Genomic DNA, 113,905 nt, shown 5'->3' on the forward strand with positions numbered 1-113,905 from the left:
ATCGGGGGCAAGCACCACCCCATTGGCGAAATACAGGTTGTCGAGCAAGGTCTCGACCTTGCCGGACGGATCACGGCGGAACAGCCTGCCGGTCCCGGAGTGCTCGAGCATGTCACCCATGTACTCGGCCAGTGAGAAACGGCTCGTCGACGACGAGAAGTAGATGGTGCCGTCCGCGTCGCGAACCACGTTGCTGGCGAAGGGGAGGGGTGCGCCGTCGATCTCGTCCACCAGGACCTTCAACGTGCCGTCCGGCGTGAGCTCCAGCAGGCCGCGCTCGAAGTCGCAGATCAACAGCGTGCCACCGGGATCGGCGTGCAGACCGAGCGGGCGACCGCCGGTATTCGCGAGCTCACGCACGTCACCGGTGGACGGATCGACGCTGAGAATCGATCCGTCATCGATGCCGACGATGAGTCGTCCGTCCGGCCCGAGCACGACGTCCTCGGGTCCGGCGCCTGGCAATTCGAGACGGGTGAGCTCGGGAAGCGGTGGCGCACTGCGGGTTCGGCGCGCTCGCGGGGGAGCGGGCGGCGGTGTCCAGCGTTTCGGGCGGAGAGTCGAGGTAGCCACGTCTCAGCGTAACGCCGGGTCACGGGCTCGCCGCGGGAATGGCAGGGTAGGGGAGCAGGTCAGGCGGCACTTTCGAGGATGGGCAAGGGGATGATCGGCACGAATGTGCAGCGCCGGCCGTGTGGTTGGGACATGAAGCAGAGTGTTCGCCCCGCAAACAGCAAAACAACATGTTCTTACGTAGATATGCGCATCTAACCATGTATTCTCAACCCTATTCACGTCACCTTCGCCCGTAGTCCCGTCTCAAAAAACAGCATTGATTGCGGGGGGCGGGGCATCTCGTAATCCAGGGGGAGGGGAGGGCCTACCGTCTACTCAGAACCCATCAACGGCACATGACTGCGGCATCTCGCGAGTAAGGGCCACTGTCACGTGCCGTGATCACGAAGAAGCGCCTGGACCGAGCCGCTGGAACCAGCTCGCCGGCCCGGAGAACTACGGCTGATGCGTAATCGAGTACCAGAGCACCGCGAGCGTCCCGAGCACGAACAGCGGCGACAGGACCCATGTCTCGACCTTGTTGCCCGTGCGGTCGATGATCGGCACCCGTGTCCGGACCTTGAACGGCCAGAACAGCCGGCAGCCGCGGTCGGTCAGGCAGTCGCCGAGCAGGTGTACCAACGCGCCGAGGCCGACGGAGAACGGCAGCCACACCGGCTTGTCCGAGATCCAATGATCCATCGCGAAGGTTCCCGCGACCGCTAGCACCACGATGGTGCCCCACGCCTCGACTCCGTCACCCGGCGGGCACAGATGCAATGCCCGCACCGCCAGCGCCAGCAGGAAGAAGACCAGCCCGAGCGTGAACCACCGCCCGATCCAGTGCTCGCCCGCCCACGTGCCATAAGAGACCGCGGCGACGAAGGCGAAGGAGTGGGTGGCGTGCCGGTGTCCGCCGGAGATCCACGAGATCAATTTGCAGAGGTTGTAGGAGATGGGGCCGAGCACATGCGCGATCGTTCCGTTCGGATGATCCGCGTCCGGCAACAGCGCGGCACCCGCCGTCAAAAACACACCGAGCAACAGGTCGACGGGGCCGAGATGCCCTGACACATCCTGGATTGTCGGGTAGGTCAAGATCGCGACCGGCAGCGCCGTTGCCGCCGCCGACCAGGCCAAAGCGCCACTGGTCGCGTGAGAATGTCCAAGCACCGGGTGAAGGTTAGTTCACCTCAGCATCGTTCAGCGAATGCCGGTTCAGTGATCTTGTGCGGCTGGTGAATTGGGGGATGGGCAACCCAGCAGGGTCGGGATCGTTTGTGTCGCAGGGTGGGTCGGCTGATGAAGGCAGGAGTCGTTGGTGGCGGTGCCCACTGTGCGTGGCTCGGCGATGGCAGGGGAGCGGACGGAAAACGTAGGGCGAGTTGGCGTTCAGGGGGAGTCGAAGCTCTGCGACCGCGCCCGGTTCGGACGCCGCGTGTCGGAACGGAGAAAGGATGCCTTCGGTGCCATCATCTAACTAGGTGATAAAGAGAAAGAACATTGCGCTACTTAGATGTGCGTATATATGCATATAAACGCTATTCGGCTGTCGAGATCCCGGAAATGCCCTGTACAACAACCGCATAGACAGGGGAGGGGTGCCGCTGGAGAGCGGAAATGTTCCCGCTCCAGGTCAGCGAACGAGCCGAAAGAACGCCCGAATATCCTCGACGAACAACTCGGGCTGCTCGAACGCAGCGAAGTGCCCGCCACGCTCCGGCTCACTCCAGTACCGGATATCGGTGAAACGCTTTGCCGCCCAACGCCTGGACGGCCGCTGCAACTCCTTCGGAAACACCGAACACCCCGTCGGCACGTCTACCGTGCTCGTCACTTCCCCGGAGATCCACTCGTCGACCTGCGCGATGCTCTCCCAATACAGCCGTGCGGCCGACGCACCGGTACCGGGAAGCCAGTACATCATCAGATTGTCGAGCAGCTCGTCCTTGGTGAGCGCGTTCTCCGGATGCCCGTCGCAGTCGGTCCATGCCCAGAACTTCTCGATGATCCAGGCGCACAGTGCGGCAGGGGAGTCCACGAGTCCGTACCCGGCCGTCTGCGGACGGGTGGCGTGCATCCGCGAGTACCCGGATTCCCACCGGCCCGCTTCCTCGAGCGTGCGCAGCGCGTCCCGTTCCCGGTCGGTGAGGTCGTCGAAGGTGGCCGGATCGGGCGGTGCCAGCGGCGGCAGCAGGTGTATCCCTGCCACATGGTCGGGGTCGAGCTGGGCAAGCCGCGTCGACACGCTCGTGCCCCAATCACTGCCCGCCGCCCCATAACGCCGATACCCGAGTAGCGCCATCAGCACGGCCCAGGCCGCCGCGATGCGATCGACACCCCATCCGGGCTCGCTCGGCCGGTCGCTGAACCCGTAGCCGGGCAGTGAGGGGCACACCAGGTGGAAGGCGTCGGCCGGATCGCCGCCGTGCGCGGCCGGATCGGTGAGCGGACCGATCACCTTGCCGAACTCGATGATCGAGCCCGGCCAGCCGTGCGTGAGCAGCAGCGGAAGCGCGCCCGGCTCCGGCGATCTGACGTGCAGGAAGTGGATCCCGAGCCCATCGATCTCGGTGCGCACGTTCGGCCATGCGTTCAAACGCGCCTCGGTGGCCCGCCAGTCATACTCGTTCGCCCAGTACGCGCACAAGTCCTGCACGTACGCCAATGGCACCCCTTGTGACCAGTCCTGGACGGTCTCGCGCTCCGGCCACCGGGTAGCTCGCAGCCTGCCCTGTAGGACGGCGAGCTCCTGGTCGGGTACCTGAATTCGGAAGGGCTGCAAGGTTCTGTCCTGTCACGGTCGGGCGTGCGGGTCGACGATGCGGTCGAGCGCGTGCAGATCGGAATCGAGGGTATAGAACACGCGCAGTGTGCCGAGGAAAGCGAACAGCCCGCCGACGCAGAGCCCGACGATCGAGGCGAGCACCGTCTGTTGCTGGGTCGGATGGAGGAATGCCACACCCGCGGCGACGCCGAACAGCGGGACCGAGGCGGCGATGCCGAGGTAGATCCGGCTGCGGCGCGCCAGCCGGCGCAACTGGCTCGATTCCGCAGGGGAGCTGTGCCCCGCGGCGACCAATCCCGGGTAGTACCAGCGCAGTACGAAGAACGTCACCGGGAAATAGGTGTAGACGACGGCGACCGCGGCCGCGACGAAGTGCGAGGCGATCAGGTTGAACAGCAGCCCGGCGGACAGATCCGCGATGTCGTGCAGCTTGATGAGGAACACCAGCAGCGCGAGCGTCCACCCCGTGAACGAGACAGCGGCGATACGGTCGCTACATGCAAGGGTGTCCGCTCGCGCCTTGGCCAGGGTTTGCTCGTCGTAGTGCTTGCCGTGCCGCAGCCCATAGGGCACCAAGAACACCAGCCGGCACCAGTACAGCAGGATCGCGACTCCCACCGGATAGCCGACAGCCCCCGCGATCAACCCCAGCTCGGTGAGTTGCGCCTGCCCATCGACGCCGAGCTCCATGTCGAGCAGGTTCGTATTGTGCGCCGACAGATACAGGACGCCGAGCAGCTGCCCGAGCGCGCTCGACAGTGTCACCACGGGCATCGGCCGCATCCGCAACCGTCCGCGCAGACTGCGTGAGGGTGGGTCGACGAGGTCGCGGGCGGTGCGGTCCAGGGTGAGTTCGAGGTGCTGGGCGAGATCGGCGCCGCTGGCGTAGCGATCGTCGCGGTCGGGGGACAGGCAGCTCAGCAGTGCGTGGCGCAGGATCTGCGGGCAGTCCGGTGGCGCGGTGGCTGCCAGGCGCTCGTCGATCGGCTGACGACGCAGTTCGATCATCCTGGTGAGTGAGGTGTCGGATTCGGCGAGCCCGAGCTCGTCGGTGAACGGGAGCCGCCCGGTGAGCAGTTCCCACAGCACGACCGCGAGCGCATACAGGTCGCTGCGGGTATCGAGGTCGGCGGCCGTGGTGGGGATGGTGGGATGGCAGGCCTCGAGCTGTTCGGGGGACATGTAGGCCAGTGAGCCGCCGAAGTAGGCGACCGGACTCGCTCCCGGAATGTGGGTGCTGAAGCTGATATTGAAGTCGGCGAGCTTGGGGTGTCCGTCGGCGGTGAGCAGGACGTTGGCCGGTTTGATGTCGCGGTGCAGGACGCCTGCGCGGTTGGCGTAGTCCAGGGCGGTGGCGAGTCGGCTGCCCAGCCAGGCCACGGTTTCGGACCAGCTCAGCTTGGCCAGGTCGGCGCGGGTGAGCGAGGGTTGCGGGGTCAGTACCCCGCCTGCGGTGACCGCGGCGTCGACCGCGTCCAGCAGTAGTTGGCCGGTGCGTTGCGCGGGGGGAGTGCTGCGGACCAGGCGCAGCACACCGAGCAGGGTGCCGCCCGGCACGTACTGCATGTACATCAGCTTGAGGTGTTGTTCCTCGATCTGGCGCTGGTCGAAGACGCGCACGATGTGCTCGTGGTCCAGTTGGGCGAGGGTCTGCGGTTCGCTGCCCCGGTCACGCGAAACCTTCACTGCCACAAGCCGTTGCATGGACCGCTGCCGTGCGAGGAACACGCGGGCGAACGCACCTTGGCCGAGGGCGATCAGCAGGTCGAAGTCGTCGATGGTGGCGCCGGGGGCGATGGTGTCGAGTGCGTTGCTCGTTGTCGCGTCGGAGAGCAGCGTGGTGCGGAAGTTCTCGGCGGAGTGGCTGCCGAAGTCGAGCTGGGTGGCCAGTTGCGCCATCTGGGCGGCGAAGTCCTGCTCGTATTCGTTGAGGTCGAGTTCGTCGTCGGCGCGGCGGCTGCGTGCGGTGATCTCCTCGTAGATGAGGTCCGGTGGTAGTGGGGCAGCGTCGAGTTCGGGGAACTGCGCCCGGTATTCGGCGAGGCGTTTGCCGGTGCGGGTCTCGCGCCAGCGATGCTGCAGGTCCACCTTGATCAGCTCGATGAGGGCCGAGCGTCGCAGCCCGCTCTCGGCTGGCAGATGCGCAGCGAGGTCCGGTGGTTCGTCGGCGTCCTCCCAGGCGCTGTCGAACTCGGCAACCAGTCGCGTCAACGCGGTTTGCGTCGCCGCCACTCGGTCCATCTCCATGTGGCCCACCCGATCAAATGGCTTCCCGAGCCCCTACCCGAGGATAAACGATCACCTGCGCTGGGGCCGCTGAATTATTCGTGACCGCAGGTTTTGGGGGCATCGATGGTCGCCGGGCATCACATGCAACAAAGTGTTGCGCTTCATGGGATGGTCGGTTAACGTCATACGCAACAAAAGGTTGCGAATCGAAGGAGTCGACATGGAGTACGGACAGATCGAGCGGACGATGTACGTCGAGGCCACACCGGAGGTGGTCTACGAGGTCATCAGCAGCCCTGCACATCTCAAGGAGTGGTGGCCCGACGACGTGGCCCTGGAGCCGGTTCCCGGTGCGGTCGGTGAACTCGTCTGGGGGGAGCGCGGTACGCCGGACGTGCAGATCGTCCCGATCACGGTGGTCGACGCGCAGCCGCACCGGTTGTTCTCCTTCCGCTGGACCCATCCGGCCGAGGAGCCCGCCGGCGTCGGCAATTCTCTGTTCGTCACCTTCGAACTCGTGCCCTCCGGTGACGGCACCTCGGTGCGGATGACCGAAACGGGTTTTCGCGAGATGGGGTGGGAGATCGCCGCGCTCGAAAAGGAATACAGCGAGCACGTCAAGGGCTGGGACTGGTTCCTGCCGAGGCTCGTCCAGTGCGCGGAACGGCTGGTCGCGCGCCGATGAGCGGTGTCGTCGACGACGATCTGTGGTCCGCCATAGGGGACCCGACCCGGCGTCGCATGCTCGATCTACTCCTCACCGACGGTGAGGGGACCGCTACCAGCCTCAGTGAGCGACTACCGGTCACCAGGCAGGCCGTCGCCAGACATCTGGGCGTACTGGACCGGGTCGGGTTGGTACACGGCACCCCCGAGGGCCGGGAACGGCGCTACCGGGTCGACGACGCCCAACTGGCCCGTGCGGTCGCGCAACTCAATGCCGTCGGATCCACCTGGGACGCACGGCTGCAGCGCATCAAGCGCATCGCCGAAGCCATTCAACGCAGCAAACAGCAGTAATCGAGAGGGATCGACATGGTGGATATTCTGCACAGGGTCGGGGTCGAGTCGGCGTCGGTGGACGACGTCTATGCGGCCTTGACCTCGATCGAAGGCCTGGCCGGCTGGTGGGCGAGTGATACGAAGGGGGACGCGAACCCCGGGGGAGTCATCGAGTTCCGGTTCACCGCAGGTGGATTCGATATGAAGGTCATCGACCTGCAGCCCGGCAAGCGGGTGCTGTGGGAGGTCGTCGGCGGGCCCGAGGAATGGATCGGCACCGAGGTGGTGTGGGATCTGAAGGAAGAGGAAGGGTTCACGATCATCCTGTTCCAGCACCGGGGCTGGAAGGAACCGGGTGAGTTCATGTATCACTGCAGCACCAAGTGGGCGATCTACCTGATGAGTTTGAAGCAGCTGGTCGAGACCGGAACGGGTGCGCCGGACCCACGCGACGTGCAGATCAGCAACTGGCACTAGGGGATAGCGGGGGACCTGCCCATGTGGATGGGTCCCCGTACCTCTCGCTTCGATCGCTCCGGAAAGCTCGCCCGGAATCGATATCTACGGCATACTGACCAAGGCAGCAGACCTTCTGACAGGTCTGGGCTGCGGCGCCGAGAGCGGCCCGCATTGCCCACGCTCGGTTCGCAATCCTCGCGGCGAGCGCCTCTCTTTCCCGGTCGTCCCGGACACCGGACTCTTCGTATCTCTCTCTTTCGAGATCGATCGATGCTGCCTTGTGTCAATCAGCCCGCAGACAACGGGCTCAACCATGCCATGAAACGGAGCGAAAGCTTATGGGTACCTTCGGAATTACCGACGGCAGAGAGCGAGCGGTCATCGAGAACATGCTCGATCTCAACCGCGAAGCACTCATCGCGAGCGTCCGCGGACTGTCCGAGGAGGATGCCCGGCGTCGACTTGTTGCGTCGTTGACGACTCCGATCTCGTTGATCAAGCATGCCGCGGCGGCGGAACGGATCTGGTTTCAACGGTTCTGGGCGGAGCTCGATGAATCCGAGTGTGATGGGTACTCGGGCCGTGACGAGGGGACGTTCGCGGTCGCCGACGATGAAACGCTGGCGGAGGTCATCGCCGAGTATGAGCGGGCAAGCCAGCGGTCGCGGGAGATCGCGGCCCGGTTCGAGCTCGATGACACCAAGGACAATCCTCGGGAGGGGAAGGTCAGCATGCGATGGACCTTGCTCCTTATGATCCAGGAGTTCGCCAGGCATGCGGGGCATGGCGATATCCTGCGTGAGCAGATCGAGAAGGGCATACCGGAGCAGTCGAACTTGTGAACGTACTGTTCGGGTACCGGCGTTGTGGAGCGGCAGGCGGGCCAGCGTATCGACGCGGCTCGCCCCGGGCTCGACACCGGGCCATGCGGCGGGAGCTGCCGAGCTTCGCGACAGCCGGGGAGCGGGCTGCGGTCGATCACGTCTGAGGTAGATGTCGGTTAGTTGACATAATGTTGATTATCGGCACAGAAACGGGTGCGGATAAAGGTGGCCTGTACCGGGCAAAGTCGTTGATATGTGCGATGTTTCGTCGACGCTTGCTCCAGTCCACCCGGACTCCTCGGGCCCCTGCTCGATGCGGCCGTGTGTTGCGCGGGCGGAAACGTGTCGATCTCCCCTTGGTCGGATTTTCGCCGATGTAAATATTCCGGTCTGCGCCCGTTTCGAGCGGAAAGTATTGAGCGGGTTCTGGATTGGGTATTTGCGACCTCTCCCCTAGGTGCACCGCCCTACCTTCAAAACGTCACAGTGACGATTCGAAGGTAGGGCGGTGCACCTCGAATTCTGTTGGAGGTCAGCCACTCCGGTCACATTCCGTTGCCGATACCGTAGTAGCCGCCGAGTAGCCGCCGACGGCGCTCGCTGTCTACGTCGGTGTCGGCGATGGTCGGCTTGGTCGTCGCGGCATCCTGATCCGGCTTGTCGCTGTTCTTGCGGAAGATGCCCATGGCGTTCCTTTGCCTTCCTGGCTGGTGACTTCGTTGTCTGCCAGTGTTGTTCGGCCGTGCCTAGTCTCGCATCGGTCGCAGGGATAGTCCGCCTACGCCGCGGCGGGTACGTTTCGCGGTGGTGATCTCAGGGTTCAGGTCAACCTGGCATGCCACCTGTGGGGCCAGATGTTATTGACTGGCTCTGTTTTCAGATGCCAGTCGTCGGTCATGCTGATCCGGTGTTGATTCGCCGGTTGGTCGCGCTGTATGTCGGGTTGTGGTTGTACGGGTTCTCGATGGCTGTGATGGTGCGGGCCGGGCTCGGGTTGGATCCGTGGGATGTGTTCCATCAGGGTGTGGCGCACCATGTGCCGATCAGTTTCGGTGCGGTGACGGCGGTGACCGGGATTGTGGTGCTGCTGGCCTGGATTCCGTTGCGGCAGCGGCCCGGTCTGGGGACGGTGAGCAATGTGGTGGTCATTGCTGTCTCGGTCGATGTCGGGTTGTGGTTGCTGCCCGCTTGGAAGGCGATTCCGGCGCAGGCGGGTGCGATGGGTGCGGCGGTGGTGCTGAATGCGATTGCCACGGTGTTGTACATCGGTGCCGGGATGGGTCCTGGCCCGCGTGATGGACTGATGACTGGACTGGTTCGTCGGACCGGTGTGTCGGTGTGGGTGGTGCGGACTGTCATCGAGGTGACGGTGTTGTCGACCGGCTGGTTGCTCGGCGGCAGCATCGGGATCGGCACGCTCGTCTACGCGTTCGGGATCGGTCCGCTGATCCAGCTGATGATCCCGGCGGCGAATCGGTACCTGCCGGGCTTTCACGTGAAGCCGACGGATGAGCCCGTCACCGTCACCGCCTGAACTTCAAGATCATGGGGACTTGACGCTGTCGGCTACTCGCGAAATGCCAGCACCATGTCCCCATGATCTTGTACCGGGCTGCGCCTCGAGGTGATGGCGGACTCCCCCGCCGCCCTGACTGCTGACAGGAACCCTGCCGCAAAACGTCACTGTGACGTTAAGTGGGGTGTGGGCGGGTCCCTATAGTTCCGTAGATTCCGTGAGTTTCGCCGGTTCGGCCGGTTTCGCCGGACGCCACCACCGCCAGGCGCGCCCCATCATCACCAAGACGAACACGATGACGGTATGCAGCGCCCACAACGCCAGCCACGGCCGCAGGAATCCCGCCTCGGTGTACTGGCCGCGCTCGCCGACGCAGTACAGCGAATAGTTGGTGCTGCGTCCTTCGGAGTCGTGGAAGGTGTCGGAGACGACGATCGGTTCTGTGAACGGTGCCTCGCAGAACAGTGGTGCGGTCAGCTCGGCTTCGCCGGGCCAGATGGCGATCGGAAGCAGGCAGCCGAGGATGCCGGTGAAACAGACGATGACGGCCAGGGTCGCCAGGATCCTCGGGGACTGTCGCGGGGCGTCGTCGGAGAGGTGCTCGTCCACCCGATCCGATCGATACTCTTCGCTCATAGGTGCTGCGTCCGTAAAAATGTTCCGGCACGGTCGAATTGGGCGACCATCGTGGTGCGTGGTGAGGTGACGTGGACGCTCAGGAGAAGGTCGGCGTCGACGCGGCTGACCACGATCGACGAGACATGTCCATTCTCCACACCGGTCTGGGTGAGCGCGGTGTCGACGACCTCCTCGAGCCTGAGCAGTCCGGAAACGTCTCGGACGTCGAATGATTCGCTGTCCAGGTTGTCGAAGGCGGATACGTGCACCGGCGTGGGGCCGTGCAAGGTTCCGTTGGCGAAGGTGTAGTCGTCCTGTTGATCCGGCCGGCCCGGCACGCGGATACGCACATGGACGGCGCTGTCTTTGATGGCGAGATTCTTGTTCTCCGTGAGGAGTCGGTCGACCTGTGGTGATCGGACCTGCACGGTGAGGCTGTGCGACTCCGGTGCGGTGAGCAGCATGACGCTCGCGTGGATGTCGGGGGTGCCGAGGCGTTGCCGCAGGGTGTCGATGGCGGCGGCGGGCAGGGCGGAGACCAGTCCGCCGCCGCGGGCCTGGATGGTCTTTTCGAAGTCGGCGCGGTCGACCGCGCCGATGCAGCCGGTGGTGACGGCGATGAGGAGCGCTCCGAGTGTGGCCACGAGGCAGGAGCGACGGTGTGGCATGGGCTGCATCGTATAGCGCTGGGGTGTCGGGAGATTGGTGTCGGTGTGGATGCTAGGTTCACCAGCACTGGGCGCTCGTCCAGTTGGGTCGGGCTGGCTGGTGTGGAGGCATGGTGCGGAAGACGTCGCGAGTGGTGATCGCGTGTGCGGCAATGGGTGTGGTGTTGCCGGTGAGTGGAGCTCCGGTGGCGTCGGCGGCGTCCGGATTCGGTGAGTATGTCGCGCTGGGTGATTCGTGGGCGGCCGATGCGTCGCTGACGCAGGCGACGGGCGAATTCGCGCCGCTGGGGTGTTCGCAGAGCCGGGGTAGCTATGCCAAGCAGGTGGCGGCCGCGTTGGCGGTGCCGGTGTTCCGGGATGCGACGTGTGGTGGGGCGATGACGGTGAACATGACCGCGCCGCAGCAGGTCCCGTTCGGGGTCAATCCCCCGCAGTTCGATCGGCTCACCCCCTCGACCGATCTGGTGACCCTCGAAATCGGTGGCAACGATGCGAAGTTGGCGGTGACGGTGCAGCAGTGCCTGACCGCCGACCCGGCCGTATCGCCGTGCCTGGACACGCTCGTCGCCGGCGACGTCGACCAGATGTCGGTGAACATCGCCGCGGCGGAACACAAGGTGACCGCGTCGATCGAGGGGATCCGGCAGCGCGCACCCCGGGCACGCATTCTGCTGCTGGACTACTTCGAGGGCGTCAGCACCGGCCCCGGCTGCTTCCCCACCGTGCCGATCTCCGACGCCGACGCGGACTGGTTGGGTCGCAAGCTCATCGAGTTGAACGCGATGCTGGCACGCGTGGCCCGAGCAACCGGCGTCGAGCTGGTCGACACCTACAGCACCAGCTCCGGCCACGACGGCTGCCAGCCGCCCGGTACCCGTTGGGTCGAAGGTCTGGTCCCGTGGTCGAGCAACCCGCCGGGCCCGGCGGTGCCGTTCCATCCCAACCAGCTCGGTGCCGACCATCAGGCGCGCAGCGTGCTGGCGGTGCTGGGGCGGTAGTCCCGAAGTCCAGGCCGCCCGGCAGTTTGCGGGCCTGTGGTGCGTGGCCTGCGGTCGAACAGTCGCCCTTCGCCCAGCTGTCTCACGAGTGGCACACGGCGGTGTACCCCTCTCGGCGTTTGACACTGCCATGTGCCACTCAGGTCGGGCGTTCGGGTGAGACGGTTCAGGCCGACCACATCGGGGTGCGCTGCGGCGGTTCGCGGATCTGGTCAGTGCTGGGCTCAGGCCGGGGCGGGCAGGCTGCGTCTTTGCTGCAGCGCATAGGACACGCGCGGTGCTCAGGTGTGCGACGGTCCGGGAGCAGTCGCGCAACGTTCGGGCAGTCGCTGATTGTCGCGAGGACAGCGGTGATCGGTGACCGTAAAGTTCGGCGCATGGCGTTCCAACTCGAATTGCGACCGACTCCACCGTTGCAGTTGACTCCGGAATGCTTGGTGCACACCGGGATCGCGCGTCTGTTCGTGACCGGCATGCTCGTCCAGGGTTCCGGAGCTCCACCCGAACAGTTCGGTTTCTTCATCCCCACCGCGACGCCGCTGCCCGTGACCGCCGCCGAACCGCAACTGCTGGCCGAGGCCCATCTGATGACCGGGATCGCCACCTCGACCTCCGGCAACTTCCCGTTCGGTGTCGAGCACGTCCAGGCTGCGTATCTGCCGGACCCGCGTGGCGGTACCGATCGCTGGTTGTATCTGAGTGGGGCCGCGCACGTCGGGCGGGAGATCCGCCTCGGGTATCGAGTTACCGTGGTGTCGGTGTGACCACTGATCACAGCCCTACCCGTGTCGACGCGTACAGCAGGTTACTGCGCAGTCGATGCCCGCGCCGCTATACAGACCTGCCCGCTTGCGAAGACCGCATACCTCATGAATGACGCGCCGGTCTCATTGCTGCGCATGGAAGGAACATCTTGATGCGGACCTTGTATGTCGTCGCGCATCCGGAGTCGACTCATCACGTCGACGGGCTTGTCGGCGGCTGGTACGACTCACCACTCACCTCGGCGGGGTTGCGTGCCGCGACGAAGATCGCGGTGGCGTTGCGCAGTGCCATCCCTGAGCAGGACGCGGTCGAGGTGCACTCCTCGGATCTGCAACGGGCCGCGCAGACAGCCGACGTCATCGGTGAGCAGTTGCGTGTTCGGCCGGGGCTCGATGCTCGGTTGCGAGAGAAGTCTTACGGTGCGGCTGAAGGCAAACCGCAGGAATGGTTGCGGCAGCGGTTCGTCACCCCGCCTGCGGTCGGCGAGCGACTGCGGCACGATGAGGGCATTGCAGGGTCGGAGACCATGTACGCGTTAGGTGCGCGTGTCTATGCGGCGATGGACGCGATCATGTTGAGCGACTGCGCACATCAGATCGTTGTGACACATGGCGGCGCGATCACCTTCGCGGTGGCGTCGTGGACGAAGTTGCCGATCGAATCGCTCTCTTACGCCAGGTTCAACGGCCCGTCCGGCAGCATCACCGAACTCCGCGAGGACGACTACTTCCACAACCGCCAAGTCGTACGGCTCGGCGACACCCGGCACCTCAGCTAGCCGGCACCGCCGTCGTCGCGTTCTCGTCCACGGCAGGTTCGGCGGGCGCGCGGGTGACCGTCACCCAGGTGTTGTTGACCGCGGCGTTGCCGGAGAACGTGTCGGTCAGTGACGGGTCGTGCAACAGGTTGACGTTCGCGCCCGGCAACGCCGCCGCCACCGACCAACCCACACCGGGCTCTTGATGACCCCACCCGTGCGGTATCGCGATGGTGCCCGCGCGGATGTCGTCGCTGACTTCCAGGGGCACCACGATCGCACCGATCGGTGAGGTCACCGTGACGGGTTCACCGTCGGTGAGTCCGCGGGCGGCGGCGTCGGTGGAGTGCATGAGCGCGGTGCAGCGGTCCCGTCCCTTCACCATGGCGGGGACGTTGTGCAGCCAGGAGTTGTTGCTGCGCAGGTGCCGGCGGCCGATCAACTTGAGGTCGTAGCCGTCGGCCGGAGTGGTGAGCGCGTTACCGGTACGGGCGTCGTCGAGCACGGTGCGCGCGGCGGCGAGGAAATTCTCGGGTGCCAGGTGCACCTTGCGGTCCTTCGTCCCGAGCAGCGCGCGCAGCCGGGGCTTCAACGGACCCAGGTCGATACCACCAGCGGAGGCACGCGCCTTGGCGACCGATAGTCCCTTGCGGCCGCGTCGTAGTGCCCCGTACGGACCGGCAGCCACCCCGGCCGTCGCCAACCGCACGGGACTGAACTGCTCGAACAGCGTGTTGAGCGCGCGCGTGGTGAAGCGCCGGGCCGGTATCGGGACCAGTTCGGTGATCAGTCGCGCCAGGATCTGCCAGTCTTCGAGTCCGTCGGCGGGTGGGTCGAAGACGCGGGCGTCGTAGCGAAGGTTGTTGCGCACACTGAACACTGGGAACAGGATGTTGACGTCCTCGCGTTCGAGCGGGGAGATCGGCGGCAGGATGATATTGGCATGTCGCGTGGTTTCGTTCACGTACATGTCCACTGCCACGTAGAAGTCGAGCGAGTCAAGGGCCGCTCCGAGCCTGCCGCGCTGCGGTGTCGACAGTGCCGGATTGCCCGCGTAGGTGATCATGGCCCGGATCTGCCCGTCACCCTCGGTGAGGATCTCGTCCGCCAGTACCGCCACCGGCAGTTCGGTGCGGAACGACTTGTAGGTGCCGGAACGATCCGTCCACGCGCCGTAACCCATCGGCAGATACTTCGCGAACCGGGCCGCGTCGATCGGCGGTGTCGCGAACATCTGCCCACCGACCCGGTCGAGGTTCCCCGTCACCGCGTTGATCGTGTTCACCAGCCAGTGGGTGAGTGTGCCCGTCACCTGCTGGCACACACCGATTCGCGCGTACAGCACCGCAGACGACGCGGCGGCATGCTCACGGGCGAGCATGCGGATGGTGTCCGCGTACACGCCGGCGTGCGGGGCCATCTGCTCCGGTGTCGCCTCGGCGACCAGGGTGCGCAGGTGCTCCCAGCCGGTGCACTGTGCGCGGATGGCGTCGTCGTCACACAGGTTCTCGGCGATCAAGACGTGCAGCATCGCCAGCAGCAGATACACATCGCCGCCCGGGCTCACCGCAACATGCTGATTCGCCAGCCGTGCGGTCTCGGTCCGCCGCGGATCGATGACCACGACCTTCCCGCCACGACCCCGCACATCCTTGATGCGCTGCTTGGCGTTGGGCATGGTGGTGATCGACCCGTTCGACACCGCCGGATTCGCGCCGAGGATCACCAGCCGGTCGGTGCGGTCGATATCGATGACCGGCATCAGCACATTCGACCCGAACATCCGCCACGCCACGAACTCCTGCGGGAACTGATCGATCGACGACGCCGAGAAGAAGTTCCGGGTCAGCAGCACCGCGCGCAGCAACGCCCCATAGATGACCGACGAGCTGTGTGCCGCCGGATTTCCCAGATACATGCCGATCGCGCTCGGCCCATACGTGCTGCGCACCGCCCGCAACCGCTGCCCGATCTCCCGGAACGCCGCATCCCAGCCGATCGGCTCGAACCGGTCACCGACCCGGCGCACCGGTGTGCGCAACCGATCCGGATCGTGGTGCAGCCCGCCCATCGCCGTGGCCTTCGGGCAGATGTATCCCTGCGACAGCACGTCCGCCGGATTGCCCTCGATCCGCGTCACCTGCGGCCCCTCGACGGTAACCAGGATTCCGCAGTGTGCCTCGCACAGCGTGCACTGCCGGGCAATGGTCGTAGCACTCATAGTGTTTCGCCTTCTGCCGTTCGCTTGCCACAGGCTACCAAGCAAACCGTAGGTACCACTATGTTCGCGGTGCATCGGGTTGGCATGAACGTGCCACGGGATTCGGCCTCGGTGGTGTCTTACTCGGCATGGCAGCCGCTGTCGTCGCCGCATCCGTATCGGGCGTCTTGACGCACCGTGCACTCTCATGACGCACGCTGCAGCATCAGTCAAGAGCACGCAACCGACGTCAAGTGGGCGAGAGGCGACGCGCTGGCCGTGGTGGCCAGCGAGTCGGGGTGGGGGTGGTCACTGCGCTCAGCGGCCTGGAGGGACTTGACGTTGTTGCCGAAGGTCCAGTTGCGGGAGCCGTCCCAGTTGATGGACCAGGTCATCAGGCCTTGAGGGAGTTGGCGGGGCCGGTGCCGTAAGGCGTCGGCCGGATCGGTGAGCGGGCCGATCACCTTGCCGAAATGGTCAGGAGCATGGACGAACGAGCTGTCCACAATCCCACCGCCGCAGTCGGCGGTCGGGCCGCAGCGGCCTGGCCGAGACAGGTCTGGGTTGTCTGCCGAAGGCGGCCGCATTTGCCCACGCGGTTCGCAATTCACGTGGCGAGCGTTTCGCTATACCGGTCCGCCTGGCACCGTGAGTACGCGGAGCGCGGCTCGACCGTGCGGACCTCGGCGGGTCAGCCGGTGGGTTGCGGTCAGCCGTCGTCCTTGATGCCGCCGGTGTTGCGCGGACCTCGACTGCCGTCGAGAAGTTGGCGGTCCACGTCGGTGGGCACTGGCTTGTGGGCACTGGCGCGGCGGCCGTCGAGCAGGTCCGGGGCGGTATCTGCCCTCGGGCCCTGCTTGGTTGCCAACGCTCCGAAGAGGACGTGCCTCTGGCGGTTCTGCTGACCCGGCCTCCTCGCTGCGGCCGGACATCCCACCGCCCAGCGATTCATGACGCGCGCTCAACCCCGGGGAGGACCTGCTTCGGCAGAGCCTGCACGACTACACCTGCGGCCACGAAGGTGCGGGCGCGAGACTGCTCGCTTGGGGTCCGTTTGGAAAACGCGCCGTCGCAGGCCCATTCGGCGCTCATGTTGCGCGCGATGCAGACATGCACGCACTGCATTGCGCCGACCCGAACAGCCTTGGCGCGCTTGATAATTCATCGTCTGCACCAGGGGTTCCACGTGAATCAGGCTGACCGCGAACCCTTGTGTGACAGGACAGGGCTCAGGTGTCCGCCAGACGATGCAAGGTGGTTAGCCCGAGTGCTGAGCAGCGCTGAACACTCGGGCCGACCGGAGGTGTGCTCCCCCACCCGAAGCCCTATCAGCAGACGGGTTCCTCGTCGGGTTGCTTCGCCTCGAGGTGGACGGTGCCCAAGTCATAGGGCGTCTGGCTGTTGATGTATTTGTCGGGCACGGGGAACCTGATCCGTCGCTGGCATGGCGTGGTGGTGACGCAGGCGGTGTAGACGTGGATTTCCGGGCTCATCGTTGTCAATCGATCGACTTGCAAGGTGACCATGAAGGTGCCGTCGGCCGCGGGGAACGCTGTTCGTGCATCGTCTTGCGAGACCCGCTTGTTGACGAGTCGCACAGTGGACTCTTTCGACGACGACGGCTGATCGGCGCGGCGCAGCTGACCCTTGACCGTGACGGACTGCAGGCCCATGCGGGCCTTCTCCGCCAGGTCCATGACGGTCGCGCCCAGTGGTGCAGCAGCAGCGGTCCCGGGAAGCCATGCGATAGCGGAACTCACGGCGAGGACAGCGATTACGGAGTGGCGGTAACGCATTGTGAAGTCCGATCTGTGGCAGGGACGGGACAACGCGGAGCGGGCACCAACGTTCCTCGCTTTCCCTGGCTGGACAGTGCCGTTTCGGCCGATCCGCTATCCCGCCACGCCGAAGGCCGGGCCGCGAGGTGCGGCTCTGCGGGGGCAGGTCGGCGGTGAGGCTTCATCGGGACGCCGCCGACCGAGGTACCGGCCCAGCGGCGGCGTGCTGGTGGTCAGCATCGCGGCCTTCCTGATCGCGCTGGTGCCGGCCAACCGCGGCGATGCCAGGTGCGCCAACCGACGTCGAAAGCGCGGTGCGATTCCGACCGCGGCGCCCAGGCGAGGCCAGGTCCCCGCCGCACGAATCACCCCGGCCGATAGGGTCGGGTAGTGACGTGGACGGTGGGCTTCGACCTGGATATGACGCTGATCGACTCGCGACCGGGCGTCAGCCGAGCGATCGACACCCTCGCGGCGGAGTTCGACCTCCCGATCCGCGGCACCGATTTCGCAGACCGGCTCGGACCCCCGCTGGCCACGCTGCTCGTCGAAGTGGGCGCGCCGGAGGAGCTGGTTCCCGCGCTGGTCACCCGCTACCGGGAGCTGTATCCCAGAATCGTGTCCAGCATCCCCGCGATGCCGGGCGCCGACGCGGCATTGGCCGCGATCGAGGACCGCGGCGGGCGCGTGCTCGTCGTCACCGGCAAGCATGAACCGCTGGCCCGGTTGCACATCGACGAACTCGGCTGGCGGATCGACCATCTCGCCGGCGACCTGTGGTCCGCGGGCAAAGCCTCGGTGCTGAAGCAGGAGCGCGCAGGCATTTTCGTCGGCGACCACATCGGCGACATGCGCGGCGCGCAGGCGGCAGGGGTTCTTGCTGTCGGCGTCACCACCGGCCCTTGTGACGCCGCGGAACTGCGTGCCGCGGGCGCGGACGTGATCCTCACCGACCTCACCGAATTCCCGCAGTGGCTCGCCGAGGAACTCGGTCCGATCGCCGACGCGGGCTAGCCGAAGCGGCGTGGCGCACAAGGAATTCCGGACACTTGCACCGTCAGTTTCCCGCTCGCTAGCCTGCACACCAGTCGCCCACCCCCGGCGCGCATTCCGAGAGGAGCAACGAACCAATGGACCGTTTCACCGACAGGATCGCCGTGGTGACGGGCGCGGCACAGGGCATCGGCGCGGCCACCGCGCTGCGACTCGCCATCGAGGGCGCCGCCGTCGCGGTACTCGACCGCAACACCCCCGACGACACCCTCGAACAGATCGCCCGCGCGGGCGGCACCGCACGCGGCTACATCTGCGACGTCACCGACCGCGACTCCGTGCAGTCGGTGTTCGACCGGATCGCCACCGACCTCGGCGACCCGCACATCCTGGTGAACAACGCGGGCATCACCCGCGACGACCTGTTCTTCCGCCTCGCCGAGGACGACTGGAACGCCGTACTCTCGGTCAACCTGACCGGCGTCTACCACTGCACCCAGGTCGCGCAGAAGTACATGGTCGCCCAGCGCTACGGCAAGATCGTGTCGCTGTCGAGCCGTTCAGCCCTCGGCAACCGAGGCCAAGCCAACTACGCCGCCGCCAAAGCAGGCATCCAAGGCCTCACCGCCACCCTCGCCCTCGAACTCGGCCCCTACAACATCAACGTCAACGCCGTCGCCCCCGGCTACATCGCCACCGCGATGACCGCCGCCACCGCCGACCGCGTCGGCATGACCCCCGAAGACCACCAGCAATCCGTCGCCGAACGCACCCCCCTCGGCCGCGTCGGCCAGCCCGAGGAAGTCGCCGCCGTCATCGCCTTCCTCGCCAGCGACGAAGCCTCCTACGTCAGCGGCCAAACCCTCTACGTCAACGGCGGAGCGCGCTGACCAACGGGACATCCGGGCGGCGCTACTCGCACAATGGCGCCCTCATGTCCCGTTCGGCAGCACCGCGCGGGTCTACCGGGACCTGAGGGCGGGTTGTTCCCCGCTCGCCGACGGCAGGCGGGGTGACGAACCGCTCCCGTAACCATTCCTGCGGTTTGCCTTTAGCCGCACCGTAAGACTTCTGCCGAAAACCGCGCATCCAGGACCGGCCCGACACAACTGCCCGCCCGCTGGAGGTCAAGCCCGGGTCTCCGTCGGTCGCAGTAACCTCGGCATCGCTGCTCGGTGGAGCTGGTCGGCCGTGGATCTGATGAATCAGCACCAGCAGTGTTGCGGGCCGAATGGCCGTCGGAGGGGACCCGCCTGATAAGTCCGCGCGATGCCGACATGTGTGGCTCGTGCAATCGCCGCGGAGCTGGTCGAAGCTATCTGGCCGTGGCGGGGGTAGTGCTGAGCTGTTCAGCTCGGCCGAGCCAACTTCGAGAGCAGTTGGCGGGCCGCGGATCCTCCGGATGAATCGGCGCCAGAAATGCTGCGGCCCAAACCTGGTGAGTTCACCACGGGATCGGACCTTCCCGGTCGAAGTAACCGCCAGTAGGTCCATCGGGCCCCAGTTGGGCCAGCGTGACGATGGCGTCAGTACCTTCGGTGAGCGTCTGATACCCGGCATGACCGTTGAAATCGGTTGCGGTGTAACCGGGATCGGCGGCGTTGACCCGCATGCCCGGTAGTGCTCGCGCGTACTGCGAGGTGATCATGTTCAGCGCCGACTTGGACGAGGTGTACGGCAAATTCAGCAGGGCCGATTCGAGCCTGGCCGGATCGGAGGTGATGGTCAGCGAACCCATCCCGCTCGACACCATCACGATCCGCGGCTGCGTCGCCGCACGCAGCAACGGCAGGAACGCGTGGGTTACCTCGACGGGTGCGAATACGTTGGTCTCGAAGACCGCACGGAAATCCGTGGCCCGCGTGTCTTCCGGAGCATGGAACGCACCCGAAATGCCCGCGTTGTTGATCAGCACATCCAACGCCGACGCCCGCGCACCCACCGCCGCGATCGACTCCGTCGAGGTGACATCGAGCGGCACGAATTCGACATTCAACCCCGCTTCGGCGAGCTCGACCCCCGCCCGCTTACCGCGCTCGGCATCGCGCGCACCCAGAAACACCTGCCACCCCAATTCGCCGAGCCGGCGGACGGTCTCGCGACCCAGCCCCTTGTTCGCTCCGGTCACCAGAGCCGTTGTCATTGCGTTCATGCACTCAGCCTCGGCGCCCGCACCCCGGCCCACCAGGGCCGAATTGTCCTGGGACCAGCGGTACCACCCCGCGCCGTGCCCGCTGCGGGATGATCGAGCGATGGACCGCTCCGAACTCGCCGCGCTGCTGCGACAGGCCCGCACCCGGATAAAACCGCGCGACGTAGGCCTGCCCGCGGGCACGCGCCGTCAGGTACCCGGACTACGCCGCGAAGAGGTCGCCCAACTCGCCGGCGTCAGCGTCGACTACGTGGTCCGCCTCGAACAAGGCCGCGGACCACACCCCTCGACCGCCGTGCTCACCGCCCTGTCCCGGGCACTGCGACTCGACGACAACGACCGCGACCTGCTGTTCCGCCTCGCCGGATCCGCACCACCGCAGGCCGGCCGGATCGCCCAGGTCGTACGGCCGAGCGTCCTGCGACTACTCGACCGGATGGTGGACCTGCCGACACTGGTCATGTCGGCCAAAGGCGATGTGCTGGCCTGGAATCCGATGGCCGCCGCGCTGCTCGGCGACTTCTCCGCCGTGCCGCCCGCCCGCCGCAACATCATCCGGGAATGCTTCCTCGGCACCGAACCCGGCCGCGTCCGCTTCACCCCCGAGGAACTGCACTCGGTCGGCGCCTACGGTGTCGGCACCCTGCGCAGCGCCAAGGCCCGCTACCCCGACGACCCCGACCTCGACCGACTGATCACCGAACTGCGCACCCACAGCAGCGAATTCGAACAACTCTGGCACGAACGCCCCTCGGTCCAATGGCGCAGCGCCACCAAAACCATCGACCACCCCGAACTCGGCACCCTGGTTCTGGAATGCGACACCCTGCTCGTCCCCGACGCCGACCAAACCGTCGTCGTCTACTCCGCTGCTCCAGACACCCCCGCCGCCTCCGCCCTGGACCTGCTCCGCATCACCGGCACCCAACAATTCACCGACCACACCTGAGCACCCCGCGCACGCCACATCCCGTGGCGATCGCGACTTCAGCGGCGAGAGCGGCGAGAGCGGCGCCGAACGCGGTGATTCGCGCCCACCGTTCGACCTTCTCCGAGTTCGCTGCCGGCGTCGCAGGCGTGGGCGGTTGATGCGGCGGTATCGGGCGCCGCAGTGTGCGGCCGTGGACGGCTCCGCGACGTCGACGAGCCGGCGATGTCACCCCGGTTCCCATCAGGTCGCCCCTTTCGGGCACCGATTACGGTTCGCATCACCTCGGGCCGACATAAACCAATGGCAGGCAGCGCATCACGCGCCATCTTGCGAATACATTCTTCGGCCGGAAGGGAGTCAGGGAGGCCCGGCCCACTGGACCGAGCCTCCCGTACCGGAGCGAACTACTTCTTGTCCGCGACCAACCCATACTCCTCGAGCATGACCCCGATCTCGGTCGACTCCAGCTTCTTCATCAACTTCTTCCGCAACACGTCCGGCCCGGGGATATGCAGCTCGTCCCCGTCACGTAGTCGGCTCGTCGCGGCCAGCAGCTTGCGCACGTCATAGGTCGAGTTGTAGACCTCCGGCACGCCGCGCTCGATCCCGAGCAGCTGATACGACGCCTCCATCGCGGTGCGCACCGAGTATTCGGTGGTGAAAATGCAATCGCGGGTCGACTCGGCGAACTGACCGATGAACGCGAAGTTCACCGACCCCTTCGGCACCACGTCCGGACGGTCACCGGCTTGGCGCGGCATGAAGAACGCCGTCACATACGGCATCATCACCGGCACACATTTCGCCGAATTCGCGGCCAGCTCACCGATTTCGGCTTCCGGCACACCCATGTGGTAGAGCCATTCCTGGGTGATTTCCTCACCGGTGCATTCGCTCATCGGCTTCTTGACGTAATCGCCGGGCACATCCACGAACAGCGAGTAGACCCAAACCACGATCTGATCCTTGGGCTGCTGCTTGAAATGCGGCTGCCGGTTCACCGTCCAGCTCATCAACCAGCTCGAGTCCTTCACGGTGACGATGCCGCCGGTGACGACCTTCCCGCTGAACGGATCACGCTTACAGATCTTCTGGATATACCCGGGGATACGCTCATCGAGCGTGGTGACCGTCGCCGACTCCCACTTGGTCTCCGGAATATGCCCGCCGAACACATCGGGGTGCCCGAACGAGGGGTCCTTGGCCGCGATCCGCCGCCACAGATCCCACGCCGGTGCCGGACCGTCGAGCAGTTTCGCCGGCGTGTGATGATCGCCGTCATTGGAGTTCTCGGTGAGCGAACCGATCGTGGTGAACACCAGATCGTTCTCGCCCAGCTCGACGCTGCCCTCGGTGCCCTCCGAGACCCAGTGAATCTTGGTGGCCTGCTTGCGTTCCCGGGTCAGATGGAAGTCGATGTCGGTGATCTCGGTATCGAACCGGAACGTCACGCCCTGATCGAGCAGCCACCGATACAGCGGCAAAACCAGCGACTCGTACTGGTTGTATTTGGTGAACTTCAACGCCGAGAAATCGGGCAGACCGCCGATGTGGTGGATGAAGCGATGCAGATACAACTTCATCTCCAGCGCGCTGTGCCACTCTTCGAAGGCGAACATGGTGCGCCAGTACAGCCAGAAGTTGCTCTGCAAGAAGTCCTCGCCGAAGACCTCGTCGATGCGTTTGTTCTCCATCTCCTCCGGCGCGGCGAGGAACACCTTGATCATGTCCTTCTGCGCCTTGTTGCTCAGCGTGAACAAGCCGTCGGTGTGTGCGTCCTGACCGCGTTTCTCGGTGGCGCGCTGCAACGAGGAGTTGGGGTCGTCCTTGTTCAGCCAATAGAACTCGTCCAGGACACTGGCCCCGTCGATCTCCATCGAGGGCACCGACCGGAACAGATCCCACAGGCATTCGAAATGGTTCTCCATCTCGCGGCCGCCGCGGATCACGAAACCCTTCTTCGGCTCCTTGATGCCGTCGAGCGCGCCACCGGGCAGCTTCAACCGCTCGAACACGGTGATCTTGTCACCCGACATCTGACCGTCGCGGATGAGGAATGCCGCACCCGACAGCGAGGCCAGCCCCGCTCCGACGAACCACGCCGTCTTGTCCTGCACACCCTCGGGCTTGCGCGGTCGGGCAAAGGCCTCGTAGTTGCCGCTGCTGTAGTACATGTGACCCCTCTCCTGAAATTGGTTCGGAATTACTTGCCGCGCAAGCGTTTACGAGTACTTGTAGAAACCCTCACCGCTGGACTTGCCGAGCTTGCCCTTGTCGATGTAGTTCTCCTTGAGCCACGCCGCGAGCTTCTTACCGTCGTCGTCGCTGTTGACCAAGATGTTGTACGGGGTGTTGAGGCCGATGACGTCGATCATCTGGAACGGGCCGAACGGTGCACCGGTGGCGATCCGCCAGGTCTTGTCGACCGCTTCGGGCTCGGCGTAGCCGCCCGCGCTCAGCGTCATCGCGGAATTCAACAGCGGCACCAGCAGCGAGTTGACCACGTAACCGGCCTTCTCCTTGTGCAACTCGATCGGCACCATGCCGATCGCCTCGGCGAACTCGGCCACCGCGCGGAACACCTCCGGATCGGTGTCCTTGGTGCCCATCACCTCGGCGGTGTTGTAGCGCCACACGTCGTTGGCGAAATGCAGTGCGAGGAACCGATCGGGACGCCCGGTGGAATCCTTGAGATCGCTGGGCAGCAAGGTCGAGGAGTTGGTGGCGAAAATGGTCCGGTGCGGGGCCAATTCGCTGAGCTTCTGGTAGGTCTCCTGCTTGATCTTCACCACCTCGGGCACCGCCTCGATGATCAGGTCGGCGTCCTTGACGGCCTCGGCCAGATCGGTGGTCAAAACAATGGAATCCGCGGCCTTTTCGGCTTTGCCGTCACCGGCGCCGTCGACCTCGTCGCGGTAGATCGACACCAGTTTGGCGAAACGCTCGTTCGCCGCTTTCAACGCGTCGTCGTTGATGTCGTAGGCCGTGACCTCGAATCCGCTGAACGCGGTCTGGAATGCGATCTGCGAACCGAGGACCCCGGTACCGAGAACGGTCACCTTACGGATGCTCATAGTGTTCTCCTTCCTGCCGGAGGCGAGGTTCGCCCCTCGACGTCCACTCACTCGACCGAGGCGAAGAAACCCGCCACGATCTGGGCTATCTGGTCATGCAGGTCACCGGTCGCGTCGCGGCCGGGATGCGCGCCGGTCGACGGCCGGGCCAGGATGAGGTGCAGCACAGCGAATACGCTGCGTCCCGCTAGCAATGCGCGGGCGAACAGTTCTTTCGCGTCGGCCTCGCGGGCTGTCACACCTGCGGTGAGCCGTTCGGCGATCATCGCCTCCAGCCGGGCGACCAAGCCGAGACCTTCCGCGCGGTACTGCTCGGTGGGTGCGCCGAACAGCAACTCACGCTGATACGCCACTGTGTTCTCGACGCGGAGATTTGCGGCTTCCAGAATCGGGCGCACCATGGCCTGCACCGCCCGCGCCGCATCGCCTTCCGTGCGCGACGCCTGTTCGCCCAGCTCGAGTGCTGTACGGAACTCCTCGTTGTAGACCATCAGCAGCAGCTCGCCCTTGGACGACGCGTACCGGAACAACGTGCCCGCCGCCACGTCCGCGCGATCGGAGATCTGCTGAGTGGTGACACTGTCGAAACCACGCTCGGCGAACAACGCGGCCGCGGCCTCGAAAATGCGCGACTGCTTGTCCCGCATGTTGCGCACCCGGCGGCCGGTGTGCGCCGCTTCCGGCGTGGTCATCACCACAACACCTCCAATAATGAGTGAACTCATTTCTGAGCGTACTCCGAGTTATCCAACGGTCAACCCCTGGACTCCTGCCGAGGTACCCACTCACCCACCGATCACCGCTTAGCCCGCGTAAGGAAATTGCGCACCTTGCCCGAGTGCGGTTTTCCCTCCGCGGTGGCGGGGCGTGCCGTCAGGGTTCGCGATGGGCGGTCTCGGAGTGCCCGCTGAGGGCCAGCCACGGGTGGTGCCCTCCGAATGTCGTGCGGTGAGTCGATTCCCCGGCGCATCGTCACTGCGGTGCGGTCGGCGACCGAACGCACCGCCCATTCGACGGTGCGTCGCCGTGCGGGTCTAGCGCGTCGCCGTGCGGTCTCCGGAAGCCGCGCCGCGCCCAGTCGGTGCAGGCCCGCTTTGTAGAAGCGGCCAGCTCTGGACGAGGCCGCCGATCCGACGGTGATGGTGGCACCCGCGGCCGAGAACTGCGCATCTGTGCGGCGGAGAGGTTTTCGCCGACGTCGACGATCCCTGAGACCAGGGCCGTCCTGCCCGGAATCGCGCGCTGCGGCACACGGCAGCAGTTCACCGGCGAGGCCGGTGTGGAATTAGGCGTGGTCGGCATCTGTGGTCGCGCGTCGTAGCTCTACGGCGACGCCGGGGCCAATGCCCGGTAGTAGACACATCCGGCTCCCTCGGGCTGACTACCGCGCATCGGCGTAGCCGTCGGACGAGTTCGCCGAGCTGCGGCCGCGGCTGGTGTGGGATCGGGACGCGGGCACGCTCACCGGCCGCCCTCGTGGCGCACAGCAGGACGCCCCGCATCAGCCGCCCGGCCTGCAGCGCGATGACCGCACCGATGCCCCGTGCCGCACCGTCACCACGGCGATCCTGTCGGTGAAACGGCGTAGACATATGCCGCCCATTCGGAGGGCTACTGCTGCGTCGGTGCGGCATGCGTGAATTGCCGTGCCGCGCAAGGTTTCGCCAGTCGGGTGCAGCTCACCACCTGAATACGCAGCGCGTATACTAGATCCCTTGGGGCCGTTCACAATTGGGGGCCGACCGGGGTTGTGCAATGCGACGATTATCGCGCAGTCCGCCCAGCCGGCCGCCGCGACGCCGATACCGTGAAACAAGGCCATTCCGGACTCCGAGCACAGGGGGTCGCGATGTCGAACGAGGATCGTGCTCTCGCGGGTGTCGATCGCCGGGAATTCCTCACGCGGATGGCCTGGTTCATGGCCTGCGCGGGCGCGGGAGTACTGGCGCCGGGCATCATCACACCCACGGTGGCGCGTGCGAACCCGTTCGCCGCCGTCGACTCCGTGGTGCTCGATACCTTGCGCGGGGTTTGCGTGATGGTGTTCCCCGGACCGGACGAATGGTCCCGCGTGCAGGGCACCCCGCGGCCCGGGCCGGGTCCGATCGAGGTCGGGGGTGGTGAGTTCCTGCGCGGGCTGTTCGACAACTATTTGGCCGCAGGCGATCAGCTGACCAGACCGCTGGCCCTGGGTTTCGCCCAGGCGTTGGACGAGCTCGGCATACCGGCACCCCAACTGCTGGGTGTCACTCCCGAGCACGGCTGGCGCATCGATCAGGCGCTGGGCTACCGCTACTCCGATCGCGTGCTGCCGCTGTCGGTTCTGCTCACGCTGGCGCTGAACTTCGGTGCGTTGCTCGTCGCACCCGCCACCCTGGTCGGCCCGCTCGGGTCCCCGTTCGCCCGGCTGAGCCTGCACGACAAATGCCGTGTCCTCGAGCTGCTCGAACGCCCGATCCCTGCCCTGGTCTCGATCGTCGACCGCGCCTTGCCCGGACCGTTGCGCGGCACGGGCACCGGATTCCTGCGCTTCGCAGGCGGACTCATCCTCGAAGCCGCCGCCTTCAGCGTCTACTCCGAAATGGAGATGTTCGACCCGGTCACGCGCACCGTGTCCGCGCGGCCACCGTCGTGGGAGATCACGGGGTATCGCCCGGACGGGTTGGTCGAGGGACATCCCGAACTGATCGGTTACTACCAAGGGCGCAGGGAGGTACCGGCGGATGCGTGATGTCATCGTGATCGGCGCGGGCGGCGGCGGCCCGGTGATCGCTGCCGAGCTGGCCGGGCGGGGGCTCGATGTGCTGCTGCTGGAAGGCGGCCCGCGCCACGCCGCACCCCGCTTGCAGTGGTCGCACGCGGAGAACGACGCCAACAACCCCAACGACGGTTTCCTGCGCTTCGGCCCGCAGGATCGCCGGAAACCGGGGTGGTTCCGGGAGTGGGCGTCGAACCTCTACGCCTGGCAACTGTCCGGGGTCGGTGGCACCACCGTCCACTATTTCGGCAATTGCCCACGCCCGTATCCCGGTGTCTTCCAAGGGTATTCAGGTCCAGACGCCGCAGCCTACGATCGCGAACACGAATTCCCGTTCAGCTACGCCGAATTCGTGCCCTACCTGGAGTGGGTTGAGGCGACCCTGCCGGTGCAGACCGCGGCGATGGGCACCAAGGAAGCGCTCACCTTCCGCGGCTGCGAAAACGCCGGACTCTCCGTACAGACCTCACGCAACACCACCGGCATCGCATTCCGGCCCCAGCAGAACGCGATCCTCCAACCAGGCGGCAACGCCGGACGCGCCGACCGCGCCGATCTGCTCACCTACCCCGCCGCGACCGGCTGCACATTCTGCGGCCACTGCTTCCAAGGCTGCTACGAACCAATCCACGCGCCCCGCAACCTCGTCGCCAAACGCTCCACCGACAACAGCTACATACCGCTCGGTCTGGCTGCGGACTCGGTACGCCCCGGGGGCAAACCGGTCGAGTTGATCGCGGATTCCTTCGCCACCGCGATCAACTCCCAACACCGCGGCAGCGAAGTAGTGGCGACTGGGGTGACCTGGCGCAACAACACGACCGGCGAACAGTTCACCGAAGACGCCACCGCGGTGGTACTGGCCGGCGGCGCGACCGAAAGCCCACGGCTGTGGTTCAACAGCGGCCTGCCGAACCCCAACGACTGGGTAGGCCGCGGCCACACCGACCACTTCCTCGACTGGGTCGTCGGCGCCTTCGACGAATACACCGGCAACTCCACAGGCGCCAACTCTGCCGCCCGCATCGACTTCCCCGGCCACGGCGGCATCGAGAACGTCGGCCTGACCCCCGCCATCCAAGCCTTCTCGATGTGCCTGTCCGACAGCGGAGTTCGCGGCGTCTACGACAACGGACGCGGCCCGACCGGCCCCTGGGACGGACGCGCGGGCCGCCTGGTCGGCAATGAACTCCTCGACCTTCTCGCCGGCGGCATCGACCACCTGCTGAACTTCCTGGTCATCACCGACGACCACGTCGAACCCGGCAACCGGATCACCCCGTCACTGTTCCCCGCCGACGAGAACGGCGCACCCGCCAAAGTCGACGTCTCCCGCCGGCAACGCAAACCACAAACCCTCGCCAACCGCGAGTTCATGGCATGGCGCGCCGCCGAGATCATGCGCGCCGCCGGCGCCAAACAGGTCTACCGCATGGACTGGGCGCCACTGCTTCTGCACGTGCACTCCTCGATGCGCATGGGCACCTCCGCCGCGAACTCGGTCCTCGACGCCAACGCCGAAGCCCGCTGGGTCGAACGCCTCTTCATCGCCGACAACTCCGCCCTCCCCAACTCCCTCGGCGGTCCCAACCCCACCCTGTCCACCCAGGCCCTGGCCACCCGCACTGCGGAAAAACTGTTCCAGCTCTACTTCGGTGGCGATCCCTGGGTAGACAAGGAAGCACCCATCATCACCACCGACCCCCGCATCACCACCCGCCTGGCACAACTGGGTTTGTAACCGAACACATCCCACGGACCCAACCCGAGCCCGGCCCGCACCATCGCAGCCATCGAAAACCCGTACCCCGTCGACGAACGGCAGGAGTAGCAGGACCAGCACGATCGACATCGGATACAACCACAACCCGCATACAACGCGAACCGCCACCATGTCCCGCCAGCAGTGCCGCTTCATGATCAACGGGACACAGCGGCGGGCACTTCTCGCACTTTGCCGCCCCTATGTCCCGTTGATCACGCGCACACCCTTTTCCTAGCCCGTACACCCGCTATGGAGGGTGTGCACCTTGGGAAAAGGGTGTGCATTTACTGCCGGACCGCGTCCACACCCCGCCCATGCCACAACCTTCAGCCGTCCCACTCACCCAAGAATCTCGAAAACAGCACCACAGCCAGTCCTCACCCCGGAACCCACACCCTGCCCATCCCAAGCCGCGGAAGAGAAAGCCGGGAACCCCACCCAACGCGCCCAGCACTATCCGGGCATCCCACGAACCGTCACCAACCGTGTAACAGCACACCCGAGGAGTCTTGTCAGCACACAATCCTGGACAAGCGCACCGAGAATCCTCGCAAACGCGCGCCTATCCAGGACGTACATCCAAAGACTCCCGAGGTGACCAGCCCAGTGAGCTGAAGACCTCCCCAGGTTTTTCCGTGAGTAGTGCCGGGCACGACGCCTGCCGTACCCGGCCTACCTCCGCAGTCAGTCACGCGTGGTGCAAGTTCCAGCGTGGTCATCTGGCTGTGGTTGCGTTCCGGGAGTTAGGAAGAGACCTACGCCTCCTTGTACTTCCGCAGGTACTGCCCCGTCAGCGAGGTCGGGTGGTTCAGTAGCTCGGCAGGGGTGCCGGTGAACACCACTTCACCACCTGCCTTGCCGCCATCAGGACCCAGGTCGATCACCCAGTCCGAATGCGCCACCACATCAAGGTTGTGTTCGATCACGACCACTGTGTTCCCGCGTTCCACCAGACCGTCGAGCAGCGCGAGCAGGGTGTCCACGTCGGACATGTGCAGGCCGGTGGTGGGTTCGTCGAGCACATAGATCGAGCCGGTGTTCTGCAACTGGGTGGCGAGTTTGATCCGCTGACGTTCACCACCGGACAGGGTGCTCATGGCCTGGCCGAGGCTCAGATAGTCCAGCCCGACCTCGTTCATGGTGCGCAATTTGGCATTCAGTGCCTTCTCCTGGAAGAACACCAGCGCCTCTTCCGCGGTCAGTTCCAGCACGTCGGCGATCGACTTGCCGCGCAAGGTGAGTGCGAGCACGTCGTCGGAGAAGCGGCGGCCGTCGCAGGCATCGCAATGGGTGGTCACCGGATCCATGTAGGCGATCTCCGTGATGATCGCCCCGCGACCCTCGCACTGCTTGCACGCTCCGGCGGAGTTGAAGCTGAACAGCCCCGGCGATTCCCCGGTCGCCTTGGCGAACAGTTTGCGAATCGGATCCATCAACCCCAGGTAGGTCGCGGGCGTCGACCGCGAGGACGCGGCGATGGCCGACTGGTCGACGAAGATCGCCTCGGGATGTTCGACCACGAACACATCCCGGATCAGGCTGCTCTTACCGGACCCGGCCACCCCGGTGATCGAAGTCAGGATGCCGGTGGGGATTCCGACGGTCACATCCTTGAGGTTGTGCAGGTCGGCGTGCTCGATCAGCAACTCACCGGTGGCAACCCGGAAGGCGTCCTTCACGCTGAACGGTCTGCGCAGTCCGGCGCCGGTCGGAGTGTCGGCGGCCCGCAGTTCGGCGAAGCTGCCCTCGAACACCACCTGCCCGCCGTGCAGACCCGCGCGCGGCCCGACATCGACGATGTGGTCGGCGATCTGGATGACGTCGGGGTCGTGCTCGACCACCAGCACCGTGTTGCCCTTGTCCCGCAACGCCTTCAGCAAGTCGTTCAACCGGCCGACGTCACGCGGATGCAGCCCGACGCTCGGTTCGTCGAAAATGTAGGTCATCCCGATCAACGTGCTCGACAGATGCTTGATCATCTTCAGCCGCTGCCCCTCACCGCCGGACAGCGTCGAGGTCGGGCGGTCCAGGCTCAGATAACCCAGCCCGATGTCGGCGACCCGCTGCAGCGAGGTCCGGATGGCGGCGGCCAACCCGACCGCGGCCGGGACGGTGATCTCGTCGAGCAGCACCATCAAGTCGGTGATCTGCAAGCCGGCCCAGTCGGCGATATTGCGGCCGTTGATCTTCGTGGCCAGCGCCGCCGCGTTGAGCCGGGCACCGTGACAGGTCGGGCAGATCCCCTCGGTGAGGAACTGGCGCATCTGCTCGCGGGTCTTCTCACTCAACGTGGAGGTGTCGCGTTGCAGCCTGGTGCGGGTGAACTTGGTGGCGATGCCCTCGTAGTTCGCTTTCCAGGTGCCTTTGGCGAAGGTCAGTTCCACCTTGCCGCCGGAGCCGTGCAGCAGATCCTCGAACTCCTCGGCGGTGTACTCGGCGAGCTTCTTGTCCGGATCGAAGCGGCCCGAATTGCCGTAGAGCTGCCATTCCCCGCCGCCGACCCCGTAGCCGGGCAACAAGATCGCACCCTCGTTGAGCGACTTGGTTCGATCCAGCAGCCGATCCGGATCCGCGCGCACCGTGATGCCGAGGCCGTCGCAGTCCGGGCACATGCCCTGGGGCACGTTGAACGAGTAGTTGTAGACGAAACCCGCTGAGGGCGAACCGAATCGGGCGAACATGGCCCGCACCATCGAGAAGATGTCGGTCATCGTGCCGACTGTCGAGCGCGGGCCGCCGCCGACCGGCTGCTGATCGATGATCACCGGCGCGGTCAGGTTCTCCATCGCCTCGGCGTGCGGGCGTTCATAGCGGGGCAAGAAGTTCAGGATGAACGCCGGGAAGGTGGCGTAGAGCTGGCGCTGCGACTCCACCGCGATCGTGTCGAACACGATCGAGGACTTGCCGGACCCGGACACTCCGGTGAACACGGTGATCTTGTTCTTGGGGATTTCCAGCGACACGTCGCGCAGATTGTGCTCGCTGGCTCCCACGACCCTGATGACATCGGCGGAAACAGCGGATTCGGCAAAAGGCATACCGACACCTTGCCACCAGGTACCGACATTTTGTGCGGTGAATTGTGACGCAGATCACACTAAATTTTTGCTCCGCCCCCTACCCTCGTGGCGTGCGTGACGATCCCTACTGGAACCACAACACCCACTACCACCGCTGGCTGCTCGCGCAGCTCCCCGCCGACGCCCGCACCGCGCTCGACATCGGTTGCGGCGACGGCCTTCTCGCCACCAAGATCGCCCGCCGCGGTCTCACCGTGCACGGCGTCGATGTCGATCCCGCCATCCTCGCCACGGTGCCGCCCACCCCGAACCTCACTGTCGACAAGGCCGACTTCCTCGATCTCCCAGGAACTTTCGACTTCGTCACCGCCGTCGCGAGCCTGCACCACGTCCCGCTGAAAGACGGACTCACCGCCCTGCGCCGACTCGTCACTCCCGGCGGCACCCTCGCAGTCGTCGGCCTCTGGAAGTTCGCCCTGCGCACCGACTTCCCGTACCTGGCGCTGCTCCCGGCCATCGTGGCCTTCGACGCCCTGCATCGCCCGAAACGCGCCGACCCCGACGCCGCGATGCGCGACCCAGAGGACACCTATCGCGAGATCCGCGCCGCCGCCACCGAAATCCTGCCCGGCGCCCGGATCCGCCGCCGCCCGCTGCTGCGCTACACCCTGCTCTGGCGCAAACCCGCCTAGCCCACCCGACAGCATCGGCCCACCCAGCGCGAGATCGAGCGCGGCCACCTCGTCTGGCGCAAGAAACCGCCTGCGACAGCGCGCGACCCCTCGTTATCGATACTCCGCCGCGATACAGTCGTGGTATGCCATCGTCTCGGGAGCCGAAAACGCGGAAGGTCACCGTCACGCTGCCCGAAGAACTCGTCGCGACGCTCGAGAGCTGGCGCGCGAGTGGCCGGATCGAATCGGTGTCGGCGTTCGTGTCCGAGGCGGTCCAGGGTCGGATCAGCCGGGCGCAGTCGCTGGCCAAGCTCGAACAAGTCCTCGGTGGCCGCCCGCCCCTGGATCTGATCAATCGTGCCCGCGCCGTGCAGGGTCTACCGCCGTTATCCGAGGAGGAGGCTGGCAGTCCGCACGCCGGCGCCGCGTGATCTCCGCGGCCCTGGGCGGTGTCGTCTTCGACACCGCCGCCGTCATCGGGTTCGCCAACCAAGCCAACTACGCCCAAGCCGTTGTGTGGGCGACCGTGAACGCGGGCAACACCATCGTCGTGCCCGCCACCGTCCTCGGGGTGGCCCGCGCCCACATCCCCGCCGACCGGCTCGACATCCTCGCGGCGCTGCTCGAACTGCCACACACCATCGTCCCGGTCTTCGATCGCGCCGCCGCCGAACACCTCGGTGCCGCGCTCGAAGGCAGCTCCAACGCCGAAGCCCTGCTGCCCGCAGGCCACGCCACCCACGAGGCCATCGCCCGCGACTGGCCCTGCCTCACCGCCCGCCCGAAAAAGCTGCGCCAACTCGACTCCCGCGTCATCATCGACCCGCTGCCCTGACCCGGCCTAACCACTGCGACCGGGGTGTGGCATGGCGCGGACCGCGTTGCAGCAGCAGGCTGGTGTGGTGGGCGCTGCATGCGCCATCGTGCTCGCCCTGGTGATGATGGGGCGCGCATGGCGGCGGCGTGGCGCGGACCGCCTTCTCGCAGCAGGCCGGGTTGTGGGCGCTGCATGCGTCATCGCGGTCGTCCCGGTGATGATGGGCGCGCATCCTGATGGTGCACATCCAGCCCACGCCCGGCCAAGCTCGGCGGTGATCACCTAGCCGCTACCGCCCGCGCCCAACCCGCCACGCGCACTGCGCCTAACCGTCCGGCCCACACGCACACTTTTTGATTTCCCGCAGACGGAATCGCATGCGATTCGGTATGCGCCACATCAAAAAGTGTGCGGAATTGCGTCGGGCCACTCCAGCATTCACAGTCCACGAAGTATGACCTAGGCCACTCGGCCACATCTGAAAGGTGCCATTCTCTCGGCGGTTTCCGCTGGTGCCTCGAGTACGGATCGGTGCGTCCTTGCGTAATCACCGCTGAATCAGCAACGGTCGGACGAGTGGCCGCCCAGCGGACCGGTCGTGTCCGTCGGACTGCGAGGGCAGCCACACGCCGGGCTGACGCAATGCCGGTTCGGCACCGGTGTCGCTCCCAAAAGGGATGTCGGGACCGGGCTGAAGTTGCGAGTTTTCTGATGCAGAGAGAAGTTCATCCGAAGAGATTGGGAATCGCTATGCGCACACTGTTCACCACAACCACCATCGCCAGCGCGCTGATCACCGGAGCCGTGATCACCGGTGCCGGAGCGGCCGGAGCCACCCCGCCGCCGCCCTCGCCGCAATGCGCGATCGTCAGCTATCCCCTGGTCTTGCTGATCGAGGCCACCGGAGGCACCGCCAGTCCCCTGCTGCCGCTGGCCAATTCCATCCAGGCCGCAGTCTGCCCATAGCCCGCCGGTACCGAGGGTTCGGCCGACACCGGCCCGCGCCGGTGAGCAGCCCGGAGGGGCATGCCCAGATCCGGCACGTCCACCTAGCATGTTCGTCGACGCGGGCGGGACTGTCTTCGACATTGATGGTCCACTCGCAGTTACCTATTCGACCGCGCCGACCGACACCGGCTGCCATTTCTGCCACTCGACGAGCCGGGTCAGGTACTCCTCCGAGATGACCGGGTAATCCGTGCCCAGAATGATCCGAAACGGAGGCTCGTCGGCATCGACGACTTGCAGAATCGCCGATGCCGTCGAGGCCGGGCTCGCCGGTTGTATCCCTGCCAGGATCGACGCCAACGCCGAGCGGGCGTGCTGGTAGTGGGGCCGGGCGGCTCAGCGCAGCAGCTCGATCACCGGCGCGAACTGCTCCATGCTGTGCTCGAGCACGGTGATATAGCTGAAGCCGTAGCGATCACGGTGTGCGCGGACCCGCTCGGCGATCTCCTCGGGTGTGCCGATCAACAGCGTCGGCAGGTCTTCGGGGTGGTCGGCCACATCATCGGGCAGCGCGGGACCGAACAACTCCAGTACCGCGGCACGTTCCTCCGGTGGTACCACCCGCTGGATCAGGATATTGAACTCCACGCTGTCGGCGCGCTTGCCGAGCAGGCCACGCACATACTCGACCTTCTCGCCCATCTCGCCGATCCCGGCCAGGTGCAGCGGCCCGCCGTTCTCCGTCGCCGACGCGCCCGGGAACGCGATGATGTCGGCATGCTCGGCGGCCAGGCGCAGGAGCCGGTTACCCCAGCCCGCGAGCAGCAGCGGCGGGCCGGACGGCTGAGCGGGACGTGGCTGATATTCGGGGTCGGAGAACAGGGTGCGCAGCGTGGTGACCGTGCGCGCCAAGTGGTCGACGCGCTTGCCGCCGCTCTCGAAAGGGATACCCGCAGCTTCGAATTCGGCCTGCACATAGCCCGCGCCCAGGCCGATCTCCACCCGCCCGTCGGTCAGCTGGTCGGCACCGGCGATGTCGCGGGCCAGCAGCACCGGGTTGTAGAACGGGGCGTTGAGCACGAAGGTGTTCAGCCGCACCCGCTCGGTCGCCTCGGCGGCCAGGATCATCGACGGGAACGGCGCGGGGCACCCCAGATGATCGGCTACCCCGATCACGTCGTAACCCAGTTCCTCGGCCCTGCGGCACTTTTCGATCCAGTAACCCCGGGAGTCCGGCGCCACCATGTTGACACCGAACCGGAATGCACGCTGTGCGGTCACACCGTCCTGTCTACCAGCAGGCGGCGCGGGGCACAGCACACCCGGCCATCCCGGCGGCGGTCCCCGATCTGCCCTACAGTGGACGCCAGAGATTTGCTGCTCTCCCGCCGATGCTCCGCCACCTGATCCGAGAGGGGTAACCAGATGACTGAGTTAGATCCCGTGGTGCAGGAATTCGTGGACGCACTCAACGCCAACGACCAGGACCGGCTCTTCGCCGCGCTCACCGACGACGCGACCATGTCCGACGACGGCGTGGAACGCAATGTCCGGCAGTGGACCGACTCGGAAGTCTTCGGCGCCAACGGCCACATGCAGGTCGAGTCCATCGGCGACGGCGGCACCGAACTCGTCGCCGACTACACCAACTCCCGCTGGGGTTCCATGCGCACCAGCTGGCGCTTCACCGTTCGCGACGGCAAAGTAGCCCGCTTCGAAACCGGCCAAGCGTGACCGTGCGCCGAGATCCGCACTCTTTCTCGGGATCCGCACTGCCTAGGGGCGCCCGTAAGGGTCCTCGGTGCGGCCTTGCCTGCGCGGTACCGATCTTGACATCCTGAGCCTCGTGTTCGACGCGCCCCGTTACGGAACGGGCTCCCTGGCTGATGTGTTCCCTTCGCTGCTGGCCGGATTCGGGGTGCCCGGCGAGACCGATCGGCTCGGGCTGGGCATTACCGCAGACCGGGTGTGCGTGCTGCTCATCGACGGGCTCGGCGCGCACGCACTGGCGGCCAACTCCGCTGCGGCACCGTTCCTGTCGAGCCTGGCCTCGACCACGCTGACCGCAGGCTTCCCGAGCACCACCGCCACCAGTCTCAGCTCACTGGGCGTCGGCGTGCCACCCGGCGAACACGGCATCGTCGGCTACCTGCTGCGGGCGCCCGGCCAGGACCGCCTCGTCAACGCACTGCGCTGGCAGCTGCACGGCGACGGTCAACGAGTCGACCTGCTCCGCGAGCTGGTGCCCGAGCAATTCCAGCCCACCGCAACAGTATTCGAACGCGCCGCGGCTCACGGGATCACCGTCACCCAGGTCGCCCCGAACTACCAGAACGGTTCCGGACTGACCCGGGCATCGCTGCGCGGCTGCGAGTTCCGCCCCAACTTCTCGATCGGCGACCTGATCGACGGCATCGGTACCGCGATCCGCGCGGGTAGCCGCTCCCTGGTGTACGCCTACCACGCCGATCTCGACACCACCGGGCACGTACGCGGACCGTCCTCGGAAGCCTGGCTGCTCGAACTCGCCCACGTCGACCGCCTCGCCGCCGAGATCGCCGAACGATTGCCAACCGGGGCCGCGCTGCTCGTCACCGCCGACCACGGCATGGTCGAACTCGACGAACGCATCGACTTCGACAACCACACCGAACTACGCACCGGCGTACAGCAATTGGGCGGGGAACCCCGTGCACGCCACGTCTACACCGAACCCGGCGCCACCCCTGACGTCGCCGCCGCCTGGCACGACATCCTCGGCGCCGACTTCGCCATACTGTCGCGCGCCGAAGCCATCGACCGCGGCTGGTTCGGCCCCGTCGTCGCCCCGCATATCGCCGACCGCATCGGTGACCTCGTGGTCGCCGCCCGCGGCACCGGCGGCATCATCCGCAGCGGCGCCGAGCCGATCCAATCGATCATGCTCGGCCACCACGGTTCGCTCACTCCCGCCGAACTCGACGTCCCTCTTCTCACGTTCCGCTCCTGAACGGAAGATGGTCGGGGATCAACCCCAGGCGCCACCGGCGCGCCACCCATCCGCATCGCCCACGCTCGGTTCGCAATCCACGCGGTGACAGCACTGCGCTGCTGCCCTTGCCGAACGAGAGACCGCAAGGGGCTGGTAGGACTGCCGACGGCATCGCGCTCGGCGTAGCCCGGGCAGGGAACCAGCTGAGCTTCTGCTCCTGGCCGAAAGCTCATGAGGGCTGGCGTGGCAACATCCCGTTGCTGGCCGTCCGCGGGACCACCAGGACTGGTGGTGGCACCGCGCTGCTGGCCTGATCGCGTCATGTCGCTCCGTACTTCCCCCTGACACCAGAACACGAGAATCCGGCGGCACCCCGCGAACCCTGCCCCCACCACGCGACCCGCCGAACCGAGGCCGCGACACGCGGAAGGTCGGTGGCTCTAGGCTGGACGCGATCACGCGGACGGCCGCGCGACGAAGCATCCAGGAGGAGCACATGAACGCCACGCTGTCACGGACCGGACGGACCGGCCTCGCGATCGCGGCGATCGCGCTGATGCTCGCCGGCTGCACCGACGTCCAGCGCGCCCTCAACCGCGGCGGCGACACTCCGTGCAACGAGTACGTCAAGCAGAACCAGGACGAAAAGCGCATGACGATCACCAAATTCGTCAAGCAGCAGACCAATGACGAGCGCGAACCCGCGGGCACCGTGGTCGACGCGACCATGGTCTCGGTCGACCTGCTGTGCGGCGGCCAGCGCAACGCCGAAACCCCCATCAAGAACGCCGACGTCGCAGGCATTTTCATCAACAAGTGACCCATCCGGCAGTCGATGCAACACCGCATCGACTGCGTGGCGCCTACCCCTGCCGCCCAGGCAACGCGACATCCGCACTGGCTCTCGGGATCCGCACCCAGATCGGACGCCCCTAAACGGTGCGAATCCCGAGAGTCAGTGCGAATCCGCAGAGCCAGTGCGGATCCCGAGAATCAGTGCGGATCTCCAGCACTAGTGTGGATCCCGCTCAGGGGGCCGGGTGCGCGGCCAGCCAGTCGTTCGCACGCTTGCGCGATGCCCGCGACAACCACGCATCCTGAACGACCTCGGACAACTCCCGATAGGTCAGCTCACCGATTCGACTGCCGCGCACCAGCACCGACGGATGACCGTCGAAATGCCCGGTAGTGAAGAACGGCGACCGCGAATCCTGCACCAGCGCCTGCTTATCCGACTCCGACGGCACCCAGAACACGATCACATCGCTGTACCGTTCCCCGGTCTCGGCATCGAACGCATCCGGACGTGGCGTGCGAAAGAACACGAAAGACTTCCCGCCGACCTGATACACCGCGTTGCCCTTGGGCCCGTCGACCCGTGTCACATACGGCATGGCCGACGCGAGTTCGTGCACGTCGGCGACCCGGGCCCGCCGCGAAACGGTAGCCATCCCAGCAGCATAACGACGCACCCTGTCATCGCCACGCATGCCAGCGCATACAGTTCGCGGCGAATGCGGCAAACACACCCGCCACGCCGAGGCGACACGGCCCCAACGAATGGGGACCGTTCGGTTTGCCGTCAATCCCTCCCGTTCCGGTCGTGCGTACGCCAGAATGAGAGAGCGAATGTGAGCTCACACGACGATGGGGTTTCCCAAGGTGGCACAGTTCCGCACCCTGACCCAGCAGCGGGCCGAACTGGAGAAGGAATGGGAGCGCTGGGCTACGGCTCCGAGTATCGCCACGCCCCCGCCCCGAACGACCTTGCTACGCACCGACGTCGCCCGCTCCTGGCAACGCTCGCTGCACAGCGTCGACCCGTCGGTCACCGTCGCGCCCGGCCTCGACGATATCAGCGACACCTGGGCGCGCTCGCCGCTGCGCAACCCGATCACCGAACTGTCGACTGACCTGCGCGGCATTACCGAGGACGCGGGCTATCTGGCCGTGGTCACCGACGCCGACGGCACCATCATGTGGTCCTGCGGCGACCGCACCCTGCGCAGGCAGGCCGAGAATGTGAACTTCGCCCCCGGCGGTTGCTGGGACGAATCCCATATGGGCACCAACGGACTCTCCCTCGCACTGCACGACGACCGCGCCTGCTCGGTGTTCTCCGCCGAACATCTCGTCGCCGCCCTGCACGGCTGGGTCTGCTACTCCGCACCCATCCACGCCCCCGACGGCAGCCAGGTCGGCGTGCTCGACCTGTCCAGCTCCTGGGACCGCTCACATCCCGCCGTGATGACCTCGGTGCGGGCGCTGGTCACCGCCGTGGAAACCATGCTGCGCGTAGCCGAACCCGCACCGACCCCGGGCGTGCGCCTCGAATGTCTGGGCACCGCACGGCTGATCCGCGACGGCAGGCCCGTCCCGCTGCCGCCGCGCCAGCTCGAGATCCTGGCCCTGCTCGCCCTCGAACCCGACGGCTTCACCCCCGAGCAACTGCACGCCGCCGTCTACGGCGACCGTGCCGTGTCCACCAGCACCCTCAAAGCCGATGTCTCGCACCTGCGCCGCGCCACCGGCGGCGAAATCACCAACCGCCGCTACCTGTTGACCGGACCGGTCGCCTGCGATGCGGTGGACTTGCTGGCCGCCGTCGCCGCCGGGGACACCACCTCGGCGGTGTGGCTGTACCGCGGCCCGCTGCTGCCCGGCTCGGACACCCCCGGCGTGGTGCAGTGGCGCGCGTATCTCGAGGTGGGCGTGCGCAATGCGGTGCTGGCCAGCGATCGCGCCGAACACGCGGTGGCCTTCGGTGAACGCGCGCCCGGCGATATCGAGGTGCACGAGCACGCCCTGCGGCTGCTGCCCCTCGATGACGTGCGCCGCGCCGTGGTCGCTGCCCGGTTGCACACCGCGCTGCACAGCTGAACCCCTCGTGCGCGAGGTTGACCTGCGCACACCAACCTCGTACCAACCTTCACCGGTCATAGTGGCCCTCTCAGAGTGATTCTGTGAGGAGCGAGTGTCATGATCTATGCCAGACCGGGGTCCGACTCCGGCATCGTCAGCTTCGCCACCCGCTATGACAACTTCATCGACGGCGACTGGGCCCCGCCCATCGAGGGCCGCTACTTCGACAACGCCTCGCCGGTGGACGGCGAAACATTCTGCGCGGTGGCCCGTTCCAGCGCGGCAGACATCGACCTGGCCCTCGAGGCCGCGCATGCCGCCGCCGGCCGGTGGGGCGCCACCTCGCCCGCCCAGCGGGCCGTCATTCTCAACAAGATCGCCGACCGGATCGAGCGCAGCCTCGAACCCCTCGCCGTCGCCGAAACCTGGGACAACGGCAAACCGGTCCGCGAATCCCTCGCCGCCGACCTACCGTTGGCCGTCGACCACTTCCGCTACTTCGCCGGCGCGATCCGCGCCCAGGAGGGCCGGGTCGCCGAAATCGACAGCGACACCATCGCTTACCACTTCTACGAGCCGCTCGGCGTGATCGGCCAGATCATCCCGTGGAACTTCCCGATCCTGATGGCCGCGTGGAAGATCGCACCCGCCTTGGCCGCGGGTAACTGCGTGGTGCTCAAGCCCGCCGAGCAGACCCCGGCCTCGATCCTGCTCGTCATGGAGCTCATCGCGGATCTGCTGCCGCCGGGAGTGCTCAACGTGGTCAACGGTTTCGGGTTCGAGGCAGGCAAGCCGTTGGCGTGCAGCCCGCGGGTGGCGCAGCTGGCCTTCACCGGCGAGACCACCACCGGGCGGCTGATCATGCAGTACGCCAGCGAGAACATCGTCCCGGTCAGCCTCGAACTGGGCGGCAAGAGCCCCAATATCTTCCTGCCCGACATCATGGCCGCCGACGACGCGTTGCTGGACAAGGCGATCGAGGGTTTCGTGATGTTCGCGTTCAACCAGGGCGAGGTGTATGCCTGCCCGTCGCGCGCGCTGATCCACTCCTCGATCTACGACGAGTTCCTGGCCCGCTGTGTGGCCCGCACCGAGGCCATCGTCGGCGGCGACCCGCTCGATGACACCACCATGATCGGTGCCCAGACCACCGCCGAACAATGCGAAAAGATCCTGTCCTACATCGACATCGGCAGGCAGGAAGGCGCTCGCTTACTCACCGGAGGGGAAACACGCAAGGTCGACGGCCTGCCCGGCGGCTGCTACATCCAGCCCACCATCTTCGAGGGTGACAACACCATGCGGGTGTTCCGGGAGGAGATCTTCGGGCCGGTGGTCGCGGTGACGCGGTTCGACACCGTCGAGGAAGCGGTGCGCATCGCCAACGACACCCTCTACGGCCTGAGCGCCGGTGTGTGGACCCGCGACGGCAGCACCGCCTATCGGATGGGCCGCGCCATCAAAGCGGGCCGGGTCTGGACCAACTGCTACCACGCCCACCCGGCGCACGCCGCGTTCGGTGGCTACAAGAAATCCGGCATCGGCCGCGAGAACCACAAGATGATGCTGGATCACTATCAGCAGACCAAGAACCTACTGGTCAGCTACTCGCCGACGAAACTGGGGTTCTTCTGATGCAGCAATATCGAACCCATCGGATCGCCATCACCGAACGGGCCCGGACGGTGCTGCGGCAGTTGATCCAACACCACGGAGCCGTGCTGTTCCATCAATCCGACGACGACACCGCGCCGATGTGTTTCCCGGTGCGCGAGTTCCGGATCTGCGCCGCCGACGTGCTGCTCGGCCACCTGCCCTGGCACACCGAATTCTGGATGAGCGCCGACCAATACGAGGTGTGGAAACACACCCACCTGACCGTGGACGTGGTGGACGGGCGCGGCAGCGGCCTGTCGCTGGAGGCCCCGGACGGGGTGCGCTTCGTCATCCGGTCCCGGCTGCTCACCGATCAGGAAGCGGCGCTGTTGCCGCCGCCCCGCACCGGGGCCGATCGGCTGACCTAGAGACCACCGGGATGCTCCGAGCCCGCACTGTCGAACCGGACGATCGCGCGGGGCGGGCCAACCTCCGCACTCGCCGCGCGCGGGCGGACCGGCGCTCCTCGGAGAGAACCGGCGGCGGCGTCTGCCGGGTGGGCGCACGACCACCCGGCGGACGTCGACATCAGCGACCGGGCAGGAACCGCAGACTCCGCGCGACGGTCATCAGGAACCGCTGCCACTTGTCCTGCGAAACCAGCGGCGGCGCATCCAGATTCAGGAAACGGGTGACCACCACGGTCTGCGGTTCGGTGAACTTGAGCAGTCCGTCGGGGCCGTGCCTGCGCCCGACACCGGAGATCCCCATGCCACCCATCGGCGCGGCGGTGCTGCCCCACGCGGGGGCGTAGCCTTCGTCGACGCACACGGTGCCCGCGTGCAGTCGCGCGGCGATGCGCTCGCCCTCGGACTTGCTCGCCGCCCACACGCTGGCGTTGAGGCCGTATTCGGTGTCGTTGGCCAGGCGCACGGCCTCGTCCACGGTGTCGACCGGGTAGATCGAGACCAGCGGGCCGAAGGTCTCGTTGCGCCCGCACTCCATCTCGTCGGTCACCTCGGCGAGCACGGTCGGTTCGAAGAACAGCGGGCCCAGATCCGGGCGGGCCTTGCCGCCGGCGAGCACCTTCGCGCCCTTGGAGGTGGCGTCGGCGACGTGCTTGGTGACGGTCTCGAGCTGCGCCTCGGAGATCAGCGAACCGATATCGGCCGAATAGTCATAGGACGCACCGAGTTTCGCGGCCTTGACGGCGGCGACGAACTTCTCGGTGAACTCGTCGGCGATCGCGCGCTCGACATAGAGCCGTTCGATCGAGATGCACAGCTGCCCGGCGTTGGAGAAGCACGCGCGCACCGCGGCCTTGGCGACCTTGTCCAGGTTCGCGCCCTTGGCCACGATCATCGGGTTCTTGCCGCCGAGTTCGGCGGAGAAGCCGATGAGCCTGCGCCCGCACTGCTCGGCCAGCGTGCGCCCGGTCGCCGAGGAGCCGGTGAACATCAGGTAGTCGCAGCCCTCGACGATGGCGGTGCCGACCACGGTGCCCGGTCCGGGCACCACCGCGAGCAGATCACGCGGCAGGCCCGCGCGGTAGAGCAGCTCGGCGTTGGCCAGCGAGGAGAACGGGGTCTGGCTGTCGGGCTTGACGAGCACCGCGTTGCCCGCGATCAGCGCCGGGATGGAGTCGCCGATCGAGAGCAGCATCGGATAGTTCCACGGGGCGACCACACCGACGACACCCTTGGGCTGGGTGCGCACCGAGGTGCGGTTGAGCACCGGGAACGCGCCCGGCACGCTGTGCGGGCTCAACAGTTTCGCGGCGTTCTTGGCGAAATAACGGGCCGCGAAGATCAGGCCCATGATCTCTTCCTGCGCCGCCCAGCGCGCCTTGCCGGTCTCGGCCTGCACCACATCCATCAGGAACTCGCGGTGCTCCACGATCAGCGCCCGATACCGTTCCAGCACCGCGGCGCGGTCGGCGACCGAGCGTGCCGCCCAACGGGTCTGCGCGGTCCTGGCCTTCTCGAACGCCGCGGCCACGTCCTCGGCGGTGCCCACCGGCACACTGCCCAGCGGCTGACCGGTGAAGGTCTCGGCAATGGTCTTGCGCGAGCGGTCTTCCGGGCGGTCTATCGCGGCCAGCGCGCTCAGACGGTCGAAGACTGCGGCTTCGGGCGCGGGCATCGTTGCCTCCTACAGGTGTATATCGATGCGATCTTGTGTAACCGAGAGATACACACAATCTACGCCGGACACGGCCTAGTCAGAAGCCGTTGCCGTTCACATCGTGCCCGATCGTCGCCCATTCGGCCCGAAATGTCGCATATTCGCGGTCGGCGCGGCAAAGTCAATTCCAGTCCCACTCACCGGGACACAACGGACAAACGGTCCGTTTTGTGGTTTAGGTTGACCCGATGTTCAGAGCGAGGCTCGGGGTTCGTACGCGGATCCTGGCAATCGCGCTCATTCCGAGCTTGACTCTGCTTGTAGTCGGCGTGGGCGCAGCGGGGTACCTGGTAGCCGAAGGCACAACGGCCCGAGAGTGGGCGGTGCAGAACCAGAAGGCGATCCCGCACACCAGGGAGTTGATGGAGGCGGTCCAGCAGGAACGCCGCCTGGCGCTGGCCCAGCTCGCCGGTGACGACACCGTGCCCCCCGCACTGGCCGCCGCGCGGATCCGCCTCGACGGCGCGATGCGCGGGCTGATCGAGATCTCGGCCGGGCTGCGCGCGGTCGACGACTCCAAGATCGGCGACGACGTCGCGGGCTTCAACACCCTGCTCAGCCAGATGACCCAGGTGCGAATGGCCACCGACGGCGGCCAGCTGCAACCCTCCGACGCCTACATGTTCTACAACCGGCTGCTCGACGTCATCTCCGTCGGCACCGAAATCGCCGAGCAGACCGCCCCCGACACCGAGATCGGCGTCGCGATCGCCGACGGCATGCGCTTCCTCAACGCCGCCGAGGCGATGGCCCGCAGCAACGCCCTCGGCGTCATGCTCGCCACCAACGACGGGCCCGCCGCCATTCCGATCGAGGAGTTCCTGCGCCAGGTCGGCTTCTACCACACCGAAATCGGTTACCTGGCCAGCGAACAAGGCGCCGCCAGCGCCCAGCACGAGCGGCTGCAGAAGCTCACCGGAAGCAACGCCTGGCAGCAGCTGTCGCTGATGGAAACCGCGCTCGCGCAACGCTATCTGACCGCGCAGGCCAACGCCGCGAACAGCTCGTCGAGCAGTTCGTCGAGCAGTTCGTCGAGCAGCAGCAGTTCCTCGAGCAGCACCAAACAGCTGCCGCTGCCGATGTCGACGATCGACTGGCAGAACGCCGCCGCCGAAGTGAACCGCACCCTGATCGATGTCTGGATCTCGCAGAACAAGCACGCCCAGGAACTGGCCGAGGACAAGGCCAACACCTCCGCCGCGAACTCGCTCTACGCCGGCGGCGGCGTGCTGGTGGTCAGCATCGCGGCCTTCCTGATCGCGCTGGTGCTGGCCAACCGCGTCATCCGCAGGCTCAAACGACTGCGCAGGCAGACCTTCGCCATGGCCGACGAGCGACTGCCCGAGACCATGCGCAGGCTCAACGAGGGCGAAATGATCGACCCCGCAGCCGAAACGCCGGTCCTGGACTTCGGCCACGACGAGATCGGCCAGGTCGCCAAGGCGTTCCAGCACGCACACGCCGCGGCCATCGGCGCCGCGGTCGCCGAGGCCCGCACCCGCGAGGGCGTCAAGGCGGTCTTCCTCAATATCGCCCATCGCAGCCAGATCGTGGTGCACCGCCAGCTCGAGATCCTCGACGAAGCCGAACGGCGCCAAGAGGATCCGGCGCTGCTCGACACCCTGTTCCGGCTCGACCACCTGGCCACCCGGGAACGCCGCAACGCCGAAAACCTCACCATCCTCGGCGGCGGCCAGCCCGGCAGGCAGTGGCGCAACCCGGTCCCGCTGATGGACCTGGTGCGCAGCTCGGTCGGCGAAACCCTGGACTACGCCAGGGTTCGGGTCTCGCGGCTGCCCGAGGTGCACGTCGTCGGCACCGTCGTCGCCGACCTCATCCACCTGCTCGCCGAACTCGTCGACAACGCCACCGCCTTCTCCCCGCCGCAGTCGCGCGTCGAGGTCAGCGGCAACGTGGTCGGCAAGGGCGTGGTCACCGAGATCAGCGACCAGGGCATGGGCATGTCCGAGTCCGAGCTCACCCGGCTCAACGACATGCTGCGCACCCCACCGGATTTCGGTGTCGCGGCGCTGTCGGCGGACTCGCGCCTCGGGTTGTTCGTGGTCGCCCAGCTCGCCGTGCGCCACGGTGTCACGGTGCGGCTCTCGGAATCCGATTACGGTGGCATCAAAGCGATCGTGCTCATCCCCTCGGCGCTGATCGTCACCGACTCGGTGCCCGCGCAGACCCCGGCCGAGCTCACCGACCCCGGCCGACGCCGGCGCATGACGGCGCCGGTGCCCGAGCCCGTCGAATCCGCCCAGCCCGCAACAGGTGCGGTCGCGACACTGGCGATCGAATCCCCGCCGCCCTACGGTCCACGCCCCCACCAGCCCCCCGCGCCGCGCCCCGACGGCGACGGCCGCCCCGCCCTGCCCCGCCGGAGCAGGCAAACCAACCTGGCCCCGCAACTGGCCGAACCCGCGCCCGAGCAGCCCGCCGCCCCGGCGCCGCCCGCCCGGTCCGCCGAACAAGCACGCGATCTGATGTCCGCCATCGAGAACGGGACCAGGCAGGGCCGACGCTCCGCCGGCGTCCCGGACGAACAGGAAGGTTAGGAGTGTCCGCTTCTCCTACAGGTGATCTCAATTGGTTGCTCGACGATCTCGTCGACCGGCTGGCCGGGGTACGCCACGCGGTGGTGCTGTCCACCGACGGACTGTTACTCGGCCGCTCCAGCGCGATGACCCGGGAGGACGCCGAACACTTCGGCGCGATGTCCTCGGCGCTCTACGGGCTCGCGCGCAGCGCGGGCAACCGATTCGACGGCGGCGGGGTCCGCCAGGCCGTCATCGAACTCGACCGGGCCGTGCTGTTCGTCACCTCCGCAGGTGACAACGCATGCCTTGCGCTGCAAGCGATCGAGTCCGCGAACCTGGGCATGGTGGCCTACGAAATGAACCTCACCGTGCAACGTGTCGGCACCTATCTGTCCACCACGCCACGGCGTGATCTCGTCGGACAGGGCGAGTCGAATCTGCCATGACGCACCCGCGTGAGCCCTGGTTCGACGAGGCGGCAGGCCCGCTGGTACGCCCCTACGCGGTCACCCGCGGGCGCACCAGCGCGGCCGGTCCCGAACTGGACATGCTCACGTCGGTGGTCACCGACGACTCGGCGAGCCCGCTGCGCCGAATGGAACCCGAATACGCCGATATCCTTCGGCTGTGCCGTGTTTCGCAATCGGTGGCCGAAGTGTCGGCACAGTTGCGTTTACCGCTCGCGGTGACGAAGATCCTCGTCGGCGACCTCATCGGCGACGGGCAACTCATATTCCGTGCTCCCGTACCGACGGAAGCCGGGCCCGAAGACCTCAACATATTGCGAGCGGTACTGGATGGAATCCGAAAACTTTGACCCCAGCGGCACGCCGCATTTGGCCGCCTCGGTCAAGATCCTCGTCGCCGGCGGCTTCGGCGTCGGCAAGACGACCATGGTCTCGGCGATCAGCGAGGTCGCGCCGCTGCGCACCGAAGAGCTGATCACCGAGGTCAGCACCGGCGTCGACGATCTGTCCGGCGTGGAATCGAAGACAACGACCACGGTCGCCCTGGACTTCGGCAGGCTCACCATCGACCGAGACCTGGTGCTGTATCTGTTCGGCACGCCGGGACAGGACCGCTTCTGGTTCCTCTGGGACGAACTGGCCCGCGGCGCCCTCGGCGCCGTCGTGCTGGCCGACACCCGCCGCCTCGGCAATTCCTTTGCCGCCGTGGACTTCTTCGAACGGCGCAGGCTGCCGTTCATCGTCGGGGTCAACTGCTTCGACGGGGCACCGGTCTACACCATCGACGAGGTGCGCGACGCGCTCGATCTCGACCCGAGCACGCCGGTGCTGCTGTGCGATGCCCGCGACCGCGGCTCGTGCAAGCTGGTCCTGATGACGTTGGTCGAGCACCTCATCGAACGGGTGCAGCCGTCGGCGGTCACCACCTGAGCGCCCGCCCCGGCCGTCGGAGCTGCCGGGGCGCAAGCCTTTTCGCGAGCTGATCAGACCTGGCTCAGCCAGGCGAGGAACAGCAGCACACCCAGGGCGCACAGCACTACCGTCACCGGTATCGGCCAGGGGGATCTCGCGCGGCCGAGCACCGCGCGAGCCAGTCGCACCTGTAGCGCGCCGAGTGCGGTCAGCAGTAGCAAACACACCGGCAGCAAGCCCAGGCCCAGCAGCGCGTGCACCGCCCACGCACCGGCCAATGTGGGCCCGCCCCAAGAGTTCCCGTAGTCGTCCGAGGCCACCAGCGGATAGAGCACGCCGCGCACCGCGGCGAGCACGGCGAGGAACGCCAGAAACCAGGTCACCAATCCCAGTGCACCACTGAGCACTCGGTGCACCGTGGCACGCACTGCCAAACGGTCACGGGGAGTGATGGGTTCGCCGAGCAGTCGCCGAGGAACGCGTAATCGTGGGGCGACCGGGCCGACCGCGAGGGGAAGCGCCCACAGGGCGTAAGCCGCCCCGCGCAGCCAGGCCGGGAACACACTCATAGAGCCGACCGTAGCGCCGTTGTGCCGGTGGCTCAGCGCAATCGGCCCGCATCCACCAGATCGTCGAACAGCAACTGATCCACCGGCGGCACCAGCGCGCGATCGGCGTAGCTGAACCACGCCATTTCCTCGATCTCGCTACTGGCGGCGAGGGTGCCGTGATAGTCGGCGGTGTAGCAGCTCATCCGCACCACCAGTCGTTCGGCGGGTGCGTGCACGGCCTCGTAGGTGCCGACGTGCGCGACGGTTTCGGGCAGCAGGGCGACGGTGAGTTCTTCCTCGATCTCGCGCACCAGCGTCTCCAGATCGGTCTCGGTGCCCTCGCGCTTGCCGCCGGGGATGTAGAACACATCCTTGCCGCGCGGGCGCGCGCACAGGATCCGCCCGCCCTCGATCCGCACCCATGCGACCGTGTCGATCAGCTGCCCGTCCACCCCCGCACCCTAACCAGTGACGGGCCGGGCACTGATAGCGACACCGGCGAAAATTCGGTGTCTCCCCCAGGGAGCGCGCCACTATGGTGAACCGATGACATCGGTCAAACAGATCCAAGTCACTTTCGACTGCGCCGAACCCGAGCGCGTCGCCCGCTTCTGGTCCGAGGTGCTCGGCTACGAGCACCAAGGGACCGCAGCCGTCGATCCCACGGGTGTGGGCCCGCGCCTGTACTTCCAGCGCGTGCCCGAAGGGAAAGTGGTCAAGAACCGGGTGCATCTCGATGTGCGGGCCGGTACCGGGCTCGTGGGCGCGGAGCGCGTGGCGGCCTTGGAGGCCGAGTGTGCGCGATTGATTCCGCTCGGCGCGGTCCGCCTGCATCTGCTGGAGGCCGATGACGACAACGAGTCCTGCCTGGTGATGCAGGACATCGAAGGCAACGAGTTCTGTCTGGACTGAATGGACGCACGTTCGGTGCCCGGCAGTGCGAAACTGCCGGGCACCGAACGCTTTCTAGGTCACCGGCTCAGCCGCTGGAAACGACCCACCGCCAGCGGCAGGAACACCGCCGTGAGGATCAGCGGCCACACCGCGCCCATCAGCAGCGCGTGCTGCTCGATCCAGGAATCCCCGCTGCCCGACGGTGAACCGAACAGCTCACGCGTGGCCGCGACCGTCGAGGAAATCGGATTCCACGAGGCGATCACGCCCAGCCAGCTCGGCATCAGCTGCGGCGCAACGAAAATGCTCGAGATCATCGTCAGCGGGAAGGCGACCGCGAACAGCCCGCCCGCCGCCTCCGGGTTCGGCACCATCAGACCCAGCCACACCCCGACCCAGATCAGCGCGAACCGCAACCACAGCAACAGCGTGAAGGCCGCCAGCCCACCGAGGATGCCGCCCTCGGGACGCCAGCCGATGACCAGCGCGGTGAGCATCAAAATCGTCAGCTCCGCGCAGGCCACGATCAAATCGGTGACACCACGCCCGGCCACCACCGCCGACGGTGCCATCGGCATCGAACGGAACCGATCGATGACCCCCTTGGTGGCGTCGTGCACCATCACCGTCGCAGTGTTGATGAACCCGAACGCCATCGTCATGACGAACATGCCCGGCATCAGGAAGTCCCGGTAGTCACCGCCGCCGGGCACCGTCATCGCGCTGCCGAACACATACCCGTACAGCAGCACCGACAGGATCGGGAAGCCGAGCTGCCAGGCGATGTTCACCGGCATGCGCTGATAGTGGGTCAGCCCGCGCCGCACCACATTCCAGCTGTCCGCGACCGCCCAGTACGCCCGCGACCGGGACTTCGCGGGGGTGAGATCCATGGTTGTCATCAGGCCGCTGCCTCCGTGCTCGTGCGATGTCCGGTCAGGTGCAGGAAGACGTCATCGAGACTGGGCCTGCGCAAGCCGATGTCCTCGACCGTGATTCGTTCGTCCTGCAAGGTGCGCGCCACCTCGGTGAGCGCCCCGACGCGATCGGCGACGGGCGCGTGCACCCGCCGCAGTACCTCGTCGATGTCGGGTTCGCCGTCACAGACCCGCGCCACCAGCTTGGCCACCGCGGGCAAGTCGACGGCGTCGGCGGCGATCACCTCGATGAGGTCGCCGCCGATCGTATTCTTCAGTCCGTCCGGGGTGTTGTCGGCGATCGCGCGGCCCTGATCGATCACGGTGATCCGGGACGCGAGTTTGTCCGCCTCCTCCAGGTATTGGGTGGTGAGCAGCACCGTGGTGCCGTCGGCGACCAACGCGCGCACCGACTCCCACACCTCGCCGCGGCTGCGCGGGTCGAGTCCGGTCGTCGGCTCGTCGAGGAACAGCACCTCCGGTGCCAGGATCATCGAGGCGGCCAGATCCAGCCTGCGCCGCATGCCGCCGCTGTAATCGCCGACCCCCTTGTCGGCCGCGTCGACGAGGCCGAACTGGGCCAGCAGCTCGTCGGCCCGTTGCTTGGCGCGCTTGCCGCCCAAATGGAAGAGCCTGCCGAACATTTCCAGGTTCTGCCGCCCGGTGAGCACCTCGTCCACTGCCGCGTACTGACCGGTCAGCCCGATGCGAGCGCGCACCGCACGCGGTTCGCGCGCCACATTCAGCCCCGCCACGGTGGCGTGGCCCTCATCGAGCCGGATCAGTGTGGACAGGATGCGCACCGCCGTGGTCTTGCCCGCGCCGTTCGGCCCGAGTAGCCCGTGCACCGTGCCGCGGTGCACGGTCAGATCGAAACCGTCCAGGGCGCGTTTGTCCCCGTATCTCTTCCCCAGCCCCTCGGCGAAGACCGCGTATTCGTTCACTCAAACCCTCCGATTCGTACCGCACCCGCGAAACTGGGTACGTTGTACCCGATTAAGAGTACAACGTACCCAGTTTCTTGCCAAGCGGCTATTGTTGCCACCATGACGAGCACGGAGACCAGCGGAAGCGGTGACCTCGCACGCACTCTCGATCTGCTGTGGGACTCCGGCCCGCGTCCGAGCCGCGGTCCGAAACCGGGTCTCACGCTCGATCGCATCGTGGAGGCCGCCATCGAGGTGGCCGACAGCGAAGGACTCGCAGCGGTCACCATGCGCCGGGTCGCCACCCAGCTCGGCACCGGCACCATGTCGCTGTATCGCTACCTGCCCGGCAAGGCCGAACTGCTCGACGTGATGCTCGACCGGGTGCAGCAAACCACCGCTGAACCCGCCCCCGACGGTGGCTGGCGCGGTGCGCTGGAAGCCATGGCGCATCGCGGTCTGGCGCTGTTCCGGCGGCATCCGTGGCTGGTCGAGGTCAACCAGACGCGGCCGGTGCTCGGGCCGAGTGCGGTGGAGGGAATGGAGTTGTTCCTGACCGCGATTCGGCCGATGGGGCTGCCGGATCGGGAGCTGATCTCGGTGGTCATTCTGATCGACGGCTACGTCGGGAGTGCCGCGCGCACCCAGTTGTTCGCGCAAGAAGCCGAGCGCAAGACGGGTTTGACCAATCAGGAATTCTGGGACGCGCAGGCTCCCCGGTTGGAAGTGGCCATGGCCAGTGGACGCTATCCCGTCATGAGTTCGCTGGATGACGACGCCTTCGACGCCACCTTCGACCACTTCGACTTCGGGCTGCAACGCATTCTCGATGGGCTCGAACACTATGTGGCGCAACACAAGAAGCACAGGGCACGGTAGTCCCGGGGTACCGAGGCGCGTCACCGCCGACCCCGCCTGCGTTACTCGGTCAACCGAACTGGCTGATTCGACCTCGGTGACCGTCTCCCTCAGCCCCGAAAACCACCGGCGCAGTACGGCTTTGCGCAAAATGCCGATACGCCGACGATCTCGGCATCAGCATCGCCCAGCAGGCCGAATCCGAGTCGAGTAGGTGTGAATGCGCCGAGGTGCTGCGGACTAGCCGGCGTGCACGGTCAGCGCGTCGCGACCGAGAGCCTGAGCCAGATGCTCGACCGCCGCATCGAAGCCCTTCCCGGGCAGCGGCGCACCGTCGAACATCGCCACGGTCACCGTGTCGTCGGCGAGTTCCCACGTGCCCGCGATGCGGCCGCCGACCACCACGATCGGTGAGATCCAGCCCGCGGTGCGACTGACCTTCGCACGATGATCGCCAGGCAGCAGCACGGTGTCGGCGGTGCCCGGACCCAGGACATACTGGTCGAAGCCGCCGAGCAGGTGCACCGCCTTCGTCGGCTTCGTCGCGACGAGTTCGTCGAGGTGTTCGGTCAGCAGATAGCCGGAGCGGCCTTCGACTTCGACCTCGGTCACGGTCTCCCCCAGCTCCGAAAACCACCGGCGCAGCACGGGTCTGCGCAAACTACCGCGGCTGAGCCAGGCATCGAATGCCTCCGGCGTCGCCGGGCCGTAAGCGCCGAGGTAGGCGGTGATCGCCAGCGGTGCGGCGGCATCGGGCTCGGGCAGGCCCGGCCAGCCATCGACCAGCTGTGCCGGATCGGCGAAGGTTATCTTGCTGCCCTGGGCGGGGCCGTGACAGATCGCGCCTTGCCAGGCAAGGGGTTTGAGCAACGCGCCCCAGCCGGAGCGCAGCTGCTCACCGAGCCGATGGAACGCGGGATCCGCGATGACGGCCTCGACCAGTTCCTCGCGAGTGAGCACCGCGCCGTCGAGCACCTCGCGCACCCGCTCGGTCAGCGCCGCGACCTCGGCGGGCGAGGCGCCGAAGTTGCGCTCCCACACCGGTCGCTCCCAGGTGCGCGCCGACGCGAGCAGGGAAAGGAAAGCCGCGGCGAGATCAGGGGTGAGCGCGTGCAGCGTGCCGCGCATCGCCCACGTCTTGATCAGAGTTCGGTCGTTGAGCGCACCGACCAGCGCACCCGCTTGCGGGGCCGAACCACGCAGCGCCACCGCCAGTTCCGCGGCCGAGGTGACCTGCGCCTGCACTCCGCACAATCGGGCCACGATCTCGGTCAGCTGCGTGGCGGGTGCTGCGACGTACTGCCTGCGCAGCCGCCACGCGAAAACCTGATCCCAGGTGAGGCGCACAGGTAACTCCTTCGAACGTCAGCCCAACACGGCGCTGCAGAAGGCTACCGTGGCCGCGGCGAACGCCAGTCCGGTCACCGTTGTCGCGATCACGCCGAGCAGCGCGGTGCGGGTGGTCGCCCGCCGGATCGGGCTCACCGGATCGACCAGGCGCTCGGCCCTGGCCAGCACGGCGGTGCCCGCGGCGGCCAGCGCGCCCGAGGGCACCGGGCCGGACACGCCGAGGATCACCAGGAGTCCGCCGAGCAGCGGTGCCGAGCCGTGGGTGCGTGCCGCCTTGTCGTCGGCGCACATCTCGAGCAGCCGGGCGATCTCGGCGGCGCCCGCGGTGACCAGGCGCAGACCCGGCAGCGTGGTGGCGATCGCACGCAGTACCGCGGTCAGCGGGGCGTGCTTGCCGGAAAGGTGTGCGTGTTCGTGGGCTAGAACCGCAGCGAGCTGGTCGGGTGCCAACGCCTCGAGCGCGGCGCTGGTGACGACGATGGTGTCGGGCCGGCCCGGCACGCAATAGGCTTGGCGCTCCGGCGAATCCAGCACCAGCGCGGCCAGTCCGGGTACTCGGCGCCCGACCAGTCGCAGCGCTTTCGTGTGTTCCTGGGTGCGCTTGCGCATCTCGCGCACCACCGTGACCGCCCGGGCCACCACGGCGATTGTGCAGGTGGCGACCAGCGCGCCGACCGCGAAGGTGGCGGCTTTGGTCGCGCCGGTGCCGTCCTCGTGGATCGGGGTCCACATGATCGCGAAGCAGGCGCGCAACGCGTCGTGCGGATGTCCCCAGTAGGTGGCGAATTCGACGGTGAGCATGGTCGCCGCCGCGGCCCACGACCCGAGCGCGCCGACGATCGCGACGACCCAGGCGATGATGCCCAGCCGCGGCGCGTTACCGCGCCGGGTCAGCCTGCGCAGCACCGGCGGGCCGACCGTGGCCACGGCGCTGCCGTACAACATCAATGCGATCGCCAGCGTCATGGCGCGGCGCTCTCGGTGCCCGGCGGTGCGTCCGGGGTCTTGCGGGCGGTGAGCCTGCGTAGCGCGGCGCGCAAGCCCGCCGATTCCTCGGCGCTGATCCGGTCCACGAAATGGCTGAGCACCAGATCGGAGCGGCCGCCCGCGCCGAGTGCCTCGAGCATGAGCCGGGCGCTGTGCTCCTCGCGGGTCAGCGTCGGCCAGTACCGGTAGGCCTTGCCCGCGCGCTCGCGCGCCAGCCAGCCCTTGCGGTGCAGGTTGTCCATGGTGGACATGACGGTGGTGTAGGCGATGTCGCGCTGCGCGGACAACTCGTCGAATATCTCGCGCACCGTGGTGTCCTCTGCGTCCCGATCCCAGATACGGTCCATGATCACCGCCTCCAGGTCTCCAAATCCGCGCACCGTACCGACTCCCTCATCCAAAACGTGCCGTGCCGTCGGGTCAGCGTACCGGTTCGTCCGAATTGCTACGTAGTCAAACCGTAGATTGCGCGCGTTTTGTTCGATCACCCGGGTTCCGGGTGTCGGTGGGCTATGCGAACATATGTTCGTGTCCGACGCACCCGCCTCCCGCCCGCGGATCGTGGCGCGGGCCGAGTCGTCGATCCTGCATGCCGACCTCGACTCGTTCTACGCGGCGGTCGAGCAGCGCGATAACCCGCGGTTGCGCGGCAAGCCCGTCATCGTCGGCGGTGGGGTGGTGCTCGCGGCGAGTTATGAGGCGAAGGCGTTCGGGGTGCGCACGCCGATGAACGGCGGGCAGGCGCGGCGGTTGTGCCCGCACGCGATCGTCGTGCCGCCGCGCATGGCGGCCTACGCGGCGGCGAGCAAGGCGGTGTTCGAGGTCTTCCACGACACCACGCCCGTGGTCGAGGGCATCTCGATCGATGAGGCGTTTCTCGATGTCGGCGGTCTGCGCCGGATCGCGGGTGCGCCGATCGGTATCGCCGAACGGTTACGCGCGCGGGTGCGCGACGAGGTCGGGCTGCCGATCTCGGTGGGTATCGCCCGCACCAAATTCCTGGCCAAGGTCGCCAGCGCCGTCGCCAAACCCGACGGCCTGCGCTTCGTGCCACCCGACGGCGAACTCGAATTCCTGCACCCCCTACCCATCGAAAGACTGTGGGGCGTCGGCGAAGTCACCGCCCGCACCCTGCACGAGCACAACATCACCCGGGTCGGCCAACTCGCCGACCTCGGCGAAAGCCCGCTGCGCGCCATCCTCGGCCCCGCCGCCGCCCGCCACCTCTACGCCTTGTCCTGGGCCCGCGACCCCCGCCGTGTCGAAACCGGTGTCCGCCGCCGATCCATCGGCGCCCAGCGCGCCCTCGGCCGCGCACCCCACCCACCCGACGAAATCGAGGCCTACCTGCACGGCCTGACCGACCGCCTCGGCCGCCGCCTCCGCGCCGCCGACCGCATCTGCCGAACCGTGGTGCTACGCATGCGTTTCGACGACTTCACCCGCGCCACCCGCTCGCACACCCTGCCCGAAGCCACCGACCACACCGACACCCTCTTACAAGCCGCCCTATCGCTGCTGGCCACCGCCACGCCGACCATCGAGGAACGCGGCCTCACCCTGATCGGCCTGTCCCTGACCAACCTCACCGACGCCGACCCCTTCCAACTCCCCCTCCCCTTCGACCCTCGCGCCACCAACACCCTCGACGCCACCCTCGACGATCTGCGCCACCGCTTCGGCTCCACCGCCATCACCCGCGCCGCACTGCTACGACGCGGTGAAGGTCTGTCGGTTCCCTTGCTGCCGGACTGACACGACAATGCCGGCCTGCCGACCGGACCACCACAGTCCTGCAAGGTTGGACGGGCTGCGAGACGTGTGGTCGGCCGATGGCTCAGCAGCCTTCCGAATCAGACTGGCAACTCAGCCATCGAGCTGGGAGAAGAGGACCGTCGCCGGGAACGGACTCTCGAGAACCACCGCCTCCTGATGGGTGTCGACCAGCCGGTAGACGCGGGTCGCCCAATCGAGGCGGTACTCGTGAATCATCTTCACGTACAAGCTCGCATCCAGGTGAACCACCAAATAGACCGGGATGCCTTCGTAGGCGTATTCGGCCAGCTTGTCGACGGTGTCGGTGTAGCCCGACCCAGGCGAAACAACCTCGACAACCAGCAAGGCGTCATTCGTAGTCAGCTTCGTGCCGCGCTCGACGCAGCGATAGACGGTGACATCCGGCCGGCGAAATGAGAACGCGCCGTCGCGGTTTCGCCGCCGGGTGAAATGAACGTCGACGTCGGTCGACACACGTGTGCAGGGCTCGGCAGGCTTGGCGGCCTCGAGGTGGTTGGCGAGCCGCCGTGCTACATCGCTGTGCTCGGGCGAACCGCTCTGGCATCGAATGATGTTGCCGTCGATGACCTCGATCAGCTTGCGCAAGTCGTCCGGCAAAAGGTCGTAGTCGGCCTCGGTCATCTCCAAGGCGCCGGGATCGTCGGCCCAAACCGGTAGTACGCTCACTGGCTGCCTCGCTCGGAGAAGGGCTATCGGTCAACGGTCATGCTACGCGGCAGTGCGTCGGCGTAGCACGACCGTTCAGCTCCGAGCTGCGATTTCGTTCGCGCTTACGAGGCGGACTGGGCTTGGGTGGCGGCCAGGGCTTCCTCTTGGATACGCGGGAATTGCGCGGTCATCGCTTCGGCCATGGCTTGGGCGGCGGAGAGGGGGCGGATCATGACTGTGAGGCTGTCGATCAGGCCGTTGTCGTCGTAGTGCAGGAAGTCGCAGCCGTTGACGGTTTTGCCGTTGACGGTGGCTTCGAAGATCAGGGCGTGGTCGCGGCCGTCCGGGTTGGCGATCTCGCGCACGTACCGGAAGTCCTCGAAGACGCGCAGCACTCCGCGCAGGATCGCGGCGGTGATCGCCTTACCCGGGTAGGGCTTGAACGCCACCGGGCTGGTGAACACGACGTTCTCGGCGAGCACCGCCGCCATCGCCTCGCTGTCCCTGGCCTCGACGGCTTCGCGGAACGTAGTCATCCCTGCACCTCGCATATGCAACTCGTTGAATAGGGTCCGATCGAGAGTAACCCAGAAGCGCCACCACGAGACGAATACGGGTCGAGTGCGCGACCTACTCCATCTTCACCGGGATCTTCCGCGCAGAACTAGCGGACTCGTTCATCCGGATCCGCACGCTGAGGATCCCGTTCGCGTAGGTCGCGGCGATGTCGTCGTCCCGCGCCCCAGCGGGCAGCGCGACGGTGCGCATGAGCGATCCGTAGCGGAACTCGGAGTATCCGCCGACCGAGCGTTCTTCGCTGCGTTCGGCTTTGATCGTCAAACGCCCGTCCTGCACGGTGACCTCGAGGTCCCGATCCGGGTCGATCCCGGGGATCTCGACGCGCACGACGTGGTAGTTGTCTTTATCCGGTGCCTCTTCCACCCGCAGATCACCGCCTGAGCCGGATCCGACGAACGGCACGATCTTGCGCAGGAAATCGCCGACGCCGGCGAGGGGCGAGCGGGACTGCGTTGACTGAGGAAGCTGACTCATCATTTCCTCCTGAAGTCGGCTGCTGACCCCGTCAATTTTATCGCCGTTCAGCGAGATCGTTTGGGGCGCTTGTCCATCAACCGCAAAATCAACGGCGTGAAGATGAGCTGCATCGCCAGGTCCATCTTTCCGCCGGGGACCACGATGCAGTTGGGGCGCGACATGAACGAGTCGTGCAGCATCGACAGCAGGTAGGGGAAGTCGATCACCTTGGGATCGGCGAAGCGGATGACGACGAAGCTCTCGTCGGCGGTGGGAATGCTGCGGGCGATGAACGGGTTCGAGGTGTCCACGGTGGGCACGCGCTGGAAGTTGACGTACGTGTGGGAGAACTGCGGGCAGATGTATTTCACGTAGTCGGGCATGCGGCGCAGGATCGTGTCGATGACCGCTTCACTGGAGTAACCCCGTTCGGTCTTGTCGCGGATCACCTTCTGGATCCATTCGAGGTTCACGATCGGCACCACGCCGACCAACAGATCCGCGTACCGCGCGACATTCACCGTGTCGGTGACGGCGGCACCGTGCAGCCCTTCGTAGAACAGCAGATCGCTGCCGGGTGCGAGATCCTCCCACGGCGTGAACGTCCCCGCGGGCTGCCCGTACGGCTTGGCTTCGGAATCGTCGTGCAGATACTTGCGCACCGACCCGACCCCGGTTTCGCCGTAATCGCGGAACAACCGCTCCAGTTCCTCGAGCAGATTCGCGTCCTCCCCGAAATGGGAGAAGGTGAGGTCGCGATGCTGTTCGGCCTCGGCCAGCGCCAGCTTCATCTCGTTGCGGTCGTAGCGATGAAACGAATCACCCTCCACGACAACGGCATTGATGCCTTCTCTGCGGAATATCTCCTGAAAGGTCCGCGTGACGCTGGTCGTTCCCGCACCGGATGACCCGGTGATCGCGACGACGGGATGCTTGACCGACATGGCACCTCCTCGATGGCCGGACAACAGATTTCAGTGCGGCGCGGGCCGGAACAGCGAACGCGTCCCGAACAACGAGCTGTCGAAGATGTGCCCCTCGTCGGGCTCGCTGTGATAGCGCTCGATCCGCTCGACCTCGTTGCGCGACCCGAAGATCAGCGGCACCTGGTGATGCACCTGCTCCGGCGGCACCTCCAGCACCCGCTCACCCCCCGTGGTCGCCCACCCACCGGCCTGTTCGACGATGAACGCGATCGGATTGGCGCCGTAGAGCAACGACACCCGGCCGGGGCGCGCCGGCGGTCGAGTGTCGTGCGGATACAGATAGACCCCGCCCCTGGTCAGAATATGAAAGGTGTCCGCGACCAGCGACGCCACCCAGCGCATATTGAAATCGCGCCCACGCGGACCTTCCACGCCGTCGAGGCATTCGTGCACATACCTGCGCACCGGCCGCTCCCAGAACCGCTCGTTGGCCGCATTGATCGCGAATCCGGAGGTGTCCTCGGGAATGCGCATCCGCGGATGAGTGAGCACGAACGCGCCGATCTCCCGGTCCAGGGTGAAACCGTCGACACCGCGGCCCGTGGTGATCACCAGCATGGTCGCGGGCCCGTACAAGGTGAACCCCGCACACACCTGGCGCACACCCGGTTGCAAAAAATCTTCGACGGCGGGTGCGCCATTGTCCCGCTCGGGAGACCGCAGCACGCTGAAAATCGTTCCGACGGGCAGATTCACGTCGATATTGGACGACCCGTCCAGCGGATCGAAGGCCAGCAGATACTTGCCGCGCCGATGCGCGTCGGGCACCGGATGAATGGTCGACATCTGCTCCGACAGCAACGCCGCCAGATGCCCCGTCCACTGGGTTTCGGCCACCATGATGTCGTTGGCGATGGCATCGAGCTTGCGGTGCACGGTCGGCGGCAGGTTGTCCGGCTCGGCCGCGCCCAGCGAGCCGACGATAGCGCCCCTGGTCACCTGGTTGGCGATGATCTTCGTCGCAGTCGCAACGACATTCACCAACGCGGAGAACTCACCGGAGGAGCCGGGGTGCCGGTGCTCCTCCTCGATCGTGTAGCGGGTGAGCGTCTTCAGTCCCTCTGGCATGGGCGCCTCGATCTCGTCACGCTGGGGCCCGTGCGCTCGGCCCGTCCTGCGGTGCGGTGCTGTCGGTGAATACGCTGCTGCCGTAGACATCCTGGTCGGTCAGCGTGATCAGATCGGTCTTGCGCAGCGGCCTGCGCAGCTCCACCAACCGCTTGGCTTGGCGCAACCGGCAGCGGTCCAGCGCGTTGCGCACGCTGCGCGCGTTGGAGAACCGCGGCCGGGTCATCCGCAGCGCGAGGTATTCGGCGAAGGCGGTCTGCGCGGGCTCGTCGAAGCGAAAGTTCTCCCGCGCCACCATGAGATCGGCGATGCCGAGCAGCTCCGCGTGGGTGTAGTCGGCGAACTCCAGGTGATGGGCCACCCGCGAGGACAACCCGGGATTGGCGGAGAAGAACCGTTCCATCCGATCCGGGTAGCCCGCGAAGATCACCACCATGCTGGTTCGCTCGTTCTCCATCTCCTGCAACAGGATCTCGATGACCTCCTGCCCGTAGTCCCGCTCGTTCTCCGGCCGGAACAGGTAGTAGGCCTCATCGATGAACAGCACCCCGCCGGCCGCCTTGGCCAGCGCCTCCTTGGTCTTCGGCGCGGTGTGGCCGATGAACTGACCGACGAGGTCGTCGCGGGTTACGGTGTGCACCTTGGGTTTCCGGATGTAACCCAGCGCGTGCAGCATCTCGGCCATGCGCAGTGCGACGGTGGTCTTGCCGGTGCCCGGCCCGCCGGTGAAGCTCATGTGCATGGTGGGCCGCGACGCACTCAGCCCGAACCGCTGCCGGGCCCGGTCGATCAGCAGCAGCGCCGCGATCTCGCGCACCCGGCGCTTGACGTTGGCCAGGCCGACGAGTTCGGCGTCGAGCCTGCGCAGCGTGTCCTCGACGTCGTTGCCCGCGATATCGGTCGACAGATCGAGTACCGCGTCGTCGTCGAGGATCTCGGGCTCGGCCGCCGCCTCGGCGGGCTCGGCCCGCACCGGCCTGCCGTCGCCGGTGCCGGGACGGTGCAGCCGGAAACCGTTGGCCTCAGCCGCCATACCGCTGTCCCCGGCGGTCGTCGGTGGCGTACGAGTGCAGGCCGTACTTCTGCTGCCGATCCGGACCCTCCAACCGGGTGAGCAGGAAACCCGGTTCGTCCGCCGGGCGCTGCACCAGGAAACTCAGCGCCGTGGTCTGCCTGCCGAAGCGGGCGTCGTAGGCGAGCACCCGGATGTAATGGTGCGGGAAAGTCGCACGGCAGGCGTTGATCTCGGCGAGCACACCGTCGGGCTCGTCCAGATCGAACAGCGGCAGCCCCCACATCTCCCAGTAGGCGTTGCGCGGATGCGGGTCGTCGGTGTATTCGATGGACACCGGCCAGCTGTTGAGCAGCGCGTAGCGCACCTGGGCGGAGATCTCCGCGTCGGTGAATTCCGGCAGATACGAAAACGTTCCGTGACGCAGGTACATGGCTTGGGCTCCAAGGGGTTTCAGCGAGTGGCCGTCGGCACCGCATCGGGCGCGTCGGTGGAGGTGTAGTCGAAGGTGACATCGCCCCAGGTCGCCAGCGCGACGTCGAGCGGGCGGCAGATCTCGGCCGCCTTGCGCAACACGTCGGGACCTTCCTTCAGCAGATCGCGACCTTCGTTGCGGGCCTTGACGACCGCCTCCAACGCCACCCGGTTCGCCTCGGCGCCCGCCGCGATACCCAGCGGATGCCCGATCGTGCCGCCACCGAACTGCAGGATCACATCGTCACCGAAAAGATCCAGCAGCTGGTGCATCTGCCCGGCGTGGATACCGCCGGAAGCCACCGGCATCACCCCCGGCAGGCTCGCCCAATCCTGATCGAAGAAGATGCCGTTGCCGAGATTGGCCGGAATGTGGTTCTCCCGCAACGTGTCATAGAAACCTCGGGTCGTCGCCGGATCGCCCTCCAGTTTGCCGACCACCGTGCCCGCGTGCAGATGATCGACGCCGATCAGCCTGCACCACTTGGCCAGCACCCGGAAGCTCACGCCGTGCGTCTTCTGCCGGGTGAAGGTGGAATGCCCGGCCCGGTGCAGGTGCAGCAGCAGTCCGTTGCGGCGCGCCCAGTGCGACATCGACTGCATCGCCGTGTATCCGACGGTGAGGTCGATCATGATGACGACGCTGCCGAGCTCCTTGGCGAACTCGGCCCGCTCGTACATGTCCTCCATCGACGCCGCGGTGACATTCAGATAGTGGCCCTTGAGTTCTCCCGTCTCGGCCATGGCGCGATTGACGCCTTCCATGGCGAACAGGTAGCGGTCCCGCCACCGCATGAACGGCTGGGAGTTGATGTTCTCGTCGTCCTTCGTGAAATCGAGGCCCCCCTTGCACGCCTCATAGATCACCCGGCCGTAATTGCGTGCCGACAGACCGAGTTTCGGTTTCACCGTGGCACCGAGCAGCGGGCGGCCGTATTTGTTCAGATACTCCCGTTCCATCACCGTGCCGTGCGGTGGACCCTGGAACGTCTTCACATACGCCACCGGGATCCGCATGTCCTCCAGGCGAAGCGCCAGCAACGGTTTGAAACCGAAGACATTGCCGATCACCGAGGAGGTCAGGTTGGTGATCGAACCCTCTTCGAAGAGGTCGAGATCGTAAGCGACATAAGCGAAATACTCGCCCGGCCGCCCCGGCACCTCATCGACCCGATAGCACTTGGCCTGATACTTCGAGTGCGCCGTCAACCGGTCGGTCCACACCACTGTCCAAGTCGCCGTGGACGATTCGCCCGCGACCGCGGCCGCCGCCTCGATCGGATCAACTCCCGGTTGCGGTGTCACCCGGAATACGGCGAGCACATCGGTATCCGACGGCTGATAGTCCGGCGCGTAATATCCCATCGACGCATACGATTGAACACCCGGATCCCACCGGTCCCGCTCGGTCGCTTCGGCCATCGTTCCTCCTGGGATCGGGTTGTGCCCCTTGCGAATTCCAGGATGACGGCCGGGTAGACAACAAACAATTTGATTGTTCCTGCGAAAGCTCAACGGAAAAGTCAGGTTTCGCGCGAACTCGGCAGGGTAAGGAGCGCTGCGGGCGTCGGAAAACTTCCGGAACCGCCGCGAGTACCCCGGGACGCGCACCGTCCCGGGGTACTCGAGCGCGACGCGGAAGGGGAGTCACGCGCCACGGTCGGGTTGACCTCGACATCATCGATGTTTCCACACATCACCGCCCTCGCATCGACGTCAATTCCGTTGGCACCAGAGTCACTGCTACCGTCGGCGGATGGGAGCGGTCAGTGCGGCCAGGATGGAAACATTCCTGGTGGTCGCCCGGCTCAGCAGCATCCGCCGCGCCGCGACCCAGCTGCACATCACCGAGGCCGCCGTCTCCGCCGCCGTCGCCCACATCGAGAAACAGCTGGGCGCCAAGCTGGTCGCCAAATCCGGGCGCGGCATCGCGCTCACCGAAGCGGGCCGCATCTACGCCGAGTACTGCCGCAGCATCCTGGGCCTGATGAAAGAGGCGCACGCCGCGGTCCAGCAGGCCGAGACCGGGCGACTACGCATCGGGGTGGTGGCCACCGCGGGCGAATACGTCCTGCTGCGTCCCCTGGCCGCGTTCCGCAACCGCTACCCCGACATCGAACTCAGTTTGTCCGTGCATCCGCGCGATGTGCTGTTCCTCGAATTGCAGCACCACGAAACAGATCTCGTCATCGCGGGCCGTCCGCCGCGTAACACCGGGCTGGTCATCCGCGCTCGAAGACCCAGCCACCTGATCGTGGTCGGGGTCGCCGATCAGGACCCGCTGCGCACCACCTGGTTGCTGCGCGGGCGCGGCTCGGGGACCCGTGACGCCACCCTCACTCTGCTCGACCAACTCGAAATCAGCCCGCCCACCCTAACTCTCGGCAGCCACGGCGCTGTGCTCGCCGCCGCCCGAGAAGGGTTGGGCGTCACCTTGATTCACAGTGACGCCGTCTCCCAGGACCTCGAATTCGGCGTCCTGCGCATCCTGTCCGTCACCGGCACGCCCATGGATCGTCCATGGCACGCCATCACCACCCGCACTCCGACGCCCACCACGCGGTTGTTCCTCACCCACATCCTGGACCCCGACGAGGTCGGCGCCGACGCCTTCCACCCCGCGTAATAGCCTCTGGCGCAGCACTTCTGGGTCGACTTGTGACGTGATGTGTACCACAAGGCCGACTGGTCGGTGCTGTGTCAAACTGAGCCGCATGGTTGGCGGAGAAGCACCTATCTCGAACGTGTCGGACACCGCCCGGTGGGTGGCCGCCTACCGGGCCCGCGAAACGGCACGCCCCGATGCGCTGTTCCAGGACCCGCTGGCCGACCGGCTCGCCGGCCCCCAGGGGTACGCCATCGCCGACGCCGCACCGAGCATCATGCGCAACGGCTGGCCGGTGATCGCCCGCACCAAACTCATCGATGACCTCATCACCAAGTCCATCGACGAGGGCTGCGACCGGATCCTGAACCTGGCCGCCGGATTGGACACCCGCCCCTACCGTCTCGACCTGCCCGCCGACTTCGTCTGGGTCGAAGCCGACCTCCCTGAGATTCTCGAGGAGAAGGAGGCCAGTCTCGCCGGCGAAACCCCGCACTGTGTGCTGATCCGCCGGTCCGTCGACCTCGCCGATCCCGAAGCGAGAGAGAAGTTCCTCGACGAGGCGCTCGGTGCGATCGGGCCGGTCACCGCCCGCGCGAGCAAGGCGCTGGTGCTCACCGAGGGGTTGCTGTTCTACCTCGACGTCGACACGGTTACCGACCTGGTCCGTGCACTGACCAGGTCGGAGGTCGCGTGGTGGATGGCCGACACCAACCTCGGCACGCTGCGGATGCGTTCGGAATCCCTGCTGGAGAACGCGCCGATGAAGTTCGAGCCGCCGGGCGGGCTCACCTTCTTCGAGGAACTCGGCTGGCAGCCGCTGGAGGTGGAAGAACTGCTGGTGCACGCGCGCAAATACCGCCGCGCGCCCTGGTTCTTGCGCCCGTTCACGTATCTGGCCGCGCCCGACCTTCGCAAGCCCATGCGCCGTCCATGGTCCGGGGTGATCCGGTTCCGTCAGGAGTAGCCGGTTACGCGGGCTTGCTGAACTCTTCGATCAGCACCGGGTACTGCTCGCCACCGTGTCCGGCGGCGATCGAGCGGTCGGCGATGGCCTTGAACAGCTTCGGCAGTTCGGCATTGACGCCGAGCGCCTCGCTCTCCTCGATCAGATGCGTCATCGCCCGCACGTCGGTTGCCAAGGCCGACGTCTCCGCGGTGAACGAACCCGTGTCGATCTGCTCGGCATAGCCCGGCAGCCAGCCGGCCACCCCGACGGCCATCTGCTGGGCGAACGAGGCGTACGTCGCGGCGTCGACACCGGCTGTGCGCAGCATCGCCGTGCCCTGCAGCCAAGCGTTGAGCACGCTCCACATCATCGCCAGGCCCGCCACGTCGTACAGCGAGGCCAGCCCGTGATCCGCACCGAGGTAGGAGATCGTGCCCAGCGCTTCGAGCGTCGACCGGTGCGCCTCGAGGTCCGACTCCGGACCGCTGTGCAGAATCACCGCCTCGTCGGTGCCGATCGCCGGCGGGAGGGCCATGATGGCGCCGTCCAGGTAACGGGCACCGCGCTTTTCGGCCCACAGCGCTGCTTCCCGGGCTTGTGTCGAGTCACCCGAGGTCAGGTTGATCAGCGTCGTTCCCTCGAGATCGGCCGCGTCGAGCAGCTCGTGCACGGCGTTGTAGTCGGTGAGGCAGATGATCGTCAGACTGCTGTTCGCGAGCGCCTCGCCGACCGTCGGCGCCAGGCGTGCCCCCTCGGCCACCAACTCGTCGGCCTTGGCCGCCGTACGGTTCCACACGGTCGTCGGATGCCCCGCCTTCAGGAACGCCCCCGCGAGCGCCTGCCCCATCAGCCCGAGTCCGATGACTGCCACAGATGTTTCGGTTTTCTTGTCCATGGCAGCATCATCAACGTTGATACCGGTATGAAGGTCAAGTGAGGTCGCGATGCGCATCGGGGAACTGAGTCGTCGAACGGGCGTCAACGCCCACCAACTCCGCTACTACGGCGCCCAAGGTCTTCTCGAAGCCGACCGTAACCCCAACGGCTACCGCGAGTACGACGAATCCGCCATCCTGCGCGTCAAACAGATCCGCCACCTCCTCGGCGCAGGCCTGTCCTCCGACGACATCGCCTACCTCCTCCCCTGCGCCGTAGGCGAAAACCCCGAACTCCCCGGCTGCCCCGAACTCCTCACCGCCATGCGCACCCGCCTCCAACGCCTGGACGACCAAATGACCAAGCTCGCCCAATCCCGCGCCGCGTTGGCCGACTACATCACCGCCGCCGAAGAATCCGCCAGCGAAACCTATCCGCCGTTCGACGGCACCGAGTTGGAGTGCATTCCCGCCTGAACCGGCGGCGTTGGCCGTCGTCGGCATCAACGCGGCGCTGTATCCGGGTTCCTGGTCGCAATGGTCGACGACCCGAAGCGGCCCGTCGCCGACGCTGACGCGGGCAGCGAGGACGCCGCCTGCTCGACTCCGCTACCTGCGCAGGCAGAGACGGAATTCGGCACCGTCGCCGCTCGGGCCCGGTGATCGCAGCGTGAGTGTCCCGCCATGGGCGAGGGCGACCTGCCGGGCGATCGGCAGGCCGAGTCCGCTGCCGTCCGAGTCGTGCGCACCACGCCAGTTGCGGTCGAAGACGCGGGCTTGGTCCTCGGGCGGGATGCCCGGGCCGTGGTCGGTGACGATCACTGTCGCGTCCGTTGCGCCGACTTCGACGGCCACCTCGATCAGCGACTCGGCGGGCGCGTACTTGACCGCGTTGTCGACCAGGTTCGCCACGGCGCGATGGATGGTCAGCTCGTCGACCGAGGCCGCCGCGGTCGGCGGGGCGGTCAGCGTTAGCCGACTGCCCTTGGCGGCCGCGGGGATGCGGAACTCGTCCAACACATTTCGAGCGATCACCACGAGGTCGGCGCGTTGCCGGTCGAGAGTGCGGGTGCGGCCGCGCGCGTCGGCGAGTAGCTGCTCGATCGAGACCGACATCCGGTGCGCGGCGGTCCGCGAGCGGGCCAGGCCTGCTCGATAGATCTCGATCGTCGGTTCCGGATGTGCCAGCAGCACGTCGGCATTCATGGCCAGCACCGACAACGGTGTGCGTAGTTCGTGGCTGGTTTCCTCGACCAGTTGCCGCTGCGCATCCGCGGCGTGTTCGAGGCGGTCCAGCATCGCGTCGAAACCGGCGGCGAGGGAGACCAATTCCGTCGGACCGTGCTGCAGGCCGATCCGGCGGCCGAGATCGGCGGCCCCGATTTCCTCGGCGACGGCACGCACCCGCTCGATCGGCCGCACGGCCCGCCCGGCCCACCACCAGGCCAGGCCCGCCGCCGCGGGGGCCAGGATCAGCGCGGTCCACAACACCCAGGGCGGCCGGTCGGCCGACGAGGTGACCAACTCCGCGCCGTCGCGGGCGACGACGGATTCGTCGCGGGTCAGGAAGAACACCGAAAGCAGCAGCAGTACGGGCAGGTAGCTGGTTGCGAAGCCGAGCACCGCCAGCTGCACCCGCAGCGACCGCCGCCACTCGGTCATGTGGTCGCCGCCAGTCGGTAGCCTGCCCCGGTGATGGTGGCGATCGGCTGCGGATCGCCGAGCTTTCGGCGCAGGCGACAGAGGATCACCCGCACCGAGGTGGTGAACGGGTCGGCGTGTGCGTCCCAAACATGTTCCAGCAGTTGTTCGGTGGGCAGCACCTCGCCCGCGTGGTACATGAAGTAGCGCAGCAGCGACAGCTCCCGTGCGGTGAGCGCCAACTCCCGATCGCCGCGCCACGCTCGGTGGGCGGCGAGATCGAGGGTGAGGTCGCCGACTCGCAGCGTCGAGTCGTGGTTGTCCCTGCGGCGGGCCAGCGCCCGCAACCGTGCCGTCAGTTCCGCGAAGTCGAAGGGCTTCACCAGATAGTCGTCGGCGCCCGCGTCGAGTCCGGCCACCCGATCGGCCACCGCGTCGCGGGCGGTGATCACGAGCGATCGTGTCGGACACCGCAACTCCGGATCGACGCCGAGCCGGTGGAGCAGGTCCAAGCCGTCACCGTCGGGCAAGCCCAGATCGATGCAGGCCACGTCGAAGTGGTTGGTCCGCAACAGCAGATCCGCCGCCGCGTAGCTGCGGGCGAGGTCGACCGCGTACGACTCGTTGCGCAGACCGAGCGCGAGCAGGTCCCCGAGTTCGGTCTCGTCTTCCACCAACAGGATGCGCATACCCAAGCCTGGCAGTAGTTCCCGGTCAGCGCACCCGTGCGGCGCTGCGCGCACCGGCGGGGCCGTCGATTGTCATCGTGTCCGCTTTGTCGAACCGCACCGTGCGGTCGGCGCCGCGTCCGGTCGGATCGTCCGGCCGGTACTCGGCGCCGTCCGGTCGCAGCAGCAGGGTCGGCGGCGCGGCATCGACCTCGGCGGCGGCGATACCGCCCGCCTTGTCGAGGGCGTACCAGAACAGGTGCTCCGTACTTCCGGAGTTGATCTCGACGTAGGTGCGTAACTCGTTGTCTCGAACCACGGTGCCCGCCAAGGTCACTCGGTCGATCGGGCCGACACTGCGCTCGATGCTGCCGCGTTCGTCGCGGCCCGCTGCGGTCTGCGGCGCCACCAGCATCGACCGTACCGCCGCTTCGTGCTCGGCGACCTCGTCACGCGAAAAGCCATCTGGCAGTGGGAACAGCGTCTCGACGGCATCGGCGCCGCGGGCCGCGATGGCGAGCCGGTCCTGCGCCGCCGACACCGTGAACATGCCACCACTGTCGAGTCGATAGGTGCCGGTGAGCGCCGCGACGGCTGCGGGATCGACGTCGTTTCCAGCTTGCGGCAACGGCAATGGCGCGCCGGTGACCAGCGCCGTACCGACCGCGTCGAGCAGGTCCTCGGCGCTCACGTCGGCGGTGTTGGAGCCGAATGCGATCACCCGCCCGCTCTCCGGCAACACCGCCACGACCACGTTGAGCCCGGTGCCACCGCCGCCCGCCGAGGCGTAGGCGGGCTCGCCGTAGCGCGCCCGGTCGAACGCCACCCAGCCGGGGATTTCGGCGACGCCGTCGCCGCGGTCGAAACGCAGCGTGGTCAGCGTCGCGGTGGCCGCCGCGGTGAGCACCTGCCCACCGAACAGTGCGTCGGACCACCGCGCCAGTTCCGCCATCGTCATCGCGATGCCGCCGTTGCCCTCGACCGCCCAGTACGGCCCGCCGAAATCGGTGCCGTCACCGGCCGATCCGTCCTCCCGATAGCCGACGACGCGCGGCTGCGGCGCGGCGGGTTCGCCATTCCAGAAGCCGGCCGCTATCGGCGCGCCGGACACCTTCAGCAGTCGCGAGGTCACATACTCGCGGTAGCTGAGCCCCGAGACTTTTTCGATGATCAGCGCGAGCAATGTGTAGCCGGCATTCGAGTACAGAAATGCCGTGCCGGGCGCGAAGGCCAGTTCCAGCGAACCCATTGCTTCGGTTGCCGCGGCACGGTCGAGCGGAACATAGTCGCTGCCATGGGATCCGGTGAGTCCGCTGGTGTGCAGTAGCAACTGGCGGACCGTCACCGTGGCCGCCGGGCCGGTCAACTCCGGAAGTAGGTGGCCCGCAGGCGCATCGAGCTGCACTACGTTTTTGTCGGCCAGGTCGAGCACCGCGGCCGCGGTGAAGGCTTTGGTCACCGAGCCGATACTGAAGACGGTCCTGACCTCGTTGGGTGCGCCGGAAGACCGATCGGCGATTCCATACGCGGCCCGGCACACGGGTTCGCTGCCGACGGAGATCGCAACAGACCCACTGAATCCAGCGTCCGCCCACGCATCGAACGCCGCTTGCATCGCCGGGTCGCACCCCTCGATCGACCTCGGCCCACCCGGCGACTTAGGCCCACCCGACGACACGTCGGAGGTACACGCGCCAACGGCGAGGACGGTGACGGTAACCAACAGGGTCAGAAGTCGAGGCACCCGTCGAACATACGAATCGAACCGTGAACACACTGTGAACGAGGGCGCCGGTGCAGCGGGTGGATCGCATCGGACGTCTTGACGCACCGTGCACTCTCCTGCCGCACGCTGCAGCATGCGTCAAGAGCACACAACCAACGTCAAGTGGGCGGGAAGCGACCCGCTGGCCGTGGTGGTCAGCGGGTCGGGGGGGGGGGACTGGGCTCAGCGGCCTTGGAGGGACTTGACGTTGTTGCCGAAGGTCCAGTTGCGGGAGCCGTCCCAGTTGATGGACCAGGTCATCAGGCCTTTGAGGGCGTTGGTGGGGCCGGTGCCGTAGTGGTTCCAGGCTTGGGCTACCAGGGCTGGGGACATGTAGCCGCCGCCTGCGCCGGGCTGGGCGGGGAGGCCGGGGGCTTGTTTGTCGTAGGGGACGGTGATGGTGGTGCCCTGGATGGTGAGACCTTTGGCGAGGCAGTCGGTTTGGGCGATGAAGCCTTGGACGGTGCCGGCCTGGTAGGAGTCGCCTGCGCAGCCGTACATGCTGCCGTTGTAGTACTGCATGTTGAGCCACCAGAGGCGGCCGTTGTCGGCGTACTTCTTGATGATCGGCAGGTAGGCGCCCCAGATGGAGCCGTAGGCGACGCTGCCGCCGGTGACGTAGGCGGTTTCGGGGGCCATGGTGAGGCCGAACCCGGCGGGCATCTGGGCTAGCACGCCGTCGATGATGCGGATCAGGTTGGCCTGGGAAGCCGAGAGGGTCTTGATGTTTCCGCTGCCGACCAGACCGGTCTCCAGGTCGATATCGATGCCGTCGAAGTTGTACCGCTTGAGGATCGGCACGATGGTCGCGATGAACCGATCGGCGACCGCACTGGAACTGAGGTCGATACCTGCGGCCGCGCCGCCGATCGACATCAAGATGGTGGCGCCGGCGGCCTTGGCTTGGCACATCTCGGCGGGAGTCGCGACCTTGACGGTCGGTTCCATGCCGTCTTCCCAGCGCGCGGTGCCGTTGGATTCGATGACCGGGAACGCCGTGTTGAGCACGTTATAGCCGTGCGCGGCGATCCGCGCGTCGGTGATCGGAATCCAGCCCATGCCCGGGTGCACACCGTTGGCCGCGCCGTCCCAACTCTCCCAATAGCCCTGCAGCACTTTGCCACTCGGCTTCGGCTTGGTCGGACAGACATCGGCCGGTGCCGCGGCAACACCCGGCGCGACCGCGACCACCATGGTGCCGATCACCGCCAATACGGCCATCAAATATCTGAGCATTACCGAGCGTTGGCCGAGTCCACGCGAGCCACAGGTGGAATTCATAACCAAGTAGAAACACACCCCCGCTGATCAACTCCAATGGCGACAACTGGGGAGAGGTTGCCCTACGGCAACTGGTTAGCGGGGGGCGCGACACGGGGGTCGGTTTGCCACCGATCCGCAGTACCGGTGGTATCGAATAAGGATGGGTCGGGTGCGCCGATTTCTGGGTTCATCAGGCATGACCGTTTTTCACTCAACTATGGAGGTGGTCGTGAAGGCTGTTACCCGCGTGCTGGCGTCGACGATTGCTGTTGCCGCCGCAGTTCTCGGCTCAGGACTCGCGCCCGCCGCTGCGGATCCGCCGTGGGACGGCCAGTGCGAACCCGAAACCGTCACGCCGGCGAACGGTCAGGATGAGGCACTCGCCAAAGCTCTGATCGTCCAGCACTGCCAACGCGCATACAGCGCCGCCGCGCGGCACGCCCTCATATCGGACGCCAGCTCTGTCCTTTCCGGCGCTGTCAATGCTGCCGCCGAGGATGCCAAGAAGGCTGCCGACGATGCGGCGAACAAGGCAGCCACAGCTTCCACCAAGGCCGGCGAGGCTGCGGCAAAAGCCAACGACGCCACGACAACCAAGGGTGCCGCCGAAGCCGCCGCCCGGGCTGCTACCGGCGGTGCGACCGACGCCGACGTCGATGCTGCTCTCGATAAGGCCGCCGCTGCCGCGGGTGTTGCCGCCTCGAAGGCGGGCCAAGCCGACAAAGCCATGCAGGCCGTGACCCGCATCTACGACAAGTCCTCCGCCGCGTCCAAGGCAGCCGAGGCCGCCGGGGGCGATCCGGATGACGTTGATCTGGCCAACGAGGCCGCCGACGCTGAGAACCAGGCCGTCGCAGCGTTCGCCGATGCCATCGCGGTCCTTGAAGTCCAAGGCCTGGAAATCGACGCCACCAAGATCGCGCCGGTCAAGAAGTAGCTCGCCACACAGGCCGCTTGGTGTAGTGGCCGCACACCTTCTAGGTTCCCGCACACCGACTCGCCGCACTGACACGCGTGCGGATGTCAGAAAGAGTGCGGCGAGGCCGGATACGCCGGCAACGTATCCGGCCTCGCCGACGATGACGGGCGGATCAGAGTTGACCGTGTTGCGAGTCGAAAGTGGCTACGCGGCCGCCTAGTTGGATCTGGGCGCCGGGGGTCAGCTTGACCGGGTGGCCGGGGATGGCGCGGGTCCAGTCTTGGTGGCCGGGTTGGCGGATGTGGGTGCCGTTGGTGGAGCCGCCGTCGACGACGGTGACGTCCCAGTCGATGAGGCGGATCTCGGCGTGCGCGCGCGACATTCCACCCGAGTGGTCTTCGATGCGGACCGGGCGGGCACCGCGGGCGACCGCTTCTGCGTGCTCGGGTTCGCGACCGAGGACGCAGTCGTTGTCGAGGACGAACGAGGTGCCGTCGTCGAGCAGCAGCAGACCGAGCGGCGGACGGATCCCGTCGGTGAGTATGCAGGTCAGCTGATCCATTCGGATACCGCAGACCGCGCAGAACGACACCCGCGGATCATTGAGATGGTCACGCGCACACTTGAATCCCTTGACCACGACACCGCGCGACTCGGCCACGACGCCACCGTCACGGACGCGGGGCGCCAGCGCCTCACCGGGCACCACGGTCTCTTCGAGATCGGCATCGCGAGCCGCAGGGTGGTCCGGAAGAGGTTGAGCCGCAACGGGTTCAGGGCGAACGATGCCAGGCTGCGCGCCGCTGTGCGCCACACTCTCCGGCTGTCCCGCGCCTACCGGCTTGGACAACCGCGGCGTACTGGGCGGCAACACCCTGTCGTGCGGCTGAGCCGGGCTGACCGCCGGAGAACTTCCGCTCGACTGCTCGGCGACCACGTCCGCCGGAGGGACATGCGGGCCACGCAGGACCGGACGTGCCGATGAAGAGCTTCCACTCTGCGACTCAGCAACCCCACCCGCCAACGGAATCTGCGTGCGCGGCGGCGTCATGGAGGACGGCGACGCACCAGCGCTTTCGACGGGCAGCTCACCGCTTGCTGACCCCGCAGCACCGGAAGAGTGCGGCGTATTCGAACGCGGCGTATGTGCCGATTCGCTGCCGTAGCGCGCATCCGAGGGTGGCGCCTGCTGTGCCGATTCGCTGCCATAGTGCGGCGCATCCGAGCGGGGCGCGTGATGTGCCGACTCGCTCCCGTGGCGCGGCGGCTCGCCACCTGCCGAGCCCGCCGCATCGGACTCCCGCGACACCGCTGATGGGCTGTACTGCTCGGTCACGGCATCCGCGAGATCGTCCCGCTTCCGCAGATCCGGAGCCCGTTGCGGCGAAAGACCACGTTGCTGCTCCATACCGGTCCGCCCTGCGGGATCAGGCTCTCGCGACCCCAACGAAGCGCCGTAGTACTCCGTGCCGACATCCGCGATACCGTCCCGCTGCCGCAGATCCGGCACCTGTTGTGGCGCAACACCATATTGCTGCTCAATACCCGGCGACCTGGAGGCTTCAGGCTCTCGCGACACCGGCGACGTGCTGTAGTACTCGGCGCCGGCATCCGCGATGTCGTCCCGCTTCCGCAAATCCGGCACCTGTTGCGGCGCAACACCATATTGCTGCTCAGCACCGGTCCGCCCCGCGACCTCAGGCTCTCGCGATACCGGCGAGGTGCTGTAGTACTCCGTGCCTGCGTCCGCGATATCGTCCCGCAGATCCGGAACCTGCTGCGGCGCTACACCATATTGCTGCTCGACACCCGTCGACCCGGAGGCCTCAAGCTCTCGCGACACCGGCGAAGTGCTGTAGTACTCCGTCCCGGCGTCCGCGATATCGTCCCGTTTCCACAGGTCCGGGGCTTGTGGTGGCTCGCCACCGGGCAACTCGTCTTTTAGCGGCTCAGCATCATGTCGCTGTCCAGCCCCGCGCTGCTCCTCGAGCCCATGTGGCACCTGGCCTCCGGTAGGTGTCTCGGCGCTGTGCTGTTGCCGAACCCCGTGCTGCTCCTCGAACCCGGACCGCGGCTGCACACCGAACTGCGGTTGCGCGCCGTGCGGCTGCGCAACCCCGTGGTGCTGCTCGAACCCGCGCTGCGGATGGCCCTCGATCTCCGGCTCGAACCCGCGCAGCGGAACACCCTCCGCACCAGTGACAAGACCTCCCGCACCAGTGGCAAAACCACCGGCACCAGTAGCAAGACCACCCGCACCGAACCACAGCACCACCGCACCCCCCGGCGCCGTACCCTCCCCCAACGCGAAAACCCCACGCTCAGGCAACCTCTCAGCCACCTGATCCACCTCATCCACGAACAACCCCACCCCAACCCCCGGCGCAGGCGTCACCACCCGATCGACAGTGAACCCCGCCTCCCGCCCCCGCAAGATCTCCAACCGCTCCACCCCACCCAGCACCGCCGTCACCCCACCGTGCAGAAACACCGCGACCCCACCGTCCCCCGGCGTGATCACCCCGAACTCGACCGCCTCCTCATCCCCGTTCTCCAACCCCATCAACCAGTTGGTGGCCAACCGCGCCACCGTCCGCCCGCTGCGCCGCGGCTCGTTGGAGGTCGCCTGCCGCACGATCCCGAGCAACGCCGTCATCGCCCGCGCCGCCACCGAATCCGCGCTCACCGCACTCGCGTCCCGGTGCGCGACCAGCACGACCACACCCCCGCTACTCGCCACCAGGTGACGCCCGGGAAGAACCTCGATCTGCCTGCTCACACGAACCTGCCGCCCTGGAATCGCCACCGATGGAACACCACGCGCATCGGCCCGTTGACGATCAGCCAGAACACGATCCAGGTGAGGATGAACTGGATCAGGAAGGCGGTGAGCGACGGACGCAGTGACTCGGGCAGCACGATGGTCGTGTACCGGACGAGCACCCACATGAGCGCCCCCTCGTTGACCATGGTGAGAAAACCGAACAGCGTCGGCCAATCCTTTTCCCAGCGGAACTGTTGCAGGAAATGGTAGAGCAACTCCCACAGCACCCCGACCAGAACGGTGCCGAGCAGGATCGACAGCGTCACCCGGTAGGCCTGCCCGAGACTCAGTGATCCCGTCGGCAGCAGCGGGGTGATGATCAGCGCAACGAAAAACCCGATCACGCTCAGCGCGAGCACCCGGGTCTGGATTCGCCCGTTCAACGTCGGCAGCATCAGATCCTCTTGTTCATGACCCAGGCCCACCACTGGCTCGTCGAGCGCAGCGGACCCATCCGCTTGCAGAACCCCAGCGCCGCAAGATCGTCCGCGATCTCCTGCGCGGCGATCTGCAAGCCGAGAAAGGTGTCCACTCCGACGAACGGCCCGCCCAGTGTCGCGCTACCGGATGCATAGATGCGCCCGATGCCACTTCGGGTGCCGATCAGTTCGAAGGTGGTGTCGACGTCCAGCCGCCCGACCGGATTACGGCCCGCACCAGCATGATCCAGCAGGTCCGCCAGCAACCGATGCTCACGGATATCGGCTTCGAGTCCGGTGCAGTCGATGATGTAATCGACCGTCGTGTCGAACGGCTGCGTCGGCGGGGGCACCGGCAGTTCGGCGGTCGGGTCCGGGATGATGGTGGCGACGACACCTTGTCGCCCCGCGGCGGGCCGCGGCGCACGCATGGTCCCGGCCATCACCTGATACCACCCCTGCTTGCGCCCGCGCCGCAACTGCTCCTGCCACCGATGCCGGATCGGCGTGTTCGTCCCGGAGATCTCCTTGTACGCCGCCGCCCGCTGCTCGCCTTGCAGGGTGCGCATCTTCTGTTTGAGCTGCCCGCCCCACACCGACTTCGGATAGTTGAACCCCTGATACGCCCAGCCGTCGGACCCCTTGCGCCGGTTGAACACATTCTTGCCATGCGACTTGGCGACATAGGTGCGGAACAGATGCAGGATCTGCGTGTTCAACTGCAGCCGATCCCGGTCGTCGATGAGCCGCTGCAACACCCGGCTGGCCACGATCCCGCTACCGCGAATCAACACCGTCCCCGGCCTGCGCTGCAACGCCTGATAAACGTGCTCGTGCGGCTCGTACGCGTTCACCACCCGCGTCGGGTCGCGATGCGTCTCCCGATACTCCTGCAGATCGGGCAGCAGCTTCAGCCCCGGATACCCCACGGCCACATGCACATACGTGCTGCGAAACGCCACCCGCTTGGTCGGCGTGGACCCCGCAGCCGGGGTGAGAATCGTGAAATAACCCCCACCGTGCCGCTTGCGCACCATGCGAACCTGCCCGCGATGCAACGAGCTCGCATACCCGATGCGGTGGAACTCCCGCTCCATCCCGACGAACGCCTGCCCCGCCCGCGGCGTGTAGTAGTTCGCGAAGATCGGTTCCACGAACACATTCCACAGCGGTTTGATCGACTTGTCCGCGATCGCCTCCCGCACCGCGTACGACGGAAAGCCCCACATGTTGTCCGGCTCGGACGCCGAATCACTGCGCAACCGCTCGCCGCGCGGGATCTGTGACCCTCGGGTCAGATACTCGTACGACGCCCACGGATGTTCCTGCGGCCCGAGCACCGCCATCGACTGCGCGGGCACCCCGAAAATCCGCAGCGTGTCATAAATGACGAAGGAGCCGATCCCACTGCCGATCGTCACGAACGGCACATCCACCACCGGAATCCCGGCTCTGTCCAACATTTCATCGGCCCACACGTCGGTATCGACGAGGGCCTGGGTGAGATCTCCCCGCATTTCGGGCACTTTACCGGCCCGTTCTTACCGATAGCTTGCGATCCGCTGGCCCCCGGACCGGTGAGTGGCACATCGCTGCGGCAAACCGCGAGAGGCCCGCACGCTGGTGTGCCACTCACGCGCCGACGTGCCGCTTCGCGACGCGCGGGATCGGATCTGCCCGAACATGCCACGGCGGCCGGGCTTTCGGAAGTAGCATGCGCTCGTGGCTGACTCACTGCGGGTCCTCGTGTACAGCAACGACGCCGATACCCGGCGCCAGGTGATCCTGGCGCTGGGAAAACACCCGCACCCGGAACTACCTGAATTCGACTACCTCGAAGTGGCCACCGGCCCCGTGGTGATCGAGCACCTGGACGCGGGCGGCATCGACCTCGCCATCCTCGACGGTGAATCGGCGCCGACCGGCGGGCTCGGCATCGCCAAGCAACTCAAGGACGAAATCGAGCACTGCCCACCGGTGCTCGTGCTCACCGGCCGCCCGGACGACGCCTGGCTGGCCAAGTGGTCGCGCGCGGAGGCCGCGGTCTCGCATCCGATCGACCCGATCCGGCTCACCGAGGCGGTCGTCGGCGTGCTGCGCAACCGCTCAGCAGCCTGACTCCTTACCCTCGTTTGCCGCAGTCATTCATACAGACTGCACATTAATCCCCCGCTGACGGAAGTGGTCGCCGGAGCCGATCGAGTTCCGGCACCTACGCGGCTGTAGATCGGCGTGCGTGAGCACGCCGATGTCGCGAAACCCGACCCGCCGCAAGTGCGCATTCACTGCCGAAATCCGCACGGACAACGTCGTTTTCGCAGCACAGACTGACCGGTCAACCAACGTCACGTGACAAGACCCCGGATTACCCCCGTTTCAGTCATAAATCGACGTCGCGAATTCGATCAAACGCAGCAGTCAAACCTCGAGCACTCAGAGCGATCAGTTGTAGGCTGTGCCCTAGCTCACAGGAGCGCGGGTACCAGCCCTACCCGCCTCGAGCAGGCCATGAGGCGCGTCTGGCCGAGGCGGACAACGACGTCAGCCCGCCTCGGAAGCTGCCGTCCGGCAACGGACGACCCATCCGCGGGCTCCAGCTGGCAAGGAGGGGAAGTGCAGTCGTGAATATCGAGATGCCCACTCTTGTATTAGGCGCGGTCGCTGCGGCGTTCGCGGTGTTCACCATCATCATGGCGGCCCTCGTCGGCCCGAAACGGTACAACCGAGCCAAGCTCGAGGCGTACGAGTGCGGTATCGAACCGACACCGCACGCCATCGCGGGCGGCCCGGGAAACGTGACCGGCCAACGCTTTCCGGTGAAGTACTACCTCACCGCCATGCTGTTCATCATCTTCGACATCGAGATCGTGTTCCTCTACCCGTGGGCAGTCCACTTCGATGCGCTCGGTCTCTTCGGTCTCGCCGCGATGGCGTTGTTCATCTTCAACGTCTCCGTGGCCTACGCCTACGAATGGCGGCGCGGTGGGCTCAGCTGGGAGTGATTGCCGCGCAACGTGTTCGGGCGACGAGTGGAAGTGAAGGTTAGTCGGATATGGGGTTAGAGGAAAAGCTGCCCAGCGGTTTTCTGCTGAGCACGGTAGAGGATTTCGCCGGTTATCTGCGTAAGGGTTCGGTGTGGCCGGCCACCTTCGGTCTGGCCTGCTGTGCCATCGAGATGATGGCCACCGGCGCAGGCCGTTTCGACATCGCCCGCTTCGGCATGGAGGCGTTCCGCGCCTCGCCGCGGCAGGCCGATCTGATGATCGTCGCTGGCCGGGTCAGCAACAAGATGGCGCCGGTGCTGCGCCAGGTCTACGACCAGATGACCGAGCCGAAATGGGTGCTCGCCATGGGTGTGTGCGCGTCCTCGGGTGGCATGTTCAACAACTACGCCATCGTGCAGGGCGTGGACCACGTGGTGCCGGTCGACATCTATCTGCCCGGCTGTCCGCCGCGGCCGGAGATGCTGCTGAACGCGATTCTGGCACTGCACGCCAAGATTCAGGAGATGCCACTGGGCGTCAATCGTGAAGAGGCCGTGAAAGCCGCCGAAGCAGCGGCGCTGGCCTCGACCCCGACCATCCGGATGGAGGGTCTGCTGCGATGACGTTCGACTCCCCCGACAACACCACCACCGCGCACGACGAAATCGACGCGGCGGCCACGGCAGGCCCGGAAGGCACGCTGCCCAGCGAGGACGATCAGCAAGCGCCCGGCGCCGAGGTGATCGGCGTGCGCCGCGGCATGTTCGGCGTCACCGGCACCGGCGACACCTCCGGCTACGGCGGCCTGGTCCGCCCGGTCACCCTGCCCGGCAGCACACCGGCGCCCTACGGCGGCTACTTCGACGAGATCGTCGACGCCTTGCGCGGCGCGCTCGACGCGGCGGGCACCCGGCTCGAGACCGTGCTGGAGAAGATCGTCGTGTTCCGCGGTGAACTCACCCTGCATGTGCACCGCGAGCACCTGGTGACCGTCGCCCAGGTGTTGCGTAACCATCCCGCACTGCGTTTCGAGCTGTGCCTGGGCGTCAGCGGCGTGCACTACCCCGAGGACGCGGGCCGCGAACTGCACGCGGTGTACCCGCTCATGTCGATCACGCACAACCGCAGGCTGCGCGTGGAGGTGTCCGCCCCCGACGCCGACCCGCACATTCCCTCGCTGTTCGGGGTGTACCCGACCACCGACTGGCACGAGCGGGAAACCTACGACTTCTTCGGCATCCTCTTCGACGGGCACCCCTCGCTCACTCGAATCCTGATGCCCGACGACTGGAACGGTCACCCCCAGCGCAAGGACTACCCGCTCGGCGGGATCCCGGTCGAGTACAAGGGCGCGCGGATACCGCCGCCCGACGAGCGGAGGGCTTACAACTAATGAACGAGATCGAGACCCGGCCCGACGTCGCAGGCGACGCTGGGCCGGAACCGACTGTGGTCACCGTCGCCGGCCAGGACTGGGAAGAGGTCGCCGACTCCCTGCGCGGCGCGGGCGAGGAACGCATCGTCGTCAACATGGGCCCGCAGCACCCGTCGACGCACGGCGTGCTGCGGCTCATCCTCGAGATCGAGGGCGAGACCGTCACCGAGGCGCGCTGCGGCATCGGCTACCTGCACACCGGTATCGAGAAGAACCTGGAGTTCCGCAACTGGACCCAGGGCGTCACCTTCGTCACCCGGATGGACTACCTGTCGCCGTTCTTCAACGAGACGGCGTACTGCCTCGGCGTGGAGAAGCTGCTCGACATCACCGACGCGATACCCGAGCGGGTCAACATCATTCGGGTCATGCTGATGGAGTTGAACCGGATCTCCTCGCACCTGGTGGCGCTGGCCACCGGCGGCATGGAGCTCGGCGCGCTCACCCCGATGCTGTTCGGCTTCCGGGAACGCGAACTGATCCTCGACGTCTTCGAGACCATCACCGGCCTGCGGATGAACCACGCCTACATCCGGCCGGGCGGCCTGGCCCAGGACCTGCCCGACGACGGCGTCAGCAAAGTCCGGGAACTGCTGGATCTGATGCCGAAGCGGCTGCGCGACATGGAGCAGCTGCTCACCTCGAACCCGATCTGGAAGGCCCGCACCCAGGACATCGGCTACCTGAATCTGCAGGGCTGCATGGCCCTCGGGATCACCGGACCGGTGCTGCGCGCCACCGGCCTGCCGCACGACCTGCGCAAGTCGCAGCCGTACTGCGGGTACGAGAACTACGAATTCGACATCCCCACCACCACGGGCTGTGACTGCTACGGCCGCTACGTGATCCGGGTGGACGAGATGAAGGAGTCGCTCAAGATCGTCGAACAGTGCCTGGACAAGCTGCGCCCCGGCCCGGTGATGGTCGACGACAAGAAGATCGCCTGGCCCGCCGACCTGCAACTGGGCCCGGACGGACTCGGCAACTCCGCCAAGCACATCGGCAAGATCATGGGCACGTCCATGGAGGGCCTCATCCACCACTTCAAGCTGGTCACCGAGGGCATCCGGGTGCCGGCCGGTCAGGTGTACACCGCCGTCGAGTCGCCGCGCGGCGAGCTGGGCGTGCACATGGTGAGCGACGGCGGCACCCGGCCCTTCCGGGTGCACTACCGCGATCCCTCGTTCACCAATCTGCAAGCGGTAGCGGCGACTTGCGAGGGCGGCATGGTCGCCGACGTGATCGCCGCGGTCGCCAGCATCGACCCGGTCATGGGCGGAGTGGACCGATGAGCGAGCGCGCCATCGCCAGCGAGGAGCAGTCATGAGTATCGACCGCATACCGGCGGACACCGGCACCGCAATCCTGCTCCGGCTCACCACCCGGCCCGAGCCGTATCAGCCGTTCATCCGCGAACGGCTGGAGCTGGACGCCAAGGAGATCATCGCGCGCTACCCGGAGCCGCGGTCGGCGTTGCTGCCGCTGCTGCACCTGGTGCAGGCCGAGGAGGGCTGCGTCACCGGCACCGGCATCGACTTCTGCGCCGACCAGCTGGGTTTGACCGGCGCCGAGGTCACTGCGGTGGCCACCTTCTACTCGATGTACCGGCGCACCCCGACCGGCGACTACCACGTCGGCGTGTGCACCAACACGCTGTGTGCGGTGATGGGTGGCGACGCCATCCTCGCCACGCTGGAGCGGCACCTGGGCATCGGCCACGGCGACACCACCGCCGACGGGAAGGTCACCCTCGAGCACATCGAGTGCAACGCGGCCTGCGATTTCGCCCCGGTGGTCATGGTCAACTGGGAGTTCTTCGACAACCAGACCCCGGAATCGGCTCGGGCCCTGGTGGATTCGCTGCGTGCGGGTCAGCAGGTGACGCCTACTCGCGGCGCACCGCTGTGCACGTTCAAGGAGACCGCGCGCATCCTGGCCGGCTTCCCCGACGAGCGCCCCGGCGTGCTCGACGGCGCGGCGGGCGAGGCCACCCTGGCCGGACTGCGGGTCGCCCAGCAGCAGAATTCCGAAAATGCAGCGCCGCAACAGAATTCGGAGGGCGCCTGACATGACATTGACTCCCGTACTCACCAGGTACTGGGATGACCCGCAGTCGTGGACGATGGACACCTACCGTCGCCACGACGGCTACCAGGCACTGCGCAAGGCGCTGTCGATGGAGCCGGACCAGGTCATCCAGACCGTCAAGGACGCGGGCCTGCGCGGCCGCGGCGGCGCAGGCTTCCCGACGGGCATGAAGTGGAGCTTCATCCCGCAGGGCGCGGGCCCGGACGGCGTCAGCAAACCGCACTACATGGTGGTCAATGCCGACGAGTCCGAACCCGGTACCTGCAAAGACATTCCGTTGATGCTGTCGAGCCCGCACGCGCTGATCGAGGGCATCATCATCGGCTCCTACGCCATCCGCGCGGCGCACGCGTTCATCTATCTGCGCGGTGAAGTGGTGCCGGTACTGCGCAGGCTGCACGCCGCCGTCGCGCAGGCCTACGAGGCCGGATTCCTCGGCCGCAACATCCTCGGCTCCGGCTACGACCTCGAACTGATCGTGCACGCCGGCGCGGGCGCCTACATCTGTGGTGAGGAAACCGCGCTGCTGGACTCGCTGGAAGGTCGTCGCGGACAGCCCCGGCTGCGTCCGCCGTTCCCCGCCGTCGCGGGTCTCTACGCCTGCCCGACCGTGGTGAACAACGTGGAATCCATTGCCAGCGTGCCGCCGATCATCCTCAACGGCACCGCCTGGTTCCGCTCGATGGGCACCGAGAAGTCGCCCGGCTTCACGCTGTACTCGTTGTCGGGACACGTCAAACGGCCCGGCCAGTACGAGGCCCCGCTCGGGGTCACCCTGCGGGAACTGCTCGGCTACGCCGGTGGCGTCCGCAAGGGGCACACGGTGAAGTTCTGGACGCCCGGTGGCTCGTCCACCCCGCTGTTCACCGACGCCCACCTCGACGTGCCGCTCGACTACGAGGGCGTCGCCGCCGCCGGATCCATGTTGGGCACCAAGGCCTTGCAGATCTTCGACGACACCACCTGCGTGGTGCGCGCGGTGCTGCGCTGGACCGAGTTCTACATGCACGAATCCTGTGGCAAGTGCACGCCGTGCCGGGAAGGCACGTACTGGCTGGTCCAACTGTTGCAGCGGATCGAGTCCGGCCGGGGCACCGAAGCCGACCTGGACAAGCTGCTCGATATCAGCGACACCATCAACGGCAAGTCGTTCTGCGCGCTCGGCGACGGTGTGGCGAGCCCGATTGTCTCGTCGCTCGAGTACTTCCGCGATGAGTATGTCGCGCACCTCGGTCAGGGGTGTCCGTTCGATCCGGCGCGCTCCACCGCGTGGGCCAGTGACGACGGCGCGGACGTGCGAGAAACGGAAGGAGTGCGATGACCGCCACTGTGAATACCAACGCCAGCGGGGTCGTCCCCGCCGATCTGGTCAGCGTCACCATCGATGACACCACGGTCAGCGTGCCCGCGGGCACCCTGGTGATCCGGGCCGCCGAGCTGATCGGCATCCAGATCCCGCGCTTCTGCGACCATCCGCTGCTCGACCCGGTCGGCGCCTGCCGCCAGTGCATCGTCGAGGTCGAGGGCCAGCGCAAGCCGGTCGCGTCGTGCACCATGACCGTCACCGACGGCATGGTGGTGCGCACCCAGCTCACCTCCGCGGTCGCCGACAAGGCGCAAGAGGGTGTGATGGAGCTGCTGCTCATCAACCACCCGCTCGACTGCCCGGTCTGCGACAAGGGCGGTGAATGCCCGCTGCAGAACCAGGCGATGTCCACCGGTCGCGCCGAATCCCGCTTCGAGGGCGAAAAGCGCACCTATCCCAAGCCGATTCCGCTGTCCACCGCGGTGCTGCTGGACCGGGAACGCTGCGTGCTGTGTGCGCGCTGCACCCGCTTCTCCCAGCAGGTCGCCGGTGACCCGTTCATCGAACTGCTGGAACGCGGTGCGCTGCAACAGGTCGGCACCGGACAGGCCGAACCGCTGGATTCCTACTTCTCCGGCAACACCGTGCAGATCTGCCCGGTCGGCGCGCTGACCGGCACCAGCTACCGGTTCCGCGCCCGCCCGTTCGACCTGGTGTCGAGCCCGAATGTGTGTGAGCACTGCGCGTCCGGCTGCGCGCAGCGCACCGACCACCGCCGCGGCAAGGTACTTCGCCGGCTGGCCGGCGACGATCCGCAGGTCAACGAGGAATGGAACTGCGACAAGGGCCGCTGGGCCTTCGCCTATGCGACCGAACGCGACCGCCTCACCACGCCGCTGGTCCGCGGCTGGGACGGCAAGCTGGCGCCCGCCTCCTGGTCCGAGGCGCTCGCCGCGGCCGCGGAAGGGCTGGCCGCCGCGTTCGGCAGCGCGGGCGTGCTGGTGGGTGGGCGCGTCACCGAAGAGGACGCCTACACCTACGCCAAGTTCGCGCGAATCGCGTTGGGCACCAACGACGTCGACTTCCGGGCCAGGGCGCACTCGGCCGAGGAGGCCGACTTCCTCGCCGCGCGCGTCGCCGGCCAGGGCATGACGGTCAGCTACGAGAACCTGGAGACCGCACCGATCGTCCTGCTCGTCGGGTTCGAGCCGGAGGAAGAGTCGCCGATCGTCTACCTGCGGCTGCGCAAGACCGCGCGCAAGCGTCGCATGCCGATCTATTCACTCGCCCCGTACTCCTCACGCGGCCTGGATCGGATGTCCGGCAAGCTGATCCAAGCCATGCCCGGTGCCGAGCCGCATCTGCTCGACGCCATCCGTAACGGCGACACCGCAACGCCCGGCGCCGATCCCACCCAGATCTCCGATGTCGGACGCCTGCTGCGCGAACCGGGCGCGGTGATCATGGTCGGCGAGCGGATGGCAGGCATCCCCGGTGCGCTGTCCGCCGCGGTCCGGCTCGCCGACGAGACCGGTGCCGCGCTGGCCTGGGTGCCGCGCCGGGCCGGTGAGCGCGGCGCGGTCGAGGCCGGTGCGCTGCCCGGCCTGCTGCCGGGTGGTCGTCCGGTGGTGGATCCCTCGGCCCGCCAACAGGTTCGGATCGTCTGGAACGTGCCGGATCTGCCGGTCACGGCCGGTCGCGATACCGCGGCCATCCTGGAGGCCGCACCCGGTCTCGGCGCACTGGTGATCGGTGGCGTCGACGTCGCCGACCTGCCGGACCCGCGCGGGGCGCTCGCGGCCATCGATGCCGCACGCTTCGTCGTCAGCCTGGAACAGCGGCACAGCGCGGTCACCGACCGGGCCGACGTCGTGTTCCCGGTCGCCACCGCGATGGAGAAGTCCGGCACCTTCCGCACCTGGGAGGGCAGGCCGCGCCCGTTCACCGCCGCACTCGGCGACGATATGGTGCGCCGCCAGCCCGCTCCGCTCTCGGATCAGCGTGTGCTGCAAGCGATTGCCGACGAGATGAAGGTGCGCCTCGGCCTGCCGAACGCCGAAGCGGCCCGGGCCGAACTCGCCGAACTGGGCGCCTGGGATGGTGCCCCCGTCGCGGCGCCCGCGCACCGCCCGCACCCGCTGACCCAACCGGGCCCCGGCACCGCGGTGCTGGCCAGCTGGCGCATGCTGCTCGACCTGGGCCGTCTGCAAGAGGGCGAACCCAATCTGGCGGGCATCGCCCGCACCCCGGTGGCCCGGCTGTCCCCCACGACGGCCGCCGAAATCGGCGCCGCCACCGACGATCACGTGACCGTCGCCAGCGAGCACGGCACCGTCACGCTGCCGCTGGTGATCACCGACCTGCCCGACCGGGTGGTCTGGCTGCCGCAGCACTCGCCGGGCAGCTCGATCGCCGAACAGTTGGCCACCCAGCCCGGCGGCATCGTGCAGCTGCGGCGTGCTGACGACAGGATGAAGGAGCACCGGCATGAGTGACCTCAGTCTGTTCGGCCACGACCCACTCTGGCTCGTGATCGGAAAGTCCCTCGCCATCTTCGTGTTCCTGTTGCTCACCCCGATGATCGCGGTGGTCGCGGAACGAAAGATCGTGGCGCGCATGCAGATGCGCATCGGCCCGAACCGGATCGGCCCGTACGGCATGCTGCAGAGCATCGCCGACGGCGTGAAGATGGCGCTCAAGGAAGACATCATCCCGGCCATCGTGGACAAGCCGGTCTTCATCATGGCGCCGATCATTTCGCTGATCCCGGCCGTGATGGCGTTCGCGGTGATCCCGTTCGGCCCCGAGGTTTCCATCTTCGGGCACCAGACCGCGTTGCAGCTCACCGATCTGCCGGTGGCGGTGCTCTACATTCTGGCGATCACCTCGATCGGCGTGTACGGCATCGTGCTCGCCGGGTGGTCGTCGGGTTCCACCTACCCACTGCTGGGCGGCCTGCGCTCGACCGCGCAGGTGATCTCCTACGAGATCGCGATGGCACTGTGCTTCGCCACCGTGTTCCTGCTGACCGGCACCATGTCCACCTCGGGCATCGTGGCCGCACAGGACGGCACCTGGTACGTCTTCCTGCTGCTGCCGTCGTTCCTGATCTACTGCGTGTCCATGGTCGGCGAGACCAACCGGGCCCCGTTCGACCTGCCCGAGGCCGAGGGCGAGCTGGTCGGTGGCTTCCACACCGAGTACTCCTCGCTGAAGTTCGCCATGTTCATGATGGCCGAATACATCAACATGGCAACGGTTTCCGCGCTCGCCACCACCCTGTTCCTGGGTGGCTGGCACGCGCCGTGGCCGTTGAACATGTGGGACGGCGCGAACAGCGGCTGGTGGCCGGTGCTGTGGTTCACCGCCAAGGTCTGGATGTTCCTGTTCGTGTTCATCTGGCTGCGCGGCACGCTGCCCCGCCTGCGCTACGACCAGTTCATGAACCTCGGCTGGAAGCTGCTCATCCCGGCTTCGCTGCTCTGGGTGATGCTGGTCGCCACCGCTCGCGTGCTGCAGGCCGAGGGCTACGAGATCCAGACTCCGGCGCTCGTCATCGGCGGGCTGCTGGTCTCCGGGTTGATGGTGTGGATGTTCCTGCGGGCCGGGCGCAAGGGTGGCGCGCCGCCGCCCGCCGAGCCGGTCCCGGCCGCACCGACCGCGGATTCCGCTGTGTTCCTGGGCTTCCCGACACCGCCGCTGCCCGACCGTCCCCGCGACGTGGCCAAGTCGGGACTGTTCGATCCGCTGGCCGGATTCGCGGTGACCGCGGCGACCATGTTCAAGAAGCCGAACACCGAGTTCTATCCGGAACAGAAGGTGCCGACCGCGCCGCGCTACCACGGGCGTCATCAGCTCAACCGGCACCCGGACGGGCTGGAGAAGTGCATCGGCTGCGAGCTGTGCGCCTGGGCCTGCCCCGCCGACGCCATCTACGTCGAAGGCGCGGACAACACCGAGACGGAACGCTTCTCGCCGGGTGAACGGTACGGGCAGGTCTACCAGATCAACTACCTGCGCTGCATCGGTTGCGGATTGTGCATCGAGGCGTGCCCGACGCGCGCGTTGACCATGACCAACGACTACGAGATGACCGACGACAACCGCGCCGGCCTGATCTACGAGAAGGACCGGCTGCTGGTGCCGCTGCAGCCGGGCATGTCCGCCCCGCCGCACGACATGTACCCGGGCGCCGACGAGGGCGACTACTACCGCGGCAACGTGCCCGGCAGTGCGCAGGAAGCCAACGGAGGCAACGCAACCGACGCGCCGGAGAGCCCGAAGGAGCCCGCCGCGGTGGGCGTGGAAGGAGGGTCGCGGTGAACTCGCTGATACTGGCCGCCGAGCCACTCACCCGGACCGGGACCGGCGAGGCGGTGAACTTCTGGGTGCTCGCGCCGCTGGCCGTGGTCGGCGCGCTCGGCATGGTGTTCGCCCGCAAGGCCGTGCATTCGGCGATCTGCCTGGCCGCCACCATGATCGTGCTCGCCGTGTTCTACATGGCCCAGGACGCACTGTTCCTCGGCGTCGTGCAGATCGTCGTCTACACCGGCGCGGTCATGATGCTGTTCCTGTTCGTGCTGATGCTGGTCGGTGTCGACTCCGCCGAATCGCTGAAAGAGAACCTGCGCGGGCAGCAGTTCGCCGCGGCGGCGGTCGGCGTCGGCTTCGGCATGCTGCTGATCAGCGGTATCGCCCGCGGCATCCGGGAATCCGAGATCAGCTTCCCGGCAACCGGTTTCGCGGGCCGCGACGTGATCGGCGAGCTCGCCGAGCTGATCTTCGTGCGCTACGTGTGGGCCTTCGAGCTCACCGGCGCGCTGCTGATCACCGCGACCATCGGCGCGATGGTGCTCGCGCACCGCGAGCAGTTCGGGCCGAAGATCGGGCAGCGCGAGATGTCGGTGCGCCGGTTCCGCGAGGCAGGCCACCGGGCCACCCCGCTGCCGACGCCGGGCGTCTACGCCAGGCACAACGCGGTCGACATTCTGGCCAGGCTGCCCGACGGCTCCTTCGAGGAACTGTCGGTCAGCACCATCCTGCGGCACCGCCGCACCCGGGCGCTCGCCGAGGCGGCAGTCACCCCGGCCGCAGCCGAAGCACCCGGCAACTCGGTCGCTTCCACGACCGAAGCACCCGCTACCTCGGTCGCGACCGAGAACCAGCGCGACGAGGAAGGCAACCGGTGAATCCCCAGAACTACCTGTTCCTGTCCGCCCTGCTGTTCACGATCGGCGCGGCCGGCGTGCTGCTGCGGCGCAACGCCATCGTGGTGTTCATGTGCATCGAGCTGATGCTCAACGCGGTGAACCTCGCGTTCGTCACCTTCGCCAGGTTGCACGCGAACCTGGACGGCCAGGTGTTCGCGTTCTTCACCATGGTGGTCGCCGCGGCCGAAGTCGTTGTCGGCCTTGCCATCATCATGACCATCTTCCGCGCCCGCCGCTCGACCTCGGTCGACGACGCCAACCTGTTGAAGTTCTGATATGGGTACAGCGACGCTCTGGCTCATGCCCGCCCTGCCGCTCGCAGGTGCGGTATTCCTTCTGCTCACCGGCCGTTTCAGCGACAAGTGGGGGCACCTGCTCGGCACCGCGCTGGCGCTGGCCGCGTTCGTGGTCGCCGGCATCGGCTTCTTCGACATGCTCGGCCGCGACACCGCGCAGCGCGGCATCCACACCGACCTGTTCAGCTGGGTGCCGGTGGCCGGGCTGCAAGCCGACTTCAGCCTGCAATTGGACCAGCTGTCCATGTGTTTCGCGCTGCTGATCACCGGCGTCGGCTCGCTGATCCACATCTACTCCATCGGCTACATGAGCCACGATCCGGGACGGCGCCGATTCTTCGGCTACCTCAACCTGTTCCTGGCGGCCATGCTGCTGCTGGTGCTCGCGAACAACTACCTGGTGCTCTACCTCGGCTGGGAAGGCGTCGGTCTGGCGTCCTACCTGCTGATCGGGTTCTGGTACCACAAGCCCTCGGCGGCCACCGCGGCCAAGAAGGCGTTCGTGGTCAACCGGGTTGGTGACATGGGGCTGGCGATCGCCATGTTCGTCATGTTCTCGACGTTCGGCTCGATCAACTTCACCGATGTGTTCGCGGGTGCGCCGCAGGCCGGGGAGGGCACGCTCACCGCAATCGGGTTGCTGCTGCTGCTCGCCGCGTGCGGTAAGTCCGCGCAGGTGCCGCTGCAGTCCTGGCTCGGGGACGCGATGGAAGGCCCGACCCCGGTGTCGGCGCTCATCCACGCGGCCACCATGGTCACCGCGGGTGTGTACCTGATCGCGCGGTCCGGTCCGATCTTCGACCTCGCGCCGGACGCGCGGCTCGGCGTCGTGCTCGTCGGCGCGGTGACGCTGCTGTTCGGTGCGATCGTCGGCTGCGCCAAGGACGACATCAAGAAGGCGCTCGCCGCCTCGACCATGAGCCAGATCGGTTACATGGTGCTCGCCGCGGGCCTCGGCCCGGCCGGCTACGCCTTTGCCATCATGCATCTGCTCACCCACGGGTTCTTCAAGGCCGGACTGTTCCTCGGGGCCGGTTCGGTGATGCACGCGATGGACGACGAGACCGACATGCGCCGCTACGGTGGACTGCGCAAACTGCTGCCGATCACCTACGTCACCTTCGGGCTCGGCTACCTCGCCATCATCGGCGTGCCACCGTTCGCCGGGTTCTTCTCCAAGGACAAGATCATCGAGGTGGCGTTCAACCAAGGTGGCGTCAGCGGCTTGGTGCTCGGCACGGTGACGCTGCTCGGTGCGGGGATCACCGCGTTCTACATGACGCGGGTCATGATCATGACGTTCTTCGGTGAACGCCGCTGGAAGCCCGACACCCACCCGCACGAAGCGCCTGCGGTGATGACCGGGCCGATGATTCTGCTCGCCATCGGATCAGTCACGGCGGGTGCGCTGTTCGCGTTCGGTGCCTCGCTGCAGAACTGGCTCGCGCCGGTTGTCGGCGTGCATCACGGTGAGCATGTCGTCCCGGCGGCTGTCGTGACCGCGCTCGCGCTGACCGTGGTCGCCGTCGGTGTCGGCATCGCCTACTACCAGTACGCGCAGCGCGACATCCCCGAGCGCGCACCGGCAACCGTCTCCGCGCTGACCCTCGCGGCCCGCAAGGACCTCTACGGTGACGCGGTCAACGAGGCGGCCTTCATGCGCCCGGGCAGCTACCTGACCCGCGCGCTGGTGTTCCTCGACAACCGGGGCATCGACGGGATCGTCAACGGGACGGCCGCGCTGATCGGTGGGCTGTCCGCTCGAATCCGGCGGGTACAGACCGGATTCGTGCGGTCCTATGCCCTGTCCATGTTCACCGGCGCGGCCCTGGTGGCTGCCGCCCTGCTGGCGGTGAGGTTGTGGTGAAGGACTTTCCCTGGTTGACCACGTTGTGGTTGGCGCCTGTGATCGGCGCGGTCGTCGTGCTGGCGCTGCCCGCCGCGCAACGACTGCTCGCGCGCTGTGTCGCGCTGGCGGTATCCATCGCGGTGCTGGCGTTCGCCGTCGTGCTCGCCGTGCGCTTCGAACCCGGTGGCGAGCAGTACCAGTTCGTCGAGGACCACGAGTGGATTCCGGCCTTCGGCGCCGGATACACCGTCGGCGTCGACGGCATCGCGCTGGTGCTGGTGTTGCTCACCACCGCGCTGGTGCCGCTGCTGATCCTGGCCGGCTGGCACGACGAGCGCGAGGTCGGCAGCGGGCGGCGGGTGTCGCACACCTATGTCGCGCTGACGCTGCTGGTCGAGGCGATGGTGCTGATCTCCTTTGTCTCGCTCGACATTCTGCTGTTCTACGTGTTCTTCGAAGCCATGTTGATCCCGATGTACTTCCTCATCGGTGGCTTCGGACCGCGGTCGGCGAATGTGGAGTTGCGCCAGCAGCGGTCGCGGGCGGCGGTGAAGTTCCTGCTGTACAACCTGTTCGGCGGGCTGATCATGCTGGCCGCGGTGATCGGGTTGTACGTGGTCACCGCGCGCAACGGGCTCGGCGCGGACTCGGCGGGCACCTTCGACTTCCGCACGGTGGTCGCCGCCGCCAACTCCGGACAGCTCGGCGCCGCACCCGCGGTGCTCAACGCGCTGTTCCTCGGCTTCATGTTCGCCTTCGCGGTGAAGGCGCCGCTGTGGCCGCTGCACACCTGGCTGCCCGACGCCGCCGTCGCCGCGACACCGTCGAGTGCGGTGCTGATGATGGCGGTGGTCGACAAGGTCGGCACCTTCGGCATGCTGCGCTACTGCCTGATGCTGTTCCCCGACGCGTCGAGTACCTATGCGCCGCTGGTGATCACGCTCGCCGTGATCGGCATCATCTACGGTGCGCTGCTGGCCATCGGGCAGACCGACGTGATGCGGTTGATCGCCTACACCTCGATCTCCCACTTCGGCTTCATCATCCTGGGCATCTTCGCGATGACCAGTCAGGGACAGACCGGTGCCACGCTGTACATGGTCAACCACGGCATCTCCACCGCCGCGCTGTTCCTGATCGCCGGATTCCTGGTGTCGCGCCGCGGTACTCGGCTCATCGCCGACTACGGCGGCGTGCAGAAGGTGGCGCCGGTACTGGCGGGCAGCTTCTTCATCGCGGGTCTGGCCACGCTCTCGCTGCCCGGGCTCGCGCCGTTCATCAGCGAATTCCTGGTGCTGGTCGGCACCTTCAGCCGCTACCAGTTCGCCGCCGTCGTCGCGACCGGTGCGCTGGTGCTCGCGGCGCTGTATGTGCTGTGGCTCTACCAGCGGATGATGACCGGCCCGGTCAAGGAGGGCAACGAACACATCTACGACCTGGTGCCCCGCGAGCTCGCGGTGGTGGTGCCGTTGATCGCGGCGCTGCTGTTCTTCGGTGTTTATCCGAAACCGATCCTGGACTTCATCAATCCCGCGGTGAGCCAGACATTGATCACCATCGGCAAGCACGATCCCGAACCCGCGGTGCCCACGCTGCCCGAGGCGGGCAAGGCCGAACATCCCGGAGGTGTCCACAAATGAGTCGCATCAGTGTGCGCGTCGCCATCGCTCTCGTCGTCGCGGGTCTGCTCGCCACGATGATCACCTTCTCGAGGACGGCCTAAGTGACTTCCTTGGACTACGGAACAACCCTCGCCGCAACGATTCCGGCTCCGAGCATCGAATACGGGCTTCTTTCGCCGATGCTGATCGTGCTGGGTGCCGGTGTGACCAGTGTGCTCGTCGAGGCCTTCATGGGGCGGCGGTTCCGGTTCGGCACGCAGCTGCTGCTGAGCCTCGCCGGTCTGGTCGCCGCGTTGGTCGCGGTGGTGCTGCTCGCCGGCACCGAGGGCACTGCGATGGTCGGCGCGGTCGCCGTCGACGGGGTCACGCTGTTCCTGCAGGGCACCATCCTGGTGGTGGCGATCCTCGGGGTGCTGTTCATGGCCGAGCGCGGCGCCGAACCGCGGGTCGAGGCGCGCAGCGGTCCCGGCACCTGGAGTGTGGCCGCGGCGACACTCGGGCGCGGGGTGGATGCGTTTACGCCGCAGGCGTCTTCGGTGCCGGGGAGTGCGATGGAGCGGACCGCGCTGCGGGCCGGGATCGCGACCACCGAGGTGTTCCCGTTGACGTTGCTCGCGGTCGGCGGGCTGCTGCTGTTCCCGGCGTCGAATGATCTGCTCACCATGTTCGTCGCGCTCGAGGTGCTGTCGCTGCCGCTGTATCTGCTGTGCGGGCTGGCCCGGCGCAAGCGGCTGCTGTCCCAGGAAGCGGCGCTGAAGTACTTCTTGCTCGGTGCGTTCTCGTCGGCGTTCTTCCTCTACGGTGTCGCGCTGCTGTACGGGCAGGCGGGCACGGTGCAGCTGGCCGGGATCGCCGATGCCATTGCCCGGCATCCGGACAACGCGATGCTCGCGCTGCTCGGTGTGGCGATGCTCGCGGTGGGGCTGCTGTTCAAGATCGGCACGGTGCCGTTCCAGTCGTGGGTGCCCGACGTGTATCAGGGTGCGCCGACACCGATTACGGCGTTCATGGCGGCGGCTACCAAGATCGCGGCAGTCGGTGCGTTGTTGCGGGTGCTGCAAGTCGCGGTGCCCGGACTGCGCGACGACTGGCGTCCGGTGCTCGCCGCCATCGCCATCGCCACCATGGCCGTCGGCGCTGTCATGGCGATCACGCAGACCGACGTCAAGCGGATGCTCGCGTATTCCTCGGTCGCCCATGCCGGTTTCATCCTGACCGGTCTGGTCGCCGCCAACGACAAGGGCGTCTCGGCGATCCTGTTCTACCTGGTGGCCTACGGTCTCGGCACTGTCGGCGCGTTCGCCGTCGTCAGCCTCGTCCGTGACGCCGCAGGCGACGAAGCCACCACCCTGTCCCAATGGGCAGGCCTCGGCCGCCGCTCCCCGTGGCTCGCCAGCGTCTTCGCCCTGTTCCTGCTCTCCTTCGCCGGTCTCCCGCTGACCAGCGGATTCGTCAGCAAGTTCGCCGTTTTCGAAGCCGCGGCCGCAGGGGACGCCTCGTTCCTGGTGATCGTCGGCGTCATCTGCAGCGCTATCGCCGCCTTCTTCTACATCCGAGTCATCGTCCTCATGTTCTTCACCGACCCACCCGCGGACGCCCCCACCGTGGTCGCCCCCTTCCTCACCACCACGGTCGTCACCTTCGGCGCCGGCGCAACCATCGTCCTCGGCATCTTCCCGCAGATGCTGCTCGATCTCGCCGACCGGGCGTCGACCTTCGTCCGCTGAGAGTTGTTCTGCGTCTGCCGCATACCTGTTATCGGGTGTGCGGCAGACGCATTTTCCCTGCGGCGGCCACCAGACCTAGTGCGCCGGGACCAGCCGATCGACTGCGCCCCGGCCTGCTGCTCTGAACATCCGACGCCACGCGCTTCTCTAGGCCCGCACCTGCTCTAGGGATCCGCACCGGTTACGGGCCCCGTAGACAGTGCAAATCCCGAGAGCGAGTGCGGCTGTCGGCTATCAACCCGCCGTAGCTACGGGCCGGTTTCCAGTGCGCCGACGGCGTCGAGGCGGCGTAGCAAAGCCTCGTAGGCGGTAACGGCGGTGAGGCCCTCGTTCATTGATTTGTCGAACAAGGCGTCGTCGTTGGTTTGCAGGCTGTTTCGGCAGTCGCTGCCGGCTTGGGCGGCTGCGAGATGGGTCTTCGCCCATTCGTCCTGGGCTTCGGCATCCGGAATCGGTATGAACTGCGCGGCGTCGTCGGCGTCGCGGACGATGGCGGTACAGATCGGCAGGAACACCGCCGAGTCGACATCCACTGTGGGCTGACCGGCCTGTTCGGCGGCGCGGACCGCGTCGCCTGCGGCTACGCCCCACTGTCGAAAGTCTTGGCTGAGCTTGGTGATCCGGTCGTGGCCACCGACCTTCAGCCACGCCCATACCTGTCGCGAGATCATGTCCGGTGTGCGCTGCGCTTCCCGGCCGAGCGTGGCGACGGCGTCGACGGCAGGGTCGTCTCGCACGTAATAGTTGCGCGCGGTATTGGCAGCGAGAACGGCCACCGCTGTGCATACGGCTGCCACGACAAGCCTGCGGACTATCAGAGATTCGGGCCGCTCCGCGTCGCGCGACGCCGGTGCGGGGCGCCGATTGATCAGGCGCCGACCGCTCTCGGCGAGAACGGCACCGATCAGCGCGCCGATCGCAGCCAGGGTGATGCCGAGGCCCAGGACGAACGGAACCTGTTGCGTGACAACGAGCCACGCCGGATATGGCCGCCACGAACAGGCGTAGCCCATGACCCGCATCGGCGCGAGACAACCGTCGACGGACGCGAAAGCGAAAAGCCCGAGCAGCCCGAGCAGGCCGGCACCGCCGGACGCGGCGAGAGCCATCGCCAGCCGGTACCGAACGGTGGTCGCGGAAACGATGATCGCGGTTGCCACCATCGCGGCCCCCAGGCCTGCCATCAACCACATCGGATAGCCGTATATCCAAGCCGCAGTAAACCTCTGGTCCACCGGTGGCTGGTCGGGATGTAGAGCCAGCATGACTATCACGACGGCCGCGCAGCTCAGCGCCCCGCCGAGCACAGCGGCGACGGCCGCGGGCCGCAGCGACACCGGTCGATGCACGGTCGAGTCGTGGTCCGGCGCGTCGGTGCGTGCCCGCCGCACCCACCCTGGCGTTTCGGTGCCTGGCTTCCGCACCAAGGCGAGCAGCGGGAACAGCCATAGGACGGCCGCGCCCACGACCACCAGGGGTCTATTGCCCAGATCCGCGATGACCCAGAACCAAGGCGGGAGGCCCGGCAGCAACAGGTCCAAAGAGTGCAGCGGGCCGATCAGCAGCAGGAACGGTCCGCTCATCCAGTATCCGTACCAGGTGCCGAAGACGACGAGGGCGGCCGCCAGTCCGAGAAACTGCACCGAACGGATCGAACGCCCCCGGCAGCCGCGGATCCACAGTTCCGCGCATTGGGTGACCCACCAGGTGAAAACCGGTCCGGTGATCACGAACACGAGCAGCAGTTCGGGATCCGGCGGCAGCAGCGCGGAACCTGCCGTGCGGAACGACACCAACTCACCCACTGCCATGCCGACGCCGAGCCAGACCCCGGCACCCCAGCCGGCAGGCACGTGGCGTCCAGCGAGAATGTTGTAGGCGACCGCGCGCCACAGCGCGTAGCCGGCGATGCCGACCACAAGCACGGCAGTCAACCAGGTCGACACTTCTCTGGTGGCCTCGAAGCCCCAGGACAGACCAAAGGCCTCGACCACCAAGGGCAATGTCACGCTGGTGACCTGAGCGATGACGCCGGTAAGAAACATCGGCAATGCGGTGGCGCCGAAGAGGATCCCGGGATCGCGCAACGAGCGAACGCGTGCTGCCGCAGCAGGGTGGGTGCGCCACAGGCCGAGGAATCTTTGCCGGCCAGCGAATCTCGGCTGTCCCCCCGGACGCTCGGTCCGCCAGGAAAACGCAGTGCGCCCGGCGAGGTTCGCGGCATCGAGGTCGGCGTAGAACTCGCGATTCCGCAGGATGTCGGCGCGGACCAGATAGGTCAGGGCGACAAGTATCGCGACCCGGAGCAGGCCGCGCAGCCCCAATTGCCATTCGGCACGCCAGAGCTCGGGGTCGGTCGCCAGCGACACCGCTTGTCCGACCAGATGGGGAAGCAGCACGCACAGCAAGAAGGCTCGCCACAGGGCAACCGTCGCGTAGGTGATGTCGACGTCGCGGTTGCGAATATGCGCGAGCTCGTGCAGCACCACGTCACGCAGTACATCCGGACCGGCAGCACTGCGCGCCACCAAACCGGCATCGAGGCATACCGTGTACCTGCCCAGCCGCCCGAAAACGACAGCACTCACGGTGTCGGCCCGCGGGTCGATCACGAATCCGGGGGTCCTTCGCAGGCCGGCGACGGCGACGAGCTCCCGCAGCCGCTGGGCCAACTCGTCGGATGAGCTCAGATCGATGGGCAGCAGTCGACCACGCCTGCATCGCCACCTCGGCCACAGCAGATAGATCGCGGTCGCTACCCCGACCACTGCCACCGCGCCGACGGGCATCCACGCACCCGGTGCCCGCAATCCATGTGCGACATCGCAGGATTCGATCCATGCGGCATAGGTGATCGCCTCGACCGGCCGGTACGGCTGCATCGGGTCGTGGCCCACCGCGAGACGGCAGAGCTCGAACCATTCGCCGCCGCGGCTCCGATACCATGATGCGCCGACCGATAGCAGGTACAGGCTGTCCACCGTGATGAAAGCCAGCAGCAGTGCGAACCGAATCGCGGTACCAGCGGCGAAGGCCCTGGCCTGGATCGGCGCGACGGGTGTGTCCGATTCGACGGTGATGCCAATGCCTTTCCCGCGCGGCCGATCAGTATCGGCGTCTCGGTGCCCTGGTCGAACACCGCGCTGAGCGTTCGATCGTGCGTCAGGGATCGGCGGGGGGCTCATGGGCGTCGGTGGAGACACTGAGAAGCAGTCGACCCGCTACGGAGTCAGCGATCACCTGGGCACGGTCGTCGGCCATTCCGCTGCGCACTGCGGAATCCACGATCTGCGTGCGTATCTCGGCGATCTGTTCTCGGGTCAGCGGCGGCACGGTGGACTCGGCTCCGGTTCGGCGGAACACTGTGCGCAGCCCGAATCGTGCGGCCTTGCCGCCGCCGGTGATCGCATCGTTGGTGAACCGCTTCGCCGCCTCGTTGACCGCCACCCACACCACCGGGCTCGCCAGCACCACCATGTCGTCGATGCCGAATCCGAGTAGATCCCGACCATGCCTGCGCCGGCTGAGCAATCGCACCACATGCTCGTCGTCGAGCTGACGCAGCCGGTCCACCAGGGACAGCTCCTCGGAAGCTACCTCGGCGATCACATCGCGGACCACGTCCCTGACCAACAACTGCGGTCTGCCGGACCGATCGAGACTCTCCGCATTCATTGCCAGTACCCATCTGACGCGTGAATCACGTACTCATCATGTCGCACAACGTGACTCGGGCGGGTGCGGATGCCGAATGTTCGTCAGCGACCCGTCTGTGGATGCGCCGACCGTGGTCGCGCGGTTCCGCACCACCACGGTCGGCACCTCGTCAGCCGCCTGCCACTCGGAGATGTGCTCCGACGGGCAGAATGTGCACGGTGAGTGTGGATCTGGATGTCCTGCGCTGGCTTTCCGAGCATCGCACGCCGACGTTGACGACGATGGCGCGGTGGGCGATGGATATGGGTGCGAGCCCTGCGGTCATGGCCGCGGTCGGGGCGGTGGGGCTGATCGTGGTGGTTGCGAAACGTTGGTGGTGGCAAGGGGTTACGGTCGCCGTCGCGAGTGTGGCGGCGCTGGTGGTCGCCAGTGTGTTCAAGCAGATGGTTCAGCGGGCGCGTCCGTCCTGGGATCTGGCCGTAGTTCAGGTCGGTGGATGGGCTATGCCGTCGACTATCGCGGCGATGACGGCGGCCGTGGTAGTCGCCACCTATCTGGTGTTGCCTTGGTCGGCGGGGCAGCGTCGCTGGACGGCCGCCCTGTTCGCGGTGATTGTCCTGCTGATCGGTGTGGCGATGGTCTATCTCGGGGCGCATTGGCCGACCGATGTACTGGTCGGCTGGGCTGTCGGAGCCGGTGTGGGCGGAGTGGTCGCGAGCCTGCCTCTCGTCGGCCTCCATGCGGAGACCGGGAACCTTCCTCGGTAACCGCTGTGCGGAGCACTCAGGTGTGCAGGGAGCGGCCGCCATCGATGACGAGGCGTTGGCCGGTCACGAAAGAGGCTGATAGCGAGGCGAAGAAGCTGACGGCGGCGGCGATGTCGTCCGGGATTCCCAGGCGGCCGACCGGGATGGTGGCGAGGTAGTCGGCGCGAGTGGCGGCGGAGACGTCGGCGTGGCGTTCGACCGGGACGAAACCGGGGGCGACGGTGTTCACGGTGATGCCGAAGGGGGCGAGCTCGCGGGCCCAGCTGCGGGTCAGGCCGATCTGAGCGTGTTTGGCGGTGGCGTAGGCGGAGCGGCCGGGAGGTGGGCGGTCGGCAACCTCGGAGTCGATGTGCACGATGCGGCCGTAGCGGCGTTCCTGCATGCCCGGGATTATGTGGTGTGCGAGCAGGATCGGGCTCTTCACGAAGAAGTTCAGTTGCGCCAGATGATCCGCCCAGGCCACTTCGGTCAACGGCGCCTCTGGTTGGGGACCGGTCGCATTCAGGACCAGCACGTCGATCGGGCCGAGACGGTCGGTCACCGCGGCGACGAGTTCGCGCACCTCATCTTCGTCGGTGACATCGGCCGGAAAGGCTTCGGCCACACCGCCGTTGTCGCGAATAGTCCGCACGACCGCCTGCGCCTTCTCCTCCCCCATACCGTTGACAGCGACAGCCAACCCGTCAGCGGCGAGCCGCTGCGCAATAGCACTCCCCAGCCCGCGCGAGCTCCCGGTCACCAACGCCACCCGTCCCGGCACTGCCATGCATGGATCATTCCACGTCGCAATCCCCTTGGCGACAGGCTGTTTCGGTGATCGAGCTGCCAGTGGGAGGTGGCCGATCGGGTTTCATGATCGCGGGACATGGTGGCGGCAACGTCGAAAAAGCTTGCCACTGCGTCCCATTGCACAGATCGCGCAGTGGCTGGGCGTTTCATGTTCACCGGGACAGGGCACGCGGCATCGCCGCAAACTCCGCCACCGTGTCCCGCCCGCCGACAAGTCGGACGGCGCACGGGACATAGCGGCGCAGACGTGCGAGTGGGGACGCCCTCATGACCCGCTCGTCGCAGGGCCGGACGGTGAACGGGACACCACGGCGGAAACATGCTGGGCCGCCATGATGTCCCCCTGGATGTCGAGCTGGGCGGCGAGCGGGTCATAGCAGCGCAGACGTGCGAGTTGGGGCGACGTCATGTCCCGGTCGCCGTGGAGCTGGGCGCCGAGCAGGACATAACGGCGCAGACATGCGAGTGGGGGCGCCCTCATGACCCGCTCGCCGTGGAGCCTGACTGTGGGCGGGGCACGGTGGCGGAACCTGGTGAGCTGCCGTCATGGCCGACCCGATGTGTCCGCCATCATGTCCCGCTCGATGTGGAGTCGGACGGCGAACGGGACATAGCGGCGCAGACGTGCGAGGAGGAGCGCCCTGATGTCCCGCTCGTCGCAGGGCCGGACGGCGAATGGGACAGAAGTGCGAGCGGGTGCCGTCATGTCCCGGAGGGCGTGGAGTCGGACGGCGAGCGGGACACGAGCGCAGGGAAGTGCCGATGGGGGCCGCTGTCATGTCCCGCTCGTCGCGGAACCGGACGGTGAGCGGGACATAGTGGCGGAATCCGTGCGAGCGGGCCACCATCATGTCGCTCTACGCTAGCGGGATGGGGCAGGTTGGCGGAAAGTGCGGTGTGGGGTCGGGTGGTGAACGGGACATGAGGGCGCAGACGTGCGAGTACGGGCGCCGTCATGTCCCGTTGATCGTGAACGACTTGGTTGCGTGGCCGACGGCTGGTGGGTCAGTGGAGGTAGGAGGCTCCGTTGACGTTGAGGACGGAGCCGGAGGTCCAGGTGGCTTCGGGTGAGGCGAGATAGCGGACGGCTGAGGCTATTTCGGCGGGGGTGGCTACGCGGCCGAAGGGGCTTTGGGCGCGGACGTCGTCGGTGACGCGGTGGGCGACGCGTTCGGTTGCGACGAAACCGGGGGCGACCGAGGCGACGGCGATGCCGTGGGGGGCCAGTTCGACGGCGAGGGACTGGCCGAGGGCGTGCACTGCGGCCTTGCTGGCACCGTAGCCGGTGTATTCGGGTTCGCCGCGGAACGCGCCGCGCGAGCCGATGTTCACGATTCGTCCCTCGATGCCCTTGGCGATCATGTGCCGGGCTACGCAGTAGGACATATTGGCAGTCCCGAACACGTTGACGTCCATGGTTTCTCGCCATGCCCGCTGCCATTCGGCATAGTTGGTGTCGGCCACCGGATGTGCGATATTGACCGCCGCATTGTTGACCAGCACATCGACCGTGCCCAGTCCTTCGACCGCCGCGTCCACGATGCCCGCGACGGCATCCGGCGAACCGATGTTCCCACTGACGAGCACATGCCCCTCGCCCGGCAGACCGCGCAAGGTTTCCTCGCCATCGTCCCGGCTCGACGAGTAGTGAACTGCCACTCGATCGCCGATCTCCGCGAACGCCAGGGCAATCGCCCGCCCGATTCCCCGCGAGGCCCCGCTCACCAAAACACCACGACTCATCCTGCGATCACCATGCCACAAGCTTGCCATTGCGCCCCTGCGCTCGTCGCCCCATACCAGCCGGAGTGGTGCTGCCTGCTGCGGCGGCCGCACAGCGCGATCCCCATCGCCGACGCCACCAACAACTTCGAGAACGACGCCGCGGCGACAAGCCCCTGCGCTCGTCGCCCATACCGCCCGGAGTGGTGCGGCGGCCGCAACAGCGCGATCCCGATCGCCGACACCACGCGGCGGAATGGCTGCCGATGTCGAGCTGGGTGGCCCGCTGCACCATCTGGGCGGCGAGGTCCAGCTCGTCACCGACAGATTCGGAGACAACGCCGCGGCGGCGAGCTACCCCAGGCCCCCGCTCCCTCCATACATGCGCCGGGCCAACTGTGGCGCGTCTCCGCAGATCCGGCGTGGTCGTCCACTTGTATTGCGTAGCCCCAGTTGTATGGCGCAGCCCAACGTGTGCTTGACCGCGAAACTGCGCGCCGCCCAGCCGCCGTAGGCCCATGGATCCGCTCGTCAACCGTGACGTCCAGCCTTACCCCACCGAATAGCGCACGATCATCAGACCGTATGGCGCGCCCCTGCCCCGTCGCCATACCGATCCGGCAGCCAAACCATATGGCGCCCAGTACTACTCGGCGATCATCGCCCCGGTATGCAGTGCGATCCCGGACTGCGCGGCGACGTCGGCGTGCAGCAAACCGGCGCCGTCGACCTGATAACTCGGACCCGTGCAGGATCCTCCCTGAACGACACCATGCAGCACATCGCAGTAGCTCCCCGCAGGCAGCGAGGTCTGGTAGACACCTGCGTCGGCCGGGAAGTCTTCACCGTTGAGCACGAGGTACCCCGCACTACCCCGCCCGAACGAGATCCTGTTGCCACCGTTGTCGGCCCACCCCACCACCGGCTGCCCATGGACCTGCTCATGGAACCCGACCATGCCCCCGATACCCGTCCACGCATGCTCACACAACCAATGCCCATCTCCGCACCGCGAATCCATCGCCCGCCCGAGCGGATCGGACGGCGGCGGCTCGTCATAACTGCTGAACGCGTACCCGCTGAGCACCTTCGGCCGCCCGTACGGCCAGGCGAGCATGAACGCGTTCGCCATCGTGTACCGCTCGCCGTCGGCATACGTCAGCGTGGAACCGTTGTGCTCGGTGTCGTGGTTCGCCACGAAGACCACGGTGTTGTCGGAGGGCAGCGCCGAGCTGAAGGTGCGCAACCAGGCGAGCCGCCCATGCCGGAAGATCTGGCTCAGAGTTCCGGCGTAGCGCAGGTCCATCACGGCACCGGTGGCGAGGTACTCCTCGGGTTGCACGCCTTCACCCCAGCCGTAGATGACCTCCTGGTAGACGTAGGCCGGTCGGCTCAGTCGCTGCTCGATCGCCGCAATGTCTTCGGGCGGAATGTATTTGGCCGAGTCGATACGGAAACCGTCGACACCGAGGGAGAGCAGATCGTTGAGGTAACCGGCGATCCGATCCCGGACCGAGTCGTCACCGGTCGCCAGGTCTGCCCCGTTGAACGATTGGCAGTTGAACACCTGGAAGCGGTCCGCGAGATTCTCGACGGCATCATGCGGTGTGCCGCAATGGTGGAAGTCGCGCTCGGTGTATGGCACCGCCGGATACCAGTAGTGGCAGTACGGTGTGAGCGCGCTGCCGATACCGCACTCGGTCGTCGCGGACATGTTGTTGATGACCGCGTCGATGTACACCTGCACACCCGCTTCATGGCAACTGCGCACCATGGCCGCCAGCTCGTCGCGCGTACCGAAGCGACTGTCCAGCTTGTAGGACACGGCGGAGTAGCTCTGCCACCACGGAAACCCCTTGTCCGGCCAAAGGGAATGCTCCTCCGGCGGCGAGGTCTGCACGGCGCTGTAGCCTAGTTTGCCGAGCGTTGTCTGGCATTCGTGGCCGATGGACCGCCAGTTCCAGCCGAACATCTGCGCGATCACATCGCGCCCGGCAGGCTCCTCGGCCGATGACTGGGCGGGAACCGTGACCCACGTCGTTGCCACCGCAGTGATCAGCGCATATATCCATACGCGGCCCATTGGGCGACTGTATCCGAGAGGCGCATCCGACCAGTCTCTCCCTCGGGCCGACGCGCCGGGCCGACGTCGGACGCGCTACATACGGCCGCGTTGCTACGACAGGTTGACAGCACGGAAGGGCAGCGCAGGTCGATGCACGGAAGGCCGGCGCTCACCTGGCTATCTCACTCCGGCAGCACTTCGATGCGCGCCCGGAATTAGACCCGCTATTCGGCATCGTTGGGTCGCACGCGGCGTTCTTGCGGCCGTATCTGACCAGTGCGTGACGATCGATGCAGGCGAGACAGTCAGACGGAGTCCGCTCGCTGACGAATCGGCGCGGTTCCTCGGGGATGCGGTCGAGAACTGGGAAAGCCCGTGCCGCAGCGGCGAGTGCAGTGAGAAATGAGCCCGCCCAATACGATTCGTACGGGACCGTCGATATCGACAGGCAGGGGTGTGGGCCATGAGCGAGCGTGAACCTACCGACTATCAATCCGGTCCCCTGCGACTGCTGTGGTGGCTGGTCGTCTGCCAACGCGCCCGCGTCGCGACCGGCGCGGTGCTGGGCACGCTGTGGACGGTCGGCCTCGCGCTCCCGCCCTACCTGCTGTCCCGGGCGATCGACGACGGACTACTCGCGCACGATATGCCGGCACTGGCGTGGTGGACACTCGCGATCCTCGGCGCCGGGGTCGCGAACGCGGGACTGGCCGTCGCCCGGCACCGCACGATGACCAAGGTCAGGATGGACGCCTCGTTCCGGATCGCCCGCACCACCGCGAACCACGCCGCGCACCTGGGCGCCACACTGGCACGACGCACCACGGCGGGCGAGGTCGCGGCGATCGGCATGGGTGACGTGCGCGCGATCGCCTCGTCGCTGACGATCACCGGCCCGGGCGTCGGCGCGGTGATCGCCTACGTGACCGTGGCCATGCTCCTGTTCTCGCTGTCGCCGCTGCTCGCCCTGGTCATCCTGACCGGTGTTCCGTTGCTCGTGGTCGTGGTCGGCCCGCTGCTCGGCAGACTGTATCGGGTCGGCGCGGATTACCGTGAGCTCCAAGGCGTTTCGACCGCCCGGTTGGTCGATATCCTGACGGGCCTGCGCATCCTCAACGGTCTCGGCGGCAAGCAGCACTACATCGACCGCTATCGCCAAGACTCACAGTCCTTGCGGCACAAGGGCTATCGGGTCGGCGCGGTGATGAGCTGGCTGGGCGCGCTCGGCACCGGACTGCCCGCGCTGTTCCTCGCCGCCGTCACCTGGCTGGCCGCACGGATGGCCGTCGACGGCACGATCTCGATCGGCGATCTGGTCGCCGTGTACGGCTATGTCGCGATGCTGGTGGTCCCGGTGTCGTTCTTCATCGAAGGCGCCTACATGCTGACCCAGGGCATCATCGCGGCCCGCCGGGTGATCCGGCTGCTCGCAGTGACACCCGATCACACGGATGCGCCGACCGCAGCCGACGCACCGGACCAACCGGAAACCCTGCGGGACCCGGCCTCGGGAGTCGAGGTCCAGCCCGGCGTGCTCACCGCGCTCGCGGGTGGCCGCCATGGTGACGCCGTCGCCGTCGTGGACCGGCTCGGTCGATTCGCGGAGTCGTCGGCCGAGTGGGGCGGACGCCGACTGGACGACATCGTGCTGGAACAGGTTCGTGCACGAATTGTATTGGCAGACAACGATGCCGCGCTGTTCACCGGCACGGTGCGGGAGGTCGTCGCGGGCCGACGCGAACCGGACGACGGGAAAATCGAAGCGGCCGTCCACGCCGCCGCGGCCACAGATGTGCTGGAAGCACTGCCTGACGGACTGGACTCGATGATCACCGCGCAGGGACGCAACCTCTCCGGCGGTCAGCGGCAACGTCTTCGACTGGCTCGCGCGTTGTACGCCGAACCGCAGATTCTGCTCGCGGTGGAACCCACGTCGGCCGTCGACACGCACACCGAAGCGGTCATCGCGACCAGGCTGCGGCTCGCCCGCACCGGCCGGACCACGGTCGTCACGACGACGTCCCCGCTCGTGCTGGAGCAAGCCGACGTCGTCGAATACCTCGTCGACGGGCGGGTGGCTGCTCGCGGCACACATCACGAGTTGCTCGCCGGCGAGCCGGGCTATCGCGCCCTGGTATCCCGCGACGCGGACGAGAAGGCGCTGCGATGAGCCCCGTGAGTGCTGCGATGACGCCCGTAAGTAAGGACGCCGCGACTCTGCCCGTCGCGGGCCGGGCCGCCGTGCGTCGCGCCGCCTGGCACGAGATCCGTGCGGATCAAACAGGTTTCGCCGTAATGCTGCTCCTCAACGCCCTCGCCGCCGCAGCCGGGCTCGCGGCACCGCGCCTGCTGGGCGCGATCGTGGACACGGTCAAGGAATCGACCGGGCCGGGCGCGGTATCCAGAATCGACGAACTCGCGCTGGCGATCGTCGCCTTCACCCTCATCCAGCTGGTGCTGACCAGGTTCGCGCTGTACGCGGGCGCACGTTTCGGTGAGGGGGCCGCCGCCCGAATCCGCGAACGCTACCTCGACCGCACGCTCGCGCTGCCCGCCTCCGCCGTCGAACATGTGCCGACCGGTGATCTGGTCACTCGCGGAACCAGCGACGTCGGCAGTGCCGCCACCGCGCTACGCGACGCCGCCCCAGAGGTTTTGGTGGCCACGGTGCAGGCCGTGTTCATCATCGCGGCGGTCATGGTGTTGCATCCGCTGCTCGGCGTGTGCGCGTTGACCAGTCTGATCGGCATCGCCGTAGCGTTGCGCTGGTATCTGCGCCGGGCCCGCACCGACTACCTCACCGAGGGTGCCGCCACCGCAGCACTGGCCGACATCCTCACGACGACCGCCCAGGGTGCCCGCACCATCGAGGCGTTCGGGTTGCACGAGCACCGCCGCGCGCAAACCGATGCCGCGATCGCACATGCACGCCGGACCCGGCTGCGCACCCTGTGGCTGCGTTCGGTGCTGATGCCCTCGATCGATGTCTCGCAGGTAGTCGCGCTGGCCGGCGTGCTGTTCCTCGGCGGCATGCTGGAGCGGGCAGGCGTGGTGAGTCTCGGCACCGTCATCGCGGCCGTGCTCTACCTGCGGCAACTGTCCGGGCCGCTGGACACCATCATGATGTGGATCGAACAGCTCCAGCAGAGCAGTGCGTCCTACGCCCGCGTCGAAGGGCTCGCGCAGGCGCCCAGCGACAAACCCCGCAGCACCGCCGAGCCCGCCGACGACCGAATCGAGGTCTACGACTGCCATTTCGCCTACACCGACGACCGGAACGTGCTGCACGGCGTCACCCTCGACATCGCGGCCGGGGAGAAACTCGCGATCGTCGGACCATCGGGAGCGGGCAAGACCACCCTCGGCCGGCTCCTCGCCGGACTGGAGGAACCACGGTCGGGAACCGTGTCCGTCGGTGGCGTGCCGATCGCGGACCTCACCCCAGAGTTGTTGCGGCGCCAGGTCGTTCTCGTCACCCAGGAGCACCACGTCTTCCAGGACACGCTGCGCGGCAACCTACGCATCGCGGACCCCACCGCCACCGACGAGCGGATGCACGACGCCCTCACCACCGTCGACGCCCGCTGGGCCCTGGACCTTCCCGACGGCCTCGACACCGAACTCGGCGGCGCAGCACACACACTCAACGGCGCACAAGCCCAACAACTCGCCTTGGCCCGGGTAGCACTGGCCGACCCGCACACACTGATCCTCGACGAGGCAACGGCCCTACTCGATCCGGCCTCCGCCCGCGCAACCGAGCGCGCCCTAGCCGCGGTCCTGGCAGGCCGCACAGTGATCGCCATCGCCCACCGCCTGCACACCGCGCACGACGCCGACCGCATCGTCGTGATGACCGACGGTTCGATCATCGAACTCGGCACGCACGACGAACTCGTCGCGGAGGCAGGCATTTACGCCGGATTGTGGCGGTCCTGGCACGGCGACTGAGTGGTGGCGTCGCCACAGCCGGTCGTCGCGCGCACGGACAACCGAGGTCATGCGCAAGTCGGTGTCGCAGCGGGACAATCCTCGGACATGCGGACACACCGTCAGAAGCCGTCCGACTCGTGGTAGATCACCTGCCCGACGGCTGCCGAGCAGCCGTCGACGCGACCGCTGTGGAACTCAGCAACTCTCATTCCATGACGGGCCCGGACGATCGAGCGGCAAAGACGCAGCCGGGCGAAACCGGATCTGCGCCCACGCCGCCATGACCGTCTGAGCCGGGGCGATCTCGGTCGAAACCACCATCCGTTGATCTTGGCGAACTGCATGAACCATCGGGCAAACTCCTGACAAATCTCCCAGTGACGTGGGTCTCGGTCCGTGGCAACGTCACTGACCGTGGCAAATGCGGCGCGGCGTCTCGGACGGTCGGTACAGCAGGGTGGGCGGCGCGGCGAGCGCCGAAATGGTTGGGCGGCAACGGTGGTGATGACGGTGGTGGCCGCCGGTCTGGTCCCGCCGGGATCGGCGGCGGCGGCCGAGGAACCGCCCGCGTCGGTGGCGACGGACCGCCAGGAGCAGCAGGTCGCGACGCGGGACGGAATCGCGGTGTCCTACGTGAGCTTCCGGCTGCCGTTGCCCGCAGGGGTGGCCCCGCACCCGGACGCCTGCGATCGCACCGGGTACCTGCGTTATCGGCCCGTCGGCGGTCCGGAGAACTCGCGCGACGCCGACGCGGTGGTCGTGCAGCAGCAGGGATTGGGCGGCGGCGCAGTCAATTCCGAGGGTGTCGCTGGCAATACCGTGCGCTCGGCGAAATCCCTCGGCCGGAACATCGAGTTCTGGTCGCTGGCACGGCGTGGCGCCTGCTTGGATGAGACAGCGGGCTTCGACTACGCGCTGCAGACCGGGAACTACCTGGACGCGGTCGATTACTACTTCAACGGCAAGCCGATCGACGGGCGCACCTTCCCCGGCTTCAAGCAATCGCAGGACCTGGCCATCCTCGACGCGATCGGCGTGGAGCGGGTGATCAGGGACCAGTACGAGATCATGCTGCACGAGGTGCCGGATCAGGCCGAGCGGCAACGGAAATACATCTGCACCGGCATTTCGATGGGCGGGATGGTCACCGGGTTCTTCTCGGATTGGGATTTCGACGGCAACCCGGCCACCCAGGCCGACGCCGGCTACAACCAGTGCGCCGCCTTCGCCGCCCAGGACTCGATGGTCTCCTCGGATCCGGCCGCCATCCAGAACACGCCGTTCTTCAGTGACGTCACCAACGCGCTCATGGGCCCGACCAACACCGTGCTCAAAGCGGGATTCGACAGCGGGTTGCTGCCGATGCGCACCCTCGGCCCCGTTCCGGTGATCGGCACCAAAGCGATGATGCTCTACCGACTCGCCGGGCTCGCCGCGCATCTCGCACCGGACGAGGAGAGCCAATTACTGGCCCACCTGCACGATCCGGAGGTGGAGACCACACTCACCACCATGTTCGGCCAGAGCTGGGCGGCGGTCGCGTCCGGCGGCTCGAATGGCGAGGGCACCATCCGCGACTACCGGTTCACCAATACGGCGCTGCTCGGCACGTTCATCGACAACAACTCCGGCAATTTCGCACTGCTGCAACAGGGTGTCGGCGCACTCGCGGGTGGTCCGGTGCAGGAGAAGACCTTCCCCAATGGCGGTGGAGCGACCCAGGTTCCGGTATTGGGCAACTACTTGCGGATGAGCGCGGGCCCGCAGACGCGGGTCGCGCCGACCGATCGGAACGTGCTCTACACGTGGCGCAACTACAACGACGTCGTCGGCGTGCCGTGGACGGCGCCTAGCCGGGAGACCTCCGACATCCACGCCGTGGCAAGGCAATTGGGCACCGGTGCGCCAACCGCATACTGGGAGACCTACTTTCCGGCTCGCATGGTCATCGATCTCGGTGCCGGCTTCACCGGCGCTCGCAGCGGCAACATGGTGAATCTGCGCTACCACAACATGAGTCGCACCAAACCGAACTTCATCGCCTACGCGGGCGACAGTGTCGTCCAGTACGGCGTGGGTACCTGGATTCCGACCGGAGCCACCGCCCAAGTTGAAACTCTGCCGGGCTATACGCATATCGATACGATCGGTGCGGCCGCGGTGCAGAACAACGGAAAGCCGGACTACAGCGGTCAGTACCTGGCCGAGTTCATCCGTGGCCTCACCTAGCCAGACGTCACCCCACGGGTGATGACTCCGAGCGGCCTCGACCCTCATCGGGTCGCCCGGTGAACGTCCTGGGCGGCGGTGCGGGCAGAACCGCCGCCCAGGACACCACCTTCAGCCGAGCACTTCGCGCAGTCGGATGACGAAAGTCGCTGGGTCGTCGACGAATCCGATGTGCCCGCCCGGGAACAGGGTGGGCTCGACACCGATCCGTGCGGCCAGCGCCCGCGTGGTGTGATCACAGAACTGGTCCGTCGAGTCGCCGCCGATCCCGGCAACCAGCCGGACCGGCGTCGCGCGCAATACTTCGAAATCCGGCTCCCACCACACGGTTCCGGTGATCTCGTGCAGGAACCAGTAGCGCTCGCTGGCCACCTGCGCCGGATCGCGGTCGCCGCCGAACATCTGCTCGAGTACCGGCTCCGGCATCTCCATGTTGGCGTTGGCGAAGAACTTGCGCCAGGCGCCCAGTACGTCACCGCTGGCGTAGGTGGCGGCGAGATCCGCTGTGCTCGTGCGCAATTCACTGTCGAGCACGACGTTCAGCGGCGGCTCGTGCGCGATCGCGGTGCTGACGAGTTCCGGGCGCGCCTGCACCAGCGCCAACGTGGTGACAGCGCCACCGCTGGAACCGAAGACCACGGTGGGTCCCGCGTCGAGGTGGACGAGGATCCGGGCCAGGTCGTCGGCGCGCAGTGCGGGGGTCGAGTCCTGTTCCGGGTCGTCGAGCACGCTGCTCTTGTGTCCGCGCGGGTCTATGGTGAGCACCGTGTGGTCGGTGGCGAGCAGGTCGGCGAGCGGGGCGAAGGCGGCGGCGTCCATCGGGGCGCCGACCAGTGCGATCAGCGGTCCACTGCCGCGCACCTCATAATGCAAGCGGGCGCCGGGGACATCGAGGGTGTGGGTGGCGACGGACGAGGTCTGGGTCATGAGTTCTCCTCTGCGAGTGCTACGTGCTCACGACTGACGACGGTGCGTGGGTGCGAAACTCATCGACGACCGTGGGGATCCGCCGCATGCCGGGACTGGATCACCCCGGTTCGCCGAGAACCGCCTGGATATCGCTGGGCAAGCCGTCACACAGGTGCGCGGTCCAGTCGTGGCCGACTCGGTCAGCGCCGGCCGGGGCTTGCCAAACCTAATATGCCTAGGTTATAGGCTAGGCGTACTAGCTAAGGAGGTGTCCACATGATGGCACGAGCCGGTTTGACCGCCGAACGGGTCACGCGCGCGGCCGCCGACCTCGCCGATGAGATCGGGTTCGAGAAGGTCACGATGTCGGCGTTGGCCAAGAAGTTCGGCGTCAAGGACGCCAGCCTCTACTCCCACGTCAAGAACCTGCAGGAGCTGCGGGCGCGGGTCGCCATGCTCGCCGCCGGCGAAAAGACCGACCTCATCGCGACCGCCGTCGCGGGACGCGCCGGCCGTGACGCCCTCGCCGCCTTCGCGCACACCTGGCGCGAGTACGCGCTGCGATATCCGGGCCGCTACGCCGCGACCCAAGCGCCGGTGTCGCCCGGGTTGGTCGAGCCGACCCCCGGCGCGGTGCGCGGCATCGAACTCACCTACGGCATGCTGCGCGCCTACGGCCTCACCGAACCCGACCTCACCGACGCGGTCCGGTTGCTGCGCAGCACTTTTCACGGCTACGCCGCGCTGGAGGCGACCGGCGGTTTCAGCCACTCCCGCGACACCGCCGCCTCCTGGGAACGCATCATCGACGCGCTGCATGTCACGCTCGAGCAGTGGCCGTCCAGCAACGAGAAGGACGAGAAATGAGAACCGGCACCCTGAAAGTCCCCGGCGCCACCCTCTACTGCGAGGTTCGCGGCGGCGGCCCCCTGCTTCTCTTGCTACCCGGCAGCGGAGGCGACGCGGCCGTGTTCGACCCGATCGCCGACATCCTGGCCGAACATTTCACGGTCGCCACCCTCGACCCGCGCGGTTACTCGCGCAGCATTCTCGACACCGCCGAGCCGGTCGGCGAGCTGGTCGCGACGCAACGCGACGACGCCTACCGACTGCTCGAAACCCTTACTCCCGCAGGTGAAGACGCCTACGTCTTCGGCGGAAGCGGCGGCGCGGTCATCGCCCTGGATCTGCTCATCCATCACCCCGAACGGCTACGCCTCGTCATCGCCCACGAACCCCCGTGCTTCGCAGTACTTCCCGACGCCGTCGAACAGAAGGCGTTCATCGACGAGGTCTACACCCTGTTCCGCACCGAAGGTGTGGCAGCCGCGGGCGCCCGCTTCCTCCAGGGCATCGGCGGCACCATGAAGCCCATGGCCGACCCCGCCGACCTCCCACCCCGCGCCGCGGAAATGCTTCACCGCCTACACGCGAATGCCGCGCCCATGATTGCCAACGAACTCCGCCCCATCACCTCCTACAAACCCGACGAGACCGCCCTCGCCGCCCACACCGACCGCCTCGTCCTCGCCGCAGGCCGAGAAACCCGAGGCCAGCTCCCTCACCGACCAGCTGCCACTTTGGCCGCTCATCTCAACCTCCCCCTCACCGAATTCCCCGGTGGACATAGCGGTTTCACTGACGAGCCCACCAAATTCGCACAGCAACTTTTAGACCTACTCCTCGCCGCCCGGGTGCCGTAGTACTCCAGCCGGACTTCGGGGCCGTGGTGTGGCGTCATGAAGAACACCAGGGGACCGATGAGTTACTGCGGCTGAGGTGGTCTCTTCTTGCGACACGCAACCGTAGAGGAGTCCCTATGCCGCTTGATGTCCAACGATCGCCCGAGCACCTGGTCACCGTCGGCGACGCCGACCTGTGTGTGACTACCTTCGGGTCTTGGCGGCAGCCGCCGGTGCTGCTGCCGAGCACCTCGCGCCTGTTCTGGGAAGACGAGTTCTGCGAGCGGCTCGCCCGCGCCGGCCGTTTCGTCCTGCGCTACGACATCCGCGACACCGGCCGGTCGACCGCCTATCCCACCGGCTCGCCCGGCTACACCCTCCGCGACTTGGCCTCGGACATCATCGGACTGCTGGATGTCTTCGAACTTCCCCGAGCACACCTGGTCGGCTTCTCCGTCGCCGGATGGATCTGCCAGCTCGCCGCCCTCGACCACCCCGACCGCGTCTCGGCCCTGACCCTCATCAACACCCGCCCAACATCCCCCGGCCCGGCAGACCCAGACCTGCCCGACCACTCGGACCGGATCAAAGAATCCTTCACCAAGACCCCAGCTCCGGACTGGTCCGACCGAGCAGCAGTCATCGACTACTGCGTCGAACAGGCCCGGATACGCGCAGGCGCAAACGGATTCGACGACCAGGAGGGGCGGCACCAAGCAACCCGAATAGTCGACCGCACCACCAACATAACCTCCAGCATGCTCAACCTGGCATACGTCGAGGCAGGCGACCGCTGGCGGGAACGCCTGAGCAACCTCACCGTGCCGACCCTCGTCGCCCACGGCACCGACGACCCATTCTTCCCGTACGGCAACGGTGAGGCCATGGCCCGCGAGATCCCCGTCGCCACCCTCCTCCCCCTGAACGGCATCGGCCACGAACTCCCACCCACCACCTGGGATCAACTACTCGCCGCCATGCTGGCACTCCAGCCGGAATCCGTGACCGATGAAGGTGCTGCACAGCGAGCTGCACCACGCCCGGCCACCGCGTGATCATGTCGCGTTCGTTTGTGACGCAACAGAATTAGCGACGGCCGCAGCTCACTGCCTACCTAGTCCACCGGGTTGCCGTGCTGGTCGAACCATTGACCGTTCACGACGGTCCAGCCCTCCCACTCGGTACCTTCCAGGTCATCGGAGAACCGGCCGCCAAATCCTGCCGGCATGGTCCCTTCCGGTGGCGGGGCTGCCGCACGGATGTCGGCGTCGAACTGGTCGAGTATCGCCTGGTTACGGGCGAACTCTTCCGGGGTCGGCAATTTCATTCCGGCCGCTTCGGCTTCTTCACGGGTATAGAAAATCTTCCCGCCAACTTCTTTCGGCATTATGCCCTCCCTACATTTCTGACATGGTGATCAAGGTACGGCCGTCACTGAGCGGCGTTTTACTGTGAACCATGAAATTGGTATTCGGTGAAAACAGGATCTCGTCGGGAGTTCCGTATTGGCTGTAGTCTCGGCCATTTTTGCTGACTATGCGTATTTCCACCTTGGAATTGTTCACCAGGGTGTCGTTCGATCCTTCGGGCTTGTTGCTGGTGGACATGAACCCCTTGTCGCTGTAGGGCTGGTCGGGCACGAATTCGTCCAGAGATTCCGGGCGCATGTTCGTGTGGCGCACCACCGGGCCTTCATGCTTGGGTAGTTTCTCCATGGCCTTGGTGAGGTCTTCGATCTGCTTGGCTTGGGCGGGGGTGAGGTCTTCGCCCTTACGCAACAGCCGGGACAGGGAATTGCCGCGCGGGTCGTTGATGCCCTGCTTGAGGACATCGATCTCGGCTTGTGTGAGAGGTGTAGCGGCCGGTGTGGTCGCGCGCCGGATTTTGGGGACGCCGTTCGGCGCCAGCTCTTCGAGGCGTTTGCATTCCTGTACGGCGCGGGCAAGGTCTTGGTCGAATTTCACCCCCGCCTTGATATTGCGGGCTCTCTGCCAATTCTCGATCAGGGTGCGCATGGGGCGCGCGTAGCGGGCACAGATGGCTGCGGCACCGGCCAAACCGATGGCCGCACCGGCCCCGAAAGTGATGAAGGAGGACGCGACCGAAATGGCAGCCGTGATCGCGAGTTCTTGGATCAGCGCGTCGCGGACCAATTCCAGTTGCTGGCGGAGTTGGTCGCGCAGTTCGTCCAGGGCCGCGCGGTGATCGCGGCAGGACTGTGCCAGATCCCCCATGGCTGTGAGCACCTGCTCCGCAGCAACTTTCAGAGCTCGCAGATCCTCATCGATGAACGCCGCTTCAGGGGCGATGATGTCTTGGAACGCGACGGCACCCGCTTCCAGGATCCCCGGAAACGCGGCGGCCCCGTCGGAAGTCCGGGCAC

General features: G+C 66.8%; 108 protein-coding genes and 1 pseudogene (2 of these 109 cut by a window edge). 57 read left to right on the plus strand and 52 right to left on the minus strand.

Annotation, left to right across the window (positions count from 1 at the left end; all coding sequences use genetic code 11):
• From IBX18_RS09385 to IBX18_RS09400, 4 genes are all read right to left on the minus strand, one after another.
• On the minus strand, window positions 1–573 hold the 5' portion of the coding sequence (locus tag IBX18_RS09385) for an SMP-30/gluconolactonase/LRE family protein (protein ID WP_306796206.1). The gene continues 432 nt to the left of window position 1, outside the view; the window shows 573 of its 1,005 coding nt (coding positions 1–573); it begins with the start codon at window positions 571–573; its stop codon lies off the left edge, out of view.
• Between the two features lie 438 nt (window positions 574–1,011).
• A complete protein-coding gene (locus tag IBX18_RS09390) occupies window positions 1,012–1,728 on the minus strand; it encodes a metal-dependent hydrolase (protein WP_194833318.1) in 717 nt (238 codons plus the stop codon).
• Between the two features lie 463 nt (window positions 1,729–2,191).
• Complete coding sequence (locus IBX18_RS09395; RefSeq protein WP_194833319.1) at window positions 2,192–3,340, minus strand: epoxide hydrolase family protein; 1,149 nt, start codon at window positions 3,338–3,340, stop codon at window positions 2,192–2,194.
• Between the two features lie 12 nt (window positions 3,341–3,352).
• The gene (locus IBX18_RS09400; RefSeq protein ID WP_194833320.1) at window positions 3,353–5,590 is read right to left on the minus strand and encodes a serine/threonine-protein kinase; all 2,238 of its coding nucleotides are present in this window, start codon (window positions 5,588–5,590) and stop codon (window positions 3,353–3,355) included.
• 202 nt (window positions 5,591–5,792) lie between these two features.
• Here IBX18_RS09400 and IBX18_RS09405 point away from each other — a divergent pair, with 202 nt between their 5' ends.
• From IBX18_RS09405 to IBX18_RS09420, 4 genes are all read left to right on the plus strand, one after another.
• Entirely contained in the window at window positions 5,793–6,257 is a 465-nt protein-coding gene (locus tag IBX18_RS09405) for an SRPBCC domain-containing protein (protein ID WP_194833321.1), read from the plus strand.
• Complete coding sequence (locus tag IBX18_RS09410) at window positions 6,254–6,592, plus strand: metalloregulator ArsR/SmtB family transcription factor (RefSeq protein ID WP_107656705.1); 339 nt, start codon at window positions 6,254–6,256, stop codon at window positions 6,590–6,592. Before IBX18_RS09405 ends, IBX18_RS09410 begins: the two co-directional genes overlap by 4 nt.
• Before the next feature lie 15 nt (window positions 6,593–6,607).
• The gene (locus IBX18_RS09415; RefSeq protein WP_194833322.1) at window positions 6,608–7,051 is read left to right on the plus strand and encodes an SRPBCC domain-containing protein; all 444 of its coding nucleotides are present in this window, start codon (window positions 6,608–6,610) and stop codon (window positions 7,049–7,051) included.
• A gap of 320 nt (window positions 7,052–7,371) precedes the next feature.
• Window positions 7,372–7,875 (plus strand): DinB family protein, encoded by a 504-nt coding sequence (locus tag IBX18_RS09420; protein ID WP_194833323.1) that lies wholly within the window; start codon window positions 7,372–7,374, stop codon window positions 7,873–7,875.
• 527 nt (window positions 7,876–8,402) lie between these two features.
• Here the strand turns inward: IBX18_RS09420 and IBX18_RS09425 are convergent.
• Window positions 8,403–8,543 (minus strand): hypothetical protein, encoded by a 141-nt coding sequence (locus tag IBX18_RS09425; protein ID WP_194833324.1) that lies wholly within the window; start codon window positions 8,541–8,543, stop codon window positions 8,403–8,405.
• 194 nt (window positions 8,544–8,737) lie between these two features.
• Here IBX18_RS09425 and IBX18_RS09430 point away from each other — a divergent pair, with 194 nt between their 5' ends.
• On the plus strand, window positions 8,738–9,391 hold the full coding sequence (locus tag IBX18_RS09430; RefSeq protein WP_194833325.1) for a YitT family protein: 654 nt from the start codon (window positions 8,738–8,740) through the stop codon (window positions 9,389–9,391).
• Between the two features lie 180 nt (window positions 9,392–9,571).
• On the opposite strand, the gene IBX18_RS09435 is transcribed toward IBX18_RS09430, so the two are convergent.
• Both IBX18_RS09435 and IBX18_RS09440 read right to left on the minus strand, forming a co-directional pair.
• Window positions 9,572–10,009 (minus strand): hypothetical protein, encoded by a 438-nt coding sequence (locus tag IBX18_RS09435; protein WP_194833326.1) that lies wholly within the window; start codon window positions 10,007–10,009, stop codon window positions 9,572–9,574.
• On the minus strand, window positions 10,006–10,659 hold the full coding sequence (locus IBX18_RS09440; RefSeq protein ID WP_194833327.1) for a hypothetical protein: 654 nt from the start codon (window positions 10,657–10,659) through the stop codon (window positions 10,006–10,008). The genes IBX18_RS09435 and IBX18_RS09440 overlap by 4 nt, the downstream gene beginning before the upstream one ends.
• Before the next feature lie 110 nt (window positions 10,660–10,769).
• Here IBX18_RS09440 and IBX18_RS09445 point away from each other — a divergent pair, with 110 nt between their 5' ends.
• The 3 genes from IBX18_RS09445 (at window position 10,770) to IBX18_RS09455 (ending at window position 13,200) form a co-directional block, all read left to right on the plus strand.
• Window positions 10,770–11,657 (plus strand): SGNH/GDSL hydrolase family protein, encoded by an 888-nt coding sequence (locus tag IBX18_RS09445; RefSeq protein WP_194833328.1) that lies wholly within the window; start codon window positions 10,770–10,772, stop codon window positions 11,655–11,657.
• 377 nt (window positions 11,658–12,034) lie between these two features.
• On the plus strand, window positions 12,035–12,421 hold the full coding sequence (locus IBX18_RS09450; protein WP_194833329.1) for a hypothetical protein: 387 nt from the start codon (window positions 12,035–12,037) through the stop codon (window positions 12,419–12,421).
• Between the two features lie 152 nt (window positions 12,422–12,573).
• Window positions 12,574–13,200 (plus strand): histidine phosphatase family protein, encoded by a 627-nt coding sequence (locus IBX18_RS09455; RefSeq protein ID WP_194833330.1) that lies wholly within the window; start codon window positions 12,574–12,576, stop codon window positions 13,198–13,200.
• Here IBX18_RS09455 and IBX18_RS09460 read toward each other — a convergent pair.
• From IBX18_RS09460 to IBX18_RS09475, 4 genes are all read right to left on the minus strand, one after another.
• Window positions 13,193–15,400, minus strand: a complete 2,208-nt coding sequence (locus IBX18_RS09460; RefSeq protein WP_194833331.1) for a molybdopterin oxidoreductase family protein — start codon at window positions 15,398–15,400, stop codon at window positions 13,193–13,195. The two genes, IBX18_RS09455 and IBX18_RS09460, sit on opposite strands and share 8 nt — an antisense overlap.
• Window positions 15,401–15,609: 209 nt before the next feature.
• Window positions 15,610–15,885, minus strand: a complete 276-nt coding sequence (locus IBX18_RS09465; protein ID WP_194833774.1) for a hypothetical protein — start codon at window positions 15,883–15,885, stop codon at window positions 15,610–15,612.
• Between the two features lie 203 nt (window positions 15,886–16,088).
• Window positions 16,089–16,247, minus strand: coding sequence for a hypothetical protein (locus IBX18_RS09470; protein ID WP_194833332.1), 159 nt, complete (start codon window positions 16,245–16,247; stop codon window positions 16,089–16,091).
• Between the two features lie 460 nt (window positions 16,248–16,707).
• Window positions 16,708–17,076 carry a hypothetical protein gene (locus IBX18_RS09475; protein ID WP_194833333.1) on the minus strand — a complete coding sequence of 123 codons (369 nt, stop codon included), beginning with the start codon at window positions 17,074–17,076 and terminating at the stop codon, window positions 16,708–16,710.
• A 471-nt stretch (window positions 17,077–17,547) separates the two neighbouring features.
• Here IBX18_RS09475 and IBX18_RS09480 point away from each other — a divergent pair, with 471 nt between their 5' ends.
• Complete coding sequence (locus tag IBX18_RS09480; protein WP_194833334.1) at window positions 17,548–18,171, plus strand: HAD family hydrolase; 624 nt, start codon at window positions 17,548–17,550, stop codon at window positions 18,169–18,171.
• A 116-nt stretch (window positions 18,172–18,287) separates the two neighbouring features.
• Complete coding sequence (fabG, locus tag IBX18_RS09485; RefSeq protein WP_194833335.1) at window positions 18,288–19,040, plus strand: 3-oxoacyl-ACP reductase FabG; 753 nt, start codon at window positions 18,288–18,290, stop codon at window positions 19,038–19,040.
• A 554-nt stretch (window positions 19,041–19,594) separates the two neighbouring features.
• On the opposite strand, the gene IBX18_RS09490 is transcribed toward fabG, so the two are convergent.
• A complete protein-coding gene (locus IBX18_RS09490; RefSeq protein ID WP_194833336.1) occupies window positions 19,595–20,302 on the minus strand; it encodes an SDR family oxidoreductase in 708 nt (235 codons plus the stop codon).
• Here IBX18_RS09490 and IBX18_RS09495 point away from each other — a divergent pair.
• Window positions 20,301–21,251, plus strand: coding sequence for a helix-turn-helix transcriptional regulator (locus IBX18_RS09495; RefSeq protein ID WP_228540622.1), 951 nt, complete (start codon window positions 20,301–20,303; stop codon window positions 21,249–21,251). The genes IBX18_RS09490 and IBX18_RS09495 overlap by 2 nt on opposite strands.
• Before the next feature lie 386 nt (window positions 21,252–21,637).
• Here the strand turns inward: IBX18_RS09495 and IBX18_RS09500 are convergent, their stop codons facing one another.
• The 3 genes from IBX18_RS09500 to IBX18_RS09510 are packed head-to-tail and all read right to left on the minus strand — an operon-like array spanning window position 21,638 to window position 24,999.
• Window positions 21,638–23,407: an oleate hydratase gene (locus IBX18_RS09500; protein ID WP_194833337.1), complete on the minus strand. Its 1,770-nt coding sequence runs from the start codon at window positions 23,405–23,407 to the stop codon at window positions 21,638–21,640.
• Between the two features lie 48 nt (window positions 23,408–23,455).
• Window positions 23,456–24,307 (minus strand): 3-hydroxyacyl-CoA dehydrogenase, encoded by an 852-nt coding sequence (locus tag IBX18_RS09505; RefSeq protein ID WP_194833338.1) that lies wholly within the window; start codon window positions 24,305–24,307, stop codon window positions 23,456–23,458.
• Between the two features lie 47 nt (window positions 24,308–24,354).
• The gene (locus IBX18_RS09510) at window positions 24,355–24,999 is read right to left on the minus strand and encodes a TetR/AcrR family transcriptional regulator (protein WP_228540623.1); all 645 of its coding nucleotides are present in this window, start codon (window positions 24,997–24,999) and stop codon (window positions 24,355–24,357) included.
• A 1,157-nt stretch (window positions 25,000–26,156) separates the two neighbouring features.
• Here IBX18_RS09510 and IBX18_RS09515 point away from each other — a divergent pair.
• The gene (locus IBX18_RS09515; protein WP_194833339.1) at window positions 26,157–27,038 is read left to right on the plus strand and encodes a hypothetical protein; all 882 of its coding nucleotides are present in this window, start codon (window positions 26,157–26,159) and stop codon (window positions 27,036–27,038) included.
• A complete protein-coding gene (locus IBX18_RS09520) occupies window positions 27,031–28,806 on the plus strand; it encodes a GMC family oxidoreductase N-terminal domain-containing protein (protein WP_194833340.1) in 1,776 nt (591 codons plus the stop codon). The genes IBX18_RS09515 and IBX18_RS09520 overlap by 8 nt, the downstream gene beginning before the upstream one ends.
• 779 nt (window positions 28,807–29,585) lie before the next feature.
• On the opposite strand, the gene IBX18_RS09525 is transcribed toward IBX18_RS09520, so the two are convergent.
• The gene (locus IBX18_RS09525; protein WP_194833341.1) at window positions 29,586–31,868 is read right to left on the minus strand and encodes an excinuclease ABC subunit UvrA; all 2,283 of its coding nucleotides are present in this window, start codon (window positions 31,866–31,868) and stop codon (window positions 29,586–29,588) included.
• Window positions 31,869–31,960: 92 nt separating this feature from the next.
• On the opposite strand from IBX18_RS09525, the gene IBX18_RS09530 reads away from it, so the two are divergent.
• The 4 genes from IBX18_RS09530 to IBX18_RS09545 all read left to right on the plus strand — a co-directional run bounded on the left by IBX18_RS09530 (window position 31,961) and on the right by IBX18_RS09545 (window position 34,307).
• Entirely contained in the window at window positions 31,961–32,542 is a 582-nt protein-coding gene (locus IBX18_RS09530) for a bifunctional 2-polyprenyl-6-hydroxyphenol methylase/3-demethylubiquinol 3-O-methyltransferase UbiG (RefSeq protein ID WP_194833342.1), read from the plus strand.
• A 125-nt stretch (window positions 32,543–32,667) separates the two neighbouring features.
• Entirely contained in the window at window positions 32,668–32,955 is a 288-nt protein-coding gene (locus IBX18_RS09535; protein ID WP_194833343.1) for a ribbon-helix-helix domain-containing protein, read from the plus strand.
• Window positions 32,952–33,359: a hypothetical protein gene (locus tag IBX18_RS09540; RefSeq protein WP_194833344.1), complete on the plus strand. Its 408-nt coding sequence runs from the start codon at window positions 32,952–32,954 to the stop codon at window positions 33,357–33,359. Before IBX18_RS09535 ends, IBX18_RS09540 begins: the two co-directional genes overlap by 4 nt.
• Window positions 33,360–34,091: 732 nt before the next feature.
• Entirely contained in the window at window positions 34,092–34,307 is a 216-nt protein-coding gene (locus IBX18_RS09545) for a hypothetical protein (protein WP_194833345.1), read from the plus strand.
• Between the two features lie 144 nt (window positions 34,308–34,451).
• On the opposite strand, the gene IBX18_RS09550 is transcribed toward IBX18_RS09545, so the two are convergent.
• The gene (locus tag IBX18_RS09550) at window positions 34,452–34,649 is read right to left on the minus strand and encodes a hypothetical protein (protein ID WP_194833346.1); all 198 of its coding nucleotides are present in this window, start codon (window positions 34,647–34,649) and stop codon (window positions 34,452–34,454) included.
• 36 nt (window positions 34,650–34,685) lie between these two features.
• Entirely contained in the window at window positions 34,686–35,570 is an 885-nt protein-coding gene (locus IBX18_RS09555) for an LLM class F420-dependent oxidoreductase (protein ID WP_194833347.1), read from the minus strand.
• 144 nt (window positions 35,571–35,714) lie between these two features.
• On the opposite strand from IBX18_RS09555, the gene IBX18_RS09560 reads away from it, so the two are divergent.
• The 4 genes from IBX18_RS09560 (at window position 35,715) to IBX18_RS09575 (ending at window position 38,080) form a co-directional block, all read left to right on the plus strand.
• On the plus strand, window positions 35,715–36,023 hold the full coding sequence (locus tag IBX18_RS09560; protein WP_194833348.1) for a nuclear transport factor 2 family protein: 309 nt from the start codon (window positions 35,715–35,717) through the stop codon (window positions 36,021–36,023).
• A 112-nt stretch (window positions 36,024–36,135) separates the two neighbouring features.
• The gene (locus IBX18_RS09565) at window positions 36,136–37,278 is read left to right on the plus strand and encodes an alkaline phosphatase family protein (RefSeq protein WP_194833349.1); all 1,143 of its coding nucleotides are present in this window, start codon (window positions 36,136–36,138) and stop codon (window positions 37,276–37,278) included.
• A gap of 107 nt (window positions 37,279–37,385) precedes the next feature.
• The gene (locus tag IBX18_RS09570; protein WP_194833350.1) at window positions 37,386–37,574 is read left to right on the plus strand and encodes a hypothetical protein; all 189 of its coding nucleotides are present in this window, start codon (window positions 37,386–37,388) and stop codon (window positions 37,572–37,574) included.
• Between the two features lie 182 nt (window positions 37,575–37,756).
• A complete protein-coding gene (locus IBX18_RS09575; protein ID WP_194833351.1) occupies window positions 37,757–38,080 on the plus strand; it encodes a hypothetical protein in 324 nt (107 codons plus the stop codon).
• Between the two features lie 208 nt (window positions 38,081–38,288).
• Here the strand turns inward: IBX18_RS09575 and IBX18_RS09580 are convergent, their stop codons facing one another.
• Window positions 38,289–38,711, minus strand: coding sequence for an MmcQ/YjbR family DNA-binding protein (locus IBX18_RS09580; RefSeq protein ID WP_194833352.1), 423 nt, complete (start codon window positions 38,709–38,711; stop codon window positions 38,289–38,291).
• Between the two features lie 196 nt (window positions 38,712–38,907).
• Between IBX18_RS09580 and IBX18_RS09585 the strand changes: the two genes are divergently transcribed.
• The 3 genes from IBX18_RS09585 (at window position 38,908) to IBX18_RS09595 (ending at window position 42,146) form a co-directional block, all read left to right on the plus strand.
• Complete coding sequence (locus tag IBX18_RS09585; RefSeq protein WP_194833353.1) at window positions 38,908–40,140, plus strand: transcriptional regulator; 1,233 nt, start codon at window positions 38,908–38,910, stop codon at window positions 40,138–40,140.
• Between the two features lie 99 nt (window positions 40,141–40,239).
• A complete protein-coding gene (locus tag IBX18_RS09590; protein WP_194833354.1) occupies window positions 40,240–41,757 on the plus strand; it encodes an aldehyde dehydrogenase family protein in 1,518 nt (505 codons plus the stop codon).
• The gene (locus tag IBX18_RS09595) at window positions 41,757–42,146 is read left to right on the plus strand and encodes a DUF779 domain-containing protein (RefSeq protein WP_194833355.1); all 390 of its coding nucleotides are present in this window, start codon (window positions 41,757–41,759) and stop codon (window positions 42,144–42,146) included. The genes IBX18_RS09590 and IBX18_RS09595 overlap by 1 nt, the downstream gene beginning before the upstream one ends.
• Window positions 42,147–42,306: 160 nt before the next feature.
• On the opposite strand, the gene IBX18_RS09600 is transcribed toward IBX18_RS09595, so the two are convergent.
• The gene (locus tag IBX18_RS09600) at window positions 42,307–43,860 is read right to left on the minus strand and encodes a succinic semialdehyde dehydrogenase (RefSeq protein ID WP_194833356.1); all 1,554 of its coding nucleotides are present in this window, start codon (window positions 43,858–43,860) and stop codon (window positions 42,307–42,309) included.
• A 230-nt stretch (window positions 43,861–44,090) separates the two neighbouring features.
• Between IBX18_RS09600 and IBX18_RS09605 the strand changes: the two genes are divergently transcribed.
• Genes IBX18_RS09605 through IBX18_RS09620 form a run of 4 tightly spaced genes read left to right on the plus strand, consistent with a single transcriptional unit; the run spans window position 44,091 to window position 47,839 of the window.
• Window positions 44,091–46,460, plus strand: coding sequence for an ATP-binding protein (locus IBX18_RS09605; protein ID WP_194833357.1), 2,370 nt, complete (start codon window positions 44,091–44,093; stop codon window positions 46,458–46,460).
• A 2-nt stretch (window positions 46,461–46,462) separates the two neighbouring features.
• The gene (locus IBX18_RS09610) at window positions 46,463–46,888 is read left to right on the plus strand and encodes a roadblock/LC7 domain-containing protein (protein ID WP_107656670.1); all 426 of its coding nucleotides are present in this window, start codon (window positions 46,463–46,465) and stop codon (window positions 46,886–46,888) included.
• Window positions 46,885–47,259 carry a DUF742 domain-containing protein gene (locus IBX18_RS09615; RefSeq protein WP_194833358.1) on the plus strand — a complete coding sequence of 125 codons (375 nt, stop codon included), beginning with the start codon at window positions 46,885–46,887 and terminating at the stop codon, window positions 47,257–47,259. The genes IBX18_RS09610 and IBX18_RS09615 overlap by 4 nt, the downstream gene beginning before the upstream one ends.
• Window positions 47,240–47,839 (plus strand): ATP/GTP-binding protein, encoded by a 600-nt coding sequence (locus IBX18_RS09620; protein WP_107656668.1) that lies wholly within the window; start codon window positions 47,240–47,242, stop codon window positions 47,837–47,839. Before IBX18_RS09615 ends, IBX18_RS09620 begins: the two co-directional genes overlap by 20 nt.
• 53 nt (window positions 47,840–47,892) lie before the next feature.
• Here IBX18_RS09620 and IBX18_RS09625 read toward each other — a convergent pair whose 3' ends face one another.
• Together IBX18_RS09625 and IBX18_RS09630 are read right to left on the minus strand one after the other, a co-directional pair.
• Window positions 47,893–48,390: a hypothetical protein gene (locus IBX18_RS09625; RefSeq protein WP_194833359.1), complete on the minus strand. Its 498-nt coding sequence runs from the start codon at window positions 48,388–48,390 to the stop codon at window positions 47,893–47,895.
• A gap of 32 nt (window positions 48,391–48,422) precedes the next feature.
• Entirely contained in the window at window positions 48,423–48,824 is a 402-nt protein-coding gene (locus tag IBX18_RS09630) for an NUDIX domain-containing protein (RefSeq protein ID WP_194833360.1), read from the minus strand.
• Window positions 48,825–48,918: 94 nt separating this feature from the next.
• On the opposite strand from IBX18_RS09630, the gene IBX18_RS09635 reads away from it, so the two are divergent.
• On the plus strand, window positions 48,919–49,284 hold the full coding sequence (locus IBX18_RS09635; protein ID WP_194833361.1) for a VOC family protein: 366 nt from the start codon (window positions 48,919–48,921) through the stop codon (window positions 49,282–49,284).
• Window positions 49,285–49,343: 59 nt separating this feature from the next.
• On the opposite strand, the gene IBX18_RS09640 is transcribed toward IBX18_RS09635, so the two are convergent.
• Together IBX18_RS09640 and IBX18_RS09645 are read right to left on the minus strand one after the other, a co-directional pair.
• On the minus strand, window positions 49,344–50,168 hold the full coding sequence (locus tag IBX18_RS09640; RefSeq protein WP_194833362.1) for an ABC transporter permease: 825 nt from the start codon (window positions 50,166–50,168) through the stop codon (window positions 49,344–49,346).
• Complete coding sequence (locus IBX18_RS09645) at window positions 50,168–51,127, minus strand: ATP-binding cassette domain-containing protein (protein ID WP_194833363.1); 960 nt, start codon at window positions 51,125–51,127, stop codon at window positions 50,168–50,170. Before IBX18_RS09645 ends, IBX18_RS09640 begins: the two co-directional genes overlap by 1 nt.
• 102 nt (window positions 51,128–51,229) lie before the next feature.
• On the opposite strand from IBX18_RS09645, the gene IBX18_RS09650 reads away from it, so the two are divergent.
• The gene (locus tag IBX18_RS09650; RefSeq protein ID WP_194833364.1) at window positions 51,230–51,988 is read left to right on the plus strand and encodes a TetR/AcrR family transcriptional regulator; all 759 of its coding nucleotides are present in this window, start codon (window positions 51,230–51,232) and stop codon (window positions 51,986–51,988) included.
• A gap of 219 nt (window positions 51,989–52,207) precedes the next feature.
• On the opposite strand, the gene IBX18_RS09655 is transcribed toward IBX18_RS09650, so the two are convergent.
• The 3 genes from IBX18_RS09655 to IBX18_RS09665 are packed head-to-tail and all read right to left on the minus strand — an operon-like array spanning window position 52,208 to window position 54,684.
• Window positions 52,208–53,314, minus strand: coding sequence for a winged helix DNA-binding domain-containing protein (locus tag IBX18_RS09655; RefSeq protein WP_194833365.1), 1,107 nt, complete (start codon window positions 53,312–53,314; stop codon window positions 52,208–52,210).
• Window positions 53,315–53,332: 18 nt separating this feature from the next.
• A complete protein-coding gene (locus IBX18_RS09660; RefSeq protein ID WP_194833366.1) occupies window positions 53,333–54,283 on the minus strand; it encodes a M56 family metallopeptidase in 951 nt (316 codons plus the stop codon).
• Complete coding sequence (locus IBX18_RS09665) at window positions 54,280–54,684, minus strand: BlaI/MecI/CopY family transcriptional regulator (RefSeq protein WP_306796207.1); 405 nt, start codon at window positions 54,682–54,684, stop codon at window positions 54,280–54,282. Before IBX18_RS09665 ends, IBX18_RS09660 begins: the two co-directional genes overlap by 4 nt.
• A gap of 142 nt (window positions 54,685–54,826) precedes the next feature.
• On the opposite strand from IBX18_RS09665, the gene dinB reads away from it, so the two are divergent.
• Window positions 54,827–56,059, plus strand: a complete 1,233-nt coding sequence (gene dinB / locus IBX18_RS09670; RefSeq protein WP_194833367.1) for a DNA polymerase IV — start codon at window positions 54,827–54,829, stop codon at window positions 56,057–56,059.
• A 111-nt stretch (window positions 56,060–56,170) separates the two neighbouring features.
• Here dinB and IBX18_RS09675 read toward each other — a convergent pair whose 3' ends face one another.
• From IBX18_RS09675 to IBX18_RS09710, 8 genes are all read right to left on the minus strand, one after another.
• Window positions 56,171–56,767 (minus strand): Uma2 family endonuclease, encoded by a 597-nt coding sequence (locus IBX18_RS09675; RefSeq protein WP_194833368.1) that lies wholly within the window; start codon window positions 56,765–56,767, stop codon window positions 56,171–56,173.
• 104 nt (window positions 56,768–56,871) lie between these two features.
• Window positions 56,872–57,285, minus strand: coding sequence for a nuclear transport factor 2 family protein (locus tag IBX18_RS09680; protein WP_194833369.1), 414 nt, complete (start codon window positions 57,283–57,285; stop codon window positions 56,872–56,874).
• 94 nt (window positions 57,286–57,379) lie between these two features.
• Complete coding sequence (locus IBX18_RS09685) at window positions 57,380–57,802, minus strand: Hsp20/alpha crystallin family protein (RefSeq protein WP_194833370.1); 423 nt, start codon at window positions 57,800–57,802, stop codon at window positions 57,380–57,382.
• A gap of 47 nt (window positions 57,803–57,849) precedes the next feature.
• A complete protein-coding gene (locus IBX18_RS09690) occupies window positions 57,850–58,728 on the minus strand; it encodes a phosphoribulokinase (protein ID WP_135231010.1) in 879 nt (292 codons plus the stop codon).
• A 30-nt stretch (window positions 58,729–58,758) separates the two neighbouring features.
• Window positions 58,759–59,838: a class 1 fructose-bisphosphatase gene (locus IBX18_RS09695; protein WP_194833371.1), complete on the minus strand. Its 1,080-nt coding sequence runs from the start codon at window positions 59,836–59,838 to the stop codon at window positions 58,759–58,761.
• Between the two features lie 16 nt (window positions 59,839–59,854).
• A complete protein-coding gene (locus tag IBX18_RS09700; protein ID WP_194833372.1) occupies window positions 59,855–60,871 on the minus strand; it encodes an AAA family ATPase in 1,017 nt (338 codons plus the stop codon).
• Window positions 60,861–61,283, minus strand: a complete 423-nt coding sequence (locus tag IBX18_RS09705) for a ribulose bisphosphate carboxylase small subunit (protein WP_107656651.1) — start codon at window positions 61,281–61,283, stop codon at window positions 60,861–60,863. The genes IBX18_RS09700 and IBX18_RS09705 overlap by 11 nt, the downstream gene beginning before the upstream one ends.
• 20 nt (window positions 61,284–61,303) lie before the next feature.
• Window positions 61,304–62,746 carry a form I ribulose bisphosphate carboxylase large subunit gene (locus IBX18_RS09710; protein WP_107656650.1) on the minus strand — a complete coding sequence of 481 codons (1,443 nt, stop codon included), beginning with the start codon at window positions 62,744–62,746 and terminating at the stop codon, window positions 61,304–61,306.
• A 334-nt stretch (window positions 62,747–63,080) separates the two neighbouring features.
• Between IBX18_RS09710 and IBX18_RS09715 the strand changes: the two genes are divergently transcribed.
• Window positions 63,081–63,950, plus strand: a complete 870-nt coding sequence (locus IBX18_RS09715) for a LysR family transcriptional regulator (protein ID WP_228540625.1) — start codon at window positions 63,081–63,083, stop codon at window positions 63,948–63,950.
• A gap of 88 nt (window positions 63,951–64,038) precedes the next feature.
• Window positions 64,039–64,896: an SAM-dependent methyltransferase gene (locus IBX18_RS09720; RefSeq protein WP_194833373.1), complete on the plus strand. Its 858-nt coding sequence runs from the start codon at window positions 64,039–64,041 to the stop codon at window positions 64,894–64,896.
• A gap of 4 nt (window positions 64,897–64,900) precedes the next feature.
• On the opposite strand, the gene IBX18_RS09725 is transcribed toward IBX18_RS09720, so the two are convergent.
• Window positions 64,901–65,773, minus strand: coding sequence for an NAD(P)-binding domain-containing protein (locus tag IBX18_RS09725; protein ID WP_194833374.1), 873 nt, complete (start codon window positions 65,771–65,773; stop codon window positions 64,901–64,903).
• Between the two features lie 49 nt (window positions 65,774–65,822).
• On the opposite strand from IBX18_RS09725, the gene IBX18_RS09730 reads away from it, so the two are divergent.
• On the plus strand, window positions 65,823–66,230 hold the full coding sequence (locus IBX18_RS09730; protein ID WP_194833375.1) for a MerR family transcriptional regulator: 408 nt from the start codon (window positions 65,823–65,825) through the stop codon (window positions 66,228–66,230).
• Window positions 66,231–66,234: 4 nt separating this feature from the next.
• Window positions 66,235–66,320, plus strand: a pseudogene (locus tag IBX18_RS43390) (sulfurtransferase); the annotation flags it as partial.
• Window positions 66,321–66,362: 42 nt separating this feature from the next.
• On the opposite strand, the gene IBX18_RS09735 reads toward IBX18_RS43390, so the two are convergent.
• The 4 genes from IBX18_RS09735 to IBX18_RS09750 all read right to left on the minus strand — a co-directional run bounded on the left by IBX18_RS09735 (window position 66,363) and on the right by IBX18_RS09750 (window position 71,048).
• Entirely contained in the window at window positions 66,363–67,415 is a 1,053-nt protein-coding gene (locus tag IBX18_RS09735) for a HAMP domain-containing sensor histidine kinase (protein WP_194833376.1), read from the minus strand.
• The gene (locus tag IBX18_RS09740; RefSeq protein WP_194833377.1) at window positions 67,412–68,083 is read right to left on the minus strand and encodes a response regulator transcription factor; all 672 of its coding nucleotides are present in this window, start codon (window positions 68,081–68,083) and stop codon (window positions 67,412–67,414) included. The genes IBX18_RS09735 and IBX18_RS09740 overlap by 4 nt, the downstream gene beginning before the upstream one ends.
• Window positions 68,084–68,108: 25 nt before the next feature.
• Window positions 68,109–69,806, minus strand: coding sequence for a serine hydrolase (locus IBX18_RS09745; protein WP_194833378.1), 1,698 nt, complete (start codon window positions 69,804–69,806; stop codon window positions 68,109–68,111).
• 204 nt (window positions 69,807–70,010) lie between these two features.
• Window positions 70,011–71,048, minus strand: coding sequence for a chitinase (locus IBX18_RS09750; RefSeq protein WP_228540626.1), 1,038 nt, complete (start codon window positions 71,046–71,048; stop codon window positions 70,011–70,013).
• Between the two features lie 271 nt (window positions 71,049–71,319).
• Here IBX18_RS09750 and IBX18_RS09755 point away from each other — a divergent pair, with 271 nt between their 5' ends.
• Window positions 71,320–72,027: a hypothetical protein gene (locus IBX18_RS09755; protein ID WP_194833380.1), complete on the plus strand. Its 708-nt coding sequence runs from the start codon at window positions 71,320–71,322 to the stop codon at window positions 72,025–72,027.
• Window positions 72,028–72,181: 154 nt separating this feature from the next.
• Here IBX18_RS09755 and IBX18_RS43075 read toward each other — a convergent pair whose 3' ends face one another.
• Genes IBX18_RS43075 through IBX18_RS09770 form a run of 3 tightly spaced genes read right to left on the minus strand, consistent with a single transcriptional unit; the run spans window position 72,182 to window position 76,769 of the window.
• Window positions 72,182–74,788, minus strand: a complete 2,607-nt coding sequence (locus IBX18_RS43075) for an FHA domain-containing protein (RefSeq protein ID WP_194833381.1) — start codon at window positions 74,786–74,788, stop codon at window positions 72,182–72,184.
• Complete coding sequence (locus tag IBX18_RS09765; protein ID WP_107656639.1) at window positions 74,785–75,228, minus strand: hypothetical protein; 444 nt, start codon at window positions 75,226–75,228, stop codon at window positions 74,785–74,787. Before IBX18_RS09765 ends, IBX18_RS43075 begins: the two co-directional genes overlap by 4 nt.
• Window positions 75,228–76,769, minus strand: coding sequence for a hypothetical protein (locus IBX18_RS09770; protein WP_194833382.1), 1,542 nt, complete (start codon window positions 76,767–76,769; stop codon window positions 75,228–75,230). Before IBX18_RS09770 ends, IBX18_RS09765 begins: the two co-directional genes overlap by 1 nt.
• Window positions 76,770–76,974: 205 nt before the next feature.
• Between IBX18_RS09770 and IBX18_RS09775 the strand changes: the two genes are divergently transcribed.
• From IBX18_RS09775 to nuoN, 14 genes are all read left to right on the plus strand, one after another.
• Complete coding sequence (locus tag IBX18_RS09775; protein ID WP_107656637.1) at window positions 76,975–77,370, plus strand: response regulator transcription factor; 396 nt, start codon at window positions 76,975–76,977, stop codon at window positions 77,368–77,370.
• A gap of 515 nt (window positions 77,371–77,885) precedes the next feature.
• Entirely contained in the window at window positions 77,886–78,254 is a 369-nt protein-coding gene (locus IBX18_RS09780) for an NADH-quinone oxidoreductase subunit A (RefSeq protein ID WP_228540775.1), read from the plus strand.
• 50 nt (window positions 78,255–78,304) lie between these two features.
• Window positions 78,305–78,859 (plus strand): NADH-quinone oxidoreductase subunit B family protein, encoded by a 555-nt coding sequence (locus IBX18_RS09785; RefSeq protein ID WP_107656636.1) that lies wholly within the window; start codon window positions 78,305–78,307, stop codon window positions 78,857–78,859.
• Window positions 78,856–79,629 carry an NADH-quinone oxidoreductase subunit C gene (locus IBX18_RS09790; protein ID WP_194833383.1) on the plus strand — a complete coding sequence of 258 codons (774 nt, stop codon included), beginning with the start codon at window positions 78,856–78,858 and terminating at the stop codon, window positions 79,627–79,629. The genes IBX18_RS09785 and IBX18_RS09790 overlap by 4 nt, the downstream gene beginning before the upstream one ends.
• Window positions 79,629–80,963: an NADH dehydrogenase (quinone) subunit D gene (gene nuoD / locus IBX18_RS09795; protein ID WP_147127976.1), complete on the plus strand. Its 1,335-nt coding sequence runs from the start codon at window positions 79,629–79,631 to the stop codon at window positions 80,961–80,963. Before IBX18_RS09790 ends, nuoD begins: the two co-directional genes overlap by 1 nt.
• Window positions 80,964–80,994: 31 nt before the next feature.
• Window positions 80,995–81,738 (plus strand): NADH-quinone oxidoreductase subunit NuoE, encoded by a 744-nt coding sequence (gene nuoE / locus IBX18_RS09800; RefSeq protein ID WP_194833384.1) that lies wholly within the window; start codon window positions 80,995–80,997, stop codon window positions 81,736–81,738.
• Between the two features lies 1 nt (window position 81,739).
• Window positions 81,740–83,080, plus strand: a complete 1,341-nt coding sequence (gene nuoF / locus IBX18_RS09805) for an NADH-quinone oxidoreductase subunit NuoF (protein ID WP_194833385.1) — start codon at window positions 81,740–81,742, stop codon at window positions 83,078–83,080.
• Complete coding sequence (locus IBX18_RS09810; RefSeq protein ID WP_194833386.1) at window positions 83,077–85,560, plus strand: NADH-quinone oxidoreductase subunit G; 2,484 nt, start codon at window positions 83,077–83,079, stop codon at window positions 85,558–85,560. The genes nuoF and IBX18_RS09810 overlap by 4 nt, the downstream gene beginning before the upstream one ends.
• Window positions 85,553–87,388 carry an NADH-quinone oxidoreductase subunit NuoH gene (nuoH, locus tag IBX18_RS09815; protein WP_194833387.1) on the plus strand — a complete coding sequence of 612 codons (1,836 nt, stop codon included), beginning with the start codon at window positions 85,553–85,555 and terminating at the stop codon, window positions 87,386–87,388. The genes IBX18_RS09810 and nuoH overlap by 8 nt, the downstream gene beginning before the upstream one ends.
• Window positions 87,385–88,254 carry an NADH-quinone oxidoreductase subunit J gene (locus IBX18_RS09820; protein WP_194833388.1) on the plus strand — a complete coding sequence of 290 codons (870 nt, stop codon included), beginning with the start codon at window positions 87,385–87,387 and terminating at the stop codon, window positions 88,252–88,254. The genes nuoH and IBX18_RS09820 overlap by 4 nt, the downstream gene beginning before the upstream one ends.
• Window positions 88,251–88,550: an NADH-quinone oxidoreductase subunit NuoK gene (nuoK, locus tag IBX18_RS09825; RefSeq protein ID WP_107656630.1), complete on the plus strand. Its 300-nt coding sequence runs from the start codon at window positions 88,251–88,253 to the stop codon at window positions 88,548–88,550. The genes IBX18_RS09820 and nuoK overlap by 4 nt, the downstream gene beginning before the upstream one ends.
• A 1-nt stretch (window position 88,551) precedes the next feature.
• A complete protein-coding gene (gene nuoL, locus IBX18_RS09830; RefSeq protein ID WP_194833389.1) occupies window positions 88,552–90,438 on the plus strand; it encodes an NADH-quinone oxidoreductase subunit L in 1,887 nt (628 codons plus the stop codon).
• Window positions 90,435–92,060 carry an NADH-quinone oxidoreductase subunit M gene (locus IBX18_RS09835; RefSeq protein WP_194833735.1) on the plus strand — a complete coding sequence of 542 codons (1,626 nt, stop codon included), beginning with the start codon at window positions 90,435–90,437 and terminating at the stop codon, window positions 92,058–92,060. Before nuoL ends, IBX18_RS09835 begins: the two co-directional genes overlap by 4 nt.
• 83 nt (window positions 92,061–92,143) lie before the next feature.
• Window positions 92,144–93,769: an NADH-quinone oxidoreductase subunit NuoN gene (gene nuoN, locus IBX18_RS09840; protein ID WP_194833390.1), complete on the plus strand. Its 1,626-nt coding sequence runs from the start codon at window positions 92,144–92,146 to the stop codon at window positions 93,767–93,769.
• Window positions 93,770–94,017: 248 nt separating this feature from the next.
• On the opposite strand, the gene IBX18_RS09845 is transcribed toward nuoN, so the two are convergent.
• Entirely contained in the window at window positions 94,018–96,954 is a 2,937-nt protein-coding gene (locus IBX18_RS09845; RefSeq protein ID WP_194833391.1) for a M48 family metallopeptidase, read from the minus strand.
• Window positions 96,932–97,444, minus strand: coding sequence for a hypothetical protein (locus IBX18_RS09850; RefSeq protein ID WP_194833392.1), 513 nt, complete (start codon window positions 97,442–97,444; stop codon window positions 96,932–96,934). The genes IBX18_RS09845 and IBX18_RS09850 overlap by 23 nt, the downstream gene beginning before the upstream one ends.
• 200 nt (window positions 97,445–97,644) lie before the next feature.
• Between IBX18_RS09850 and IBX18_RS09855 the strand changes: the two genes are divergently transcribed.
• Window positions 97,645–98,193: a phosphatase PAP2 family protein gene (locus IBX18_RS09855; RefSeq protein ID WP_194833393.1), complete on the plus strand. Its 549-nt coding sequence runs from the start codon at window positions 97,645–97,647 to the stop codon at window positions 98,191–98,193.
• Between the two features lie 16 nt (window positions 98,194–98,209).
• Here IBX18_RS09855 and IBX18_RS09860 read toward each other — a convergent pair whose 3' ends face one another.
• From IBX18_RS09860 to IBX18_RS09875, 4 genes are all read right to left on the minus strand, one after another.
• Window positions 98,210–98,959, minus strand: a complete 750-nt coding sequence (locus tag IBX18_RS09860) for an SDR family NAD(P)-dependent oxidoreductase (protein WP_194833394.1) — start codon at window positions 98,957–98,959, stop codon at window positions 98,210–98,212.
• A 288-nt stretch (window positions 98,960–99,247) separates the two neighbouring features.
• Complete coding sequence (locus IBX18_RS09865) at window positions 99,248–99,463, minus strand: hypothetical protein (RefSeq protein WP_194833395.1); 216 nt, start codon at window positions 99,461–99,463, stop codon at window positions 99,248–99,250.
• A gap of 524 nt (window positions 99,464–99,987) precedes the next feature.
• A complete protein-coding gene (locus tag IBX18_RS09870) occupies window positions 99,988–100,725 on the minus strand; it encodes an SDR family NAD(P)-dependent oxidoreductase (RefSeq protein ID WP_194833396.1) in 738 nt (245 codons plus the stop codon).
• 625 nt (window positions 100,726–101,350) lie between these two features.
• On the minus strand, window positions 101,351–102,787 hold the full coding sequence (locus IBX18_RS09875) for an alpha-amylase family protein (RefSeq protein WP_194833397.1): 1,437 nt from the start codon (window positions 102,785–102,787) through the stop codon (window positions 101,351–101,353).
• A gap of 445 nt (window positions 102,788–103,232) precedes the next feature.
• Here IBX18_RS09875 and IBX18_RS09880 point away from each other — a divergent pair, with 445 nt between their 5' ends.
• The 3 genes from IBX18_RS09880 to IBX18_RS09890 all read left to right on the plus strand — a co-directional run bounded on the left by IBX18_RS09880 (window position 103,233) and on the right by IBX18_RS09890 (window position 108,931).
• Window positions 103,233–104,939, plus strand: coding sequence for an ABC transporter ATP-binding protein (locus IBX18_RS09880; RefSeq protein ID WP_194833398.1), 1,707 nt, complete (start codon window positions 103,233–103,235; stop codon window positions 104,937–104,939).
• Window positions 104,936–106,720: an ABC transporter ATP-binding protein gene (locus IBX18_RS09885; RefSeq protein ID WP_194833399.1), complete on the plus strand. Its 1,785-nt coding sequence runs from the start codon at window positions 104,936–104,938 to the stop codon at window positions 106,718–106,720. Before IBX18_RS09880 ends, IBX18_RS09885 begins: the two co-directional genes overlap by 4 nt.
• 378 nt (window positions 106,721–107,098) lie before the next feature.
• Window positions 107,099–108,931: a hypothetical protein gene (locus IBX18_RS09890; protein WP_306796208.1), complete on the plus strand. Its 1,833-nt coding sequence runs from the start codon at window positions 107,099–107,101 to the stop codon at window positions 108,929–108,931.
• A gap of 111 nt (window positions 108,932–109,042) precedes the next feature.
• On the opposite strand, the gene IBX18_RS09895 is transcribed toward IBX18_RS09890, so the two are convergent.
• Complete coding sequence (locus tag IBX18_RS09895) at window positions 109,043–109,858, minus strand: alpha/beta fold hydrolase (protein WP_194833400.1); 816 nt, start codon at window positions 109,856–109,858, stop codon at window positions 109,043–109,045.
• Between the two features lie 258 nt (window positions 109,859–110,116).
• Here IBX18_RS09895 and IBX18_RS09900 point away from each other — a divergent pair, with 258 nt between their 5' ends.
• From IBX18_RS09900 to IBX18_RS09910, 3 genes are all read left to right on the plus strand, one after another.
• Complete coding sequence (locus IBX18_RS09900; RefSeq protein WP_306796209.1) at window positions 110,117–110,707, plus strand: TetR/AcrR family transcriptional regulator; 591 nt, start codon at window positions 110,117–110,119, stop codon at window positions 110,705–110,707.
• The gene (locus IBX18_RS09905) at window positions 110,704–111,543 is read left to right on the plus strand and encodes an alpha/beta fold hydrolase (RefSeq protein WP_194833401.1); all 840 of its coding nucleotides are present in this window, start codon (window positions 110,704–110,706) and stop codon (window positions 111,541–111,543) included. The genes IBX18_RS09900 and IBX18_RS09905 overlap by 4 nt, the downstream gene beginning before the upstream one ends.
• A 116-nt stretch (window positions 111,544–111,659) precedes the next feature.
• Window positions 111,660–112,577 carry an alpha/beta fold hydrolase gene (locus tag IBX18_RS09910; protein WP_194833402.1) on the plus strand — a complete coding sequence of 306 codons (918 nt, stop codon included), beginning with the start codon at window positions 111,660–111,662 and terminating at the stop codon, window positions 112,575–112,577.
• A gap of 59 nt (window positions 112,578–112,636) precedes the next feature.
• Here IBX18_RS09910 and IBX18_RS09915 read toward each other — a convergent pair whose 3' ends face one another.
• Together IBX18_RS09915 and IBX18_RS09920 are read right to left on the minus strand one after the other, a co-directional pair.
• Window positions 112,637–112,909, minus strand: coding sequence for a hypothetical protein (locus IBX18_RS09915; protein WP_194833403.1), 273 nt, complete (start codon window positions 112,907–112,909; stop codon window positions 112,637–112,639).
• 10 nt (window positions 112,910–112,919) lie between these two features.
• Window positions 112,920–113,905, minus strand: partial view of a hypothetical protein gene (locus tag IBX18_RS09920; RefSeq protein WP_194833404.1) — the 3' portion only. 490 nt of this gene lie beyond the right edge of the window; only the last 986 of its 1,476 coding nucleotides appear in the window; its start codon lies off the right edge, out of view — the gene reads right to left on this strand; it ends in the stop codon at window positions 112,920–112,922.

This window comes from Nocardia sp. XZ_19_369, from assembly GCF_015355715.1.
Classification (GTDB): Bacteria; Actinomycetota; Actinomycetes; order Mycobacteriales; family Mycobacteriaceae; genus Nocardia.

Bases quoted from the DNA above. Each gene is read 5' to 3' on its own strand.
- IBX18_RS09400 (WP_194833320.1), bottom strand. From the start codon at position 5,590: ATGGAGATGGACCGAGTGGCGGCGACGCAAACCGCGTTGACGCGACTG.
- IBX18_RS09405 (WP_194833321.1), top strand. From the start codon at position 5,793: ATGGAGTACGGACAGATCGAGCGGACGATGTACGTCGAGGCCACACCG.
- IBX18_RS09410 (WP_107656705.1), top strand. From the start codon at position 6,254: ATGAGCGGTGTCGTCGACGACGATCTGTGGTCCGCCATAGGGGACCCG.
- IBX18_RS09415 (WP_194833322.1), top strand. From the start codon at position 6,608: ATGGTGGATATTCTGCACAGGGTCGGGGTCGAGTCGGCGTCGGTGGAC.
- IBX18_RS09420 (WP_194833323.1), top strand. From the start codon at position 7,372: ATGGGTACCTTCGGAATTACCGACGGCAGAGAGCGAGCGGTCATCGAG.
- IBX18_RS09425 (WP_194833324.1), bottom strand. From the start codon at position 8,543: ATGGGCATCTTCCGCAAGAACAGCGACAAGCCGGATCAGGATGCCGCG.
- IBX18_RS09430 (WP_194833325.1), top strand. From the start codon at position 8,738: ATGCCAGTCGTCGGTCATGCTGATCCGGTGTTGATTCGCCGGTTGGTC.
- IBX18_RS09435 (WP_194833326.1), bottom strand. From the start codon at position 10,009: ATGAGCGAAGAGTATCGATCGGATCGGGTGGACGAGCACCTCTCCGAC.
- IBX18_RS09440 (WP_194833327.1), bottom strand. From the start codon at position 10,659: ATGCCACACCGTCGCTCCTGCCTCGTGGCCACACTCGGAGCGCTCCTC.
- IBX18_RS09445 (WP_194833328.1), top strand. From the start codon at position 10,770: ATGGTGCGGAAGACGTCGCGAGTGGTGATCGCGTGTGCGGCAATGGGT.
- IBX18_RS09450 (WP_194833329.1), top strand. From the start codon at position 12,035: ATGGCGTTCCAACTCGAATTGCGACCGACTCCACCGTTGCAGTTGACT.
- IBX18_RS09455 (WP_194833330.1), top strand. From the start codon at position 12,574: ATGCGGACCTTGTATGTCGTCGCGCATCCGGAGTCGACTCATCACGTC.
- IBX18_RS09460 (WP_194833331.1), bottom strand. From the start codon at position 15,400: ATGAGTGCTACGACCATTGCCCGGCAGTGCACGCTGTGCGAGGCACAC.
- IBX18_RS09475 (WP_194833333.1), bottom strand. From the start codon at position 17,076: ATGGACCTGGCGGAGAAGGCCCGCATGGGCCTGCAGTCCGTCACGGTC.
- fabG (WP_194833335.1), top strand. From the start codon at position 18,288: ATGGACCGTTTCACCGACAGGATCGCCGTGGTGACGGGCGCGGCACAG.
- IBX18_RS09495 (WP_228540622.1), top strand. From the start codon at position 20,301: ATGCACTCAGCCTCGGCGCCCGCACCCCGGCCCACCAGGGCCGAATTG.
- IBX18_RS09490 (WP_194833336.1), bottom strand. From the start codon at position 20,302: ATGAACGCAATGACAACGGCTCTGGTGACCGGAGCGAACAAGGGGCTG.
- IBX18_RS09500 (WP_194833337.1), bottom strand. From the start codon at position 23,407: ATGTACTACAGCAGCGGCAACTACGAGGCCTTTGCCCGACCGCGCAAG.
- IBX18_RS09505 (WP_194833338.1), bottom strand. From the start codon at position 24,307: ATGAGCATCCGTAAGGTGACCGTTCTCGGTACCGGGGTCCTCGGTTCG.
- IBX18_RS09510 (WP_228540623.1), bottom strand. From the start codon at position 24,999: ATGACCACGCCGGAAGCGGCGCACACCGGCCGCCGGGTGCGCAACATG.
- IBX18_RS09515 (WP_194833339.1), top strand. From the start codon at position 26,157: ATGTCGAACGAGGATCGTGCTCTCGCGGGTGTCGATCGCCGGGAATTC.
- IBX18_RS09520 (WP_194833340.1), top strand. From the start codon at position 27,031: ATGCGTGATGTCATCGTGATCGGCGCGGGCGGCGGCGGCCCGGTGATC.
- IBX18_RS09525 (WP_194833341.1), bottom strand. From the start codon at position 31,868: ATGCCTTTTGCCGAATCCGCTGTTTCCGCCGATGTCATCAGGGTCGTG.
- IBX18_RS09535 (WP_194833343.1), top strand. From the start codon at position 32,668: ATGCCATCGTCTCGGGAGCCGAAAACGCGGAAGGTCACCGTCACGCTG.
- IBX18_RS09545 (WP_194833345.1), top strand. From the start codon at position 34,092: ATGCGCACACTGTTCACCACAACCACCATCGCCAGCGCGCTGATCACC.
- IBX18_RS09560 (WP_194833348.1), top strand. From the start codon at position 35,715: ATGACTGAGTTAGATCCCGTGGTGCAGGAATTCGTGGACGCACTCAAC.
- IBX18_RS09575 (WP_194833351.1), top strand. From the start codon at position 37,757: ATGAACGCCACGCTGTCACGGACCGGACGGACCGGCCTCGCGATCGCG.
- IBX18_RS09580 (WP_194833352.1), bottom strand. From the start codon at position 38,711: ATGGCTACCGTTTCGCGGCGGGCCCGGGTCGCCGACGTGCACGAACTC.
- IBX18_RS09585 (WP_194833353.1), top strand. From the start codon at position 38,908: ATGGGGTTTCCCAAGGTGGCACAGTTCCGCACCCTGACCCAGCAGCGG.
- IBX18_RS09590 (WP_194833354.1), top strand. From the start codon at position 40,240: ATGATCTATGCCAGACCGGGGTCCGACTCCGGCATCGTCAGCTTCGCC.
- IBX18_RS09595 (WP_194833355.1), top strand. From the start codon at position 41,757: ATGCAGCAATATCGAACCCATCGGATCGCCATCACCGAACGGGCCCGG.
- IBX18_RS09600 (WP_194833356.1), bottom strand. From the start codon at position 43,860: ATGCCCGCGCCCGAAGCCGCAGTCTTCGACCGTCTGAGCGCGCTGGCC.
- IBX18_RS09605 (WP_194833357.1), top strand. From the start codon at position 44,091: ATGTTCAGAGCGAGGCTCGGGGTTCGTACGCGGATCCTGGCAATCGCG.
- IBX18_RS09615 (WP_194833358.1), top strand. From the start codon at position 46,885: ATGACGCACCCGCGTGAGCCCTGGTTCGACGAGGCGGCAGGCCCGCTG.
- IBX18_RS09620 (WP_107656668.1), top strand. From the start codon at position 47,240: ATGGAATCCGAAAACTTTGACCCCAGCGGCACGCCGCATTTGGCCGCC.
- IBX18_RS09625 (WP_194833359.1), bottom strand. From the start codon at position 48,390: ATGAGTGTGTTCCCGGCCTGGCTGCGCGGGGCGGCTTACGCCCTGTGG.
- IBX18_RS09635 (WP_194833361.1), top strand. From the start codon at position 48,919: ATGACATCGGTCAAACAGATCCAAGTCACTTTCGACTGCGCCGAACCC.
- IBX18_RS09640 (WP_194833362.1), bottom strand. From the start codon at position 50,168: ATGACAACCATGGATCTCACCCCCGCGAAGTCCCGGTCGCGGGCGTAC.
- IBX18_RS09650 (WP_194833364.1), top strand. From the start codon at position 51,230: ATGACGAGCACGGAGACCAGCGGAAGCGGTGACCTCGCACGCACTCTC.
- IBX18_RS09660 (WP_194833366.1), bottom strand. From the start codon at position 54,283: ATGACGCTGGCGATCGCATTGATGTTGTACGGCAGCGCCGTGGCCACG.
- dinB (WP_194833367.1), top strand. From the start codon at position 54,827: ATGTTCGTGTCCGACGCACCCGCCTCCCGCCCGCGGATCGTGGCGCGG.
- IBX18_RS09680 (WP_194833369.1), bottom strand. From the start codon at position 57,285: ATGACTACGTTCCGCGAAGCCGTCGAGGCCAGGGACAGCGAGGCGATG.
- IBX18_RS09685 (WP_194833370.1), bottom strand. From the start codon at position 57,802: ATGAGTCAGCTTCCTCAGTCAACGCAGTCCCGCTCGCCCCTCGCCGGC.
- IBX18_RS09690 (WP_135231010.1), bottom strand. From the start codon at position 58,728: ATGTCGGTCAAGCATCCCGTCGTCGCGATCACCGGGTCATCCGGTGCG.
- IBX18_RS09695 (WP_194833371.1), bottom strand. From the start codon at position 59,838: ATGCCAGAGGGACTGAAGACGCTCACCCGCTACACGATCGAGGAGGAG.
- IBX18_RS09700 (WP_194833372.1), bottom strand. From the start codon at position 60,871: ATGGCGGCTGAGGCCAACGGTTTCCGGCTGCACCGTCCCGGCACCGGC.
- IBX18_RS09705 (WP_107656651.1), bottom strand. From the start codon at position 61,283: ATGTACCTGCGTCACGGAACGTTTTCGTATCTGCCGGAATTCACCGAC.
- IBX18_RS09710 (WP_107656650.1), bottom strand. From the start codon at position 62,746: ATGGCCGAAGCGACCGAGCGGGACCGGTGGGATCCGGGTGTTCAATCG.
- IBX18_RS09715 (WP_228540625.1), top strand. From the start codon at position 63,081: ATGGGAGCGGTCAGTGCGGCCAGGATGGAAACATTCCTGGTGGTCGCC.
- IBX18_RS09720 (WP_194833373.1), top strand. From the start codon at position 64,039: ATGGTTGGCGGAGAAGCACCTATCTCGAACGTGTCGGACACCGCCCGG.
- IBX18_RS09725 (WP_194833374.1), bottom strand. From the start codon at position 65,773: ATGGACAAGAAAACCGAAACATCTGTGGCAGTCATCGGACTCGGGCTG.
- IBX18_RS09730 (WP_194833375.1), top strand. From the start codon at position 65,823: ATGCGCATCGGGGAACTGAGTCGTCGAACGGGCGTCAACGCCCACCAA.
- IBX18_RS09735 (WP_194833376.1), bottom strand. From the start codon at position 67,415: ATGACCGAGTGGCGGCGGTCGCTGCGGGTGCAGCTGGCGGTGCTCGGC.
- IBX18_RS09740 (WP_194833377.1), bottom strand. From the start codon at position 68,083: ATGCGCATCCTGTTGGTGGAAGACGAGACCGAACTCGGGGACCTGCTC.
- IBX18_RS09750 (WP_228540626.1), bottom strand. From the start codon at position 71,048: ATGGCCGTATTGGCGGTGATCGGCACCATGGTGGTCGCGGTCGCGCCG.
- IBX18_RS09765 (WP_107656639.1), bottom strand. From the start codon at position 75,228: ATGCTGCCGACGTTGAACGGGCGAATCCAGACCCGGGTGCTCGCGCTG.
- IBX18_RS09770 (WP_194833382.1), bottom strand. From the start codon at position 76,769: ATGCGGGGAGATCTCACCCAGGCCCTCGTCGATACCGACGTGTGGGCC.
- IBX18_RS09780 (WP_228540775.1), top strand. From the start codon at position 77,886: ATGCCCACTCTTGTATTAGGCGCGGTCGCTGCGGCGTTCGCGGTGTTC.
- IBX18_RS09785 (WP_107656636.1), top strand. From the start codon at position 78,305: ATGGGGTTAGAGGAAAAGCTGCCCAGCGGTTTTCTGCTGAGCACGGTA.
- IBX18_RS09790 (WP_194833383.1), top strand. From the start codon at position 78,856: ATGACGTTCGACTCCCCCGACAACACCACCACCGCGCACGACGAAATC.
- nuoD (WP_147127976.1), top strand. From the start codon at position 79,629: ATGAACGAGATCGAGACCCGGCCCGACGTCGCAGGCGACGCTGGGCCG.
- nuoE (WP_194833384.1), top strand. From the start codon at position 80,995: ATGAGTATCGACCGCATACCGGCGGACACCGGCACCGCAATCCTGCTC.
- nuoF (WP_194833385.1), top strand. From the start codon at position 81,740: ATGACATTGACTCCCGTACTCACCAGGTACTGGGATGACCCGCAGTCG.
- IBX18_RS09810 (WP_194833386.1), top strand. From the start codon at position 83,077: ATGACCGCCACTGTGAATACCAACGCCAGCGGGGTCGTCCCCGCCGAT.
- nuoH (WP_194833387.1), top strand. From the start codon at position 85,553: ATGAGTGACCTCAGTCTGTTCGGCCACGACCCACTCTGGCTCGTGATC.
- nuoL (WP_194833389.1), top strand. From the start codon at position 88,552: ATGGGTACAGCGACGCTCTGGCTCATGCCCGCCCTGCCGCTCGCAGGT.
- IBX18_RS09845 (WP_194833391.1), bottom strand. From the start codon at position 96,954: ATGAGCCCCCCGCCGATCCCTGACGCACGATCGAACGCTCAGCGCGGT.
- IBX18_RS09850 (WP_194833392.1), bottom strand. From the start codon at position 97,444: ATGAATGCGGAGAGTCTCGATCGGTCCGGCAGACCGCAGTTGTTGGTC.
- IBX18_RS09860 (WP_194833394.1), bottom strand. From the start codon at position 98,959: ATGGCAGTGCCGGGACGGGTGGCGTTGGTGACCGGGAGCTCGCGCGGG.
- IBX18_RS09865 (WP_194833395.1), bottom strand. From the start codon at position 99,463: ATGAGGGCGCCCCCACTCGCATGTCTGCGCCGTTATGTCCTGCTCGGC.
- IBX18_RS09870 (WP_194833396.1), bottom strand. From the start codon at position 100,725: ATGAGTCGTGGTGTTTTGGTGAGCGGGGCCTCGCGGGGAATCGGGCGG.
- IBX18_RS09875 (WP_194833397.1), bottom strand. From the start codon at position 102,787: ATGGGCCGCGTATGGATATATGCGCTGATCACTGCGGTGGCAACGACG.
- IBX18_RS09880 (WP_194833398.1), top strand. From the start codon at position 103,233: ATGAGCGAGCGTGAACCTACCGACTATCAATCCGGTCCCCTGCGACTG.
- IBX18_RS09885 (WP_194833399.1), top strand. From the start codon at position 104,936: ATGAGCCCCGTGAGTGCTGCGATGACGCCCGTAAGTAAGGACGCCGCG.
- IBX18_RS09895 (WP_194833400.1), bottom strand. From the start codon at position 109,858: ATGACCCAGACCTCGTCCGTCGCCACCCACACCCTCGATGTCCCCGGC.
- IBX18_RS09900 (WP_306796209.1), top strand. From the start codon at position 110,117: ATGATGGCACGAGCCGGTTTGACCGCCGAACGGGTCACGCGCGCGGCC.
- IBX18_RS09905 (WP_194833401.1), top strand. From the start codon at position 110,704: ATGAGAACCGGCACCCTGAAAGTCCCCGGCGCCACCCTCTACTGCGAG.
- IBX18_RS09910 (WP_194833402.1), top strand. From the start codon at position 111,660: ATGCCGCTTGATGTCCAACGATCGCCCGAGCACCTGGTCACCGTCGGC.
- IBX18_RS09915 (WP_194833403.1), bottom strand. From the start codon at position 112,909: ATGCCGAAAGAAGTTGGCGGGAAGATTTTCTATACCCGTGAAGAAGCC.